This is a genomic window from Gordonia polyisoprenivorans NBRC 16320 = JCM 10675 (genome assembly GCF_000241325.1).
Lineage (GTDB): Bacteria > Actinomycetota > Actinomycetes > Mycobacteriales > Mycobacteriaceae > Gordonia > Gordonia polyisoprenivorans.
Genome location: NZ_BAEI01000031.1, coordinates 345,343 through 460,685 on the forward strand (window position 1 = coordinate 345,343; position 115,343 = coordinate 460,685).

Here is a 115,343-nt window from a genome sequence, read left to right on the forward strand (position 1 = left end):
CCACGGCAGACACGCCGCCATGGCCGTGCGGGTCAGATCCGCACCGATGAGCACCCGGGCCGGGGAGAACCGTGCGAGCAGGGCGCGCATGACCGGCGCCATCACCACATACGCCACCATCTTGACCGCCAGCGCCGCGCCGAGGACCTGTGCCGCGTCATCACCGGCCAGGCGGTAGGCGAGTAGTCCCAGCGCGACCGTCATCAGTCCGGTTCCGGCCAGCGACACGATCTGCGCCAGATAGAGCCGCCCGAACGTCGCGTTGGTGAGCAGGGTCCGCACCGAATGAACTGTACCCACATGTGCGCATCTGCGCACCTAAAAGATATGTCGTCCACACGCGATGGCGTAGAGTCCGCCGGGAGAGGTTTTCGACTGGGAATCGAAAACGTGCACCGCTGGTTGTTCGACACAGATTCCCGTCGCCGCAGCCGCTGTGACGGGAGCAAGGAAAGAGGTGGACCATGGCCGTGTCGCGATCCGCCGACCTCGTCGTGGTCGGCGCGGGAGTGGCGGGTATCGCCGCGGCACTCACCGCACGGGCTGCCGGACTACGCGTCGTGTTGGTGCACAAGGGCCCGCGATGGCAGACCGACCGGACCGAACAGCCCACCGCCACCTTCTACGCGCAAGGTGGTGTCGCGGTCGTCATGCCCGACAACCCCGCCGACTCCGTCGACTCGCATCTCGCCGACACCCTGGCTGCCGGCGCAGGCCTCAGCGACCCCGCCGCGAGCCGCCCCATCCTCGACGCAGGCTGGGCGGCGGTCTCCGAATTGATCTCGTGGGGAACGCAATTCGACCGCGATCCCACCGGTGCGCTGGCCCGCACCCGAGAGGGCGGCCACCGGGTACGGCGCATCCTGCACGCCGGTGGCGACGCGACCGGCGCGGCCGTGCAACGCGCATTGTGGGCGGCGCTGGGCGAGGCGCAGGCCGCCGGCGGCATCGAATGCCTCGACGAATCGGTGGTGACGTGGGTGCTCACCGACATCGTCGGCCGTGCCGTCGGCGTCTCCTACGTCCGCGGCGGTGCCAACGGTGGGGTCGGCGAACCCCGCGTCGTGTCGGCGCCGACGGTCCTGCTGGCCACCGGCGGTGCGGGGCATCTGTATGCGGCCACGACCAATCCGTCCGGGGCCACCGCCGACGGAATCGCCCTGGCGCTTCGTGCCGGGGCCCGCGTCGCCGACCTCGAGTTCATCCAGTTCCATCCGACGATGCTGTACACCCCGGGAGAGCGCGGGCGCCGAACCCTGGTGACCGAGGCGATCCGCGGTGAGGGCGGACGGCTCGTCGACGCCGACGGAGCGTCGGTGACCGCGGGCGTGCATCCGCTCGGCGATCTCGCTCCCCGCGACGTCGTCGCCAACGCCGCGATGGCGGCCCTCGCCCGCACCGGCCATCCGTGCGTCTACCTCGACATTTCGGGTATCGATCGCTTCGCGGACCGATTCCCGACGGTCACCGCCGGCGTGCGGGTGGCCGGGCTGTCCCTCGACTCCGGCCTGATCCCGGTGGTACCCGGGGCGCACTACCAGTGCGGCGGCGTGGTCACCGACACCTTCGCCCGCACCGGTGTGCCCGGTCTGCTCGCTGCCGGCGAGGTGGCCCGCACCGGTCTGCACGGCGCGAACCGACTCGCCTCCAACAGCCTGCTCGAGGGCGTGGTCATGGGTATCCGCGCGGCCGGCGTCGCGGTGACCGACCGCGACGCGATCCGGGGCGCCGCCGTCGACGGGGTGCACGGTGACGAGGTGCGCGGTCACGAGGACCTACCCGCACTCGACCGCACGACCCTCCAGGATGCGATGAGCCGCCACGTCGCGCTGTGCCGCGACGCCTCGGGGCTCGCCGAGGTCGCAACGCTGCTGGAGTCGGCGCCGATGCGCCGGATCGCCGGGGTCGCCGACGCCGAGGACGCGTCGCTGACCCTGGCTGCCGGTGTGGTCGTGGCCGCGGCGGCCGCGCGCCGTGAATCACGGGGCTGCCACGTGCGTTCGGACTTCCCGCGGTCCGACGTCGACGCGAGGTCGAGGTATTTCGGTCTGGCACGAGGTGTGATTGCCGAGGTCGCCGACGCCGCGCCGGTGAGCGTCCCGGGGTAGCCCCGACGGGTCTTCCTTCGTACACTGACCGGCGGGGGTCGCGTTTTCTTACCGCACATGGTGACGAGCAGGCTGTCGGTGCGGCCGGTCCGCCCTCGGTGGACGACGCGTGGACCCACCGGGCACAGCGCGGTCGGACCGCGCGAATGGGAGGTTCGATGGACAGCGAGGGTTGCTGGTCGACGGTGGTCAGTACGGCTGCCGAACGCCGCGCGCTGGGACTCCCGGAGTCGGCCGGGTGGATGCTCGAATGTCGCCTGCCGATCGGTCACCGCGGCAATCACGCCACCGACGGCAGCACGTCGCCGCGCAATGATCGGCGATTCTGGCTGGAGTGGAACGACTTCGACCCGCACGCGCAGTCGCTGATCGAACGCAATCCGTGCCCGGTGCGCTCGCTGGAGAACGCCCCGTGCCTGTACTTCCACGGCCACCCCGGGCCGCACCTCTACGTCCGATCCAATGGTCACGCACCGACCGCGATGTCGGGGATGGCCGCGGGCGGTCACGGCCATGCCGGGCTGCACTCCTCGGCGCCCGGGCCCGAGTATTCGACGCAGGGCACGGCACCGGGTCCGAGCGGATCCCACGGGCCGTCCACCGGTGACCTGCCGGTTGCAGGGGCCGGTGCCCGCGGGTCGCATCGGATGCCGGAGCCGCCCCGCCCCGAACCCTCCCGCCCCGAACCCTCCCGCCCCGAACCCTTCAGGCCGGAACCTTCCAGGTCCGAGCCGCCGATGGTCGGGGAGTCGGACTATCGGGGCGGCCGTCGGTCCACCGACTCGGCGCCCCCGCACGATCAGACCCCCTACCACGGCCGACGCCACAGCTTCGACGTCCCCGCCTCGCGTCCGGAGCCCACCTTCGCGCCGGACGAGCCGTACGTGGCTACCGCTCCGACGCCTGCACCCTCGGAGTTCGCGGCGCAGGAATCTGCCCCGGCGCACGATCTGCAGCCGACGTTGGGCCTGACCGAGGTCGGCGACGCTCTTGATGACGTCGCGACAGCTCTGTCGCGACTGGCCGCCGCGCTGCGGCGCGACTGACCGCCGACAGCGCCCTTCTCTCCGCCAACGGCGCTCTCTCCACTGCGTCGACGGCGCTCATCTCTTCGTGACCCTCCTCTCCCGCATACCCTAGGGGGGTAGCGTGTGCCGCCCCGGGGGCGTATACCTGTAGGGGGTATCAGGACACGGTGCCCGAGGAGGACATCATGGATCACGCCGAACACGGCTACATCAGCAACAAGGATGACTATCTGCGTCGCCTTCGGCGGATCGAGGGACAGGCCCGCGGTCTGCAGCGGATGGTCGAAGAAGAGAAGTACTGCATCGACATCCTGACCCAGGTCTCGGCGATGACCAAGGCCTTGCAGGCGGTCAGTCTCGGCCTGCTCGAGGAGCACATGAATCACTGTGTGGTCCGGGCGGCCCAGGAAGGCGACGCCGAGGGCAAGGCCAAGGTCGACGAGGCAGTGCAGGCGATTGCCCGTCTGGTCAAGTCCTGAAAACCACTGTTCGACAAGCATTTACACCTTGAAAAGGAGCGTGCTCATGGCGAGCGAGACCTACACCGTCACCGGCATGACCTGCGGCCACTGCGCCGCGTCGGTCCGCGAGGAGATCGAGGAGATCCCCGGTGTGCAGAACGTGGACGTGACCGTCGATTCGGGACGGGTGGAGGTGACGAGCGAGACACCCCTCGACCGCGAGGCGGTCGCCCGCGCCGTCACCGAAGCCGGCTACCAATTGGTGTGACCCGCAGATGATCCCGAACACCGTCGCGTCGAACACCGTCGTGCGGGTCGCCGCCTTCCTGGTGGCGCTCGCGGCGGTGTTCGCCATCGCGTTCGCCGTCGGGCATGCGGTCGCGCCCGACGCGGGAGTACCGGTGCCCGAACATCATTCGACCACCACCGATCTCCATGGGGGTCACCGATGACCGCACCCACCACCGAACGCATCGACCTCGACATCGAGGGGATGACCTGCGCGTCGTGCGCCAACCGCATCGAGCGCAAGCTCAACAAACTCGACGGCGTGCACGCCACCGTCAACTTCGCGACCGAACGCGCCCAGATCGACCATCCCTCCGAGGTGGATACCGCCGCACTCATCGCGGCCATCCGATCCGCGGGATATGACGCCGCGCCCGTCGATGACCGCCCGTCGGGGGCCGACGACGCCGACCCCGACGCCGACCCGGACCTCGACGCACTGCGTACCCGAGTGCTGATCAGCGCCGCGTTGACGATTCCGGTCGTCGTGCTCGCGATGGTCCCGGCGTGGCAGTTCACCTACTGGCAGTGGCTGTCGTTGACGCTCGCCGCACCCGTGGTGGTGTGGGGCGCGTGGCCGTTCCACCGCGCCGCCTGGGTGAACCTGCGGCACGGCGCCACCACCATGGACACCCTGGTGTCGATGGGGACGCTGGCCGCCTTCGGGTGGTCGCTCTACGCGCTGTTCCTCGGCACCGCAGGCGAACCCGGCATGACCCATGGCTTCGACCTGATCCCACAACGCGGCGACGGCGGCGCCAACATCTACCTCGAGGCCGCCGCGGGTGTCACGACCTTCCTGCTCCTCGGCAGATATCTGGAGAAGCGCGCGACGCGCACCGCCGGTGACGCACTGCGCGCCCTGATGCGCCTGGGCGCCAAGGATGTTGCCGTCGTGCGCGACGGCGTCGAACAGCGGATTCCGATCGCAGAGCTGGCGGTCGGCGACGAATTCGTCGCGCGACCCGGCGAGAAGATCGCCACCGACGGCGTCGTCGTCGGCGGCGCCTCGGCGGTCGACGCGTCGATGGTGACCGGGGAGTCGATGCCGACCGAGGTCGGCCCCGGCGACTCGGTGGTCGGCGCGACGATCAACACCAGCGGCCGGCTGCTGGTGCGGGCGACCCACGTCGGCGCCGACACCGCCCTGGCCCAGATGGCCCGGATGGTCGCCGACGCCCAGGCCGGCAAGGCCGGGGCGCAGCGCCTCGCCGACCGGATCTCCGCCTGGTTCGTGCCCGTGGTGATCGCGATTGCCGTTGCCGCACTGGGATTCTGGCTGGGTGCAGCGGTCGCGTCGGATTCGCCGGTGGGCTTCGCGTTCACCGCGGCGGTCTCCGTGCTGATCATCGCATGCCCGTGCGCGCTGGGATTGGCGACGCCGACCGCGCTGATGGTGGGCACCGGTCGTGGTGCGCAATTGGGAATTCTGTTGACCGGCCCCGAGGTTCTCGAACAGACCCGCCGGATCGACACCGTGCTGCTCGACAAGACCGGCACCGTCACCACCGGCGTCATGCAGGTCGAGAAGATCCAGCCCGCAGACGGAGTCGATGGCGATCGCATCCTGGCGGCTGCGGCAGCCGTCGAGTCGGCATCCGCACACCCCCTCGCCAAGGCCATTGTCGCTGCCGCCCAGCATCTTCCGGTTGGCGACGTCACCGACTTCATCAGCACCGAGGGGGTCGGTGTCGGCGGGATCGTGGGCGGCGAGAAGGTCCGTGTCGGCAGCCCCCGGGAACTCGGTGAGCGGTTACCCGAGCCGCTGCGGCAGTCACTCGACGCCGCCCACGAACGGGGAGCGACCGCGGTGATCGTCGGCATCGAGGGCGACAACTCGACCGAGTACGGGGTGATCGTCGTCGCCGACACGGTGAAAGAATCATCGCGAGAAGCGATCTCGGAACTCAAACGCATGGGTCTGACGCCGGTTCTGCTGACCGGCGACAACGCGGGAGCGGCGCGTTTCGTGGCCGGCGCGGTCGGCATCGACCAGGTGATCGCCGAGGTGCGGCCCGAGGAGAAGGTGAACGCGGTCAAGGACTTCCAGCGTCAGGGTAAGACGGTGGCGATGGTCGGTGACGGCATCAACGACGCCGCCGCGCTCGCCCAGGCCGATCTCGGTGTGTCGATGGGTACCGGAACCGACGTCGCGATCGCCGCCGCCGACCTCACCATCGTCGACGGTAACCTGCGCAAGGTGGTCGACGCCATCGCGCTCTCGCGGCGCACGCTGCGCACCATCCGGGGAAACCTGTTCTGGGCCTTCGGATACAACGTCGCCGCGTTGCCGATCGCGGCGGCCGGACTGCTGAACCCGATGATCGCCGGAGCAGCGATGGCCTTCTCGTCGGTCTTCGTGGTCGCCAACAGCCTGCGACTGCGGGGTTTTCGGCCGCACACGCGCTGACTGAACGGGCCGAAATCCGGTGGATACCCGGCGAATCCGACAATCGGGAGTTCGACATCGTCAACGGAGTCGCCGGAGTAGCGTGCGGGCGTGTCCACCCCTGCCGAAACCTATTCGATCGCCGCGCGGATGGATCGGTTGCCGATCACACCGCTGCACCGTCGCGCGACCGTCGTCATCGGTTTCGGACTGTTCTTCGACATCTACGAGGTCTTCCTCGCCGGCACGCTGAGTTCGGTGCTGAAGAAGCAGTTCAGCCTCGGCGGCAACGCGCTGACGCTCCTGCTCGCGTCGGCCTTCCTCGGTATGTTCGTCGGCGCGATCACGCTGGGCCGCTTGGCCGACCGCCTCGGCCGTCGCCGCGCCTTTCTCCTCAGCATGAGTACCTACTCCGTGTTCACCCTGCTCGCGGCGTTCAGCCCGAACGCGACGATGCTGGTGATCTGTCGGTTCCTCTCGGGGATCGGCATCGGTGCCGAACCCCCGGTCAGCGACACCTATCTCGGCGACATGCTGCCACCCACCGAACGTGGCAGGTACACGGCGTGGGCATACACCTTGTCCTTCGTCGGTGTTCCGCTGGTCGGCTTCCTCGGTCATTACCTCGTACCGTTGCAGCCGCTCGGACTGGAGGGCTGGCGCTGGCTGTTCATCATCGGTGCGCTGGGGGCGGTGATCATCTTCGTTCTGCGTCGCGGGCTCCCGGAGTCGCCACGGTGGTTGTCCTCGGTCGGGCGCGACACCGAGGCCGACGAGATCGTCACGGGATTCGAGACCGAGGCGCGGGAGCGGGGACTGCCGCTGCCGGATCCGTCGCCGTCGACGCCGTCGACCCAGCACGGCGGTGCACTGCGGGAATTGTTCGACGGTGCGGTCCGGCCCCGCACCCTGATGATGGCGGTGTTCCAGTTCTTCCAGACCTGGGGCTACTACGGATTCGGCACCCTGGCCCCGATCGTGTTGGCCGCCAAGGGGTACGACATCGTCGACAGTCTGGGATTCCTGGCGGTGACCTACATTGGATACCCGATCGGCTCGTTGGTGTCATTGCCGCTCATCGAGCGCTTCGAACGCAAGTACCTCATCGTGGGCTCGGCCATCACGATGGCGGTTTTCGGCGTCCTGTTCGGCATTTCGGGGACGACGGCGATGATCATCGTGTTCGGCTTCCTCTACACCGCCGCGAGCAACGTCTTCTCGAACTCGTATCACGTCTACCAGGCCGAGATCTTCCCCACACGACTTCGGGGTACCGCGACGAGTTGGACGTATTCACTGTCCCGACTGTCCAGCGGGCTGATGCCGTTCATCCTGGTGCCGCTGTTCCATCACAGCGGCGCGGGGTGGTTGTTCACCGTGGTCGCCGCGGCGATGGCGATCGTCGCAGCCACCATCTATGTGTTCGGGCCGCTGACCACCGGCCGGACACTCACCGACGTCAACATCGTTGGTGGTCAAGGACACTGAAACCACTCTGAGGGTGGCAGGCGCCCGGACACGGGCTCACCGCAATCCGCTCGCCAGGACCGGCCAGGCGCGCGCCAGCGCGTCGTTCCAGTAGGCGAACGAATGTGTGCCCGTCGGCGGAAAATACGTCGTGACACCGATTCCCAGGGCGGCCAGGCGGGCGACGAACCGGTGGCTGCACTCGTCGACGGCCGCTTCGATGGGTCCACCGACGAGGATCATCTGGATGTGCTGGGCGTCGGAGACGTTGTCGTGCTGGCCGGGTACACCGGGACCCGAGGACACGAAGACGGCCTTGCCGCGCAGACGTTCTGCGTTGATCTGCGCGTCGTGCGCAACCCAGTCGGGACTGCCGGGTGGCCCCCACATATTGGTGGTGTCGGCGGCGCCGCGCCCTTCGACGGTGGCGCGCACGTACGCCGACCCGAGCAGCCCGCTGGTGTTGGGACAACCGCTCATCGACGCCACCGCCGAGTACAGGTCGCCGGCGCGTTCGGCCAGCGACAGCGCCGCGCTCCCCGACATCGACAGTCCGGCAATGCCGTTGCGGCCGGTGCTCGACAGAATCCCGTCCAGCGCAGCGGGCAGCTCGCGGGTCAGGAAGGTCTCCCAGCGATTGCGGCCGAGAGTGGGATCGTCGCGCTGCCAGTCGGTGTAGTAGCTGAACGCACCGGCCATCGGGATGATCACATCGACCGGCTTGTCGGCGAAGAACGCGGGAGCGTTGCCCTGCTCCACCCAGTTCGCAGAGTCCTCACCACCGCCTGCCCCGTTGAGGAGATACAGGCGCGGAACCGGCCGCCGGTCCGCGGCACGCAGCACCCGCACGGGGATGGATCGGCCCATCGACGGTGAGAACACGCTCAGCAGAAGCTGGTGGGAGCCGATCGCCTCCGACGACACGATCCGGCCCGGCGCGGCAGACGCGGGGCCGACCGACCATGCGGCAGTGGTGACGACGGCGATCAGCGTCACCACCAGAATCGGAACCACTCTCTTCCAACGCATGCGACAACCTCGGGTAGGCCCGCCGGGTGACCTCGGGGTGGCGAGCGGACGTGGAGAAGTCCATCACCGCGCACCGTCGAGGACATGCGTAATGCACTACTCGATTCGGCGCCCCGCGGCATGCCGGCCGGCCCGCCGGCCGAAGTAGGAGCCCTCACCCAACTGGGTGCCGCTGGCGTAACCCTTGCTGTCCTGCGCGATGTTGGCCGCGCACGCCCCGGCCGCATAGAGGCCCGCGATGGGGGAGCCGTCGGCGCCGAGGACCTCACCGTCGACCGACGTGGCCATCCCGCCCATGGTGAAGCCCGCGTACATCGCCTTGCCCAGACTCATGTCGAACACCGCCCACGGCCCGTGATCCTGTGGCGCAAGGAATTCCGCGGACTTGTGGAAATCGGGGTCCTTGCCCTCGGCCGCGTGGGTGTTGTAGCGGTCCAGGGTCTTCTGCAGGTTCCCCGACGGAATGCCCAGGGCCTGTTCCATTTCCGCGACCGTCTCGTACCCGTCGATCAGGGGCACCAACGGCATCCGCGGACGCTTCATGTGCGCTTCGTCGACGACGAGGTACGCCGTCGAATCCGGTTGTTCGAGAACGAAAGCCGACGTCCGGGAGTGATAGGAATCCTCGGCGACGAATCGGTCGCCGTTCTTGTTCACCGCGATCCCGGTCAGCAGGATCGACGGCGGATACACCGGCGCGGTGCAGAACGCCTGATCCATGTGCTTGAGCACGGCCCCCGCCGACACCCCCATCCGCAAGCCGAGCCCGTCGTCGTAGGTGTTGCCCAACACGAACGGCTTCTCGGTCAGCCACGGCACGTGCTCGGCGACCATCGCCGGGTTCATCACGAAGCCACCCGCGGCGATGATCACCCCGCGGGCGCCGATGACTCCGTGCTCGCCGGAGATCGAGCGCCACGCCACGCCGGTAACCGAACCCTCGTCGTCGACGACGAGATTGCGTGCACCGGTCTCGTACCGGACCTCGACGCCGAGTTCGGCGAGCCGCTTCACCAGTAGTTCGACGACCATCGCCGCACCGCCGGTGTCACCGGGGACGGGCACCTTGTGGCCGCGCGGTGCGGGCTTGGCCATGTCCTTGAACGGCCAGACCTTCTCGTTGCCGGTGTACATCAGCCCCTGCGTCTCGGGCTGGACCACCGCCTTCTCCGGGTAGTAGCTGCGCTCGAAGGCGAAGCCGAGATTCTCCAGCCACTCGAAGTGATCGACGCTGTCGACGCAGTAGGCGTGGATCTTCTCCGGCTCGGGATCGCGTGAGACCGCGGTGATGTAGCGCTCCATCTCCTCCGCGGAGTCCTCGAAGCCGGTCGCCTGCTGGACGGCCGTGCCGCCACCGAGGTAGAAGTGGCCGCCGGCCAGCGCCGTCGTCCCGCCGGCCTGAGCTGCGCGTTCGAGAACCAGCACGCGTGCGCCTGCGGTGGCCGCCTCCACCGCGGCGCATCCGCCCGCGATGCCGAGGCCGACGACCACCACGTCGACCTCGTCGCTGAATTCGTCGACCGATCCGAGTGCGACGGTGTCGGGGATCGCTGTGTCCGCTGCCATGGTCATCAGCCTAACCCACGAAATAGAACACGTTCTAGTATTGCCGGGTCGTTCGGCCACGGCCGGGTCCGGCATCCGACCGACCCCGCGCCGCCTTTCGACGACACATCCGCCGCTCTCGGCGTATCAATGGGTGTGGCCTCCGGACTCGACCCCGACCCCGACACCGTCCGGCACGCACCCGGACGGCGCGTGCCGGTTCCGGTGAACGCGCTCACCGGCATCATCGCCGTCGCCGCCGCGCTCGGGGTCGGCGAACTGGTGGCCGCGTTCATCTCACCGGAATCCTCGCCGTACTTCGCCGTCGGATCGAGCGTCGTCGACCACTCGCCGCTGTGGATGCGGGAGTGGGCGATCAGTACCTTCGGCACCTCCGACAAACTGGCGCTGTTCGTGGTGATGGGCGTGGTCATCGCGATCCTTGCCGGAGTGTGCGGGGTGGCCGAACGCCGCCGACCACCGATCGGATCGATCGTCATCGTGGTCTTCGCGATCGTCGGGGTCGTCGCGTCCCTCGGACGCCCCGGGGCGTCGGCGACGTACATGCTGCCGTCGTTGTTCGCGGGTGCGGCCGGGGTGATCGCCCTGCGGATACTCGTCGGCATCCTCGACGCCGACGCGGAAACGGCCCGGGCCCAGACAGCCCCGTCCGAGGACTCCGACGACAGCCCCGGAGTGCTGCACGCGCCCGCCTCACGTCGTTTCGTCCTCACCGCCGCCGGGATCGCCGCGGCCGCCGTCGCCGTCGGCGCGCTCGGACGGACGCTGCTCGCCGGTGCCGCCAAGACCATCGCCGACCGCAACGCGCTGCGGCTGCCCGCCCCGGCCTCCCCCGCACCGCCGGTGCCGGCGTCGGCCGACATCGGGGTACCGGGCGCGACCCCGTTCGTCACGGGTAACGCCGACTTCTACCGGATCGACACCGCCCTGCAGGTCCCGCAGTTGACCACCGGCGACTGGCAATTGCGGGTGCACGGCATGGTCGACAACGAGTTCACCCTCTCCTGGGACGACCTGCTGGCGATGCCCATGACCGAACGGCTGGTCACCCTGACGTGTGTGTCCAATGAGGTCGGTGGCGACCTGATCGGCAACGCGCGCTGGCTCGGGGTCCGGATGAAAGACCTCCTCGACCGCGCAGGCGTGCGCCCCGGCGCGAACATGCTGTACTCCACCAGCTCCGACGGATGGACGTGCGGCACACCGGTATCGGCGATCACCGACAACCGGGACGCATTGCTGGCGATCGGGATGAACGGACAGCCGCTGCCGGTCGAGCACGGCTATCCGGTGCGGCAGGTGATCCCGGGTCTCTACGGATACGTCTCGGCCACCAAGTGGGTCGTCGACTGGGAGCTCACCAGCTTCGACAAGGCGCAGGCGTACTGGACCTCGCGCGGGTGGTCACAGCTGGGACCGATCAAGATCTCCTCGCGCATCGACCGGCCGTCGAGCTCGGATCTGCCTGCCGGACAAGTGGTCCTGGCCGGTACCTCCTGGCATCAACACACCGGTATCGCCGGCGTCGAGGTCCGCATCGACGACGGCCCGTGGGAGCAGGCGACGCTGGCCACCGACTACAGCGACGACACCTGGCGGCCGTGGAAGTACGTGTGGCAGGCCGGCGCCGGGCAGCACACCGTCACGTGTCGGGCGATCGGCAAGGACGGACAGGTGCAGACCTCGGCGACCGCCGACCCGGTGCCCGACGGCGCGACCGGCCTGGATTCGCGGACCTACTCCATTTCCTGAGAAGGCGCACCCCCGCGTCGCGAAAGCGCACAAACGCGGCCATCGCGGCGCCCTCCCATTACACTCACCTCTCGACGCGGGCGGGGGCGCGCTCGCGAGCCGATGAGCTGTCGGTTCGCCGGTTCGACGACGGATCTCTCAGGGAGACACATGCGTATGCGGCGCTCGATGCTGACGGTCGCGGTGGCGTTCGCCACCGCGATCATGTTCGTACAACCGGGCTTTCAGCCGGGGATGGCGCACGCGCTGCAGATCGGGCCGATCGTCTTCCCCGACATCAACCCGCCGGCGACGATCGATCAGGCGAAGCCGACCATCATCGAGACACCTCCGTGGGCGCCGCACCTCGACAACGGTGACGTGGTCGTCCTGATCCCCGGTACCACCGACTACGACGGCAGCGACCAGACCGCACGGACCCTCGGTATCGGACTGTTCGGCGGCGTCACCACCGACGCCGACGGCAAGACGATCGTCGACCCGCACGCCGCGCCGTCGATCGACATCGTCTCCTATCCGGCCGCGTTCGGCATCGACCCGTTCGGCTTCCCGATCTATCTCGCCGGCTCGGACACCTTCACCCACTCGGTGGAGGTCGGGTCGATCAACGGGGTGCGTGATGCCGAAACCGCACACGCCCAGAAACCGGCGGGCACGGTCGTCATCAACGGCTACTCGCAAAGCGCGCCGATCGCGATGAACGTCGCATACCTGTTGCACCAGAAGAACCTTCAGGGCACCGGTGACATCCCCGACGACCAGCTCGCCGTCATCGTCGGCGCCGACTCACGCTTCCCGCACACCGGGGTCGAGAACGTCGTGCCGAGCGTTCTGCCCGGCATGTACACCAACGGCGACCGCAACCCCGCCGACACCGGCGACATCGCGGTCTACTCCTACTGCGTGCGCGGCGATGCCACCTGCGGCGTCGGCAACCCGCTGATCAATCCCGTCTCGACGTTCTTTTATCTGCTCCCCGGGTTCTACGTGCACGCCTTCCTGACCTACCGGATCAACGAGTACTCCATTGCCAAGGAGTGGAAGAGCGACAGCGGTAACACCACCTACATCGTCTACGACGGCGGCAATCCCTGGGGAATGATGTTGCGCGACCTCGGGATTCCGGTCCCCAAAGAAGTCGACGACGTCCTGAGCGCCCTCGTGCCGGTGCCCATGCCCGGTCACCGGTCGACCCTCGCCGACCTGCGCATCCCGATGCCCGACGCACTCCGACAACAGTTGAGCGCCTACGAGGTACCGACGCCGCGAGAACTGCAGGAACTCCTCTACGCGCGGCTCGGCCTCGACGTCCCCGTGCACGACCCCGACACCTGCGCCGCCACCCCGTCGGCGTGCCGGGCCGACTACAGCTCGGTGCTGCCCGCGCCGACGGCATCGAACAAGTCGGCATCGAGGGCGTCGGCGAGCACAAGCGCGACCACCTCGGCGGCGTCGACCCAGGCTGCGTCGCCCCAAGCTGCGACCACCTCGGCCGAAACGACTGTCGCACAACCATCCACCACCTCGGCGGCCCCGACGGCCACCACTGCGCCGGCCACCACTGCGCAGTCCACCACTGCGCAGACCACCACTGCGCCGATCACCACTGCGCCGACAACGACAAGTGTCACGGCAACGACGCCCCAGACCGAGTCGCCCCAGAACGAGTCGCCGCAGAACGAGTTGCTGCAGACCGGGTCATCCCAGTCGAACTCCGACGACACGCCCACGACGACCTCGGCCCGATAGCGCCGACCCGCCGACACCGATAGGGTCGGCCGCGGGGGCCGGTTGAAAGGTGGGTCGCGTGCGTCGGGTCGTCGTGGGTGTCACCGCGGTGTGTGCCGCGGCCGTGTGTGCAGTCATGACGATGGCCGCGGGAATCGTCCCGGCGAGCGCTGCGACCGACGACGGCTTACCGACGATCCGCCGGCAGCCGAGTTGGCTGCCGCCCGATCTCGGTCGTGACTCGACGGTCGTCCTGGCGCCCGGTACCACCGATTTCGACCCGATCCGCGCCCACGACATCGTCGGAGGCTCCGCACCGGCCGGCGCCGATCAGTACGGGCGCACCGTCGGCCTCGGCTTCTTCGACCCGTATCGGCCGAACGTGGAGATCGTCGACTACCCCGAGGCATTCGGCTTCACCGTCGCCGGCCGACCGGTGGGCATCGTCGGGCATGACGCGTACAACACCTCCGTCGACGAGGGCACCGCCACCGGCCTCGCCGACGCCCAGCGGGCGTGGATTGCCCAGGGACGCAAGGGAACCATCGTCCTCAGCGGATACTCACAGGGCTCCGCGGTCGCGATGAACATCGCCTATCTGCTCCACCAGCGGTACGCCGCCGGGATTCCCGGCGCGATCCCCGACAGCAACGTCGTCGTCGTGACCGGTGCCGACACCCGATTCCCCGACACCGGGGCCGAGAACGTCTTCCCGAGCGTGCTGCCCGGCGCCTACACCAACGGCCCGCGGGACCCGGCCGCCACCGGTAGCACCCGCGTCATCTCCTACTGCATCAAGGGAGATCTGGTGTGCGACATGGCCAATCCGATCGCCGATCCACTCGGCTGGGCGTTCTACCTCGCACCCGGCGCCACCATCCACGGCAAGTTCGGCGATCAGGTCAACAAGTTCCCCGTCGAACGCACCTGGTCGTCGGGCAACACCACCTACGTCGTCCTCGACGGCGGCAACCCCTGGGGCATGTGGCTGCGCAAGGAAGGCGTGCCACTCCCGGCGAACTTCGACGAGACACTCGATCGCCTGATTCCGGTCCCCGAACCGGGACAGCCGTCCACCGACGCCGCGGGCAACCGCGTGCCGACCCCGCGCGAGGTGCAGCAATCGCTGTCCGCGCGCCTGCGCTGGGACGTCCCGGTCACCGACCCCGATGCCAGGGCAGCCCAGCGCCGCGCGCACCCGGCCCCGACCGTGCAGCCGCAGATCGGCTTGACGCGCCCGGCCGACCGCCGTCGGCAACCGCCGCGGCTGCCGACGCCCGCCGAACTCGCGGCGCTGTTCGCCTCGCTCGGTCGGCCCGCTCACTGACCGCTTCGAGAGGCAAACCCGACCGGCATGCGCCGAGTCAAGAAAAAGTGAGCAAGTCAACGCCGTTGATCAGCATCAGCTGAGGTCATGTTATGTTCGTCGCACGTTTTTCTCAGGTGGCGACGCAATCCGTTGCCCCACCCCGACCGCATCGCTGCGGCACGGCCGATCAGCGCACCGACCGGGCCGATCGTTCGTCGTCGTCGTCGATGCACACCTGACAAGTCGCAACGTGATGAGTCGCTGACAACCGACGACAACGAAAGACAACGAATAGCAATGAGTGTGGGTGTCGTGCGCGAAACGGCCTCCGGAGAGCGTCGTGTGGCGCTGGTCCCGAAGGTCGTCGCGTCGCTGGTGGGCAAGAAGGTCCCCGTGATCGTGGAAGAGGGGGCCGGTCTCGGGGCGCTGATCCCGGATTCCGAATACGTCGACGCGGGGGCGACGATCGGTGATCCGTATTCGGCCGATGTGGTGTTGCGGGTATCGCCACCCTCCGACGCCGAGATCGGCAAATTGCGCAGTGGTCAGAAACTGATCGGTTTCCTGGCTCCGCGCAACGCCGACAACAAGATCGGTGCGCTACGCGATGCGGGGGTGGAGGCCTACGCCGTCGAGGCGATCCCGCGTATCTCGCGTGCACAGGTGATGGACGCGCTGAGTTCGCAGGCCAACGTCTCTGGCTACAAGTCGGTCATCGTGGCCGCCGATCTGTCCACGCGGTTCTTCCCGATGCTGACCACCGCCGCGGGCACGGTGAAGCCGGCGACGGCGCTGATCCTCGGTGTGGGTGTGGCCGGTTTGCAGGCGTTGGCCACGGCCAAGCGTCTGGGTGCGCGGACCACCGGTTACGACGTGCGGCCGGAGGTTGCCGAGCAGGTGCGTTCGGTGGGTGCCCAGTGGCTCGATCTCGGTATCGACGCCGCCGGTGAGGGCGGGTACGCCCGAGAGCTGACCGAGGACGAACGGGCCCAGCAGCAGCAGGCGCTCGAGGACGCGATCAAGGGTTTCGACGTGGTGATCACCACCGCGTTGGTGCCGGGTCGGCCGGCTCCGCGCCTGGTCACCGCCGCTGCGGTGGAGGGCATGAAGCCGGGCAGCGTGATCGTCGACCTGGCCGGGGAGACCGGCGGCAACTGCGAGCTCACCGAGCCCGGGCAGACCGTCGTCAAACACGACGTCACCATCACCTCGCCGCTGAACCTGCCGGCCACCATGCCCGAGCACGCCAGCGAGCTCTACGCCAAGAACCTGTTCGCTCTGATCGATCTGATGCTCGACGAATCCGGGGCGCTGGCACCGGATTTCGCGGACGAGGTCATTGCCGCCGCGTGTGTGACCCGCGACAAGGAGGTGTCGGCCTGATGTACACCGAACTATTGGCCAATATCGCGATTCTCGTCCTGGCGGGATTCGTGGGTTTCGCCGTCATCTCGAAGGTCCCCAACACCCTGCACACCCCGCTGATGTCGGGGACCAACGCCATCCACGGCATCGTCGTGCTCGGTGCGCTGGTGGTGCTGGGATCGCTGCCCGCCGACGCCAACTGGGGTGTGCGCATCATCGCGTTCGTCGCGCTGGTGTTCGGAACGCTCAACGTGGTCGGCGGGTTCGCCGTCACCGACCGCATGCTGGGCATGTTCAAGGGTAAGAAGGAGACCACCAAGTGAGCGCCACCGTCGTTGCTTCTACCTACGTTCCCTACATTCCGGCGGTTGCCAACTTCAGCGGCGACTCCGGGCAGGTCTCCGAGGCCCTCGGGTACGGCGTCACCGCCCTCTACATCGTCGCGTTCTCCCTGTTCATCTACGGTCTGATGGGCTTGACCGGTCCGAAGACCGCGGTGCGTGGCAACTGGATCGCCGCGGTCGGTATGGGGATCGCCATCGTCGCGACCCTGCTCGGCGTCTACAACAACGCCGGCGATGCCGGGGTGCCGGGTATCAACTGGATTCTGATCGTCGTCGGCCTGGTGGTCGGTGTGGTGCTGGGCATTCCGCCGGCGCTCAAGACCAAGATGACCGCGATGCCGCAGCTGGTGGCGCTGTTCAACGGCGTCGGCGGTGGCACCGTCGCGTTGATCGCGTGGTCGGAGTACATCGAGTCCGATGGCTTCACCCACCTGCACGAGACACCCGACGTGCACGTCATCGTCGGGTCGCTGTTCGCGGCGATCATCGGTTCGATCTCGTTCTGGGGTTCGCTGGTGGCGTTCGCGAAGCTGCAGGAGCTGCTGAACAAGAACTTCGAGAAGAAGTTGGTCAAGGCCGCCAAGGCCTTCCAGTTCGCCAACATCGTGCTGGCCATCGCGGCCATCGCGATCGCCGTCTACATCGGTGTCTCGGCCGATTCGACGTCGGCCACGCCGTGGTATTGGATCGTGGCGTTGCTCGTCGTCGCCGGTGTGATGGGCCTGTTCGTGGTGTTCCCGATCGGCGGCGCCGACATGCCGGTGGTCATCTCGCTGCTCAACGCGATGACGGGTCTGTCGGCAGCGGCCGCGGGTCTCGCGCTCAACAATCAGGCGATGATCGTGGCCGGCATGATCGTCGGTGCCTCGGGGTCGATTCTCACCAACCTGATGGCCAAGGCGATGAACCGGTCGATCCCGGCCATCATCTTCGGCGCGTTCGGCGGCGGTGACGACGCCGGCGTCGGTGGCGGGGGAGCCGAGGGCGGCACGGTCAAGGCGACCTCGGCCGCCGACGCCGCGATCCAGATGGCCTACGCCAACCAGGTGATCGTGGTGCCGGGTTACGGTCTCGCGGTCGCGCAGGCCCAGCACACCGTCAAGGAGATGGCGACCCTGCTCGAGGCCAAGGGCGTCGAGGTCAAGTACGCCATCCACCCAGTCGCCGGCCGTATGCCCGGACACATGAATGTGCTTCTGGCAGAAGCGGATGTGCCCTACGACGCGATGAAGGAGATGGACGACATCAACGGCGAGTTCGCTCGCACCGATGTCGCGATCGTGATCGGCGCCAACGACGTCACCAACCCGGCGGCGCGCAACGATCCGGGCTCCCCGATCCACGGCATGCCGATCCTCAACGTCGACCAGGCGCGATCGGTGATCGTGCTCAAGCGCGGCATGAGTTCCGGGTACGCCGGCATCGAGAACCCGCTGTTCTATCTCGATCACACCTCCATGCTGTTCGGCGACGCCAAGAAGTCCGTCGACTCGGTCATCGAGGAGCTCAAGGCTCTGTAAGGAGCCCTGACCGCATTTTCCCGACGCCCCGCCTGCGGAGCGACCCCGCGAGTCATGACAGACGCGGTGTCACCCGGGCGGGGCGTCGTCGTGTGTCGGTGCTGTCGTGTGTCGGTGCTGTCGTGTGTCGGTGTTGTCGAACCGAGACCGACGGTTATCGAGATGAGACCGGCTCCGGCTGGCAGCAGCACCCACCTGGCCCTACTGTTACTCCAGTGACTGGTGTGACCAGAGTGAAAAGAAGGTTCCGTCGAACCACGGTCGTCGTCCTGGCGGCGTCGGCGATCACCGGTGTCGTCGTCGGTACCCTGCCGTCGTCGTCGGAGCATCACCTGACGACAGCAGCGGTCAGTGTCGACCCGGCCACCCTCTACAACGCCGCGCAGCAGAAGTTCTCCGCCGGCGACGTGCCGGCCGGTCTCACCGACCTGCAGCAGGCGCTGACACTGTCGCCGGCCGACGGGCAATCGCTGGCGCTGCAAGCCATCTGGGCCGATCAGGTGTCGGACATCGCGGTCGGGAAGGCGGCGGTGAATCGATTGTCGGTGATCAATCCGTTGCTGGCCAAGACCGCTCGTTCCATCATCGACGGGGTCACCGCGGCCGCGGCCATCGTGCCGAGCACCGAACCCACGACGGTGTCGGGAAACCCGGCCATCGTCATCCTCGGCTTCGGGCTGTCGCCACAGGGCAAGCCCGCACCGGAGCTGATCAAGCGCCTCGCTGCAGGCAAGGCCGAGGCGGCAGCGATTCCGACAGCCCCGATCGTCGTCACCGGCGGCAAGCCGCAGAACGGGGTCACCGAGGCTGCGGTGATGAAGAAGTGGCTGACCGACAACGGGATCGATGCCTCGCGCATCCTCACCGAGGACTCCTCGGTATCCACTGTCGCCAACGCGCAGAACACCGCCAAGCTCCTGGCCGCACGCGGCATCAGCGACGTGGTTCTGGCCACCTCGCCCAACCACATCCGTCGCGCGGCGGCCGATTTCGCTGCGACCGGGCTGCGTGTGGTGCAATCCATCACCACCGACACCGATCTCGCGAAGAACGCGACACCGCTACCCAAGGACAAGCAGACAGGTATCCGCGTCGAGGCCACGCGCACCGCGGGCATCCCGGCGAGCCGAACCCCGCTACTCCCCTCGGATCAGCTACCCGACGTCGGACCGGGTCTCATCGACGACATCGGCGGCAAGATCCTCAAGCAGCTACTGGAGTCGGGGTCGAGCGGCGGACAGTAGCGCGGTCGGTCGACCGATGAGTTCGGGAGTGCCGAGGTGTCTCTAGTGGTACCAACCCCCACCAGGGCGGGGTTGACCACCCAGGAGGACATCATGAACGCCATCGACTCGACCACCGCCGTCGGCACCACCGCCACCCCCGACGCCACCACCGAATCGCGACGACCCGCTCGTATCGTCGGGATCGTCATCACCGTCGTGGTGACAGCGTTCCTGGTTTTCGACGTCGCAGGCAAACTGACCCGGCCCCAGGCCGTCGTCGACTCGATGGCGTCGCTGGGCTTTCCGATCGGACAGGCGACCGTGATGGGAATCGTTCTCGCCGTGTGCCTGATCGTCTTCCTCGTCCCGCGTACCGCCGTTCTCGGGGCCCTCGGGCTGACCGCGTACCTCGGAGGAGCGGTCACGGCGAACATGCGCATCGAGTCGCCCTTGTTCAGCAGTACCTTGTTCGCGGTATATCTCGGGGTGCTGCTGTGGGTCGGCCTGGTATTGCGTCGGCCCGAATTGCTCACCGTCGTCGGACTCCGTCGACGGAATTGATACAAAGCATTCTTTTGTTTGTCGCCTTCGCGACGCCAATCTCATATCACGAGCCCGAATTACGGTGACGTCAAACACAATCGTCACCGTATTTCGGCTGTTCTCACCCTATTTCGCCCGTATCGGTCAACACGGACGTAACCCGCTATCGGTACTTTCGGATTCATGCCAAAAATCGGGGATCGATCGCACACACATTCCGGGCCGGACATACGAGAAGTGATCCGGTACGACCTACCGGCGTCGCTCGTGGTGTTCCTCGTGGCATTGCCACTGTCGATCGGAATCGCGATCGCCTCGGGTGCCCCGGTGATGGCCGGGCTCATCGCAGCAGTCGTCGGCGGTGTGGTCGCCGGCGCGATCGGCGGTAGCCCCCTTCAGGTTTCGGGTCCGGCGGCCGGGTTGACGGTGGTGGTTGCCGAGCTCGTCGCCAACTTCGGATGGAAGGTCACCTGCGCGATCACGGTCTGTGCCGGGGTGCTGCAGATCCTGTTCGGGCTCAGTCGAATAGCCGGTGCCGCGTTGGCGATCGCTCCCGTCGTGGTGCACGCAATGCTCGCCGGAATCGGAATCACCATCGCCCTGCAGCAGATCCATGTGTTGCTCGGCGGGAATTCGTCGAGTTCGGCGGTCGCCAACATCACCGGATTACCTGATCAATTGATCGACGTGAACGTCGCGGAGGCGTCGATCGGGCTTCTCGTCATCGCCGCGTTGCTGGCGTGGCCACGGCTGCCCGCGACCGTCCGCAAGATCCCCGGGCCGCTCGGCGCGATCGTCCTCGCCACCCTGGTGGCGCTGATCGCCGGCCTCGACGTCAAACGAATCACGCTGGACGGCAACTTCTTCGAGTCCATTGCGCTTCCCGAGCTCCCCACCGGGAACTGGTCGGCATTCATTCTGGGCGTGTTGACGGTGGCCCTGATCGCCAGTGTCGAGTCGCTGCTGTCGGCGGTCGCCGTGGACAAGATGCACGACGGTCCGCGCAGCAACTTCAACCGAGAACTGCTCGGGCAGGGTAGCGCGAACATGGTGTCGGGTGTGCTCGGTGGACTGCCGGTCACCGGTGTGATCGTGCGCAGCTCCACCAACGTCGCGACCGGAGCGCGGACGCGGTGGTCGGCGATCCTGCACGGGGTGTGGGTGTTCGTCTTCGCGGTCTTCCTCACCGCGCTCGTCGAGCAGATCCCGACCGCCGCGCTCGCCGGATTGCTCGTCGTCATCGGCATGCAGCTGGTCAAGCTCGCGCACATGAAAACCGCTCTGCGAACCGGGGATCTGTGGGTCTACGGCGTCACGGTGACGGCCGTGGTGTTCCTCAATCTGCTCGAGGGCGTCGCCATCGGTCTGGCGCTGGCCGTCATCCTGGTGCTGTGGCGCGTCATCCGCCCCGACACCCACACCGAGGAGCAGCCCGACGGCCGCCACATCGTCCGAGTGCGAGGCTCGCTGAGCTTCGTGTCGCTGCCCCGGATGAACAGCCTGCTGCGCCGCATTCCGGAGGGTGCACCCGTCACGATCGAACTCGATACCGACTTCCTCGACCACGCCGCATCGGAAATGCTCGAGGACTGGATTCGGGCCCGCCGCGCGGCCGGTGGTGAGGTGATCATCCTCGAACGTGGCCGTGCCCGAATCGAACACGCTTGGCAGGCTCCGCCGCGACGCCACACCGGCGGCATCGTCGGCCTGACCCCGTGGCGTAGTCGATCCTCCGTCGCCGACGACGAGCAGGTCGCCGAGGTTCCGGCGCCGTTGCGCTCGATCATGGCCGGTGTCACCGAGTACCACCGCGATCACGCCGAGGTCCTGCGCGGCCACCTGTCCGACGTCGTGGACTATCAGGAGCCGGACGCGTTCTTCCTGACCTGTGCCGATTCTCGGATCATGCCCAACATCATCACCTCGAGCGGCCCAGGTGACCTGTTCACCCTGCGCAACGTCGGCAACCTGGTGCCGACCGGTGATCACGCGGACTGCTCGATCGAGGCCGCCCTGGACTTCGCGATCACCGAGGTCGGCGTCAGTTCGGTGGTGGTGTGCGGACATTCGTCCTGCGGCGCGATGCGGGCGTTGCATCAGCAGGCCGATTCCGCTCCCGCCGATACGTCGATCGCCCGGTGGTTGCGCCACGGGGTGCCCAGTGTGAGCGCGATGCGTCTGGGGCATCCGGCCGGACGGGCCGCTGCCGCCATGGGTTTCACCGAGATCGACCAGCTCGCCGTTGTCAACGTCGCCAAACAGGTCGAGACCCTGAGCCGGCACCACCTCGCCGGCCGCGCCGCCGCCGAATCCTCCCTGCGGATCATCGGTCTGTACTTCGACATCCGGTCCGGCCGCGTCTACGAGGTGTCGCAGACCGGGCTGCACGCCGCCGGCGTGGGACACCACGTCAGCCGTATGCTGGAGCGTGAGCCGGTCGTCGACCACTAGTGATCCGAAACCAGCACCGTGGCAAGCGGTCTCGAGGCTCGCCGCACGCGGCTCGCACCTCGACCATCGGGGGCTTCTCCCGGTGGTCGAGGTGTGGAGGAGCGTTAGCGACGGAGCCTCGAGACCTCTTGTGCTGAAGGGTATTCGGTGTGCGTGATGTCGGAACCGGCACCGTGGCAGGCGGTCTCGAGGCTCGCCGCATGCGGCTCGCACCTCGACCATCGGGGGCTTCTCCCGGTGGTCGAGGTGTGGAGGAGCGTTAGCGACGGAGCCTCGAGACCTCTTGTGCTGAAGAGTATTCGGCGTGCCTGGTGTCGGAACCGGCTCTGTGGCAAGTGGTCTCGAGGCTCGCCGCACGCGGCTCGCACCTCGACCATCGGGGGATACGCATCGACCATCGGGGGACGTCACGCCTCACCCATCGATGGCAGGCTCAGAACATCACCGAGCGGAAATGGGTGATGAGGCGGTCGCCGTCGATCAGGTGGAATGCGATGCCCGGTGGCTGGCCTCGGTTGATGATCTCGGTGCCTTCGAACGGGAGGTTCAGCGTGGAGGCGACGCCCGGGGCGATGGCCAGGGGCCGGTCGGCGAAGCGGGTGACGCACGCCGAATGTGCATGACCGCAAACGAAGCCGACGATGTTCGGGTGGGTCGCGACAAGCTCGGCCAGACGTTCCTCACCGGTTTGGCGGATCGTGTCCATGAAGGTCATGCCGATGGTGACGGGGGGATGGTGAAAGGCCACCAGGACGCGGGTGTCGGCGCCGGCGGCGTCGATCTGCGCCGACATCCACGTGAGGGTCTCGTCGTCGAGGTAGCCATCGTTGCGACCGGGGATGGAACTGTCCACCGACAGCAGCAGCACGTCGTCGACCAGCAACGAGGAGTTGACCGGTGCCGTGCTGCGCTCGTTGCCGAGTACCTCGCTGTAGTTCTCGCGCAGGTCGTGGTTGCCGACGGTGACCAGCGTCGGCAGCGGTGAGTCCAGGACGCGGTAGGCCTCGACGTACTCGCGTGGCGTGCCCTCATCGGCGATGTCACCGGTGACCAGTAACGCGTCGATGCCGTCGGCACGCGCGTTGAGGTAGCTCAGGGTCGACTCGATCCGGGCACGGTTGAACCGTGTTCCGTTGAAATGGAGGTCGCTGATATGGGCAACGACGAACACTCACACTCCCTTGTCGACTGACCCTGAGGCTAGCCGCATCAGATCACGCGAGCGCGCCGAGGGGCGAACGCGCAGCGCCGGGTGTGTCGGAGAGCACCCACGTCATTGACACTGGATGCGCCCACTGTCAAGGTTGGCCGATGAGGCGACGTCGGCAGGCAGATCGAGACGATCACGCGTTCGCGGGCCGAACAGCCGTCGTCACCGGCGGCGGGTCGGGGATCGGCGCGGCCTTCACCCGGGCTCTCGCGAGTGCCGGCGCCCACGTGTGGTGCGCCGACATCGACGAGCAGGCAGCGACGAGAACAGCGCAATCGACCGGATCGGAACACGCCCGCGCCGTCGGTCTCGACGTCACCGACGCCGACGCCGTACGGTCCGTCGTGAACTCGGTGGTCGCCGACCACGGACGCATCGATCTGATGTTCAACAATGCCGGGATCGCACTGGGCGGCAACACCGAGGAACTCACCGCCGAGCAGTGGGATGCGGTCATTGACGTCAACATCCGCGGCGTCGTACACGGTGTCACCGCGGCATATCCGCACATGATCCGGCAGGGATCGGGCCACATCGTCAACACCGCGTCGATGGCCGGGCTCACCGCGGCCGGCTTGCTCACGAGCTACGTGATGAGTAAGCACGCGATCGTCGGATTGTCGCTGGCGTTGCGGACCGAGGCCGCCGCGCACGGGGTGGGTGTGCTCGTGGTCTGCCCGGCCGCGGTGGAAACGCCGATGCTCGACGCCGACGGCGTCGGTGGCTTCACCGGGCGGACGTATTACCTGTCGGGTCAAGGGATTCGGACGCCGTATCCGGCGGATCGCCTGGCGTCGGACACCCTTCGGGCGATCGGGCGCAATCAACCGCTGCTCGTGGTGCCCGCGCAGGCCCGGATGGCCTGGCGGTTCTCGCGGATCTCACCGGGGCTCATGCAGACGATGGCCACGCGTTTCGTCGCAGGCCAGCGGGAACGTCAGGGGTTGTGACGTTCGGCGCGGGCTCAGTGCAGCGTACGGTCGAACAGCTTCTGTAGCTCGGCGTAGTGGTACTCGGCGGCGTCGTGGTTGTACGGTGCGGTGTCGGCCATCGTGTAGCCGTGCGCCGCACCGGGATACACGCTCGCATGATGGATCACGCCGCTCGAGGTCAGCGCGTGCTCGAACTGGGCGATGGCCTCCGGGGGCATCGACTGATCATGATCGGCGTGGACCGCGAGGACCTCGGCGCGCACGTCGGGCAGTGACAGATGCGGGCTGTCTGCAGCGTCGGTCACCACACCGCCGGTGTGGAACATGCCCACGGCGGCAACATCATCGGGACGTGTGGCCGCGGCCAACAACGCCAGCCGTCCGCCCATGCAGTACCCGGTCGTACCGACGGACCCCGGGCGCACCCCGGGTAGCGCGTGCAGCGCATCGAGGTACGCGGCGAGATCACGCCGGGCGAGGTCGGTGGTGAGTGCCTGCATCCGGGGTCGCACTCCGGCGAAGAAGGCGGCGCGGCTGTCATCGTCGAGGAGCGGCCCATCCGGAGAGGTTTCGGCGGCACTTCCGCTGCGATAGAACAGGTTGGGCGCCAACACCACATAGCCCCACGAGGCGATCCGATCGACCATCGTCTCGATCTGCGGACGCAGACCGATCGCGTCGATGAGAAACAGCACTCCGGGCCAGGTGGCGTCGGCGTCGGCCGACACCGGCCGCGCCATGTACGCCTCGGCGGGCCCGTCGGCCGCAGTGATGGTGATCATCTCTCCGGTGGTCTCGGTCATCGTTGTCCTTTCGATCAGAGTGGATTGAGGGGTGTGTCAGAGGTCGCCGGGGAGTTTGTCGCGCCGGATTCCCCGCCAGCTCGGATGTCGTAGATGGCCGGTGCTCGTCCAGTCCATGAAGCGCACCTCGCCCACGATCTTCGGCAGCACCCACACCGCATTCGCCGCGACCGGCCGGTCCAGTTTGTCCAGAAACGGCGACCGCCGGATGGTCAGCGGCTCGAGTTCTTCTGCGAGAGCACTCAGCTGGGATTCGGTGAAGCCGGTGCCGACCCGCCCCACGTAGCGCAATCCGGTCTCCTCGGGCAGGCCGAGCAGCAGCGAGCCGATGGTGTGCGCACGGTTCCCACGGCCCGGCCGCCATCCGCCGATCACGACTTCGATGTCGCTCCAGTTCTTGTGCTTGAGCCACGAATTCGATCGCCGGCCCTGCTGATAGGTCGACGAACGACGTTTTGCGACAACGCCTTCCATCCCATGTTCACGGCTGTACTCGGCGGCCGCGGCGCCCGGCCCGGGTAGCAGTGGCGGTACCTCGACGTAACGGGATCGCCGGAAGGCCGGGGCGAGCTCCTCGAGTAGCTCGCGCCGCTGCGACCACGGTTTGCGCAGCAGCGACGTCCCGTTGAGGTAGAGCAGGTCGAACAGGTACAGCTTGAGGGTGACCTCGTCGTCGGCCGATCGGCGTCCGGCGAGCAGCGTGAAATTGGTGCGGCCGGTGGCGTCGAGGGCGACGACCTCCCCGTCCAGTACGACGTCGATGAGCCCGAGTTCGTCGGTGATGCAAGCGAGTTCGGGAAAGTCGGCGGTCATGTCCAGGCCGGAGCGCGAGGTGAGCCGGAATTCGCCGCCGATATAACGAACCAGGAGGCGATAACCGTCCCACTTGCCCTCGAAGGCCCAGTCCTTCGAGTCGAGCTTCTCGATGGATTCATCGGTTGCCAGCATCGGGCGCGGATCACGCAAACTCTCCGGCAGGATCGGTCGTGGTTCGTCGCTCATCAGGTGGGCGAGCCAATTCTTGTCGCCGGTCTTGATCAACGCGTACCGGCCCTGGACGCGTTCACCGTGCAGCCGGACGATGATCTCGTCGTCACGCCATTTCTCGGTCTCGTAGGTACCGCGATCCCAGATCTCGACGTGCCCGCCGCCGTACTCACCGGCCGGGATGTCGCCGGCGAAGTCGGCGTAATCCATCGGATGGTCCTCGGTCTGCACGGCGAGGCGGTTCTGGTCGGGATCGTCGGGCAGGTTCTTCGGTACTGCCCAACTCACCAGCACGCCATCGTGTTCGAGCCGGAAGTCGTAATGCAGGCGCCGGGCGTGATGTTCTTGGATCACGAAGATCGGCCCACCCGGCTCGTTCTCTCCCGACACCCGGGCCCCGTCCACCCCGGATCGTGACTTCGTGAATTCGTTGTCCCTGAACTTCGTGTCACCGAAGGGCTCCGGGGTGACCGCGGCGTTGCGCTTGCGCCGGTACTCGCGCAGGTTGATCACCTGGCCGCCCTCGGCGGAGACCGACTCCGGTTGTGCCGCATCGGCAGCCGAATCACCCGACTCCTCCGGGTCGGCTGGGACCCCGTCGTCGTCGAGTCCGTCGAGGAGATCGCCCCACTCTTCGATCCGCTCGAGGACCTCGGTGTAGAGCAGCTGCGTCAGATCGGGATCGGCCATCTCGTCCCACGTCCGCGGTGCGGCCACCCAGGGCTGTTCGCGGCCCCGCAGCGAATACGGAGCGAGGGTGGTCTTGGACGCGCTGTTCTGGCTCCAGTCGATGAACACCTTGTGGGGCCGTTCGGATTTCGCCATGATCGCGGTGACCCGATCGGGCTGTTGCTGGGCCAACGAGGTCGCGATCTGCTTGGCGACCGTTCGCGCCGAATCCGCCGACACCGGCGTCGGGAACCTCGCATACACGTGAATTCCCTTGCCGCCACTGGTGACCGGATACGAGTCCAGTCCGGCGGCGTCGAGCATGTCGTGGATGTCGCGGGCGACCTCACCGCACTCGGCGAGGGTGACCCCGGGCCCCGGATCGAGGTCGAGGACGAGTCGGTTGGCCTTGGGGCCCTCGGCGGCGAAGTCGGCGAGCGCGTCGTCTCGCGGCAGTCGCCATTGTGGCGTATGCAACTCGAGTGCTGCCATCTGTGCGAGCCACACCAGTGTTGCGGGTGAATCGGCCACGACGTATTCGATGATCCGACTGCTGTGTTCGACTCCGCGCCGGGTCACCCAGTCGGGGATGCCCTCGGGAACCGACTTCTCGAAGAACGGGGTGGACTCGACGCCATTGGGCCAGCGTTTGCGGGTGACGAGACGATCGGCCAGATGCGGGAGCATCACCTCGGCGATCCGCGCGTAATAGTCGATGACGTCGAACTTGCGGGTGCCGGTCGACGGGTAGAGCACCTTGGCCAGGTTGGTCACCGAGATGGTGTGCCCATCCACCTCGAGTGTCTGCCCGGACGCCATGGTTCAAGCCTGCCACGTCCTCGAGATGGGCGTGGGACCCGCAGAGACCGGGTGAGGATGGCACAATGGCGACCATGCGCTCGATCTGGAAGGGCGATCTGAGCTTTGGTCTGGTCAACGTGCCGGTCAAGGTCTATTCGGCCACGGAAAGCCACGACCGGAAGTCGTATCAGGTCGACTCGTCTGACGGCACCCGCATCCGTTATCGACGGGTCCGGGAGGGCACCGACACCGAGGTCGAGTTCTCCGACATCGCCAATGCCTACGAATCCTCCGCGGGCGACACGGTGATCCTCACCAAGGACGATCTCGCGTCCCTGCCCGTGCAGAAGAGCCCGGAGATCTCGATCCTGGAATTCGTGCCGGTCGAGCAGGTCGATCCGATCTACTTCGACAAGCCCTACTATCTCGAACCGTCGTCGAAGTCACCGAAGGCCTACGTCTTGCTCGCCCGCGCCCTGCAGGAGACCGACCGGCTCGCCATCGCATCGTTCACGCTGCGCAACCGGACGCGGATGGCGGCGCTGCGGGTCATCGAGCCCGGTGTGATGACGCTGCAGACGCTGTTGTGGCCCGATGAGGTCCGCAAGCCCGATTTCGGGTTCCTCGACGACGACGTCGAGATCCGGGACCAGGAACTGAAGATGGCGTCCTCGTTGATCGATTCGATGGCGCAGGACTACGACCCGAGCGAGTTCTCCGACACCTACCAGGAAGAGCTGGCGAAGCTGATCGACGCGAAATCCGATGGCTCCGAGGCATTCCCGGAAGCCGAGGAGGACTCCACCGAGGACGAGGACTCCGAGGTCGCCGACCTGCTCGCCGCGCTGCGGGCATCGGTCAAGGACCGCGGTACGGCCGAGGAGTCCGACGACTCCGGGGTATCGAAGGCGCCCGCGAAGAAGGCCGCCAAGAAGGCTCCGGCGAAGAAGGCGGCCGCAAAGAAGGCGCCGGCCAAGAAGGCCGCAGCGAAGAAGGCGCCGGCCAAGAAGGCGGCGTCGTCAGGGTCCGACGACGAGTCGAAGACCGCGGCGAAGAAGACCTCACGCCGCGCGAGCTGAGCCGCGCGCCACGAAAAATCGGTGGCCGCCGATGCCCGGCGTCGGGCAAGCTCGTGAGGTGAGTTCGTCGACGTCCGCCCTGCCGCGCGCGCTGCGCCCCTTCGGCGGTGGGCAGTATCGGTTGCTGGCGGCGGGCCTGATGTTTGCTTTGTTCTCCGATGGCGTGTGGACGATCACGCTGGTCTGGCAGGTCATCGGTCTCGGCGGGGGACCGGGCCAGGTGTCGCTGGCGACCGGCTTGGCCGCGGTCGGCATGGTGATCTCGACGCTGGCCGGCGGCGTGCTCGCAGACCGGGTGTCGCAGCGTTCCATCATCATCGGGCTCGAGATCGTCAAGATGGCGGTCTTCGCGATCGTGGCGTTCTGCGCGATCGGCGGCGTCCTGACGATGCCCATCGTGGCCGCGGCTGCCGTCTTCGGCGGCATCACCACCGGCATGTACTACCCGGCATATTCGGCGTTGTTGCCGGGCATCGTCGCCGCCGATGAGCTGCAGGCCGCCAACGGCATCGAGGGCATCGTCCGGCCGGTGCTGTTCCAGGCGGCCGGCCCGATGATCGCCGGAGCGGTGATCGCCGCGGCCGCCCCCGCCCAGGCGGCGCTGGTTGCTGCGGTGGCCAGCGTGGGTTCGGCCCTGTGTTATCTGCGGATGCGGCCGGTGCCGTTGCGTCGTGACCCGAACACCTTGCGCGGTCCCGCGATTGCCTCGATCGTCACCGATCTGGCCGAGGGATTCGCCTACATGTGGCGCACCCCGTGGTTGTGGTCGACGCTGTTCTTCGCGACCATTCTCGTGCTGGCGACGATGGGGCCGATCGAGGTACTCATCCCATTCGCCCTGCGGGAGCGGGTGCACGGCGGTGCCGGTGACCATTCGCTGGTGCTCGCGGCCTTCGGCGCCGGAGCCGCGATCAGCTCGCTGGTGTTCGCCTCGATCCCGATGCCGCGGCGATACCTCACGTTGATGTTCGGGTTGTGGGGTTGGTCGTCGATTCCGTTGGTGCTCATGGGCGTTGCCGGACACACCTGGGTGTTCATCATCGCCGGATTCATCATGGGGGTGTTGTTCGACGGGCCGATGGTGTTGTGGGGCACGCTGTTACAGCGTCGCGTCCCGCCTGGGCTGTTGGGCCGGGTGGCCAGTCTGGACTTCTTCGTCTCGGTGGTGCTGATGCCGGTGTCGATGGCGTTGGCGGCCCCGGTCAGTCACGCGATCGGACTCACCGCGACGTTCGTGGTGTGTGGGCTGGCGCCGGTACCGTTCGCTGCGGTCTTCTACGTCGCGGCCAAGCTGTGGCGTGACGAGATCGATCACCCGCTCGATCTCTCCACTCCCGGGCCGGCCGTCGCGGTGATGCACGACGAGATGTCGGCGTCGGCGTATGTCGATGCCGAGCACGCAAGGGTGTCCGATCAGGACTGATCCGCCGCGCCGAGGAACTCCGCGGCGGCCTCCACGATCGACTCCGTCAGGGCCGAGAGCAGGGGCGAGGCGAGCTTCCAGTACTGCCAGTAGAGCGGGACGTCGACGCGCCGTTCGGTGAAGGTGACCAGGCGTCCTGCGTCGAGAGCGTCGGCGATCTGCACCCGCGGGACCGCGCCCCAGCCCATCCCGTACTCGACCGCTCGGTGGTACTCGGTGGAGGCCGGGATGTAGACCGCCGGTGGATCGGCCGGTGCTGGACTGAGCATGCGCAGTACCTCGCGCTGCAGATTGTCGCTGCGGTCGTATTGCACCATCGGCGCCCGGGCCAGCGCGGCCTCGGTCGGGCCGTCCGGCATCCATCGGGCCAGGTAGTCCGGGGTGGCGACGGGGATGTAGCGCATGACGCCGAGCATCTGCATCCGGCAGCCGCGGATGCGGTCCGGGACCGAGCTGATCGCCCCCAGCACCTCACCGGTCCGCAAATGGTCGGCGTTGCGGCTCTCGTCGTCGCGGATCACCTCGACGGCGGCCGGGTGGCCGTGGTGGAACCGGGCCAGCGCGGGCAGCAGCCAGGTGGCCAGTGAGTCGGCGTTGGCCGCGATCGGCAGGTGCACGAGGGGCTGGTCGTCGTGCGCGCCGTCGGAGGTGACGCCGGTCAGCTCCAGGCGCGCCTCGGTGGCCAACAGTTCCCACTGTTCGGCCAGACGGAGCAGCACCTCCCCGTCGCGCGTCGCCCGCACCGGTTTGGTGCGCTGGACCAGCACCCGACCGACGGAGTGCTCCATGGCCTTGATGCGTTGGCTGATCGCCGACGGCGTGACGTGTAACTGCGCCGCTGCGGCCTCGAAAGTGCCCGCCCGCAACACGGTCGCCAGCGTCTGCAGGCCGTCCTGACTGACATCCATATGAAGTCACTCTAATGATTCATGAGAAACATTCGCTGGCCTTCGGATTGTCGCGCTCCTAGCGTTGTCGACATGAACGCATTCCTGCTGCCGGCACTGGCCGGCCTGCTGACCGGCGCCGGGCTGATCATCGCGATCGGACCGCAGAACATCTTCGTTCTGCAGCAGGGTGTGCGACGCGTCCATGTGGCCCCGGTGGTGGCGGTCTGCGCGATCTCCGACGTCGTGCTCATCACCGCGGGAGTGGCCGGTCTCGGTGCGCTCGTGAGCGCCCACCCGAGCGTGGTGACCGCGGCCAAGTACCTCGGCGGGACGTATGTGATCGTGCTCGGGCTGATGGCCGCCCGACGCTGCCTGCGCAGTCGGGAGGCGATCGTCGACAATGCCGGCGAGGTCACCACGGCGAGTCGCTGGGTGGCGATCGGCACGGCGCTGGCCCTCACCTGGCTCAATCCGCACGTCTACCTCGACACCGTGCTCACCATGGGCGCCATCGCCAATAGTCATGGAAATGGCAAGTGGGCCTTCGCAATCGGAGCCTGCTGTGCGAGCCTGATCTGGTTCTCACTCCTGGGCGGCGGCGGTCGCCGCATGGCGCCGATCTTCGCCAAGCCTGTCGCATGGCGCATCCTCGACGCCGTCGTCGCCGTGGTCATGATCGGGATGGGCGCTGTGTTGGTGGGGTCGGCGTAGGGCGTCGACACCGGTTCGTCGTGCGTGTGCGCAGGAGTGCGGCGGATGTGTGCCGGCATTGCTAGCATTGACTGCATTGCAGTCAAACCGATGTGGGGGATGGCAATGGGGACGGTGACGATCCGAGACCTCGACGACGACCTGAAAGCGCTGCTGCGGGTGCGTGCCGCCGAGCATGGGCGATCGATGGAAGCCGAGGTCAGGGCGATCCTTCGGGATGTACTGACGAGACCGGACGACGGGATCGGCATGGGCACGCGGATTCGGCGCCGTTTCTCCGGGGCCGACATCGACGGTGTCGAAATGCCGCCGCGCAACGAGTCGCCGCGTGCTCCCGATCTCACATGATCATCCTCGATACGAACGTCATCTCCGAACTGATGCGTTCGAATCCGAACGAGCTCGTACTGGACTGGGTGGATGCCGCACCATCGGCCGACGTCATGACCACCGCGGTGACGGCCGCCGAACTGTTGTACGGGATCGAGCGTCTCGCGCAAGGGGGGAAGCAGCAAGACCTCCGTGCCCGCGTCGAGGAACTCCTGATCGACGACTTTCGCGGACGGGTCCTGCCGTTCGATCTCTCCGCGGCGACGCACTACGCGACGCTCGTCGCAGAGCGTGAGCGGATCGGGCGGCCGATCAGCATGGCGGACGCGCAGATCGCGGCGATCTGCGCGACCCACGACGCGCAATTGGCCACACGCAACGTGGGCGACTTCGTTGACCTCGGCATCGTGGTGATCAACCCGTGGGACCCCCTCGGCGAGAGGTGATCTGGTGTGTTTGTGTGTCGACGTCGACGACATGTGTCATGCAGGACACACAAACCCGAAGTCGGCACGGATTCGCAGCGCCTCGCGGGCTCAGACGAGCCCGTGCCGATACGCGTAGGCAACCAGCGCCGCACGGTCGCGGCACGCGGTCTTGGCGAGCAGGTGATTGACGTGGGTTTTGACGGTGCTCACGCCGACGACGAGGTGGGCGGCGATCTGTTGATTCGACATCGCCTGCGCGATCAGGCCGAGCACCTCCACCTCACGCTCGGTGAGACCGTCGGGCGCCTCGGCCGGTGCCGCCGGCGCAGCCGACCGCTCGTGGGACAAGACCGCGCGCAACGCCTTCTCGTCGAGCATCGACCGACCGCCGGCCGCGGCGAGCACCGCCGCCTCGATGGCCTCGGGATCGGCGTCCTTGTTGAGGAATCCGACGGCCCCGGCGTCGAGGGCCTCGACGATCGTGGTGTCGTCGTCGTAGGTCGTCAACGCCACTGCGGCAGTGCGTGATCCGTCGGCGCGCAGCCGTCGTATTCCCTCGATGCCACCGATACCGGGCATGCGGAGGTCGGTGAGCAATACGTCGGGGTCGGTCCCGGCGACGAGGTCGAGGGCGGATTCGGCCGAGGCCGCCACCCCGAGGACCTCGATGGTGTCGAACAGCGAGAGCATCGACCGCAGGCCCTCGCGCACCACGGTCTGATCGTCGGCGATCACCACCGTCACCGTCACGTCATCACCCTCACGTCGTCACCGTCACGTCGTCACCGTCATGATGAGCTCGAATCCTTCCTCGCACGGGCCGTGGGTCAGCCTACCGCCGGCCGCCGCGACCCGTTCGGCGAGACCGGCCAAACCGTATCTGCCGCTGTCGTGTTCGCGATCGGTGAACCCGTCGGGATCGCCGACGGAGAGCATCCGGAGGCCCTCGGCCCCGAACTCGATGCGCACCGGTGCGCCCGCGGCGTGGCGTAACGAGTTGGTCAGCCCCTCCATCACCACCGATCGGGCGATCGCGGTCCATCCGGCGTCGAGATCGTCGGGCGAACCCGCGACCGTCACCTGCAATTCGGTTGCGGTACCGAGGCGTTTCAGGGTCGGTTCCAGCCAGGCGCTCAACGGTGCGGCGCTCGCCGCGGGTCCGTCGCGCAACGATCGGACCGCTTCTCGTGCCTCACCCAGGCCGTCCTTCGCCAAGGTCGTTGCGGTGTCCAGCTTTTCGGCGAGGTCGGCCGAAACACCCTCGCGTCGGGCGACGAGCGCGGCACCCTGCAGGGTGATGATCAACCCGGACAAGGTGTGGGCGAGCACGTCGTGGAGTTGGGCGGCGAGTATCCGACGGTTCTCCGCATCGACGGCACGCGCGCGCTCGGAATCGATGATCTCCTGTTGTGCTGCAGCGACTTCGGCGACCTCACGCCGGTAGCGCCGAAGATGCACCCATCCGAACACCACCACGGCGACCATCAGATTGATCACCAGCGTCCACCCGGATTGATGTAGTTGTGACCAGTGGACCGTCAGCGCGAGCATCGGGACGGCGGCCAGGGCGGCGGTGACGGGGAGGGCAACGGGTGCAAGCGCGGACGCGGCCACGCCGAGTTGGGGAATCCACACGGTCGCGCCGCCGGCGAAGGCGACGCCGACGACGACGGCGGCACCGATGACGATCGCCGAGTCGCCGAGTGAGGTGGAGGAGAGAAAGCGCGGCGCGGTCGTGGGTTGCATGCCCCCACGCACCAGGCAGACCACGAGAACCGCGGTGGCGATCCATCCAGGCGCCACGCGCCACGGTGGCACCGACGTCGTGTCGAGTACCGCCGAGGCGATCACCAGCGCGCAGACCGCGTACCGCACCGCGAGGATGTCGGGGCTCGCCCGCCCGGGGTTGAGAACACGCGCAATGCTGGGCACGACTCACCGTATCGAGGGTGTGCCCGCTCGCGGAGTCGCACGCGCAAGGATCAACCCGGCATCCACCCCGGGGTGGACGACCTCGTCGCGAGAGTTGGCGAGAGTGAAGGCATGTCCACAAACACAGCTCTGCCCATCGTTGTCGGCGTCATCGTCCTCGGCTACATCTTCTACCGCCAACTCACCGAACGGCCGATCAAGGACAACCCGCTCAAACTCCCGGTGATCCTGCTGGTGATCGGCGTCATCAGCTCCGTGAACTACCTCCAACACGCACCGCGGTTGACGGTCGGTGAGGTCGTCTCGACGCTGCTCGGGTTCGTGGTGGCCGCGCTCATCGCCGTTCCGCGCGGGCACACGATGCACATCTACCGCAACGCCGCGGGGGTGATGGTGCGACGGGGCAATGCGGTGACCATCGCGCTGTGGTTCGTCGCCATCGGCGCCCACCTCGCCATCGCGGTGTTCGGCCCCACGGTTTTCGGCGAGCCACGGGGCAGCCTCGGCGGGCTCGAGAGCGCGACGATCCTGGTGTTCCTCGGCATCAGCCTCGGGGTGCAGGGGCTCGTGGCGCGCAAGCGCGTGCTCGCCCACGGCCGGACCGCACACAGCCTCGCCGGGTGAGCGGTGCGTATCTTCGACTGCGATGCCCGACGATGGATGTCGCACGGGCTGCCGACACGAGGAGGTCGCGATGACCACGCCGGGGTGGGGACGCATCCGCCAGAACGACATCTACACCGCAGGCATTCACGATCGGCGCCCCACGGTGCCCACCGACTTCGCCGAACTCGAGCGTCGTGCCCGCAAGGCAATGTCGGAGCGGGCGTGGGCCTACATCGCCGGCGGTGCGGGGGAGGGGCGGACGATGGCGGCCAACCGGGCGGCCCTGGATCGGTGGGCGATCGTGCCGCGTGTGCTGCGCGATGTGTCGCAGCGCAGCCTCGAGACGGAATTGTTCGGTGCCCGGTTGCCCGCGCCGATCCTGTTCGCGCCGGTGGGAGCGGGTGGGCTGGCCATGCGTGACGCCGACGTCCACATCGGGCACGCGGCCGCCGAACTCGGTGTGCCCTACATCTTCTCCAATCAGGGCAGTGCGCCGATGGAACGGGTGGCCGCCGAGATGGATGGTGTGAAATCCGGTGCGCCACGCTGGTTTCAGCTGTATTGGTCCACCGACGACGATCTCGTCGACTCGCTGCTGCGCCGCGCCGAGAACGCCGGCGCCCAGGCCGTCGCCGTCACCCTCGACACCACGATGCTCGGATGGCGACCCCAGGATCTCAACCTCGGTTCGCTGCCCTTCGCCAAGGGTGAGGGCATCGCCCAGTACACCTCCGACCCGCGGTTCACCGAGATCGTCGCCGGTCGCGCCGCGGGTGCGCCCGGCGAAAAACCCGAGATCTCGCTCGGCGCCCTCAAGACCCTGTTCTCCATTGCCCGCAACACGCCGGGAACGTTGCTGCGCAACCTGATCCGGCCCGAGCCGCGCGTGGGTGTGCAGACCTTCCTCGACATCTACTCGCGTCCGTCGCTGAGCTGGACCGAGATCGCCTCGCTGCGCGAGCGGACGTCGCTGCCGATCGTCCTCAAGGGAGTACTGCATCCCGACGACGCCCGCGCTGCCGTCGACGCGGGGGTGGACGGCATCATCGTGTCCAATCACGGTGGCCGCCAGATCGACGGCGAGATCAGCTCACTGGACGCGCTCACCGACATCGCACCGGTCGTCGACGGGCGGTGCAAGGTCCTCATCGACTCCGGGATCTACACCGGCGCAGACGTGTTCAAGGCGCTGGCACTCGGCGCCGACGCGGTGTGCATCGGTCGCCCGCACATGTACGGGTTGGCGATCGACGGCGCCGACGGTGCCCGGGACGTGGTGGCCAACATCATCGCCGAGCTGGATCTCACGCTCGGGCTGGCCGGTGTCACCTCGGTCGACGAGGTGAACACCGACGCGCTGCGACGGATCTGACCCCGCCTGCGACCTCAGACCAGCGGGCGCTTGGTCCGCATCCGCCACTTCACGTCGGCGAGCAGCAGGTTGAACGGGAAGGCGCGCAACGGCTTCGGCAGGCGCATGATGATCGCGCGGGCAATTGCGTTGTGCGTGTCGAAGAATCGCTGCTGCCACGGCTTCATCTCGATGCCCATGGCGGCGCGGAAGCCCTCGGGCAAGAAGCCGAGGGTGAAGATCTCCGAATGCCACCCGAACAGCCGCGAGACGATCGGGTGGGCGAACTCCATGCGAGCGATCGACATGAGGTGATCGCGGATGACCGGGTCGATCTCGAGCCGATCGATCATGCCGTTCCAGTAGTCGTCGAAGTCGGCGCGGGTCGCCGGCCACATCTCTCGTGGCATCTGCAGGGTGGTGCCCATGACGGCGCCGGCCTGGTAGGCCTGTTCGGTGATCGCGTCGGGGTCACCGAAGATGCGCTGCACGTCCTCCCACCCCTTGTAGAGGCAGGCCGCCACCCATAGCTGCAGTTCGGGATCGAAGGCGTTGTACTCCACCGGACTCTCGGGTGTGGAGCGCACCTTGGCATGCGAGCGCCCGACCGCGCGGCGATAGGCCTTGCGCACCTTGGGGTCGCCGCTGGCCGCCACCGCGAGATAGGCGAGCGTGGTGCGGGTGCGCTTGACCGGGTGCTTGAACAGGTTGCCCGAATCCACCCGGCTCTCGTACACGCCGTAGCCGACGGCCGGTAGTGCCAGCTGCATGATCACGTTGGCCGGACCGGCCAGCGTGGCGATGCCCAGCATCTCCATGTTCGCCGCGGGCAGGGCGTCGAGCTCGGCCCGCGACATACGCGCCGCGCGCGGCAGGAATTCGGTGTCCGGGGCGGGTGCGGCGAGGTTGGCCTCGAGGGCACTGTCGTGCGGGAGTGGTGAATTGCCGAGTGCCGCGGCGTCTTGTGTGGTCATGTTCCGACCTCCGATCGGACCGGATGTGCGCGAGACCCCTCGAATCGCGCCAATCTGGTAACGGATGTTTCCCGATTGATTGAACCTGTTCTCGCCGAAAGATGTCAAGGGAGGATGACAAGATGGGAGCCGTGACCGACGGCTCCCCGCGCGATGCGACACCGCAGGCCGAATCGGATGCCGTGCGCGCCGACCCGCAGGCCGCCGGTGCACCGCTGCGTTCCTACGGGGGTGTCGACGGCGACGAGCGGATCTCCCGTCGCCGCGAGGCGCTGATGGACGCGACGCTGGAACTCCTCGACGCCGAGGGGGCGGTCACGGTGCGCGGTATCTGCCGGGCGTCCGGGCTCAACCCGCGCTACTTCTACGAGAGTTTCGAATCGGCAGACGCGCTGGTCGCGGCCACGTTCGACCGGGTGATCGAGGAGATCTCGGAGGCGGCGCTGACCGCCTTCGCCGCCGGGGTCGGCGTGGCCGGAAAGGTCTCCGGTGCCGTCGGTGCGATCGTCGACATCGTCGACGCCGACCGCCGCAAGGGGCAGTTGCTGTTCTCACCGTCCCTGCTGTCGCCGGTCGTGGCCGCCAAACGCAACGAATCCACCGGGCTGTTCGCGATGTTGACCCTGCACGCCGCCTCCGATGCGCTCGCGACGGAGGTCGGTCCGGCGGCCATCGCTGCCGCCCAATTCCAGGTCGGGGGGCTCGGTCGCCTCGTCTCCACGTGGCTCGACGACGAGATCCCGCTGGGTCGCGACGAGCTCGTCGCGCTGAGCGTGCGGCTGATGATGTCGCTGGTGGGTGCGGTCACCGACGGTGGTGACGATATGTTGGAGCCATGAGCGACGGAGTGGGTGACACAGGGGTCGAGGAGGCGACAGCGGATTCCCGGTCGGATGGTCCCGAGGGAGCGCACGCGTCGGAGGCCGTGCAGACCACGTCGTCGTGGCGCGATTACGGCGAGGCCGAGCTGCCGGTGCCGCTGGCCGCCGCGCTGGCCGCATTCGCCGAGCACGGCTATCACGGCACCTCGGTCCGGGAGATCGCCGCGCGCGCGGGCCTGTCGGTACCCGGGCTGTATCACCACTACCCGTCCAAGCAGTCGTTGCTGCAGGGGTTGCTCGAGCGCACCATGACCGATCTGCTGGCCCGCTCCGAGCAGGCGATCCGCGAGGCGGGGCCGGAGCCGGTGAGACGCTTCGACGCCGTCGTCGAGTCGCTGTTGCGTTTCCACATGTATCGCCGTGAACAGGCCTTCGTCGGGTCCACCGAGATCCGCAGCCTCGACGACTCGTACAAGCCCACCTACATCGGGCATCGGGACCGACAACAGCACATGGTCGACGAGATCGTCTTCGCCGGGGTGGAGGCGGGCGACTTCGAGACCGAGTACCCCAAGGATGCCGCGCGTGCGGTGGCGACCATGTGTGTCGGGGTGTCGACCTGGTTCAAGCTCGACGGAGAACTCGGTGCCGACGAATTGATCCGCCGGAACCTGGTTCTCGCCCGCCAGATCGTCGGCTACCGTCGGGGCTGAGCCGAGCGCTTGACCCACGACCGGTGGGATGGCAAGGTGTGGTCTCGACAGAGCGAACGCTCGGTCGGCATGGGCTGATCGGGCTTCAGTTGAGGAGACCGAATGCCCATTGACCTGAGTTACGGCGCCGACGTCGAGGATCTGGTCACCAAGACCTCCCGCTTCATCAAGGAGTATGTGCTGCCGATCGAGGAGCGCTTCGGCGGCGACATCGAGGCCGCGGGCGGCGACGAGATCCGCCGGGAGATGAACGCCAAGGCCAAGGCCGAGGGCATCTTCGCGCCTCACGCGCCGGTCGAATTCGGCGGGCTGGGGCTCGACATGTCCGACCGCGCTCCGGTGTTCGAGGCGGCCGGTTATTCGACCTTCGGTCCGGTGGCGCTGCACATCGGGGCGCCCGACGAGGGCAACGTGCACATGCTCGCCCACATCGCGAGCGAGGAACAGCGCCACACCTACCTCGCACCCCTGGCTGCCGGTGATGTGCGCTCGGCGTTCGCGATGAGCGAGCCGTCGCCCGGTGCCGGCTCGGACCCCAACGCCCTCGCCACCATTGCGACCAAGGTTGACGGCGGCTGGAAGATCAACGGCGAGAAGCGATTCATCACCGGGGCCGACGGCGCCGGGTTCTTCATCATCATGGCGCGCACCGCGGGCTCGCCCGGCGACCGGGGCGGTGCGACGATGTTCCTCGCCCCCGCCGACCGCGAGGGCATCGCCGTGGGCCGTCACATCCACACCACCGACCGGTCGATGGTCGGCGGTCACTGCGAGGTCCGGTTCACCGATGTCTTCGTCCCCGATGCCGACGTACTCGGTGAGGTCGACGAGGGATACCGCTACGCCCAGGTGCGGCTCGGCCCGGCCCGCATGACCCACGTGATGCGCTGGATGGGTTCGGCGGTGCGTTGTCAGGACGTCGCGGTCGACTACGTTTCGCGCCGTGAGGGTTTCGGCGGCAAACTCGCCGATCTCGGCATGATCCAGCAGATGGTCGCCGACAACGAGATCGACCTCGCGGCCGCCCGCGCGCTCCTGGTCAAGGCGTGCGCCGAACTCGATCGCGGAGGCCACGCGTCCAACGAGACCTCGATCGCGAAAACCTTTGCCGCCGAGGCATTCACCCGGATCGCCGACCGCTCCATCCAGATGTGCGGTGGCACCGGCGTCTCCGACGACCTGCCGCTGGCCCGCCTGCAGAACGAGTTGCGGCCCTTCCGGGTCTACGACGGACCATCCGAGGTGCACCGGTGGGCGATCGCCCGTCGCACCATCGGGCGTGCCCGCAAGGCCGCAGCGGCCGCGGAGGCCGCCCAGTGAGCGCCGCATTCGATCCCCGGAGCGTCCTCGATCCCGCGGTTCTGCGAAAGTTCCTGGAGGACAACGATGTCGACGTCGCCGGTGATCTGCAGATCGATCTGGTCAGCGGCGGCAAGTCCAACCTGACCTTCTCGGTCACCGACGGGGTGAAGAAGTGGATCGCCCGCCGACCACCCACCGGAGGCCTCACGCCGTCCGCGCACGACATGGCCCGGGAGTGGACGGTGACCAGCGCGCTCGGTGCCACCGATGTGCCGGTGGCGCCGACCGTCGCCTTCGACGCCGACGGTGCGATCCTCGGTGCGCCGTGCACCGTCGTCGAATTCATCGACGGAACCGTCATCCGGACCGCCGCAGAACTCGACGCGCTCTCCGATACGGAGGTCGACCGCAATCTCGACGGGCTCGTCGCCACCCTCGCGGCGCTGCACGCCGTCGACTACGAGACGGTCGGCCTCGGCGAATTCGGCCGCCCCGCAGGCTTTGCCGGTCGCCAGGTGAAACTGTGGGCGCGTCAGTGGGGCATCGTCAAGACCCGAGAGCTGCCCGACGTGGAGCGGCTGTGTGGCATCCTCGCCGACCGCGTCCCACAGGACGCCCGCGCGACCATCGTGCACGGCGACTACCGCGTCGACAACACCATCCTCGACGCCACCGACCCCGGAAAGGTTGCCGCGGTGGTGGATTGGGAGATGTCGACGCTCGGCGACCCGATCACCGACGTCGCCCTGATGTGCATCTACCGGGAACCGGTCTTCGACACCGTTCTCGGATTCGACGCCGCCTGGACCAGTCCGCGGTACCCGTCGGCCGCCGAGATCGCCCAGCGCTATGTGACCGCGACCGGAAACGACCTGGGGGACTGGGACTTCTACCTCGCGCTGGCGAGTCTCAAACTCGGTGTGATCGCCGAGGGCATCAGCCATCGCGCCCGGGCCGGGGCCTCCCCGGAGGCCGGCGCAGAGAAGGCCTCGGAGGCGACGGCGGAGTTCATCGCGGCGGGGCTGCGATACGTCGGGTGAGCACCCGGGCGTAGGCCCTACCGGAAGGTCGCGACACCACCGTCACGGTCGTCGAGGTGGGTGTGCTCGTTGAACGAGACGACCGAGACGCCGCGGCGTCCGACGATCAGCTTGGTCACCGACGCGTTGATCATGGCGCGCGCCACCGCGGGCCACCGCTGCGAGGGCACATCCCACAGGTCGGCGATCCACTGGGCGATCACGCCCGCCGAGGACACCACCAGCACCGTCTGGCCGCTGCCCGCGTGCGCGGCGGCGTCGTGTCCGGCGGCGTCCACGCGTTCGCGGAAGGCGCGGTAGGTCTCGCCGCTACCGTCGTGCGCGGCATCCGGGGTGTCGTCGCGATCGATCCAGGCCGACAGCGAATCGTCGAGCCGTTTCTGATAGTTGCGACCGTCGGCGAACTCGGCCGCGCTCGCCTCGCCGACCAGCGCCGGCAGCGCGTATTCGTTCCAGCGCGGGTCGATCACCGCCTCGGGGGCGTCGTCGAAGCGGCTCAGCACCCCGGCGAGGGTGTCGCGCTGACGCGGCAGATCGCCGCAGATGGCCGTGGTGATCCGCGCGGTCTGCGCGGCCAGGAGATCGCCGGTGAGACCGGCCTGCACGATCCCGGTGGGGGTGAGTCCGCCGACCTCACCGGAGGCGCTCGAGTCCTGCGACCCGACGATCCCGTACGCCTGCGGGTCGGCCTGACCGTGCCGCACCAGATAGATGACACCCATGAACCGAGCCTATTGGGGGCCTCGACGTCGGTGACCTCGAGGGTGGGCATGACCTCTGCCGATGACTTCGCGGGTGCCGACGGGTCAGTCCTTGGTGACGATGCACAGCTGCGATCCCCCGACACCCTTCTCCGGACGGCGCGGACGGCGCAGCTCCGGACCGGGCGGTGGGTGGTGGCGCCGATGATGTTCGTCAATCTGCCCGTCGCCGACGTGTCGCGATCGCGCGAGTTCTTCGGCCGGCTCGGATTCGTCTTCGACGAGATGTTCTGCGATCGGTCCACCCTGTGCATGTCGGTGAACCAGCAGACGATGGTGATCATGCACCGCCGCAACCGTTTCTGCGGCTACGCGTCGTCGCCGGTGGCTGATCTGCGAGCCGGGCGGGAGGCAGTTCTGGCGTTGTCGGCGTCGTCTCGGACCGAGGTGGACCGATGCGCCGACGCGGCGTTCGACGCCGGGGCCACGCCGCTGCGTGCCGCCGACGACCTCGGCTTCATGTATGCCCGCAGTTTCTGCGACCCCGACGGGCACGCCTGGGAGTTCGTGTGGATGGACGGCGCGCAGATCGCCGGCGAGCCGGGTTGGCGAAGTGAATGACCGATAGCTGACTCGGCAGTAACGTTGCGCCTGCCGAATGCGATTATTTGTTTCAGTGAATCGCGATGGTCCGTTCCGGGCACCGGATGCGGTGGGGAGGACTGTGAGGTGGAGAAGACGCGCACAGGCAAGTCGCATACAGGCGAGTCGCACGCAGGGCAACAACCGAGTGGAGTCGGTCGCCGGCCGGTTCGTGACCTCATTCGCGAATGGTCACGCTCCGGCGACGAGGGCCGGTGGCTACGCGAGTTCTGCGCGCGGCGCGGGTGGGGACGATTCCTGGCGCACTGCTGTGCCCTCGGCGGGCTGGTGATGGCTCTGGCGGTGCTGTTCAATGCGATCGTGGGCGCGCAATTGGCCTACTCGAGCAGCCGGTTGGTCATGTGGATCTGCGTGGCGGTGGGGGTGCTGTGGGCGCTGCGCTGGCTGGGGCCATGGCCCAACCAGCGCGAGATCGTCGGGCTGGTCATCGTCGGGGACATCACCATCGGCGCCGCCTGTCTGCAACACTCCGACCGCATCACCGGTATCGCCGGCATCTCGTTCTTCGCCGTCCTCGGCATCGTGGTGGCACTGTTCTCCACCCCGAGCGTGCAGGCCGTCCACCTCACCGTCACGGGCGTGGTGCTCGTGGTCCTGCTGATCTTGCTGGGCCGGGAGCAGGGTATCGCCGTGCTCGTCGGGGTCGGGATGCCGAAGGCGTTGGGGGAGATGATGGTGTGTGCGGGCCTGCCGGTCGTGCAGTTCGCATACTGGGTGATGCGTACCAACGCCGACGACTCACTGTGCGATCCGTTGACCGGCGTCGCCAACCGGCGTGGCCTCGTCGACCATCTGGCACGTCTCGACGCCGAGTCCGTGGTGCACCCGGTCTCCGGTGAGGCGTGCGGCGTGATGTTGGTCGACGTCGACGACTTCAAACACGTCAACGACACCTTCGGGCACGGTGCCGGCGACGCCGCGCTCACCCGGGTGGCTGACGTACTCACCGAGGTCTTCGGTCCCGAGGCACTCATCGCGCGCGTCGGTGGCGACGAATTCGTGGTCATCGGCCGGGTCGGTGACCACCGGTTCCGGGCATGCGCCCGGGCCGCCGCCCGCGCGATCAGTGCGTTCCCGGACCCGTCGATCACGGTGTCGACCGGAATCGCCACCGCAGCAGAGCCGTTGTCGGCCAACCTGTTCGACGAGCTGGTCGAACAGGCCGATCAGGCCATGTACCGGGCGAAGGGTCGCGGGCGCCCGCGGCGAGATGGAGTGGCGTCGGAGAACATCGCGTGACGGGTGGGTGACTCAGTCCGGCTGGTGATACGCGCTGGGGCCGGCCGCGGCAGGAGCTTCATACGGGGTGGCCGGGAGCCCGAAGCGGGCGAAGTCCTGCTCCATGGTCTCGCTGAAGAAGGCGACCACGTGGGCGACCGCACGGGCTTCGGGGTCCAACTCGAGAACCTGCAGTTGGAACGGACGATGGACGCCGTCGGGCTCGCGCATGTACAAACCGAAGGCCGGCTGCCCGTTGGCGATGGTGGGCAGCAGGATCTGATCGCCTGCCTTCTCGGCAGGGCAATTGCCGCGGATGAGCGTGCCGATGGCTTCGCCGCCGAGATACCAACCGGTGAACGGCGGCATCTCCCAGATCGACGAATCGGTGAACATGTCGACGATGGCGTCGACGTCGTAGCGTTCGAAGGCCGACACGTACTTGGCCAGTAACTCGCGCTTCGCGTCGTCATCGAGTGTGGATACCGAATCCTCTTCGGTGCGAACATTTTTCAGCTGCTCCCGAGCGCGCTGAAGCAGACTGTTGACGGTGGCGGTGGTGACGCCGATGGTGTCGGCGACCTCGGCTGCCTTCCACTGCAACACATCCCGCAGGATCAGAACGGCGCGCTGACGCTCGGGCAAGTGCTGCAGGGCGGCGATGAACGCGAGACGAATGGATTCGCGTGCGCCGACGACATAGGCGGGGTCGGCGTCGTCGCCCGGCGTGATCTCGTCGACGGTGCCGGCGTACGGCTCGAGCCAGGGGACCTCGTGGTCCTGGGTGAGGGTGTCGGTGGGGTCGTACGCGTCGCCGCCGAGTCCGGACGGCAGCGGGCGACGCTGGCTGCTGCCCAGCGCCGTCAAGCAGGTGTTGGTGGCGATCTTGTGCAGCCAGGTGCGGACCGACGCGCGCCGGTCGAACTTCGCATACCCGCGCCACGCGCGTAGATAGGTTTCCTGGGTGAGATCCTCGGCGTCGTGATGCGACCCCATCATGCGGTAACAGTGGGCGATGATCTCGCGGCGGAAGGGCTCGGTGGCCGCCAGGAACTCGGCGTCGGAGGGGCCGGAGGACAGAGTCGTCGCCGGAGGAGTGGCGGGGGTGACGGACATGCAGACAAGGCTACGACGGCCCCCCGACAGCTTCCAGGCGATTGACAGACTCACGACCCGGTGGCGGCCCCGGCGACTTTTGTGCGGCGTGCGTCAAACCCGGGTCGACGCACCACGGTCGGCCTATCATCGCCGGTGAGCGCCCATGTGTGCAGGTCAGGGCGCGTGTTGCCAGGTGTGACGTGTGCACGTGCGCGCTTGCGGATGCGGCGCGCCGATTGCTAGCTTGAGGTCCATGACGTGCAGCGAGAACAGACGCATCCCGGAGGTGACCTACATGATCACCGCCCTGGGTTGTCGTCTGCCGTTCGCTCGTGTCCTGTGTTGTTGTCGAATGTCCTGATCGCCGAGTCTCTCAGCGTCCTTTCCCGACGCCCGCGATCTCCTTCGCCTCTTTGACAACCCTTCCCACAACAACGCCATTCGCGGTGCTGAAAGCCTCGGCGCCGCAGCCCCCGTCGAGACACTCGACCGTTGGACGCCGATGGCAGCCTGTGGCACATTCACGAGGACACATTCACTCATGACCGCAACGATCGACCACCGCACCCGCACCACCGTTCCGTCGCCCGCCTCGCCGCGCGTCGTCCGGCCCCGTCCGATCCCCGGTGGTTCCGCCCGGGTCGATACGCGGGCGCTGCGCAAGGGGGGTCGAGGCATCCACGTAGCGACCCCGCAACTCGAACTCTCCACCAAGCCCTCGGCGCTGGTGCTGCGTACCGCCCGACTCTCGGGCCCGGTGTTCCGGGACGAAGCCGCCGAACTCACCGGACTGTCCATCTCGACGGTCAACCGCCAGGTCGGCGCACTGCTCAAGGCCGGACTGCTGCGTGAACGCGCCGATCTCGCACCGGCCGGCGCCATCGGGCGGCCGCGACTGCCCTTCGAACTCAACGTCTCGACGTTCCTGACCCTGGGCATCCACATCGGTTACAAGGTCACCTCCATCACCACGCATGATCTGCTCCACCGCGTGGTCGGCGCGATCCAGATCCCCACCCCGATCGCCGACACCCCGGAACAGACCCTCGCCGCAATCGGCGAGAGCGCCCAACGCTTTCTCGGCCGCTGGACCACTCGTCGCGTCCTCTGGGCCGGCGTCGCCGTCGGCGGTCGGGTGTCGCCGGGCGGATTCGTCGACCACCCACGCCTGGGTTGGGAGAACGCTCCGGTCGGGCAGGTCATCGCCGAGTCGGTGGGGCTGCCGGTGTCGGTGGCGTCGCATGTGGAGGCCATGGCCGCCGCCGAGCTCGTCGTGAACCCCAGCGGTTCCGACGCCGATCAGCGGTCGAGCTTCCTGTACTTCTACGCCCGCGAGATGGTCGGGATCGCCTTCAGCGTCGACGGCACCGTGCACACCCCTGCCGGAGGGCCGCCGGTGATCGGGCACTTCCCTGCGTCGGGTACCACGCTGCTCGACCCGAACCGGACCGGTCGGCTCGAGCCCACCGTGTCGGATACGGGTGTCGTCGAGGCGGCGCAGTCGCTGAATCTGCCGGTCAACGACATCGAGGGGGTGCTGGCTCTGGCCCGCAGCGGTGACGCGACCGCCCGCGCCCTGCTCGAGGAGCGAGCCCAGGTGCTCGGCCGTACGGTGGCACTGATCGCCGACATCTTCAACCCCGATCACGTGATCCTCGGTGGGCAGGCCTTCACCGACTACCCGACGACCCTGCCCGTCGTCGCCGGATCGCTGCGGGAGACCTCGGTGGTGCCCAATCGCGATGTCCGCGTCTCGCATTCGGGCACGACGGTCCAGCAGCAGGCAGCCGGTGCGGTCTCCCTCGACGCCGTCTACAGCGATCCGCTCGCCGCGCTCGCGGTCACGGAGTAGGTCGGAAACAGTCTTGGCGCAGGGGGGTCTCGAGGCTTCGTCGCTATCGCTCCTACGCACCTCGACCATCGGGGCAAGCGCATCGACCATCGGGATGGGTGCACGCTTCTCGATGGTCGAGGTGTGACGACCCCCTGTGGCGAGGGGCCTCGAGGCCGCCGTCGGCTGGTGCTGGTTCGGAATCGGCGTCGGCGCAGGGGGTCTCGAACCGGTGGTAAGCACGTCGACCATCGGCGGCGGGGTGCTCCCTGCCGGGTCAGTCGGCCGTGCGCTTGGCGTAGTTGCGCAATGCGAACGGGGAGAAGATCGCGGTCAAGATGATCGCCCAGATGAGCGTTGCCAGTTCGGGATGACGCAGCGGCCAGGCGGCGTCGGCCGCGGCGTCGGGGCCGTTGCCCCAGAGCACGCGCATCGCCTGAACCAGCGCCGACATCGGGTTCCATTCGGCGATCGCCCGCAGCCACGACTGCATGTTCTGCGTGGGCACGAAGGCGTTGGAGACGAAGGTGATCGGGAACAGGATCGAGAACATGAACCCGTTGACGGCCTCGACACTGCGCAGCCACGAACCGATCAGCACACCGAACCAGATCATCCCGAAACCGAAGAGCAGCACCAGCGCGAAACCCAACGCGCCCTCGGCGACCGAGGTGGTGATCCGCCAGCCGATGATCAGCCCGGTCAGGGCCATCACGACGATGCCGATCGAGGAGTGGATGAGGCTGGCGATGCTGCGTCCGACCAGCACCGAGGACCGACGGATGGGCAACGACCGGAAGCGGTCGACGATGCCCTTCTCCAGGTCGGCGGTGATCCCGGTGGCGACGATGAACGCGGTGAACACGATCGTCTGTCCCATGATGCCGGGCAACAGATATTCCTTGTAGCTCACCCCGGGTACGCCGAGGCTGATCGCCGGACCGAAGACGAAGGCGAACAGCACCACGAACATGATCGGCTGAATCGTCACATCCGATAGCATCTCGGCATGCGTCGGGTATGGATGAGATTGCGGCGCACCATGATCCAGGACTGCTGCGCCAGGTTCGTCTGGTGTACCGCAGGCCGGTCGGTACGGGCGGTCGCGGTGGTGGAGGCACTCGTGGTGGTCATGCTGCTCCTTCGTTGGCCGACTCGTCGTCGGCAGGGGCGTCTTCGGCGCGATGGCCGGTGAGGGAGAGGAAGACGTCGTCGAGGCTCGGACGGACCAGGCCGAGGTCGTCGACGGCGATCTGTGAGTCGTCGAACCAGCCGGCGATGCGCGTCAGATCCGACAATCCCGCGGCAGCGGTGGTGACGGTCCGCGCGTTCTCGTCGACGAAGACCTCGTTGCCGCTGCGCGACAGCAGGTCCCGTGCTTGCGGGAGGTCGGCGTCGTCGGAGACGGTGATCACCACGCTGGCCGCGCCTGCCTGTTGTTTCAGCTGCAGCGGGGTGCCGTGGGCGATGATCGCGCCGCGGTCGATGACGACGATGTCGTCGGCGAGCTGATCGGCTTCCTCCAGGTACTGGGTGGTCAGCAACAAGGTGGTTCCGGACTTCACCAACTCGCGCAACACGTCCCACAGTTCGTTGCGGCTGCGCGGATCGAGGCCGGTGGTCGGTTCGTCGAGGAACAGCACCGGTGGTGCGGCCAGGAGGCTCACGGCCAGGTCGAGTCGTCGGCGCATACCACCCGAGTACGAGCGGACCTGTTTGTCGGCGGCATCGGTCAACGAGAACTGTTCGAGGAGTTCGTCGCCGCGCCGGGCGAGGTCGCGACGGCCGATGCCGTAGAGCCCGCCGATCATCTTGAGATTCTCGCGACCGGTGAGGATCTCATCCACGGTGGCGGCCTGCCCGGTCAACCCCATGTTCCGGCGCACCGCGTCGGGTTCGGCGATGACGTCGTGACCGGCGATGCGCGCGGTGCCACTGGTCGGGGTGGACAGCGTCGTCATCATGCGCACGATCGTCGTCTTGCCGGCGCCGTTGGGGCCGAGCAGCCCGAGAACCGATCCCGGGGCCACGGAGAACGACACGCCGTCGACGGCGGTGAAGTCGCCGAAGGTCTTGACCAGATCGACGGCTTCGATCGCGGGATGGTCGCCGAATGCGGCTCCTGAGGAGGGTGCTGCGGTCATGGTTCTCCACGCTAGTAGACGGAACGGGTGGGTTGGCCAGCGATTTTCTCGGCGCCGGCAGTGCTCGCAGGTATGGACCGCGAGCGCATGCGCAATTCATCGGTGAACGAGCAAACACACGTCGAATACCGCGAATACGGCTGGTGAGCGACGATCTCTCCGATTCTGCGGATAAGCTACGTGCCATGCCCTCGATCCGGATCCGTGATGCGGCGCTTCTGCTGGGAGTCAGCGACGACACCGTGCGGCGATGGATTGCGGCCGGAACGTTACCCGCGAGCACCGACAACGCTGCCGGGTCGGCCGGCGGGGTCACGACGGTCGACGGTGCGCGCCTGGCCGAGATCGCCGTCGAACGCGCCCACGCCGATGCCGCGACATCGCCGATGCTGACCTCGGCGCGCAACCGGTTCACCGGATTGGTCACCGATGTCGAGATGGACGGGGTGATGGCCAAGGTGGGTCTGCAATGCGGGCCGTTCGCCGTGACCTCGCTGATGAGCGCCGAGGCGGCCCGCGAACTCGAACTCGAGCCAGGTGTCGTGGCGACCGCGGTGGTCAAGGCAACCACCGTCATCGTCGAACGTGCCGCCGCGGATTTGTGACCCGTCGTTCAGTGAGCGATCCCGATATCTCCCGTAACCCCGACAAGGAGTACAGATGACCACGGTTCGACGTGTGACCCGCTTGGCGTGCCTGGCGAGCGCCGCAGCGCTCATCACCGGCCTCGCGGCGGGTTGTTCTTCCGACGACAACGACAAGACCCCGCTGACGGTCTACGCGGCGGCGTCGCTGAAGAAGACGTTCACCGAGATCGAGACCGCCTATGAGAAGCAGCATTCCGACGTCGATGTCACGCTGAACTTCGCCGGGTCGTCGGCGCTGGTGAATCAGATCAAGCAGGGTGCCTCCGCCGATGTCATCGCGACCGCCGACGAACCGACCATGGGCAAGCTCGGCGGTCTCGTGAACGCGCCGCAGGTCTTCGCCCGCAACACCCTGGTGATCGTGACCGCGAACGGAAATCCCAAGCAGGTGCGGGATTTCGCGAGCCTGTCCGATCCGTCGATCCGCACCGTGGTGTGCGCCGTCGAGGTGCCCTGTGGTGCGGCCACCGCCGAGGTCGAACGCAATACCGGCGTCGACGTCAAGCCGGTGAGCGAGGAGTCGTCGGTGACCGCGGTACTCACCAAGGTCACCTCCGGTGAGGCCGACGCCGGACTGGTCTACGTCACCGACGCGAAGACGGTGCCCGGCAAGGTGACGGTGGTCGACGACGCAGCCTTCGGCAAGGTCGTCAACAACTATCCGATCGCGACGCTCAAGGCGAGCAAACATCAGCAGCAGGCAACCGATTTCATGAGCTTCGTGCTCGGCGAGACCGGTCAGAAGATCCTCACCGACGCCGGTTTCGCCGCGCCGAACTGACCCTCGCCGATCTCCGGATGCGCCGCGTTCCCCGATGGATTCATCTGCCCGCCCTGCTGGGGGTGGCGCTGATCCTCATCGGGCCCCTGGCGATCATCGTGCGGATGCCGTGGGGGATCTTCGTCTCCTCGGTGACCTCACCGGATTCCGTTGCGGCACTGCGGTTGGGGGTGGTCACCGCGGTGGTGTCCACCGTGGTCTGCGTGGTACTCGGGGTGCCGATGGCCATCGTGTTCGCCCGCTACGACGGCGTCGTCGTCCGGGTCGTCCGCGCACTGGTTCTGCTCCCGCTGGTGTTGCCGCCGGTGGTCGGGGGAGTGGCCTTGCTCTATGCGCTCGGTCGATACGGTCTCGTCGGACAGTACCTCGACCGCGTCGGCATCACGCTGGCCTTCACCACTCCGGCGGTGGTGATCGCGCAAACCTTTGTGGCACTGCCCTTTCTGGTGCTCAGCGTGGAGGGCGCGTTGCGCAGTGGTGATCAGGGGTTCGAGCGGATCGCGGCGACTCTCGGTGCGTCACCGACGCGCACCCTGTGGCGGGTGACGCTGCCCATGGCGCGTCCGGCGCTGCTGGCCGGTGGGGTCCTGGCATTCGCCCGTGCACTCGGCGAGTTCGGTGCCACCATCACCTTCGCCGGGAACCTTCCCGGAACCACGCAGACCGCACCGCTCAAGATCTACCTCGACGCGATCAACGACCCGAGTCAGGCGTTGCCGCTCGCCCTGGTGTTGATGGTCGTGGCCCTGGTGATCGTCGTCGGTGTCCACCTGCGACGCTCGACCGTGGTGGCGGCGTGACCGGTATGGCGATGAATTCGCTGGAGCAGCAGGGTTTTCGAGCATCGGTGCGGTGCACTGTCCCCGATCTGGTCGCCGATATCGAGGTCGCGCCCGGCGACACCCTCGGCATCATCGGCCCGAACGGAGCCGGGAAGTCGACCTTGCTGTCGATCGTGGCGGGCCTGCGTCGCACCCCCGACTCCAGGGTCGCGGTCGGATCGCGAATTCTGCAGGGCGACCGGACCTTTGTCGAACCACACCGTCGATCGGTGGTGTTGCTCGAGCAGAAGGCCAGACTGTTCGGTCATCTGTCGGTGCGGCGCAACGTCGAATTCGGCCCGGCGGCGGCCGGGTTGTCGCGCAAGGACATCCGGAATCGGGCACAGCGCTGGCTCGACGCGGTCGGGGTGGCCGACCTCGCCGACCGCATGCCGTCGGGGCTGTCCGGTGGGCAGGCGCAGCGGGTTGCGATCGCGCGTGCGCTGGCCACCGAACCCGAGGTGCTGTTGCTCGACGAGCCGTTCGCCGCGCTCGATGTCGATGTGGCCCAACAGATGCGTTCGCTGATGCGTCATCTCCTCGCCGACCGTGCCGGGATGACGGTGCTGGTCACCCACGATCTGATCGACGTGGTCAGCCTCGCCGATCGGATCGCGGTGATCGACGACGCCCGCATCGTGCAGACCGGCCCCACCACCTCGGTGCTCACCCGGCCCGAATCGGCGTTCACGGCGTCGCTGGCCGGGACGAACCTGATCGTCGGGCAGTTGCGTGACGCCGGCACCGTTGTCGCCGACGACGGCATCCGGGTGGTCGGTACCGTGGTCGAATCCGCAGCCGCCGGTCGGGCGGCGGCGGCCTTCTCGCCGCGCGCGGTGGCGGTGTATCTCCGAGACCCGCAGGGCAGTCCGCGCAACAGTTGGCACGGAGTCGTGGAAGACGTGATACCGCAGGGTGATCGGGCGTTGGTCCGCACTCGATGCGGCGAGCACCGGATCGGGGCCGAGGTGACCTGGGCGTCGGTCGTCGACCTCGATCTGAGTCCGGGCACCGACGTCGTGCTGAGCGTGAAGGCCACCGAGGTCTCGGTCTACGGCGCTGCCGGATCACCCTCGTAGTACTTGTTGGCCTCGAGGACCTTGGCCCGCAGTTTGCGATACCCCCGCACCGACAGTGGTGAGATCGACCGCAGGTGAAAGGGTTCGGCGTCGGTGAGGTCGGCGGCAAGGGCCTCGTCGACCAGGACGGTACCCGGCCGGGCCGAACCACACAGGCGGGCAGCGATGTTGACCGGTTCACCGAAGAGGTCGCCGAGCCGGCTCAGGACGGCACCGCGGGCGAGCCCGACCCGTAGGGGTGGAATCGGTCCGTCGTCACTGAGTCGCTGGATCGCGAGCGCCGCGGCGGCGGCCTCGGCACTGTCGTCGAAGCTGAACATCACCGCGTCGCCGAGGGTTTTGATGACGTGACCGCCGCGGTCGGTGACGATGTCGAAGGTGCGCTCCTCGAAGTTCTCGAGTAGATCTTCGAGCTCGCCCATCCCGATGCGCCGCGACAGGCTTGTGTAGCCGACGATGTCGGCGAAACCGACCACGAGGTCGTGCTTCTCGTCGGAGTCGCGGGCGACGTCGCGTTCGAGCGCGATCTTGAGGTGACGTCGCCAGATCAACCGCTGGATGACGTCGATGGCGCCGATCATCTGCTCGCGGGTCCACGGGACGTCCGGATTGCGATCGAGATCCAGGATCTGGTCGGCCTGCCATTCGGTCAGCCGCGACATCGTTTGTCCGATCGCCCGAGCGGTGGCGATCTGGGCCTGCTCCGGCAGGGTCTCCTCGGAACTGGCGAACAGCCGCAAGGCGTCGACCTCGTCGGCGGTGAAGATCTTGTCGGTCGTGGTCCGATGCGCGAAACCGAAGGCGTTCCACAGCCTCTCGGCGTACTCCGGCGAGACTCCCAGCTCGGCGATGAGCTCGTCGCGGGAATAGCGTGGCTCACCGGGATCAGCGGCGGAACTCATCGGGGCGGCTCCCGTCGTCGTGGTCCCGGTGAGTCTAGCAACGGTGGTGGCGTACGCCGCTGACACGAGCGTCGTGTCAGACCCCCAGGACACCCTTCATCAGATATGCCATCCGGGCCGGGAAGTCGGGACGCGAGGTGCCACGTCGGACGCGGACCGCGTCGTTGACGATCGACAACGCGGCGTGTACGGCCACGCCTGCCTCCGGCCGGTCGAGGTCGGGATGGGTGCGCGTCATCAGGTCGACCCAGCGGGCGACGTAGTTTCGTTGGACGTCGAGGAGGTCGGCGGCGTCGGACTGGCCGATGAAGACCGCCGAGTTGTTGAAACCGACCGACAGGTCCGGGCTGGAGGTGAGCGTCGAGACGTACGAATCGACCAGCAGGGACAGGAGTTTCGCGCTGTCCGACGTGGTCGAGTGGGCGGCCATCGCGCCGGCCTCCAACCGGGTGGCGCTGCGCCGGCCGATGCCGACGAGGATGGCGAGCTTCGAACTGAAGTGCCGGTAGACGCTGGGACCGGTGATCCCCACCGCGGCACCGATATCGTCAACGCCCACACCGGCATAGCCGCGTCGGGCGAACAATTCGGCTGCGGCGTCGAGGATCTCGTCGCGGCGGGTACGGGATCCGCCGGTCATCACCGGCGCCGGCACCATCGGCGGGGCCGAGTCGGGTCGCAGGGTGATCAGCCGATGCACGAGGATCTTGAGCTCGGCCAATGACCGGGTGGCCGACAGGCGCGCGTTGTGCACGCCCAGACTTCCGGCGACGCTCAGCGTCGCCCAACACAATTCGACGGCCTCGCGTTCGGGCATGCCGGTGCCCGCGGCGAGGACCCCGGCCCACCGGTGCATGACGCCGCGGATGCGCAGGACGATCACCCGGTTCTCCTCCTCGCTGAGGTGCTGGCTGGCCGAGCGCCACAGTGACGTGGCCGCGGGTCTGCGCACCCCGATCGAACACACCGCGTCGACGAGTTCCTCCGGGCTCGAGTCGGTGTCGTCGAGCAACCGGTCGGTGCACGCCTCCAACTCGTCCACGCCGCCCATCACCGCGGCCAACAGCAAGGCGTGCTTGTCGGCGAAGTGCCGGTAGACCGAGGGCGCGGTGACACCGGCCGCCCGCGCGATGTCGGCGAGGGCGACCTGGGTGTAGCCGCGCTCGGCGAACAGCGTCGCCGCATGGTCGGCGAGCTGCCGCTTGCGGTCGGCCGGTCGGGCGCGGGTGGGCTTCGGGCTAGGCATGGTGAATCGACCATAGCGCAGAATTGCCGGTCAGGATCAAGTGTTGACCACCGGGTATGGCCAAATAAGTTATTCCGCGTTAGCCTGTCGTGGTAACCGTCTCCGGTTCATGTGAAAGGAACACAGCATCGTGGCCGATCAAGCATTCATCTACGAGGCGTTGCGTACGCCGCGTGGCAAGCAGCGCGGCGGAGCGCTGCACAGCATCAAGCCGGTTGATCTCGCATCGGGGATCATCAACGAGGTTCTCGCCCGGCACGGGGGACTCGACCCGGCAGAGATCAACGACGTGATCTTGGGTGTCGTGTCGCCTGTCGGTGAGCAGGGTGGCGTCATCGCCCGCACCGCGGCTCTCAACAGCGGTCTGCCCGAGACCGTCCCCGGCACCCAGATCGACCGCTTCTGCGCGTCGGGCCTGGAGGCCACCAACATGGCGGCATCGAAGGTCGCCTCCGGCTTCGACGATCTGGTCCTGGCCGGCGGCGTGGAGTCGATGAGCCGTGTCCCGATGGGCTCCGACGGTGGCGCCCTGTTCATGGACCCGGCGACCGCCTATGACCACTACATCACCCCTCAGGGCATCGGTGCCGACACCATCGCCACCATCGAGGGCTTCAGCCGCGAGGACGTCGACGCCTACGCCGTCGAGTCGCAGAATCGCGCCGAGAAGGCGTGGACGAGTGGTTACTTCGCCAAGTCGGTGGTTCCGGTTCGTGACATCAACGGTGTGATCGTGCTCGATCACGACGAGCATCGTCGTCCGGGCACCACGGTGGAGTCGCTGGGCAAGCTCAAGCCCGCCTTCGCCGCGCTCGCCGAGATGGCCGGCTTCGACGACGTGATCATGCAGAAGTACCCCTTCCTCGAGAAGATCAACCACGTCCACACCGGCGGCAACAGCTCCGGCATCGTCGACGGTGCCGCGGTCGTGCTGCTGGGCAGTGAGGCGGCCGGCAAGCGCAACGGCCTGACCCCGCGCGGTCGCGTCGTGGCCTTCGCCGAGGTCGGCTCGGAGCCCTCGATCATGCTGACGGGTCCGACCCCGGCGACCGAGCTGGCGCTGAAGAAGGCCGGTCTGACCGTCGACGACATCGACGTGTTCGAGCTGAACGAGGCGTTCGCGTCGGTCGTCATGAAGTGGATGAAGGATCTGAAGATCCCGCACGAGAAGGTCAACGTCAACGGCGGCGCGATCGCGATGGGTCACCCGCTCGGTGCGACCGGCGCGATGATCTTCGGTACCTGCCTCGACGAGCTCGAGCGCACCGGCGGTCGCTACGGCCTGGTCACCCTGTGCATCGGCGGCGGCATGGGCGTCGCGACCATCATCGAGCGTCTCTGACGGCCACCTCACCAAAGGAATCTGCGAAAAACCATGAGTGACAACATGATCAATTGGGAGAAGGATGCCGACGGCGTCGTCATCCTGACCATGGACGACAAGAGCCAGGGCGCCAACACCATGAACCAGACGTTCATGGACTCGATTGCCGCCACGGTCGATCGTCTCGAGGCGGAGAAGGACGACATCACCGGTGTCGTCATCACCTCGGCGAAGAAGACCTTCTTCGCCGGCGGCGACCTCAAGGACATGACCGCCGAGCAGACCCAGACCAAAGAGGAGATCGCCACCGCGATCACCGAGCGCACCAACGGCATGAAGAAGGTGCTGCGTCGGCTCGAGACCCTCGGCAAGCCGGTCGTCGCCGCCATCAACGGTGCCGCACTCGGTGGCGGCCTCGAGCTCGCGCTGCACACCCACCACCGCATTGCCGCGGACATCAAGGGTGTCCAGATCGGTCTGCCCGAGGTCACCCTCGGTCTGCTGCCCGGTGGCGGTGGCGTCGTGCGTACCGTGCGTCTGCTCGGCTTCCAGGCCGCGCTGATGAACGTGCTCCTGCAGGGCCCGCGGTTCAACGCCGCCAAGGCCAAGGAGACCGGTCTCGTCGATGAGCTCGTCGGCTCGGTCGAAGAACTCGTGCCGGCCGCCAAGGAATGGATCAAGGCCAACCCCGAAGCGGTCCAGCCGTGGGATGTCAAGGGCTACAAGATGCCCGGTGGTGCGGTCACCAATCCGTCGGTCGCGGCCAACCTGCCCGCCTTCCCGGCGATCCTGCGCAAGCAGATCAAGGGCGCCAACATGCCGGCTCCGCGCGCCATCCTGGCCGCGGCCATCGAGGGCGCCTACGTCGACGTCGACACCGCCGACATCATCGAGACCCGCTACTTCGTGTCGCTGGTGACCGGTCAGGTCGCGCAGAACATGATCAAGGCGTTCTTCTTCGACCTGCAGCACATCAACAACGGTGGCTCGCGGCCGGAAGGCTATGACAAGTACACCGCCAAGAAGGTCGGCGTCATCGGCGCGGGCATGATGGGTGCGGCGATCGCCTACGTCTCGGCCAAGGCCGGCATCGAGGTGGTCCTCAAGGACATCGACATCGAGGCCGCCAAGCGGGGCAAGGGCTACTCGGAGAAGCTCGAGGAGAAGGCGCTCTCGCGGGGCAAGACCACCCAGGAGAAGAGTGACGCGCTGCTCGCGCGGATCACGCCGACCGTCGACGCCGCCGATTTCAAGGGTGTCGACCTCGTCATCGAGGCCGCCTTCGAGTCGGTCGAGGTGAAGAACAAGGTGTTCCAGGAGATCGAGGACATCGTCGAGCCCGACGCCGTGCTCGGCTCGAACACCTCGACGCTGCCGATCACGATCCTCGCCCAGGGCGTCAAGCGCCAGGAGGACTTCATCGGCATCCACTTCTTCTCGCCGGTCGACAAGATGCCGCTGGTGGAGATCATCCGTGGTGAGAAGACCTCGGATGCGGTGCTGGCCAAGGTGATCGACTACACCCTGCAGATCCGCAAGACCCCGATCGTGGTCAACGACAGCCGCGGGTTCTTCACCAGCCGGGTCATCGGCACCTTCATCAACGAGGCCATCGCGGCCGTCGGCGAAGGTGTGGAACCGGCACTGGTCGAGCACGCCGGCACCCAGGCCGGATACCCGGCCGCACCGCTGCAGCTGTCCGATGAGCTGAATCTCATCCTGATGCAGAAGATCCGTAAGGAATCCCAGGCTGCCGCCGAGGCGGAGGGCAAGGAATTCCCGCAGCACGGATCGTTCGCCGTCATCGATTACCTCGTCGAGCAGGGCCGTCCCGGCAAGAAGGAAGGCGCCGGCTTCTACGAGTACGACGAGAACGGCAAGCGCGTGCGGCTGTGGCCGGGTCTGCGGGAGAAGTTCAACTCCGGAAGCAGCCAGCAGTCGCTCGAGGACCTCAAGGAGCGCATGCTCTTCGCCGAGGCCGTCGAGACCGCGCGCTGCATCGAGGAAGGTGTCATCACCTCGGTGCCCGACGCCAACATCGGCTCGATCTTCGGCATCGGCTTCCCCGCGTGGACCGGCGGTGTGGTGCAGTACATGAACCAGTACGAAGGCGGCCTGGCCGGCTTCGTCGAACGCTCCCGCGAACTGGCCAAGAAGTACGGCGCACAGTTCGAGCCGCCGGCCTCGCTGGTGGAGAAGGCGAACAAGGGCGAGAAGTACTGAGCCGCTTGATGAGCTGAGCGATACGCGAAAGTGGGGGAAGAATCTTCTTCCCCCACTTTCGCTTTCGTCCGCAGGAAATCTCTGGGGGACGAGTGGGACACCCGGGGAAGAATCTTTCCTCCCCGGGTGTCGTCGTCGGTGGCGACGGTTGCGTCAGTCGTCGTCGGCCACCTGCGCGGCAGCCGAATCGTCCACTTGCGCAGCATCACCCACCGACAACACCAGCCTGGTGCCATGCGGCGCTTCCTGGACCAGGCGCAACTGTGCCAGTGCCGGGTGTGCGTCGAGCACACGGCCGGCGTTGGCGAGTGAGCGCAATGCAGCCGTCTCCGCCCGTGCGGTCTCCAGCTTGGCCAGGCCGCGCGCCTTGGCGGAGATCAGCTCGGTTGCCGCCGAACGGATCTCACTCGGCACGATGACGTCCTTGAGCAGCGCCTCGGCGACGGTCACACCCACGGTCGCACCGACCGTTCGCGCAGCGGCGAGCACGAGGCCCATGTCGACTGCATCACCACGTGCCATCAGATCCTCGAGCGACACCGACGCACAGGAGTCGCGCAGCGCAACCTGAGCCGAGAGGTAGATGGCCGACCAGGGGTCGTTGGACTGTTCGACGAAGGCGACGGGGTCGGTGATCGTCGCGCGCAGGGCCACCGTCACGCGAACCGACACTCCCTCGGCCGTGAGGATCTCCTGCGGTGCAACCGAGATGACGCGCGCACGCATGTCGAGCCAGGTGTGGGTTGCCGTCCGACGCCGACGGTACTGGCCGGGTGTCAGCGTCCGGGACAGTCGTCCACGGCGGTATTCGAGAACGCAATGGCCGGCCGGGACGGAGACCGTGGCGAATGCGGATGTGATGATGGACAAGGCGAACCTCCCTTCGGCGGCGGTGTATGGCGGCGGACACCGCCCGCGGGCGGGTGCGTCGGTGGGGACACGCGCGAGACCTCCACGCGTGGCCGCAGGACCGAGGCCCACCGGGGTTCCCGGGGGCGGTGCCGAGTGGGGAGTCGAACCCCGGTGCCGTAGCACGGACCGTAGCCATACCTTAAATGGATGCGCGAGAGTACAACGCGCAGAACATGATCGACGGTACCCCGCGATCGGCTGCTCTCTCGTGCGGGAGTGAACTCTGCCAGGGCGGGTGGCGAGGGCGCAAGCGAATAAACGCTCAGCGGATCAAGCCGCGCTCGAAGGCCACCCGCACCGCTGCGGCGCGGTCCTTCACGCCGAGCTTGGGGTAGAGCCGCAGCAGGTGCGTCTTCACCGTGGCCTCACTGATCATCAGCTCGGCGGCCACCTGACGATTGGTGCCGCCACCGGCCACCGCCCGCAGCACCTCGCATTCGCGTTCGGTCAGCGCCTCGAACCGGTTGCGGCTCATCAGACTTGCCGCAGCACTCGGGTCGAGGACGCTCTGACCGGCTGCGGCGCGGCGTACCGCGGCGATGAGATCGGCACGCGGCGTCGCCTTGAGAAGGTATCCGTCGGCGCCTGCGTCGACCGCGGCCCGGATGTCGGTGTCGGTGTCGTAGGTGGTGAGCACGAGTATCCGTGGCGCGTCCGGGTTCTCGGCTCGCAGCACTCGGATCGCGCCCACCCCGTCGAGTTCGGGCATCCGTAGATCCATCAGCACGACGTCGGGGTGCAGTCGCGCGATCGTGGTGAGTGCCTCGGCTCCATCGGCGGCCTCGCCGATCACCGACATCCCCGGCTCCCGCTCGAGCATGCCGCGAATACCGTCGCGTACCACCGGATGATCGTCGACCACGACGATGCTGATCGTCGCATCCGTGGCGTCGCGCATCATCGCCTCGTCTCCGCTCGATCCGCCGACCGCGGCGTGCCCACGCAATCGGTCGACGCCGGGAACGGTAGCGCCACCGAGATGACACAGCCGGCTCCCGGTTCGGCTTCGATCTCGAGTGTCCCGTTGATCAGCGCGGCGCGTTCGGCCATGGCGGTCAACCCGAAACCGCCGTCCGGACAACGCCGCGTCTCGTCGGGGGTGAAACCGCGCCCGTTGTCCCGGATGTCGAGCAGCAGGGTGTCGTCGAGGTAGGTCAGGGTCGTCACCACCTGGGTGGCTCCGGAATGACGGGCCACGTTGGCCAGTGATTCCTGGGTGATCCGCAGCAGCGCATCGTCGCCCACCAGCGGGCGTGGGGAGCCGTCGACCCGTAGCGTCGCCGCGATGTCGTGACGTCGGGAGAACAGTGCGAGTTGCTCCTGCAGGGCGGTGGCCAGGGACCGGGCGGCCAGCGGTAGCGGCTGCAGGGCGTTGACCGCTCGACGTGCCTCGCCGAGCCCTTCGCGCGCAAGGGCTTTCGCGTTCTCGACGCGATCGCGCACCGAGGAGGCGAGATCGTCCTCATCGATCGATTCGAGCTGGGTGACGACGGCGACGAAGCCCTGGGCGACGGTGTCGTGCAGCTCGCGCGCCAACCGGGCCCGCTCGTCGTGGACACCACTGCGGCGGGCCTGCTCGAGGAGCTCCTGCTGGAGTTCGGCGTTGCGAGAGCGTTCGGCGATCAGCTCCTCGGTGAGTTCGCGGCGCCGCAGCAGGGTGGACTCACGGGCATCGATGACGGCCACCACCGCCAGACCGATCACCACGTTGAGCGCCCAGCACAGGATCGAGGCCCACCACGGGTCGAGGAGATTGTGCCAGCCGTTGCGCTGGGTGGCGGTCATCAGCACACACGAGCCGGCGACGCACAGCAGCATGGGCGGCCCGGTGAACAGGGACGCGTAAAGCATGTAGCCGGCCCACGACGCGATCCCGGCCATCGGTGTCACGGCGATCGCGGCGGCCAGCAGTGCGGTGGTGATCCCGAACACCGTGAACCGCCGCCACATCGGCGTGATGTCGATCCGGATCCAGAATTCGGTGAACGCCATCAACGTCAGCATCAGGACGGCGCCGATCACATGGTGCAGATGGGTGGCCGGCACGAGCTGGGCGACCACCAGGCCCGCGAGAGTGAGCACGCGCAGCCCCCACACCTCCGATTGCGGCGGCAGCAACGTATCCGGCCAGGTCAGCGTCGTCCGGCAGTCGATCCACCGGCCGTGGGGCTCGCGTTCTCGAATGCGATGCAGGAGGATGCTGCGAGGCCGGGTGCTCGTTGGCCGCGGGTTGCGGCGTCGGGTGATGCCACGCGGGCGAGGGTGCAGCGCCGCGTGGCTCTCCGACGCGGCTATTCCCACTGGAAGGTCCGCATCGCGATGATCGTGGCGAGAGCTCCCCACACGACCAGTGTGCCGAAGAAGCCGATCGGGGGCCAGCCCGTGGTCGCCGTGTCCACCAATGCCTGGGTGCCCGCGCCCGACGGCGTCAGATTCGAGATCGTGTGCATCCATCCGGGCATCGTCGACCGCGGTATCCACAGGCCCGCGAAGAACTGCAACACGAAGAACGCGAGGGTACCGAATCCCGCTGCCACCTTGGCATTACGGAACAACGACGCGATCACCATGCCCAGGCCGAGAAATGCCCAGCACGACAGCAGATAGCTGACGACGAAGCCGAACAGATGGTGCGGCCACTGGCCGGAGATGATGCCGGGGATCACCACGATCAGCGCGAGGCACACCAGCGACACTCCCATGATGAGCACGAACTGGGCGGTCAACAGCAGGAAAGGGGAGACCGGCGTGGTGCGTAATCGCTTGAGCACACCCATTTCCCGGTACCGGGTGAGGACGTCGGGCAGCGCCTGGACGGCGAGCATCGACAGCACGAACAACACCAGGATGGGCTGGTACACCTGAAAGGTGCTCAGGCCTCCGAAGGAGCCGACGGGCTTGCGGGCGGCCGGGATGGAGGCGATCACGATCGCCGCGGCGACCGGCAGGATCACCGTCCAGAGGACGACACCCGGGTTGCGTACGAGAAGCCGGGCTTCCGAGGCGATCATGGCAGTGGCGGCGCTCATCGTCGGGCTCCTTGCGTCGTGTCGGTATCGGCGTCGGTTGGGGGGTCGGGCTCGGTTGCGGTGGTGAGCGCCAGGAAGGCGTCGTCGAGGCTCGGCTGGTCGACGCGCAGCTTGCGGCAGGCGATCCCGCGCTCGTGCAGCGCGATGATGACCGCCGACGCCACGTTGTCGGTTCCGGTGACGATCACCCTCTCGCCGCTGTGGTCGATGCGGTGGACGTCGGGTAACGCGCTCAGTGCGTCGACGTCGACAATGGCGTTGGGTACGAACGACATTCGTTGGTCGGCGTGGACCGACGCGGCCAACTCCGCCGGGGTGTCGAGCGCGACGACCCGTCCGTCGTCGATCACCGCGACGCGGTCGCACAGGCGCTCGGCCTCCTCCATGAAGTGGCTGACGAGCAGCAGGGTGACGCCGGTGTCCTTGAGGTCCTCGAGCAGGCCCCATACCTCGCGGCGGGCGCTGGGGTCGAGGCCGGTGGTGAGCTCGTCGAGGATCGCGACCTTCGGATTGCCGATGAGCGCCAGTGCCACCGACAGCCGCTGTTTCTGCCCGCCCGAGAGCTTGGCGAAATAGGTGCGCTCGTATGCGCGCATGTCGAGCCGCTCGAGCAGTTCCCGCCAGTCGCGCGGCGCTTCGTAGAAACTCGAATACAGGCGCATCACCTCACCGACGGTCTGCTTGTCGGGAAGTCGGCTCTCCTGCAACTGGATTCCGAGTGCCTCCCGCAGGCCGCGGTCCTCGTCGGCCGGGTCGAATCCGGCGACGCGGACGTGCCCGCCGTCGCGTTTGCGAAGACCGCCGATGCACTCGACGGTCGTGGTCTTGCCCGCGCCGTTGGGGCCGAGGATGCCGAAGATCTCGCCCTGCGCCACCTCGAAATCGACACCACGAACGACCTGCTTGTCGCCGTAGCGTTTCGTCAGTCCTGCGACCTCGATCATTGCCATGACATCCAGCATGGCCGGATCGAGCGGGCAGCGGATCCACCGGATGACCACACCTCGGTCAACCGATCGGTGGACGCGGGGTGGGCTCGCGGCCTGAGGTGGTTCGGACGTTCCTCCCCAAGGTTCTCGTTCTTCCCCTGGCAATTTCTGAGGGAAGAACGAGAGTCTTGGGGAAGAATCGGGAAAGGGGCCGGTCAGCTCGCCAGGAACGCCGCCACCGTCGCCTCGAAGGCCTCCTTGGCCTCGATCATCACCCAGTGGCCACAACGGGGAAAGACGTGCAGTTGTGCGTCGGGGATCAGCCGCATCGGGGCCAGCGCCATGTCGGGCGGACTGACCCGGTCGTCGCGGCCCCAGGTGAGCAGCGTCGGGCAGGAGATCTTGTGCATCATCGCCCAGTACGGCGGGATGTCGGCGGTCGCCATGAACTGCTGTTGCATCTCGAAAGATGCTGAGCCGTACATCGTTCTGGCCGTGGCCAAGGCGTCGGGATTCATCGCCACCTCCCAGCGCTCACTGATGAGTTCCTCGGTGACCAGGGTGCGGTCGTAGACCATCGCGGTCAGCCAACGGACGAGCTTGTCGCGATCGGGGTCGTCGGCGAACTCCTGCAGGAGACGGAGGCCTTCGCTCGGGCTGGGGCTGAACAGGTTGGGGCCGACGCCGCCGATGGTCACCAGCTTCTCGACGCGATCGGGTTTGCGGATGGCCAGGTTCACCCCGACGACGCCGCCCATCGAGTTGCCGATCATCGGCGCCGAGGCGATCCCGAGTGCGTCCATGAAGGTGATCACCGATTTACCTGCGGTCAGCACCGGCATGCCCTCCCACGCATCGCTGACCCCGAAGCCGGGGAACTCGATGACGTAGCAGTGATGGGTCTGGGCGAAAAAGCCGAGGTTACCGCGGTAATTGCGCCATCCGGTCACGCCCGGGCCGGAGCCGTGGAGCAGGATCAGCGGCGGTGCATCGGCAGCGCCGGCCTCGTGGTAGCGCAGCACGCCCTTGTCGGTGGTCAGCTCGCGTCGGGTCGCGTCAAAGGAGACATCCACCCCCACAGACTAGAACGTGTTCTAGTTGTTTGTCATCGGGGTCGGCGGTCAGGTGCCGAGCGCTTCGGCTTCCTCCTCGCCGAACCGCTCCTCGAGTTCGGCAGGGGAGTAGTCGAGGTCGATCTCGGCGACGTCTCGACCGCGGGCCGACTCGATCGCATGCAGCCGTCGCTGCGCGCGATCGGCGGCGTAGGCGAGGAACTCGTTGTTGTCCAGGCCGAACGGTTGCTCGTCGAACTGCTCGTTGACCCACGTGATCATGCCCAGCGCCAACGGCATCAGCTCGCCCATCCGGGTGTTGATCGCCTCCCACAGCGAGTCGTCGGCGGCCACGTGACGACGGCAGGTGAACGTCCCCCACGCCATGTGGCGCCGCTCGTCGTCGCCGATGAACCGGATCAACCGCTGCATGCCGGGGAAGATGCCGTGCCGGGTGCACACGGTCTGCCACGCGTGATAACCCGTCAACGCCAGCGACCCCTCGATGACGTGGTTGTAGGTGACGCTGGCGCGGATCTGATTGAGCGGGGACGGATCGTGGTCGAGGACGTGCAGGCTCTGCGGCAACTCCTCGTAGAACAGCTGGCGGTAGTACGGGTTGTCGGCGACAAAGGACTGCAGATCGTCGTCGAGCCCCACCGCATCCATCCAGCGACGGAACACCTGCGTGTGCTTGGCCTCCTCGAAGCAGAACTGCGACAGATACATCTCGTCGCCGAAGCGCCCCTCGGCGGCCATCGCCTTCATGAACGGCTGGATGTCCTGGGTGACGGCTTCTTCACCAGCGATGAACTGACTGACCAGAAACGTCGTGCTGCGTCGTTGCTCGTCGGTGATCTCGTGCCAATCCTCGGCGTCGCGGCTGAAGTCGATCGCGGCCGGATCCCAGAACCGCCCATTGCCTTTCACGAACAGCCGCAAGGGAAACGAGTCCCAGTTCAGTCCACCGCGACGCAGCGAGGCGAAGTCCGATCGCGTCGGGGTGGAGTGTTCGGCGAGAGGCTTCTGGGCGATGGTCATCGGGGGTCACCTGCTTTCCCTGTGCGGTGAGTCCGACGCTATCGGGTTACCCGCCGGTTGGGGTTCGGAATCGCTCAACCCTCAGGAAACATTGCCCTCCGACGCCCGAGTACCTGTGGTGACCGGATCGCCGGAGTCCTCGTCGGGCTCGGATCTCTTGTGGGACAGGCTGCTTGGCCACCAGATACGGCTCCCGATGTCCAGTGACAGGGCGGGTACGAGCAGGGTCCGCACGATCAGTGTGTCGACGAGGACGCCGAAGGCCACGAGGAACGCGACCTGCGCGAGGAACAGCAGCGGGATCACCGCCAGCGCCGCGAAGGTGGCGGCGAGAACCACACCGGCAGAAGTGATGACGCCACCGGTCGAGGTCAACCCACGGATGATGCCCGCGCGGGTGCCGTGCCGGATCGATTCCTCACGCACCCGGGTCATCAGGAAGATGTTGTAGTCGATGCCCAGGGCGACGAGGAACACGAACGCGAACAACGGGACCACCGGGTCGGCGCCGGGGAAACCGAAGGGGCCGTTGAAGAGCAGCGCCGCCACACCGAGGGTGGTCGCGAACGACAACACCGTCGTCGCCAGCAACAACACCGGCGCGAGGATGCTGCGCAGCAACAGGATCAGCACCGCGAGGACCACGATGAGCACGATCGGGATGATCAGATTGCGATCGTGGATCGCGGTGGTGCGCGTATCGAGGTCGACCGCCGTCGTACCACCGACCTTCGCGTCGGCCCCCTCGATCGCGTGCACCGTGGTGCGGATGCGTTCGACGGTGTCCTGCGCGGCGAGGGACTCGGCGTTGTCCGACAGGGTGGCCTGCACCGCGACCTCGCCGTCGCGGACTACGGGCGCGCCGTTGCTGCTGAGCACACTGACCTGCGCGACGCCGTCGACACCGCGGGTCGCGGCGACGACCTCGTCGGCGCGATCGGCACGGGTGAGAATCCACGTCGGGGTGCCGGCACCGGCGTCGAAATGCTGTGCCTGCAGTTGCGCGCCGGCGACCGAGTCGACGTCACCGAGGAAGAAGTCGGTCTGGGCGATGCCGTCGGCCTTGAACATCGGGGCGAACGAGGCGCCGATGACCAGCAGGATCAACGTTGCGATCCACACGGTGCGGGGCCGCGCCGCGACCCACTGGGCGATCGCGTACCAGAAGCGATGGGTGTTCGAGGTGGCGTCGTCGAAGTCGGCGCTGGTGGCGCCGTTGCTCTTGGCGTCGGTCTTCGTTTCGGGGTCGGGCGTCTCGACCAGGTGCGGGCGCAACGGCCAGAACGCGGCTCGGCCGAGCAGGGCCAGTGCGGCCGGCAAGAAGGTCATCGACGCCAGGAACGAGGCGACGATCCCGAGCGCGGCGACCGGTCCGAGGCTGCGGTTGGAGTTGAGGTCGGAGAACAGCAGACACAGCACGCCGAGGATGACCGTGCCCGCCGACGCCGACACCGGCTCGATGGTGGCCCGCCACGCCCGGCGCAGCGCCGTGTACTTGTCGGCGGTGTGCATCAGTTCCTCCCGGAACCGCGACACCAGCAGCAGCGCGTAGTCGGTGGCGGCGCCGAAGACCAGGATGAACAGGATGCCCTGGCTCTGTCCGTTGAGTTCGAGCCAGCCCTGATCGGCGGCGAAGTACACCGCCCCGGAGGCCAGACCGAGCGCGAAGACCGCTGAGATGAGTACGACGAAAGGCAGGATCGGGCTGCGGTAGACGACGACGAGGATGAGCACGACGACGGCACCGGCCACCAGCAGCAACAGACCGTCGATGCCGGCGAACGCCTCGCCGAGGTCGGCGACCTGCCCGGCCGGGCCGGTGACCTTGACCTCGAGGCCGTTGGGTGGATTGGCCAGCGAGTCCCGCAACGTCTTGACGGTGTCGGCGGGCTCGCCCTTGGTGGAGATCGGGATGAAGACCTCGGCGGCCTTGCCGTCCTTGGAGCCGATGACCGGCGAGAACGCCGATGCGAAGCCCTCTTTGCCCTGCAGGCGCTGGGTCTGCTCGGTGAGGTAGGCGCGGTCGGCGGCGGTGATCCCCGAGTCGCGGACCGCGATCACGATGGCCGGGATCTCGGTGGTGTCCTGGAACCGGGACAGTTGATCGTTGACCTGGGTCGACTCGGCCGAGGCCGGCAGGAACGCGGTGTTGTCGTTGGTCGAGACCGAGGCGAGCTTCCCGGCGAACGGCCCGAGCCCCCCGCCGATGATCAGCCACACCAGGATCAGCAGGGCCGGGATCAGCCAGCGCAGAAACGAGCGCCGGGGAGGTCGAGAGTCGGGCATTTCCGAACTGGCCATGCGGTCATCCTTTCACGAGTCCGGAAGCCATTCGGTGCCGCGGCGGGATCGGAGGGGTCCTGGTGCCCGGCGAACCGTCCGCGTCGGTACTTGCGTACCGATCGCGGTGACGACGACGCCGGTTGCTGTGTAGATGTTTTGCGGCGGAACCTATCTCACGAAATCCATGCCGAGGCGTGCATGGATGGACGACGATGGCGACCGGGGCATTCGACTGTGCCGAGAAAGGGGCAGAACCATGAAGACCAAGGGCGCGATCCTGCGCGAACCCGGACAACCGTGGCAGATCGAGGAGATCGAGGTCGGCGACCCGGTCGCCGGCGAGGTCCAGGTGCGCTTGGCCGCGTCCGGGCTGTGCCATTCCGACCACCACCTGCGCACCGGCGACAGCCCGGCACCGATGCCGGTGCTCGGCGGACACGAGGGCGCCGGGGTGGTCACCAAGGTCGGTCCGGGTGTGACGCGGCTGGCCGAAGGTGATCACGTCGTCACCGCATTCATTCCGGCCTGCGGCACCTGCGAACCGTGTTCGCGGGGATTGCAGAACATCTGCGACGAGGGCGCACGGCTGCTGACGGGACTGTCGATCTCCGATGACACCCACCGCCTGCACACCGCCGACGGGACGCCACTGACGCCGATGTGTCTGCTGGGCACCTTCGCGCCCTACATCACCGTCAACGAGGCCTCGCTGGTCAAGATCGAGGACGACATCCCGCTGCGCGAGGCGGCGCTGCTCGGCTGCGGTGTGGCCACCGGATGGGGATCGGCCGTCGAGATCGGCGACACCCACACCGGCGACACGGTGGTCGTCATCGGCATCGGCGGCGTCGGGATCAACTCGATCCAGGGTGCGGCCGCGGCCGGCGCGCGCTACGTGGTCGCCATCGACCCGGTGCCGTTCAAACTGCAGATGGCCGAGAAGCTCGGAGCGACACACACCTTCGCCTCGATCGAGGAGGCCGCTCCGGTTCTGGGCGAGATCACCTGGGGCAAGATGGCCAACACCACGGTGATCACGGTCGGCGAGATCTTCGGTGACATCATCGCGCCGGCGTTGAGCCTGACCGGCAAGGGCGGCCAGGTGGTCGTCACCGGCATGGGCAACTTCGCCTCGATGGACGTCAAGCTCAACCTGTTCGAGCTGACCCTGCTGCAGAAGCGGGTCCAGGGTGCGATCTTCGGCGGGACCGGACCGCGTACCCAGATCCCGAACCTGTTGCGCGAGTACCGGGCCGGGCGGCTGAACCTCTCGGATCTGATCACCACCACCTACCGACAGGATCAGATCAACGAGGCCTACGACGACATGCTGTCGGGCAAGAACATTCGCGGCATGATCGTCTACGGCGACGACGACTACTGACCTGCACCGAAGTTCGACACCGCGCTAACCGACCGGCCCGTCATGGCCGGTCGGTTTGCGTCGTGCACTGACCAGCAGGCTCAGGAACCGGATTCCGAGGCCGAGCAGGGCAAAGGTGCTGACCATCTGGATCGACACCGCGACACGGGTTTCCTGAGCGACGGCAGCGATGTCGCCGAATCCGGTGGTCGTGAACACCGTCAGACTGAAGTACAGCGCGTCGATCCGGGTGAGTTTCTCGGTGAAACTACCGTGATCATAGTCGGAGAAGATGAAATACATTGTCGCGAAAGCGATCACGTAGAACGTGGCCAGCGCCACCAACATCTCGAGGGCGGTGACCACCGGGTACGGTGACCGCAGGAAGTGGTGGATCTCGTAGCCGCAGAACGCAATCAGCAATGCAACACCGACCAGGAACCCCAGGGCCTTGGAGTTGCTCGCGGCGTTGATCGGCAACAGGAAATAACCGAACAGCAAGATCACACCCGCCGCGATCGGCCGTACCACGCCGGCGGCCATCTCGAGGCGGGTGACCTCGTGGCCGCCGATCAGCCGACGGCGATGCGGTTCACCAGATCCGGACACGGTCGGCGTCCGGGAGGAACAGAGCATCGCCCTCGGTGACGCCGAACGCCTCGTAGAACGCGTCGATATTCCGGACGACCCCGTTGCAGCGGAACTCCGGCGGCGAGTGCGGATCGATCGACAGTCGGCGGATGGCCTCGGCCTCACGGGTTTTGGTGCGCCAGATCTGCGCCCAGCTGTAGAACACCCGCTGGGTTCCGGTGAGGCCGTCGATCTCCGGCACGTCGGTCCCCGAGGTTGCGAGATCGTAGGCGACGAGCGCGATCGACAACCCGCCGAGGTCGCCGATGTTCTCGCCGATGGTGAACTCGCCGTTCACCTTGTACTTCTCGTCGAGACCCTCGGGTGTGAACTCGTTGTACTGATCGATGAGTGTGCGGGTGCGAGTGGAGAATTCGGCGCGGTCGGCGTCGCTCCACCAGTTCACGAGGTTGCCGTCACCGTCGTACTTGGCGCCCTGATCGTCGAACCCGTGGCCGATCTCGTGGCCGATCACCGCGCCGATGCCGCCGTAGTTGGCGGCGTCGTCGGCATCGGGATCGAAGAACGGTGGCTGCAAGATGGCCGCGGGGAAGACGATCTCGTTCATCCCCGGGTTGTAGTAGGCGTTGACCGTCTGAGGCGTCATGAACCACTCGTCGCGGTCGACCGGCGCGCCGATCTTCGCGAACTCCCGATCCTGCTCGAAAGACGCGGCGCGCGCGACGTTTCCGATGAGATCGCCACGATCGACGGTCAGCGCACTGTAATCCCGCCAATGCGCCGGGTAGCCGATCTTCGGGGTGAACTTCCCGAGCTTGGTCAGCGCCTTCTCCCGGGTGGCCGGGGTCATCCACTCCAGTTCGGAGATGTTGCGACGGTAGGCCTCGACGAGATTGCCGATCAGTTCGTCCATTCGCGCCTTGGCCTCGGGCGGGAAATGCTTGGCCACATACAGTCGTCCGACGGCGAAGCCCATCGCGTTCTCGACGAAGCCCACGCCCCGCTTCCAGCGGTCCCGATTGGTCTCCGCGCCGGTCAGGGTGCGACCGTAGAAATCGAAGTTCTCGTCGACGAATGCCGAGGACAGATACGGCGCCGCTGTGCGCAGCAACCGCCACGACAACCAGGTCGTCCAGTCCGACAAGGGGGCCTGGGCGACGAGCGCGGAGACGTCGGTGACGAAGGACGGCTGCCCCACGACCACCTCGGCGAACGTGGTGTCGCCGACCGTGCCCAGACCGCCGAACCACGAGTGAAGATCGAAACCCGATGCCGCGGAACCGAACTCGTCGAGACTCATCAGGTTGTACGTGAGCTCCGCGTCGCGACGGCGGACCACGTCCCAATGGTGGCCGGCGATCGCGGTCTCCAGACGCAGTACCGTGGCCGCCCGGTCGCCGGCGTCGTCGAAGCCGGCGAGGGTGAACATCTGCGCCACATGCGCCCGGTAGGCGTCCAGCGTCGCGGCGTGCTTGTCCTCGCGGTAGTAGGACTCGTCGGGCAGGCCGAGTCCCGACTGCACTACGTGCACGAGGTAGCGGTCGGACTGGCGGGCGTCGGTGTCGACGTAGAACCCGAAGAGCCCGCCGACGCCGTGCCGCTGCAGCCGACCCATGCGTGCGGAGAGCTCACTGACGTCGGAGATCGAGGCGATGGCCTCGAGCTCGCCGGAGATCGGGCCGATGCCGAGCGCTTCGATGTGCTCGGTGTCCATGAAGGAGCCGTAGAGATCGCCGATCTTGGCGGCGTCGGTGCCGCTCTCGGGATTCGATTCGGCGGCTTCGACGATGATGTCGCGGACGTTCTCCTCGGCGCGATCGCGCAGCACGTGGAAGGCACCGTCGACCGATCGGTCCTCGGGGATGGTGTGGGACTCCAGCCACTTGCCGTTGACGTGGGTGAACAGGTCGTCCTGGACGCGCACGGCGTCGTCGACCCAGTCGAGGTCCAGTCCGGAAGCGGGGAGAGAAGTATTCGACACAGTCACGCGTTCCATCCTGTCACCGCCGTCGCGATCCGTCAGCCGGCATGGTCGGGTAGGGATCACGGGTGTTCGCGAGAAACATCGGATGAGTGCGGTCAGTCCGACGTGGCCGCCCTGCCTCTCTCCTGTTTTCAGTCATCCGGCGAGTAGCTCGACCGCAAAAGCCCAGGTCAGCAAGCGCGGCTAAAAGAGAAATGACTGAAAACCGGCGATCGGCTCAGAACTCTTCGAAAGCTGGGTTCAGAACTCCCCGAGTGCCGAGTTCATCGCCCAGTACAGGATCTCGGCGTTCTCGCCGGCCGTCAGCTCCGCGTCGTCGACGTCGGTTCCGCGTGCGGCGTCCCCGGCGCCGAGCTCGATGGGTGCCTGCCGGTCGTCGGCGTCCACCGAGACATCCACCGACCCGGTGACGACGAACAGATGGGTGAACCGTGCCCCGGGGAGCCGGATCGTCGAGCCCGCCGAGGGGCGGGCTGCATACAGTGTCGCGCCGGCGTTCGCGATCGAGATGGCCGCCTCGTGGGTGGGATCGCCGGAGGCCACCGTCACCAGGGCGCCGGTGGACAGCTCCGCGGAGATGTCGCGCTGGGCGTAGGAGGGGGACAGACCGTGACTGTCGGGCATGACCCACATCTGCACGTAGTGCGTGGTCGAGGTACCCGACGCCGGAAGGTCGGGCCAGGGGTCGTTGCGCTCGGAGTGGTCGATACCGCGTCCGGCGCTCATGCGTTGGGCCAGGCCGGGGACCACCACGCCCGCATGCCCCGCGGAGTCGCGGTGGACCAGAGAGCCCGAGCTCACCCATGTGACGATCTCGGATTCTTGATGGTGATGTGATCCGAAACCACAATCGGGCGGTAAAAATTCTTCATTAGATGCAATTAAGGCACCATGATGGGTGTTGGCTGGATCATAGTGATCCCCGAAGGAGAAGCAATGGTAGGAGGTGAGCCAGGCGGTCGCCGTCAGGCTCCTGTCTCCGGCCCGAATGACCGTGTAGCCCATACCCCATTATGGGCATCCGAGAACAGCACGGATTCGGGCCCGTCCCGCGCTGCCCGCACTCCGCAGCCCTCGCCACGTTCGATGTCGGGTCGTCATCGCGCCGCGGACGACGAAGCCGAGGTGCGGCCCGCACCTCGCGGGCCCCGCGATCGCCGCTTCGACGACAGAACGCCGGTCCGCGCCCCCGGCCGCTCACCCGCTGTCAACAGGCGTGCGGTACCCGGAGCTCCGTCCGCGCAGCGGGCGGTCGGGCCATCCCGGCGGCAAGCGCCGCCACCGACCCCGCGGCAAGCGCCACCGCCGACCCCGCGTCCCCGCGCGGGCGACATGCCCCCGCGATCCAGTACTCGGTCCGGTGCGGCGTCGCGCCCAGACCCCGTGCGCCCAGACCCCGTGCGCCCAGACCCCGTGCGTACTGCCAAGCACTCGCGCGCCGACGCCCCGCCCAGGTCGTCCACGTCGACAATCCCGGCACCCACGGCACGCGACAGCGGGACGGGCGGCACGTCCGATGAGGGCGTCGTGTCACTGACGAAGACGGCCACTCGCGACAAAACCGCGGCACGAGACACGATCGTGACCGGTCCGAATCCCGACTGCAAGCCCGCGGGATCGAAATCGCGTGTGACTAGAGTGAAAATTGTGACTATGGGTACTCGTGTGAAGTGGGCGGTGCTGGCCGCGTGCGTCGTGCTGATCTGTGCGGCCGCATTCGGCATCAAGGAGTTGGTCGCACCGACCCCCGACACCGGTGCCAAGGCAGCGATCAATGCCTTCGCCGCGGCATGGGGACGCCAGGACGCGGCGGCGACGGCGTCGCTGACCACCGCACCCGGCCAGGCCGGTGAGTCCTTCACCCAGACCTTCCAGGCGATGAACGCCCGTGAGGTCGACGTCGAGGTCCGCAAGCCGGTCGAATACAGCGACGGCACGGCGTCGTTCTCGCTGCAGACGACGTGGAAGTTCGACGCCGACCACAGCTTCACCTCGACCACCTCCGGCGGTGCGCGGCACCTGTCGACCGGGTGGAAGGTCACCTGGGACCCGGGCGTGATCTATCCGGGGCTGCCCACGGGCGGCAACCTGCGGGAGATCCGCACGGATGCCACACCGGCGCCGACGGTCACCAGCCGCTCCGGCAAGACCTTCATGTATCTGCAGCCGGTCAACGAGATCGTCCTCGACCCCACCCAGACCCGCAACGTCAACGCCTCGGCGGCGGCATTGGCCAACGCGCTCGCCCCGATCGCCCCGTTGATCACCACCTCGGTGATCAATCAGAAGCTGGCCCAGACGCCGGGTCAGGCGATCACCGCGGTCACCCTGCGCAACTCCGACATGGAAGTCCTCAGTCGTGACCCGGCGTCGGTGCCCGGGGTCACGGTGCGCAAGGCCGGCATGCTCGTCATGGCCGATCGGCGCCTGTCCTCACCGTTGGAGGCGGGTCTGACCAATTACTGGCAGGCCATCCGCGACGCCACCGCCGGCTGGCAGGTGCAGATGGTCGGGCCGGGCATGGCCCCGCAGCGGCTCGACGGACAGCAAGGTCCTCCGGGGCCGAGCGTGTCCACCTCGGTCGATCAGGGCGTCCAGCTCAGTCTCGGTGACGCTGCCGTCGAGGTCGGCCAGCCGGCGACGATCATGGCCCTCGACGCGAAGACCGGGGCGATTCTCGGTGTGGCACAGAATGATTACGCGGCCGACCGGGGCAACAACCTCGACGCCGCCTACCCCGTCGGCACCACCCTCGACCCGGTGCTCGCCGCCGTCGACAAGGCTGCCCGCGCCAACCAGGAGACCACCGATCAGGTGCTCGATCGGCTCGGCCTGGGCGTGCAGTTCACGATCCCCGGCGCCAGCGCGCCGGCCCAGGGGTCGGGCGTCGCGACGATCGACCTGCAGTCGGCGGCGTCGCGGATGTCGATGACCAACATGGCCGCGCTCGGGGTGGCGATGGCGCGCAGTGCGTCGGGCACGATGAGCTCGGTGGCGCCCTACGTCATCAACGGTGTACCGACCAAGGTTGCGGGCGGATCGCTGGGGAATCTCGATGCCGGACTGACCACTCCGATCTGGGCCGCGATGACGAGCACCGTCAAGACCGGCGACGCCAGTGACCTCACCGGCGCTCCCGGGTTGCGTGCGCTGGTCGGCACCAACGGACCCGAGGGCCCCGGATGGTTCGTCGGCGTCCAGGGCGGCAAGGTCATCGTCATCTACACCGAGGGACCGAAGTCGGGGACCGCGGCACTACAGGTCGCGCAGAAGTACTTCCGGATCAACTGAGTCATCAACCGCGTCCCGGTGTGGACCGAGGACCCGATCGTGGCCGGCTACTGCGCGGCGTCGGCCGGTCGGGGTGGTTCGGCAGTCCCCGTGCGCCGCAGGATGAGAGCTGCCAGCGCCCGCCAGCCCAGGAGCACCAGGCCGAGGAACAGTGTCGCGACGATGATGAAGCTCACCTCGGTGCCCTCGTGGAGCAGGTACCGCAGGATCATGCCGACGGTGACGGTGCAGAACCAGATGGCCAACCCGGCCGGTGCCAGGCGCTCCGGGCGGAAGTCGCGACCGAACCAATCGCTGGAACGGACGTGGGAGTAGACGTAGACGATCGACCAGCCGACCGCTGTCCCGGCGAGGAACGGCCACAGCGTCTGAGCCACACCGAGCGGGTTGAAACCGTTGTGGTGTGAGGCCCGTCCGATCAGCACGAACACGGATACGGCGACGATGTCGACGAGTGCGGTGACCGGCAACTGCACGTGTGCAGACGCCTGTGACTGGGACCGGGCCCCCCTGGTGGCCATGTCAGAACTCGACATGGTCATCCACGGTAGCCCGAAATCCTCGTCAGGCCGAACTCGCTCCGTCATTCGGAGGATCCGGGCGGCCCTCGGCGCGCGGTGTTTGGTCGGATGTGCCGGGCTCGTCGTGCTCCTCGAGCTCGTCGATCACCATCTCGCGTTCGCGGTCGTAGGTGGCCTCGAGTTCGCCCTTGTCGCGGATGCCCGTCCGGAACTTCGCCAGGATGACGACCCACCCGATGGCTGCGATCAGCACGTAGCTGACGATCCGATAGACCAGCACGGCGGTCAGCGCGTCCGCGGCCGGCATGCCCGCGGTGGTCAACGCCGGCACCAGGACCGCATCGACGACACCGATCCCACCGGGCAGTAGCGGCACCGCGGTGCCCACCGCCTTGCCGGCAGCGTAGGCGACCATCACCCCCGAGATCGACGGGTGCACGCCGACCGCCCAGCACGCGAACATCAGACATGCGATGTCGGTGACCCAGTTGAACAGGCTCCAGCCGAACGCGATGGTGGTGTCGCGGCGGGTCAACTGCACTGCGCGGAGCTGTTCGAGGACCTCGTTGAATCGCTCCAGACCCGAGTCCTCGGGCTTGTTGCGCAGATGGTTGTACCAGCCCAGAACCCGTTCGCCGGTGGACTGCAGCGACTCGGGGTGGGTGGCCAGGTACTGCAGGACGAGTGCGACGGCGACGAAACCGACGATGGAGAACATCAGCGAGAACGGGTTGGTCTTGGCGCCGGCGAGCACCGCGCCGCCGAAACCGAGGACGGCCAGACCCACGCCCGCCAGCAACCCCGACATCACCACCTGCCAGGACGCGACGACCGGTGTGGCACCCCACTTGCGGGTTTCGCGATAGGTGAATGCCGGCGCCAGCACCTGACCGCCGGGCATCGTCTGCGACAACGAGTTGGCCGCCAGCACCACCGCCAGCGATTGCAATTGCCGGACCCGCACCCCGGCCGAGCTCAGCAGCGCTCGCTGGACCTGGGCGAAGCTGTCCATCGAGAGCACGGCCGCGACGATGCACGCCACCAGCCACACCCAGTCCAGATCGCCGGTTCGGTGCCAGACCTGCTCGAGTTTCGGCCAGATCAGCACCACCTCGACCGCAAGAATCGCGATCACCAACGCGAGCAATACCCATCGGAGCCACCAGAATCGGCGACGCAGTGCCGGATGCGCGCCGACCGACGAATGCTCCGATGACATAGCCATCACCCTAACGACCGCTACGCTGACAATTGTGAACGATGGTTCCCCGGCGGGCTCCGCGTCCGGCGACGGTGACGACGGGTCCCAGCCAGGTGTGTCCCAGCCAGGTGTGTCCCAGCCGGGTCGGGGTCTGGCCGACCTCGACCGGTCGTCGGTACATCCGATGGTCCGCAAGGCGGCCGAGTGGAGTTGGCGGCTTCTGCTGATCCTGGCGGCGATCTACGTCGTGGGTCGGTTGTTCAAGAAGTTCGACGAGGTCACGGTGCCACTGGCATTGGCGATCCTGCTGTCGGCGTTCTTGGTGCCCGCCGTCGATTTCCTCAATCGCCGTCGGGTTCCGCGGTCGTTGGCGGTCGTCATCGTGATGCTCACCGCGCTCGGCGTGGTCGCGGGTGTGCTGACCTTTGTCGGGCGCGCCTTCGTCAGTGGGTTCCCGCAGTTGACCAATGAGGTGGTGTCGACGGTCGACCAGACGCGAAAGTGGTTGACCGACGGTCCATTGGGTATCGATCCCTCTCAGGTCAACCATCTCGGCAACAACATCATCGACCTGATGCAGCACAATCAGGCAAAGCTTGCCAGTGGCGCACTCGCCACCGCGACCACCGCCACCGAGCTGGTCACCGGCCTGCTGTTGATGATCTTCCTGATGATCTTCTTCCTCTACGGGGGCGGTCAGATCTGGGAGTTCTGCGCGCATCTGATCCCGCGCGGCTCCCGGGAGAAGGTCGTCGCGGCGGGGGTCGCCGGTTTCGGCACGCTGGTGGCGTATGTGCGTGCGACCGTTGTGGTCGCGCTCGTCGACGCCGTCTGCATCGGGATCGGCCTGGCGATTCTCCGTGTGCCGCTGGCGCTTCCGCTGGCCACGGTGATCTTTCTGTTCTCCTTCATCCCGATCGTCGGTGCGCTGATCAGCGGAACCCTCGCGGTGATCATCGCGCTGGTCACCCAGGGCTGGTTGACCGCGGTGATCGTGCTGGCGATCCTCGTCGGCGTCATGCAACTCGAAGGGCATGTGCTGCAACCGTTCCTGATGGGCCGTTCGGTGCGACTGCATCCGGTTGCCGTGGTCCTCGGGATCGGCGCGGGTATCGTCGCCTCCGGAATCGTCGGCGGTCTGCTCGCCGTGCCCGTGATCGCCTTCGCCAACACCGCGATCCGCTATCTGCGCGGCACCCCGCTCACCGAGGTGATCAAGGGCGACAAGGGGTTCGAGGCGGCACCCGATCCGCCGATCTGGGATCGATTACATCTCGATCAGGCGATCGTCGACGCCGAACAACTCGCCGAGGAGATCGGCGACGACGATGCGGAAGCCGACCGCAACGAGCCGGAGCCGGACCGCGGGAACCCCGATCGCAAGGACGCAAGCCCCAAGGATTCCGGCGGCAAGGATTCCGATTCCGGCCGCAAGCCCTGAGGTCTCAGTCGCCCGTCTGGCCGCTGCGGCTGCGACGCAGCAGATCGTGCACGCTGATCCGATCATCGTCCTCGGTGTCGCGGGCATGACGATCCGATGCCGTCCGGTCACGGCCCGGCGAGCTGGCTCGCGGGTCGTCGGCGGACGGCGCACCCGAGCGATCGGGTCCGGCACGACCGGGTGCGGCCGGATCGGGGACGTCGGCCGTGGTGGTCGGGTCCGCGGTGGTCGGATCACTGACGGCGCGTGGCGGCACCAGCCGCGACGATCCCTGCGACAGACCACGATCCATGGGGGAGGGGCGGTCGGGACGTGCCTCGGTGGGGGCCGGGCGACCGCGTCGAGAGCGTTCCTCCGGGCTCAACGATGCGGCCAGCGGACGCTGGCCGGTCTGGTCGAGCTCGGGCCGACGCGACAGCGGTGATCCCGGTCCCGGTTGTGGCCCACTCGCGCTGCCGGGTGGAGGTCCCGAGGGCGGTGTCGGCGGACGGCGGGTCAGGTCGGGACGTGCACGGTGACCCGGCTGCGATTGAGTGCCCGGCTGGGGCCGGCCTGTCGCCGGCGGTGCGGTTCGGGGGCGCGGCGCGCTCGGTGGTTGCGGAGTACTCGGTGGTTGCGAACGTGCTGCGCCCGACGTGCCCGGGGCGCCCGAAGTGTTTGGCGCGCTGGGCGATTCCGTTGCGCCTGCGACCGGTCCGGGTGCACTGAGGCGGATGCCGCCCTCGCCGAGGCTCCACCCACCGGTATCGGGGCGGTCCTGTGTGTTCGGCGAGTAGCGCCGCGGCGGGGCCGGCGGTGCGTCGGCGGGCGCCGAGGCCACCGGCCGAGGTGCCCCCGGACGGGGGCCGGTCGTCATGCGCGGCGCAGGCATGTCACCCGACGGAGGTGCGGATGGACCGCGTCGTGCGGTGGCCGGCGGTGTGGGAACCTTCTGCGCCGGAACCTTCTGCGCCGGAACCTTCTGGGTGGGAACCCGTTGTGCCCGTGCGCGGTTCGGCGCTGATGGGGGTGCGGCTGATGCGGGTGCGGCAGGCCTGCGGGGTCCGCCCGGTTCCACGGTTTGCGGGGTGGCCCGCCCGGCGCGGCGTCGCGTACCCGCCGCCGACGGCGCTGCGGCCATCACCGATGTCGGGACCTCCGAGACCAGGGTGCCCGCACTGATCGCGCGTGGGGCGATGGCGTCGGGACGCTTGTCGTCGGGTTCCTCGTCGAGAATGATCTCGCCCAGACCGATCTTGCGCTGCAGCGTGCGCATCCAGCGCGGTGCCCACCAGCAGTCGTCGCCGAGCAGTTTCATCACCGACGGCACCAACAGCATGCGAATGATGGTGGCGTCCAAGATGAGTGCGGCGATCATGCCGTACGCGATGTACTTCATCATCACGATCTCGGACAGGCCGAACGCGCCGGTCACCACCACGAGAATGGCGGCGGCCGCGGTGATGATGCGACCGGTCAGCGCCGTGCCGACGCGGATCGCCTCGGTGGTCGACGCGCCGCGCTGTCTCGCTTCCACCATGCGGGACAACAGGAATATCTCGTAGTCCGTGGACAGGCCGAACACGATGGCGATGATCAGTACCAGTACCGCGGCGAACAGCGGGCCGGGGGTGAAGTTGGCGATGCCGGCACCATGGCCGTCGACGAAGATCCATGTCAGGATGCCCAGCGTGGCGCCGAGACCCAGCACCGACATCAACGCCGCCTTGATCGGCAACACCACCGACCCGAACGCCAAGAACATCAGCAGCCCGGTGATCAGCACGAGCATCAGTGCCATCAACGGAAGTCGTTGCAGCAGAGCATCAATGGAGTCCTGCGTGAGCGCCGGCGTGCCGGCCACCCACATGCGCATACCGCTGGGCACATCGATCTTGCGCAGATCCTTGATCGCCTCACCCGCGGTGTCCCGATTCACCAGGCCCGCCGACATCTGCAGCACCTGTAGTCCCGACGATCCGTAGCTGCCGGTGAGGGCGCCGTCGTCGGCGGAGGAGCTGAATTTCTTGGTGAAGCCGGGGACCTTGTTGGCCTCGTCGGCGATCTGCGAGATCGCATTACCCGCCGACGAGTTGTTCTCGTCGTACATGATGACGAGCTTGATGTCCTCGGTGCGTTCGGTCGGGAAGTACTTGTCGAAAGCCTCCTGCGCGACCCGGCTCGGATTGTCCGGCGGCAGGTACTGCTCGCTGATACCGCCGAACTTGATGCCACCGAACGGGATCGTCAATACCAGCAGCAAGAGGACGGTGGGTACCGCGGTGGCCACCGGGTGCTTCATCACCCAGCCCGAGAGCCGGCCCCAGAATCCGTTCTCGATCTCCTCCCGCGACTTGGTGCGGCCGGTGAGGTCGGCGACGCGGTGGTCGAGCCGATCGGCGCCCGACGGGGAGAACTTCCGCACGATCGGGAACAGGGTGTAGGAGAGCATCCAGCGCAGCGAGAATGCGTCGACGCGCGGCCCGAGGATGCCCAGGAGTGCGGGCAGCACGGTGATCGAGAGGATCGCCGCCAGCGACACCGACGCGATCGCGCCGTAGGCCACCGACTTGAGGAAGCCCTGCGGCATGATCAGCAGACACGCGATCGCGGCGACGATGATCGTCGCCGAGAACACCACCGTCTGACCGGCGGTCATCACGGTTCTTCGTACCGCGGCTTTCGTCGAATACCCTTCGGCGAGTTCTTCTCGGAATCGGCTGACGATGAACAGCCCGTAGTCGATGGCGATGCCCAGACCGATCAGGGTGACGACCGACTGGGCGAAGATGTTCAGTTCGGTGACCTGGGCGATCGCGTTCATGATGCCCAGCGAGCCGGCGATCGTCAGACCGCCGATGAAGACCGGCAGGCAGGCGGCGATGACACCACCGAAGATGAAGAACAACATCAGCGCGACCAGTGGCAGGGCGATGATCTCGGCGCGGTGGATGTCGGCGTCCATGCCGCGGGCCATGGCTCCGGCGACCGGCTGCAGGCCGGCGAGTTGGAACGTGGTGCCGGCCGGTAGGTCGTAGCGCTGCGCGATGTTGTCGAAGAATGGCTCGATCGTCTTGAAGTTGTTGAGCACCGTGGTGTCGTCGTTGCCGGCGACACCGATACTGATGAACGCCCGCTGCTGATCAGGGGTGATCGTGCGGGATCTGACGATGTCCTGCGCGGCCTTGCCCGCGGCATCGGTCGGGGTGAAGAACGGGTCGATGACCTGCTGGTTGTTCCGCAGCGCCGACTGTTCGCCCTCCGGAGTGGAGGTGTCGCCGTTGTAGGCGCGCTGCACGACCGTCGGATATTTGGTCAGCAGGTCGTCGACGAATTTCTCGACCTTCGTGCTGATCTGCGGGTCGGTCACCTTGGTGCCGGGCGGGGCGGTGATCAGCAGGATGACGTCGGAGCGGTGATCGCGGCCGAGGGCGGTGTCGGCGACGACCGAACCCTTCGACGACTGCGACGTCGGATCGAACCACCCGCTCTGGCTGAGATGCTTGCTGAGTCCGAGGCCGTAGAGCCCCAGTCCGCCCATCAACACCACCAGGACGGCGATGACGGCGAAGCGCATCCGATAGACGAATGTGCCGATGGCTCCGAACACGCCGAGTCCTTTCTGAAAGTCCGGGGAAGAATTGTCGCAGCGCCTCCTGAGCTCTCCCTGAGGTACTGCTCGTGAGGCCCCCGACGCCTCGTTACTGCGGTTGTGCCACCCGGCTCACCGGAGAAGCGCCGACAGCGGCCGGAACGGCGCCAGCCACGCGCCCTCGTCGGGCAGCGAGTCCAGGCCGATACGCGGTAACGGTTCGCGGAACACACCGGGGATGTCTTCGAGATCGACGAACTCGAGTCCGTCGGTCGTCAACGCCCAGCTGGCGTGCTCGCGGAACCCGATCACGGTGACCGGGACACCGTCGGCAACGATCTCCAACAGTGGTTCCCGGAACGCCTGCCCGTCGGCAGACGCCACGATCAGTCCGGCTAACCCCACAGTGTGCCTGCGCAACTCGATGTGGTCGAGCATGTCGGAGTCGACGTCGCTGTCCTCGGACACCTTGGGCTTGGCGAACACGGCGTAGCCGACGTTGCGCAAGGCCTCCACCCACGGCCGCACGACATCGGCGCTACCAGGCACGATGTTGGTGAACACGGTCGCCTCGGGTTCCACGGGATGCCCGGCCGCCGAGCCGTCGGCGGCTGTGTCGAGTTCCACGTCGCCGGCCGCGCGTCGACCGGACAGATCGGCTGTGCGGGTCAGCATCCACCGCCCGAGAGCGTCGAAACGTGGGCGGTGCGCCGCGGTCGGCCGACCGCCGAGGATCGCGCCGAGACCCATGTCCATGTTCGGTGCGTCCCACACCAGGAGCATGCGCGGGGCGCCGCTCTGGCCGGCGATCGTGTCGGCGAATCGACCGCCGGGCGGGGTCGGTGCGGCGTCGTTCATCGATTCTCCTCGGCCCTGGTGGGTGGGTCCTGCGGCGGCTTGACGTAGACGAACTCGTTGACGTCGCGGCCCTCGCGTTCGGCGCGTCCCTCGAACTTCGTCGTCGGACGGCTCAGCGAGATGGGTGTCGGGCGGGTCGCCGGCACCACGTGCGGCGCGGCCGGGTCCTGGGTGGCCAGGATCTCGGCGATCCACTCGGCGTAGTCGGCGTGGTCGGTGGCGATGTGCAGGATCCCACCGTCGACCAGGCGGTCGGCCATCAACTCGACGGTGCCGCGCTGGATGAAACGGCGTTTGTGGTGGCGGGATTTGGGCCACGGGTCGGGAAAGAAAACCCGGATACCGGTGAGACTGCGCGGTGCGATCAGTTCCCGCAGCACCACCAGTGCGTCACCGCGGATCATCCGGATGTTGGTGAGACCGCCCCGATCGATCAGGCCGAGAAGCTGCGCGAGCCCCGGTTTGTAGACCTCGACGGCGACGACGTCGACGTCGGGTTCGGCCTGCGCCATCGCCGCGGTCGAGATCCCGGTGCCGCTGCCGACCTCGAGGACCCGCGGCGCGTCCCGGCCGAACGCGGCGGCCATGTCCATCGGCGGCTCCGGCGTCTGATCGGCACCGGTGGCCAGATCGCGGCCCAGCCGGGGCCACAGGGTCTCCCAATTGCGCTGCTGGTTGGGCGTCAGGGTGCCGCGCCGGAACCGGAAGCTCGTCACCCGCGGGTACAGCCGGGACCGATCGACGTACTCACCGGCGGGCTGGTCCCGAATGGATTCACCCTGCTCACGCCCGGTGGCGTCGGCGGCAGGGGGCACCGGTCGGTCAGTGTTCACCGGTCCATCGTGTCCTATCGCCGTGGAGAGGTCATCCTCGACACCCTGGGCCTGTGTATTTCTGTGCCGCACGTCGGGCTTGTCCGGGTTAGGCTGCCAGACCAGGGGAGATGTGGGGGAGAGGTGAATGACCGATCGACGTGGTGAGCTGGCGCAGGTGCTCGATGGCGCTTCGTCGGCGGTGTGTGACGCCCTGCCCGGCGCGGTGCGCGCCGAGGTGTCGGCGGCGGCGCGCGATCACCGGCGCGCCCTGACGATCGCGGTCACCGGCCGCCCGGGCACCGGTCGCGACACCATGACGCGGGCGGTGCGGGAGCGGTTGCGAGTCGGCGCGCTCGGCCCCGGCGAGGACCCCGACGCGATCGACGGCGCCGACCTCTGGGTGCACGTGATCGTGGCCGCCGTACGCCCCGCCGACCACGAGATCCTGGCGTCGTTGCCCGCCGAGCGCACGATCGTTGTCCTCGGCAAGGCCGACACCCACCCCGATCCGCGCGACGCCGCGCACGCAGCGGCCGATGCCGCCCGGATACTGGGCCGACCGGTCACTGCCGTCTCGGCGCTTCTCGCCTGCGCCGATGTCACCGAGGCGGAATGGACCTTTCTCGCCGACCTCGTCGCCCGCGACGAGCAGATGCCGTCGATGGCCGGACACTTCCTCGTCGGCGATCCCGGCGGACGCGAACGCACCCTGCGACGTGGTCTGCTGCGGCGCCTCGACCGGTTCGGTATCGAGACCGCTCTCGACCTGATGGGTGCGGGTGTGGTGGCCGACGTCGACGGTCTCAATGCGACATTGCACCGGCTCAGTGGCATCGAGGCGCTCGTCCCGACGGTCGCCGCGTGCGTCGACGAGGTCCGTGGGCGTCGGGAGGGCGTGGTTCGCGATCGTCTGGAGGGTCTGGCGGTTGCAGGCGTCGCTCGCGAGGGGATCGAGCAGCTGTTGCGCGTGCCGGAGGTGGTTCGGTGAACGCCACCGCTGCGCAGCAGATCACCCCAGACGGGATCACCCCAGACGGAATCACCCCAGACGGAATCACCCCAGACGGGATCTACCACCAGGTGTGGCAGGCGACGGGATTCGACGCGACGAGCATGCCGGAGCCCGGGGCTTCGATCGTGGTGGCCGGGGCGGTGGGTTCGGCCATCGACGATCTGCTGGCCGCCTGCGCGGCGGTCGCCCCCGACCTACCGATCTCGGCGACCGGTTCCGGCCTGGGAACCGGTGGGATCGGCTCGGGCCTGATGGTGCTGGATCCGTCGTCGGACCTCGATGCCGACGAGGTCGAGCTGTTCGTGCGGTTGCGGACCGAGGTGGGCACGGTCGCCCTGGTGTGCACCGGAATCGACGCATTCTGGGAATGGCCGCGACGGTTGCGCGCACAGCGCGCCGTTCTCGATCCCGCCGAGGAACTCCCGGTGTTCGCGGTATCGGCGGCGGCTGCGCTGGCCGGCGCGGTCGACGAGTCCGGCCTGACCGACCTGGTGGCCTGGATGCACGAGGGTCAGATGCGCCCGATCGAGCAACGCATCGAGCAGGCCCGGCTCGCGGCGTGTGTGACGGCGCTGGACCGGCGTATCCGCGACGACCATCTCTCGTCGGCCGCCACCGTGCACACCGACCCGGACGACCTGATGCGTCGCCGACGGACTCTGGTGGCCACCCGCGACCGCGGACGCACCGACCGGCTCGCGGCGGTCCGCGCGGGCGTCGCCGGGGTCCGCACGGCCACGATCGCCGACGCACAGACCGGGTTCCGGGCGCTGCTCGCCGCGGCGAACCGTCGCTGTGCGCACGCCACACCCGGCGAGCTGGCGACCCATCTGACCTGGCTCGACGCCGAGATCGCACAGGTCAATGCCCGGGTGGACGCCGTTCTCGACGACCGGCTCGAGGCCGTCGGGGCCACCGCGTTGCTCGGCGTCGACGGCGACGAGCCGGGTCGCGGAGCCGGTCCGGCGGGGCAGGCGGTGTCGGCGGTGCGTCGTGCCCCGCCGACCGGTCGTCGCGGCGCCGAGGACGCGCTGATGGTGCTCATCGGGGCGTCCACCGGCGTCGGCGTCGGCCGCCTGATCGTCTCGCCGATGGCGGCGGTGGACACGCTGCAGTGGATCTCGATGCCGTTGACCCTGGTGATCGGTGTGGCCGTGGCGTTCTGGGTGATCCGGATTCGCCGGGCGGCTGCGCGACGCACCGATCTGCGGTCCTTCTCGGCCGAGGTCCTCACGGAGGCTCGTGGTCGGCTCGAACAACGCATCGCCTCACGGAGCACCGAGGCCGAATCACGTCTGGCCGGGCAGATCACCCGGCATCATGAACGACGGGTCCGCCAAGTCGCCGCCGACGTCGCCGAGATCGACGCGTCCCTACGCCGGCTGCGCGCCGGGCAACCGTCCGGGGCCACCGCGGAGTCGGCCCGGCTGGCCGGGTTGCGGCACACCGTTGCGACACGGCTGGCCGAGGCGACGCGGACGAAGGCACGGGCCGAGACGACCACCGCACCCGCGGTCACGAGGAGTGAGCAGTGATGGAACCGTTCGTACTGGGCGAGGGTGGCGACCCGGACGACGACGCGGCGGCCGGGCTCTGGCACGGCGATGCGGAGATCGAGGACGCGGCCCATCTCGCCGGACTTCCCGACACCCCGCTGCCCGGTGAGGAACCCGACACCGGCGCCGATGACCACCTGTGGATGTACGACGACGGTCGGGTGTGGGATCTCGGTCCAGCCGACGTCGACACCGACGCCGACGGCGTCGCCGACTCGTTGACCCGGACCGGCCCCGACGGCATGACCGTCTACACCGACCGCGATCACGACGGGCGCGTCGACACCGTCACCCATATCGGGTCCGACGGCGACTACGAAGCGCACCGGCTGGCCGCCGACGGCCGCACCTGGGTACCGACCGATTCGGGCAGGCTCGACTGACTCCGGAGCCGTCCAACGGGCCCGCAGATGGGCTCCGCAAGGGCCGCCGGGGGCGTCCACGGGGGCGGTGAATCGGACTTTCGTGAGCATCTCAAGCCGCCTTTCGGGGGCGATTTCCCAGGTCACGGCGGTGTAGGGTTTGCCGGCTGTCGTAAGTGGACCTATGGAAATGTGGCATATACCGCATCTGTTAACCCCGCCACCTAGCGGACGTTCGGTGACCGTATCCTGGGGATAAGCCGCCGTACCCCGGTCACCATCGATGGTGGCCAACTCCGAGGAGGAGATATGACCTCAGCAACCATTCCCGGATTGGATCCAGACAGCGCTCCCACCACACACGCGGGTTTGCTGGCATGGGTCGCCGAAGTCGCCGAGTTGACCCAGCCCGACCGGGTGGTGTGGTCCGACGGTAGCGACGAGGAGTGGGAGCGGCTGACCGCGGATCTGGTCGAGGCCGGGACGCTGGTCAAACTCAACGAGGAGCGCAAGCCCAACTCGTATCTCGCCAAGTCGGACCCCGCCGACGTCGCGCGCGTCGAGTCCCGGACATTCATCTGCGCCAAGACCGCCGAAGATGCGGGCCCCACCAACAACTGGGTCGATCCCGACGAGATGCGCGCAACGATGACCGAGCTGTACCGGGGCAGCATGCGCGGCCGCACCATGTTCGTGATCCCCTTCTGCATGGGCCCTCTCGGCTCCGACGACCCGAAGCTCGGTGTCGAGCTGACCGACTCCGAGTACGTCGTGCTGTCGATGCGCATCATGACCCGCGTCGGCCCGAAGGTTCTCGAGGCGCTGGGCGACGACGGCTTCTTCGTCAAGGGTCTGCACTCGGTGGGTGCCCCGCTCGAGCCCGGTCAGGCCGACGTGCCCTGGCCGTGCAACCCCGAGAAGTACATCACCCACTTCCCCGAGGATCGTGAGATCTGGTCCTACGGTTCGGGATACGGCGGTAACGCGTTGCTGGGCAAGAAGTGCTACGCGCTGCGTATCGCGTCGGTCATCGCCCGCGACGAGGGCTGGATGGCCGAGCACATGCTGATCCTGAAGCTGACCAGCCCGGAGAACAAGGTGTATTTCGTCGCCGCGGCCTTCCCGAGCGCGTGCGGCAAGACCAACCTCGCGATGATCCAGCCCACCATCCCCGGATGGAAGGCCGAGACCGTCGGCGACGACATCGCATGGATGCGCTTCGGTGACGACGGCCGTCTCTACGCGATCAACCCCGAATTCGGGTTCTTCGGGGTCGCCCCCGGCACCAGCGAGGACTCCAACCCGAACGCGATGAAGACCATCGAGGCCGGTAACACGCTCTACACCAACGTCGCACTGACCGACGACGGTGACATCTGGTGGGAGGGCATCGGCGGCGAGACCCCCGCGCACCTGACCGACTGGCTCGGCAACGACTGGACGCCCGCGTCCGATCACAAGGCCGCACACCCGAATTCGCGATACTGCACCCCGATTTCACAGTGCCCGTCGTTGGCGCAGGAGTGGGACGATCCGCAGGGTGTGCCGATCTCGGCGATCCTGTTCGGTGGTCGTCGCAAGACCACGGTGCCGCTGGTGACCGAGGCCCGCGACTGGCAGAACGGCGTGTTCATGGGCGCCACCGTCGGTTCCGAGCAGACCGCCGCCGCCGAGGGTAAGGTCGGCACCGTCCGTCGCGACCCGATGGCGATGCTCCCGTTCATGGGCTACCACGTGGGCGACTACTTCGCGCACTGGATCAACCTCGGCAAGAACGCCGATGCGTCGAAGCTCCCGAAGGTCTTCTACGTCAACTGGTTCCGTCGTGGTGACGACGGTCGCTTCCTGTGGCCGGGCTTCGGCGAGAACAGCCGCGTGCTCAAGTGGATCATCGGGCGCATCGAAGGTGAGAACGAGGGCGTCAACACCCCGATCGGCATCGTCGCCAAGCCCGACGAGATCGACGTCGAGGGTCTCGATCTGCCTGCCGAAGACCTCGCTGCCGCACTCGATTTCGACCCCGAGGAATGGCGCCGCGAGTTGCCGCTGATCGAGGAGCTGTTCGACTTCGTCGGCGAGAAGCTGCCGACGAGCCTGTCCGATGAGCTCGACCAGCTCAAACAGCGCCTCGCGTGAAAGCCTCGATCATCCGTTGAGATGACACGGAACTCCTGAGGTATCGTTGCCCCCTATGAGACTTCGCTCGTGGGGGGCAGCGTTCGTTTCGGCGCTCGCCGTCACGCTGACCATCGGATCCGGCGTGGCGACGGCGGTGCCCGGTTCGCCGGTTCCCGACCAATCCATGGTCACCTCGCGATATGTCGACACCGAGATAGTGCCCGGCATACCGTCTTTCGGCGCTATTTCGGGAATCGACCAGACCGCCAACGGCGACTACGCGATGATCTCGACCGATGTCGGGCGTGCCGGTCCCGCCCGGTTCTACACCACCCACATCGACTACTACCCATCGGTCGGCCAGCTCGGCGTCCCGCGCTTCACCGGCGGCGGCACTGTGCTCAGCCCGCTCAATCTGCCGCTGCTGCCCGGTGATGCACAGTTCGAGGGCATCCGGTCGGTCGGTGGCGGCTACGTCGTCGTGAGCGGCGGGGCGCATCAGTTCGTTCGCCAGATCGGCCCGTTCGGTACGTTCGTCCGAGATCTCCCGTTGCCTGCTGCGTGGCGCCCGACCCGGACCGCAGGCGTCAACGGGCAGAACGGTCTCACCGGGGTGGCCGTCGGGCCGCGCGGACAGATCAGCGTGATCACCGCCGGCGGGCTGCGCCAGGACCCCGGTAACGCGGCCCGGCTGCTGACCTTCGGATCGGGTCGCGGGCAGAGCGAGTACGTCTACCGCACCGACCCGGGCAAGGTCGCCGCCGACGTCATCGCCGTCAACAACACCGATTTCCTGGTCCTCGAACGCGGTCGCGGACGCGTGACGAGCATCTACTGGGCCACCACCCGCGGCGCCGACGCGGTGACCGGCAAGGCCAAGCTCTCCGGCTCCGAGAAGGCGATGCCCAAAACCGAGGTCTTCTCGGCCAACCCGCTGCCGCAGCTGGTGACCGGCAACATGTCCGGAATGGCATGGGGCAATTGGCTTCCCGACGTCCGCGGACAGAACTATCGGGCGCGGATGCTCTACGTCGTCACCAACAACATGTTCGCCGGCCCGACCCGGGTGCACGCGATCGAGGTGCGCTTCCCGCGTCGCTGAGCCACTCGGGGGATGCGGGCCGCGCCCGCGACCGGGGTGAGTTCAGGGACAACCCCGATGGCCATTCGGGCGCCGACCTGGCACCGTGGTGGCCATGACATCAGCGCACGCAGAGATGACGCAGCCGAGCGGCACGGCCGCCGCGGCCGGATCCGAGGGTCTGACCAAGGTCTACGGGTCAGGTGACACCGCCGTCCACGCGCTGCGAGGCGTGACGATCGAATTCGCGGCCGGACAGTTCACCGCGATCATGGGTCCGTCGGGGTCGGGGAAGTCGACCCTGATGCACTGCCTCGCCGGCCTCGATGACGCCACCGGCGGCCGCGCCTACATCGGTGACGTCGCCCTCACCGGGCTCTCCGACAAGGAGATGACCAAGCTCCGACGCGACCGCATCGGATTCGTGTTCCAGTCGTTCAATCTGGTGCCCACCCTCACCGCGGCCGAGAACATCACCCTGCCCCTCGACATCGCCGGCCGGCCGGTGGACAAGGAATGGTTCGACACCGTCATCGGTCGCCTCGGCATCGGGGATCGGCTCGATCACCTGCCGACCGAGCTGTCCGGTGGCCAACAGCAGCGCGTTGCGTGTGCCCGCGCACTGGTGGGCAAACCCGAGATCATCTTCGGTGACGAGCCGACCGGCAACCTCGATTCCCGCTCCTCCGGAGAGGTTCTCGCGATCCTGCGCGCGGCCACCGACGAATTCGGGCAGACCGTCGTCATCGTCACCCACGATCCGCGCGCCGCGTCCTACGCCGACCGTGTGGTCTTTCTCGCCGACGGCAACATCGTGCGGGAGCTGACCCGACCGACCGCCGACGACGTCTTCGAGGTCATGCGCCACCTCGATGACAAGCCGGGGGATGACGAGCCAGGGGATGTGACACCGGTCGACGGGCTCACCGGCACTACGGATTCCGGTGCAGCTGCTGCCGGGCAGGCCACGGCCCCGGTCGACCCGACCGACGGAACGCCCCGTGGGCGCCACGAGGCACGCTGACTCATGGCCGCATCATCGGTGATGCGCAAGGTCTCGCTGCGAAACCTGCGTGCGCACAAGCTCCGATTGTTCCTGACCGTCTTCTCGATCGTCCTCGGCACCTCGTTCGTCGCCGGTTCGATCGTGTTCACCTCCACCATCTCCCACGCGTTCAACTCGATCTTCGAAGGTGCGGCGCAAGGCGTGGCCGTCGAGATCACGCCGCAACGATCGACCTCCGACGGGGTGCCCGACAGCGTTGTCGACCAACTCCGGGAGCGTAAGCAAGAGTTGGGGATCGACAAGATCGTCACCAACCAGCAGGGGCCGGTGACGATCGCCGGCGCCGACGGCAAGGCGCTGCAGACCGGTGGCGCCCCGAGTATCGCCACCGCCTACATCCCACCGGATCAGGCGATTTCCTCGGAGAGACTGCTGCCCGGTGGCCGGGCGCCCAATGGGCAGAACGAGATCGTCCTCAACTCCTCGGCCGCCGACAAGGGCGGCCTGAAGGTCGGATCGAAGACGAAACTCGTGATCGGACAAGGCAGTACGCAGCCGTTGGAGGTGACTGTCGTCGGCCTCGTCGACCTGCCCACCTCGACCGGCGGGTACGTCAACGTCCAGTTCGACCAGCAAACCGCGTCCGACATCTTCTCCGACGGTTCGCATGTCGCGGTGGTCGACATGTCTGCGGTGTCCGGGGTGTCCGCCGACGAACTCGCCAAGCGGGTGTCGGCCCTCGTCGACACCGATCAGTTCAAGGTCCGCACCGGCGACCAGGTGCGCGCGGACGAGAAGGCCCAGGTCAACCAGTTCCTGACCATCTTCACCGGAATCCTGTTGGCATTCGCGGCAATCGGGCTCATCGTCGGTACCTTCATCATCTACAACACCTTCTCGATGATCGTCGCGCAACGCAATCGTGAGCTCGCCCTGCTGCGCGCCATCGGTGCCAGCCGGCGTCAGGTGTCGCGTTCGGTGCTCTTCGAGGCGTTCGTGGTCGGCGTCATCGGCGGGCTGGTCGGGCTCGGTGTCGGTGTCGGGTTGGCCGCGGTGTTGAAGGCGGTGGTCGGCTCCGCCTCGGGTCTGCCGAGTGGCTCCCTGCAGGTCGGTGTGTGGGCGGTGCTCGCCGCGCTGTTCGTCGGCATCGTCGTCACGATGGTCAGCGCCTGGGTACCCGCGGTCCGGGCCGCACGGGTGTCCCCGGTGGAGGCGATGCGCGCCGGGGTCACCGAAGGTGCTGCGCCGCTGCGGAATCGGACGCTGGTCGGCGTCGTCTTCTTGCTGATCGCCATCGGTACGATCGCCTGGGGCGCGATGGGCGCAGGACTGTTGCGCGCGGTGGTGGTCGGTATCGGCGCGGGTGCGGCGATCGTCGCGTCGGTGTTGGCCGGACCGGCACTGTCCAAACCCATCGTCGGCGGTCTCGGCCGGGTGATCGGCGCCCCGTTCGGCACGGTCGGACGGTTGGCCCGCACCAACGCGGTGCGCAATCCGCGGCGCAGCGCGGCAACCGCTTTCGCGCTGACCCTCGGTCTGATGCTGGTCGCCGTGATCGGCACGCTCGGCGCCTCGTTCAAGGGAACGGTGGATCAGGCTGTCGATGCAGGCATCCGAGCCGATTACATCGTTGCAGGCACCAACAATTCGCCGGTGCCCGAGTCGGTGGCCGGGGCGGTCACCAAGGTGCCGGGCATCTCCGACGCCGTGTCGTTCGGCATCGTGTCGGCGCGTATCGACGGTCAGGCGCGGACCGGCTTCGCCGCTCTCGGTGGCGATCTCAACGGTGTATCGGTACTGAACATGCTCGACGGCGCATCCAGCAAGCTGCCGGCCGACGGGATGTTCATCAGTGAACGCACCGCCAACGAGCGTGGTTGGAAACGCGGCCAGACCCTGACCTTCACCTCGGCGGACGGAACGCAAGTGCCGGTCACGATCGCCGGCGTGTACCAGGACAACGAGGCGCTGCAGCCGTGGATGGTCGGGTCGCAGGTATATGAGAAGGTGATGCCGGAAACGAGCCGGATCACGTTCGGGCTGTTCGTCAAGGCCGCGCCCGGTACCAACCTCGACACCCTGCGCACCGATCTCGAGAACGCGACGTCGGGGTATCTGACGGTGCAGGTGGAGACCCGCGAGCAATACAAGAGCAGCATCTCCGAGCAGATCGATCAGATGCTCGCGACGTTGTACGCCATGCTCGGTCTCGCCCTGCTCATCGCGGTCCTCGGCATCATCAACACCCTCGCGCTGTCGGTGGTGGAGCGCAAACGCGAGATCGGCATGCTGCGCGCGATCGGAACCCTGCGCAGCCAGATCAGACGGACGATCTATCTGGAGTCGGTGCTGATCGCGATCTACGGGGCCGTCCTCGGCGTTGTCCTGGGTTCGGTGATCGGATGGGCTCTGGTGCGCACGCTCGCCCGGTGGGGGCTCGGTGATCCGGTGCTGCCGTGGAGCTTGATGGGCTGGACGCTGCTCGCCTCGGCCGTGGTCGGCGTGTTGGCCGCGTTGTGGCCCGCGGTGCGGGCTGCGCGGACGAAACCGCTCGAGGCGATCGCCGAAGGATGAGTTCTCCGGGTTGTCGGGGTCGGCGGCCCCGGTTTGGCACAATCGGCGCATGACTCAGCCACCGGAAGATCCGTGGGACCCGAATCGTCCGCCGCCGCACACGCGTGCGTTCGACCCTGATCAGAATCCGGCGGAGTACCCCGACTCGGGTTATCCCCAGACCGGGTATGGCCAGACGGGATATGACCAGTCGGGTTACCCGCAGGGGGCTTATACGCAGGGCTATGGTCAGGAGCCGGGCGGCCCGCCGCCCACCGGACCGTACGGTGAGCCGCCGTCCGGGGGTGGCGGTGGTGGGGGTCGCCGGACCCTGATTTTGGCGCTTGCGGTGATCGCGGCTCTGGTGTTGATCGTGGTCGTCGCAGTGCTCGTCGTCCGGAGCACTGGTGGTGGTGATTCGACGGCGTCGCCGACGACGACGAGTACGGTGTCGGCGACGTCCTCGACCACCACACCCACAACCACGGCCACCACCGAGACGACAACGGAGGAGACGACCACCTCGCGGGTCCCCGCGGGAGCTGTGGTCTACCAATTGACCGGCAGCGGTGACGTTGCCGGAGTGCGCTACCGCAAGGGTTCGGAGTTCGTCATCGATCCGGTCACCGCCGCGCCGTGGTCGATGACGACGACAGTGACCGGCGGTTCGGCCGAACTCACCGCAATCGTCGTTCGCGGTCCGGTGACCTGCACCATCATGCACGGTCGCGAACAGCTGACCTCGACTACGAGCAACGGTGGCCTCCTCCGCTGCGTGGCGGATCTGCCGAACTGACCATCGCTTCAACTTGTTGTACCGATAGGTATCCGGTCCGTGGTGGTGCGAATCCAGCACCGGCGCAGGTGGTGATGCCATCGATGGAGGCTTGCGCCTGCCCCATCCGATGGTCGAGGTGCCGAGGAGCGCCAGCGACGAGCCTCGAGACCCGTTGCACCGATAGGTATCCGGTCCACGGTGGCCCGGTTCCAGCGCTGGCACAGCCGGTCTCGAGGCTCGCCGCACGCGGCTCGCACCTCGACCATCGGAGGGGAGCCGTCCATCCGGTGGTCGAAGCCTCCCCGTGCGGGAATGCCCCAGCCCTACCCATCCGGTGGTCGAGGTGTGAGGAGCGCCAGCGACGAGCCTCGAGACCCCTTGTGCCGAAAGGAGTCCGGGCCACAGGCGGCACCACACCTCGACCATCGGGAGGGGATTTCACTATGGAGTTCTCAAACAACAGATGCGGTCCCGGCGATGCCGGGTGCAAGGAATCAGGTAGTGGGGCAGGATAGGTCAGGCTGCGGCGTCGGCGAGTCGCATGGTTCTACGGTGATACGACGGCACGGGTCGGCGTTTCGGATCCACGCTGGCGGGTGGGATCAACCAGGGGTGCCGGTCGAAGCCCATGATGATGTCCCACCCGTGGTGATGCACATCATCGTGGCAGCTGGTGCACAGCAGGCATCCGTTGTCGAGGTCGGTGGGACCACCATCGGCCCAGTGGTGCAAATGGTGTCCTTGGCAGCGCCCGGCGTGCGCGCCGCATTTGATGCATCCGCGATCACGGACGAGTAGTGCTTTGCGTTGGCCGGGGGTGAAGAAGCGTTTCGCCTCGCCAACACTGAGCGGTACACCGTTGGGGTCGAGCATGATCTTGGTGATCGTGGTGTCACACGACAACATCCGCGCGGTGGCTTCGGTGATGGCACCCATGTTCTGCAAATCCCCACCGAGTGCCGGGTTGTCCGCCGACCAGGTCCACAACAGGCCGTTGGTCGGTTTCGCCGAGAAGGTGGTGTCCGCTAGTCCTTGTGCCGCCAACTCCACGATCGTTTCGAACGCGGCCGCACAGATCTGTTCGGGTGTCCGCGGATCCGGCGACTCGTCAGGCTGAGGCTTGGGCGCCGACAGTGTTTCCATCAACGTCCGTGTCTTTTCGCCGGCGATGATGTCGAGGTTCGCCGAGATTTCCAACCGTCCGTCGTCGGTGATGCGGTCGCTGTAGGAGTTGATCGACTTGTCCTCCGCAGCCGGTAACCCGCCAGGCGTTTCGGCCGCCAACTCGTTCCCCAACTGCCTTGCGTAGAGTTTGATCTCGGCGGGAGTGAAACCGGCGAAATAGTGCGACAAGAGTTTCCGCAGAAATTCACAGCGTTGGACAGTGTCCATAGGTTCGGGGCATCGGGTGTCGATGTGCGCCAATCCGTGGACGATGGCATCGACGTGTTCGGACGAGATAGACCCATCCGCCGCGTGCGCCAACAACAGATCGACATCGGTGGTGGCCGAGATCCGCACGTACCGACCTGCGACGGCCGGTGCGAAACCCATGCTGATCAACAACTCCCGAAGTCGGGTGGTCTTGTGGTCGGCCACTCCCAGCCGGTCCAGTTCGCCGGTGAGGGTGGTGGCGTGGTGATCAACCAGGTTCCGCAACAACAGGACTTGTTTCATCGCGCCGAAAGCCTGTGGGCCGGTCATCTCCGGATTCCATTGCAGGTCGCTGAGCTGGGTGACGATGGCGGCGAAAACTGCTTCGGCGTCGACAGTTCCAGCGTCGGGAGCTTCGGTGGTGTCGATCATGGGCCCCTCCCCGGTGGCTGATCGGTGTGATGGGTCCAGTCTACATCGCCAGGGTGTTCGACGCAAGAGTTGTTTTGATCAATTCTGCTTGTGGACAACGTGTTTCGGCGACGATTTTCTGTCGGTGGGGTGTGGTAGGTGATGCGGTTTTCGTCGGGCTTGCTTTCGATGTGGTTGCGATACTTGTTGTCTCGCCGGGTCTCGAGGCTCGCCGCACGCGGCTCGCACCTCGACCATCGGGGGAGGGGCTCGCGACGATCTGGTAGGCCGCTGCTCGACCGTTGGGGCGTCGACCAGCGGGGGAAAGCCGCCACGATCGGGGAGTCGAGTAGTGCTAGTTCTTGCGCAGTACCACAACGAGATTGGTGGCGAGGATCTCGCGGAGTACCGGTACGCGCAGCACCCACCAGGACAGTGCCGGGAGGTAGCGGGGGAAGGCGGCGATGACCGTCGTGGCGTCCGATCGGCTGCGGGCCCAACGCAGTCCGGCCGCGGCGGTGACCGCGAAAAGGGAAGTGCCGTAGAGGTTCTTGGGCGGATGTCCGTGTCGGCGGGTGTACCAGTGAGCGGCGCGGTGGCCGCCCGCGTAGTGGGTCAGGCCCATCTCGTGACCGCCGAAGGGGCCCCACCACAATGTGTAGCTGACGATGACGAGCCCGCCGGGGCGGGTCACGCGGATCATCTCGTCGCACATCTGCCACGGCCGTGAGGTGTGCTCGACGACGTTGGACGACAGTGTCACGTCCATCGAGTCGTCGGCGAAGGGGAGTGCCTGGCCGGAGGCGCGCACGGTGCCGCGATGTTCGAGTCCGCCCGCGTGCATCTCCGTCGGATCGGGTTCGACCGCCAGGTAGTGGGCGCCACACGCGCCGAACGCGTCGGCGAAGTAGCCCGGGCCGCCGCCGACGTCGAGGATGACCGAATCGTCGAGGTCCGCGAACGCACCGACCATGGCCGCGGTGTCGCGGGCAAGGGCGCCGTAGAAGCGTGCGGGATCGGTCTGTTCGTACCGAAAGTCCGACAAGAGGCCGACCGCGCGACGGAGCGTTGCGAGTCGGCGCATCTTCGCGGTCGGTGCGGGCACAGGCGGGATGCTACCGCTACGCCGACCTCGCGGTCGGTACCCTGGTGAGACGATGACACCTCCCACCCATGTGCTGCTCCTGTGCTGGCGAGATACCGGCCACCCGCAAGGCGGTGGCAGCGAGACCTATCTCGAGCGGGTGGGCGCGGAATTGGCGCGACGAGGTGTCGAGGTGACCTATCTGACCGCGGCGTACCCCGGTGCTCCCGACGACGAGCGCCGCGACGGCATCCGATTCGTACGCGCCGGTGGCCGGATCTCGGTGTATCCCCGAGCGCTCGGTCTCCTGCTGGCCGCCCGGATGGGTCGCGGGCGGCTGGCCGGCTGCGTTCCCGATGTGGTCGTCGACACCCAGAACGGCGTGCCCTTCTTCGCCGCGCTGACCCGCATCGCACCGACGGTCGTGCTGGTCCATCACTGCCACCGCGAACAGTGGCCGGTCGCCGGCCGGGCGCTCGGGCGGCTCGGTTGGTTCATCGAGTCCCGACTGTCGCCGTGGGTACACCGGCGCAGCCGCTATGTGACGGTGTCCGCGCCCTCGCGGCGTGAACTGGTCGGCCTCGGTGTGGACGAAGCCCGCATCGACGTGATCCGCAATGGCCTCGATCCCGTTCCGGCCGACGTGAAAGCGCCGGGCGCAAGCACACCGACGCCACGCCTGTGCGTGTTGTCCCGGCTGGTTCCGCACAAGCAGGTCGAGCATGCGCTGACCGTGATCGCCGATCTCCGCCGGGCCGGAGTCGACGCGGCGCTCGACGTCATCGGCGACGGCTGGTGGTCCGACGAATTACGCAGCACTGCAGAGACTCTCGGCGTGAGTGAAGCGGTCACATTCCACGGTCACGTGGGCGAGGTGCGAAAACACGAGATCCTCGCGCAGGCGCGTGTCCACCTCATGCCGTCGCGCAAGGAGGGGTGGGGGCTTGCCGTGATGGAAGCCGCACAACACGGTGTGCCCACCATCGGGTATCGGAGTTCGGCCGGGCTGGCCGAATCCATCGACGACGGGCGGACCGGTCTGTTGGTCGATGGGATCGACGAATTCCTCAGCGCCACTCGAAAACTCGTCGACAACCCGGACGAGGCGCGCCGGCTCGGCCGAGCGGCGCAGCGCAAGTCGCAACGCTACTCGTGGTCGACGACGTGCGACGAGATGCTCCGCGTCCTGCGCGATGCCTGCCGCTGAACGACTTTCGCCAACCTCTCGGTGACCGCGGCGAGCGCGCCGAAGGCCATCAGCAACGCCCAGATCACGTGGACCGCCCACGCCCAACCTCGCGATATCGACGATGCCTGCGGAGTCACCGCTCCGTCGAGATCGAACAGCATCAGATCGGGTCCCGCGACCACCGGCGTCAGATCGGCGAGCTCCGCCGGGACGGAGGTTTCGGGGCCGCGCTCGACGAGTACCCAGCCGACGCCGAGATCGGACAGCGCGCGCGGATTGCCTCCGCTACGAAGGACGCGATTCACCTGTGCCGCCGTGTGATCGGCGTGATCGACCACGACGCCGTCGACCCGCAGTTCACCCGATTCGATGACCGGCGCACGCACCATCCGGGCCGTCGGGTCCAGTGACGGTCCGTCGGCGAAGGAATACCGACGCACCGTGCCCGGCGGCCACAACGCCACCGCCCCGCGGTCGGCGGGCACCATTGCGGCCGCCTTCCTCCAGTCGTCGGGGTAGTGCACCGGCGTGATCCGGCCACCGACCCCCCACGCCAGATCCGGCAACGGGGCGATCACCAGCAGAGCAATGGCCGCGAGGGCGAAACCCACAGGGACATAACGCCTCAGCGCCACCACAGCGGCTGCCGAAGCCAGTGCCACGAACGGCATCGCGAGGGCCAAGAACTTGTGGGTGTCGCGCACCAACCCCGCACCGGGAACAGCATCGATGACCGCCCCCAGCGCGGTCTGCCCCGGACCCGCGGCGGTCACCGCAACCACCACAACGACAGCGGCGGCCACGCCTGCCAGACCGCGCAACAATCCCGGCGCCGGCGACGCGGAACGACTGCGCCACAACCACACCGACCCGATGATGATCACCACCAGCAAGCACGCGGTGGCGATCGCGGCCCACCAGATCGTGCGGCTCGTCGGCACGGCATCGGAGTTCCAGATCCCACCCAATCCCAGAGCGGTGCCGAGCGGGCCCAACAACGGCTCCGACCGCAGCGAGAAGGCGCGCACCCCGGCCGGCCCGTCGGAGGCGATCGATCCACCACCGATCGCCGCGGACATCAGCCACGGCAACGCCGAACACACCCACAGCGCACCGAGTCCGGCGAGCACGCGCCACCGTCGGATACCGGCGCAGGACACCGCAGTGACCCCGGCGCTCACCAACGCCATCACCGACCCCGTCGGCGTCAACCCGGCCACCGCGAGCAGCCCACCCACCTGCGCCCACCCGACCCACCGCCCACGTGCGCGACCCACGGCGACATCGGCAACGGCCACGACGATCCACCCGAGCGCGGCGTATCCGACGAGCAGGCTCCAGTTCCCCTGCAGGAGGCGTTCGGCGACAAAAGGATTCCACACCGTGACCACGGCCGCGGCGACCGCCCCGGAGTGTCCGGCGCCGGGGATCAGCCGAAAGGCCAAGCGCCCGAACCCTACCGCCGCGAACAGGATTGCGGCGGCCAGGGCCACCAGAACCACCACGCCGCCGCCGACGACCGAGCCGGCCACCGCCACGAACCAATCCTGGGGAACCGCACGGGGTGCGAGCGGACCGATCCCGAGCGCGGCATCGGTGACGAAGGACCGCGGCGTCGACACCGCGTCCCGGTAGAGCAGGTACCCGCCGCCGAACAGGGGCCCGACGATCACCGCCGACAGCACCGCACCGACCCCGTAGAGGATCGGTAGCAGCCGCGGGTTGGTCACGAGCGCAACGTCTTCCCTCGGTCCGCGGCTCAGTAGTGGTAGGTGTCGGAGGGAGCCGACGCGTGTCCGGGGTCGACCTCGTAGTCCGATTCGGTGACGGCGTAGGCGCGCGCGAGATCGAGGATCTTGGTGGCGCGAGCGATGCGCGGCAGATCCGAACCGTTGCGGATCTCGCCGCCGTCGCGCTCGAAATCGGCGAAGAACTCACGCGCCCAACTGATGTCGTCGGGTGACGGCGACAACCCCTCGTTGACCGGGGCGCACTGGTCGGGGGTCAGGCAGATCTTGCCGGTCATGCCGAACTCCACGCTCACCGCGGTTGCCTCCGACAACTTCAGTGCCCCGGACCCCACCGTCGGGCCGTCGATGGCGCTGGGCAGGTGGGCGGCCTTGGCGGCGATGGTGAACCGCGAACGCGCGTAGGCCAGGGTGGCCGGATTGTCGCCGAAACCGGTATCCCGCCGAAAATCGCCGATACCGAATGCCAAGCGGAAAGTGCCCTTGGCCGTGGCGATCTCGCTGATCCTCTCCAGTCCGCGGGCGGTCTCCACCAGCGCGACGATCGGCACGTCGGGCAGACGCTTCGCGGTCTCGGTGACGTGGTCGACCGACTCCACCATCGCCAGCATCACCCCGCCGACCGACGTCGTTGCCAGCGCGTCGAGGTCGTCGGCCCACCAGGGAGTGCCGAAACCGTTGACGCGCACCCAGTCTCCCGGTCCGCCCGGATGGTCGTCGGACTCGGTGGCCAGCCACCGCAGCACGTTCTCGCGGGCGGCGACCTTGTCCTTGGGCGCGACGGCGTCCTCGATGTCGAGAACGACGATGTCGGCGCGCGAACGGGCGGCCGGGGCAAACCGCTCATACTGAGCACCGTTGACGAGCAGCCAGCTGCGCGCGAGTACCGGGTCGATCCGCGAGCCGATGTCGCTCGAGTCGGGGTCGACGGTGGTGTTCTGCTGGTCGTACATCCTGGCCTTCTCGAGTGGTGATCGACGATGAATCCGTTCCATCGTTTCACACCCCGCCGCGGTGCCCGCCGGCCCCGACGTCCCCAACAGCGCGAACACTCGGCACGCCCCGGTGCGGCACACTTGGTCGCATGGCGACAGCGATCCGGATGCGCGGCATGATGGGCGCGCTGGGATCGGTGGCCGCCGGGTCGATGGCGGCGAATCTCGCGGCCTATGTCGTCTATGTCGGGGCCGGACGGTGGCTTGCGCCGGGCGATTACGGGCAGTTCGCGCGACTGCTGTCGGCGATGCTCGTCCTCGGTGTCCCGGCGTTGGCGTTGCAGTCGGTGATCGCCCGCGAGGTCGTCCGCGGACGCGGTATCGGGCTCGTCCGGGTCACCGTCACGACGGTCGCGGCCGTCGTCGTGCTCGCGCTGGTCGCCGTCCCGGTGGTCGTCGTGGTGGCCCGGACCGGGGTGGCCGCCACCGCTGCTGCCCTCGCAGCTGCGCCGCTGCTCGTGGTGATCGCCGCAGGTCAGGGTGTCCTTCAGGGGAGCGGCGAGTTTCGCGCGCTGGCGTGGGTTCTCGGGGCGGTCGGCATCGCGCGCTCGGTGCCGATGCTGGTGGCGTTCGCACTCGGCGTCGGCCCGACGTGGGGGCTCGCCGTCGGCACCCTCGGCACGGCCGTCGCCGCGGCCGTCGTGTGGTCTGCGGTCGGGGTGGTCCGCCGTGCCGATACCGGCCGGGGACGTTCTGGCCGTCGACTCCCCGGTGGCAGTGGAGCCGACCCGGACACCAGCACCGGGGTGAGTGCCGCGGGAGTGCTGCGCGCCTCGCAGGTGCAACTGGTGATGATCGTGGCTGTCTCGATCGACCTGCTGCTGTCGGGAACCGTGCTACACCCCGACGATGCCGGGGTCTACGCCCTCGGCGCGGTCGCGACCAAGGCCGCCTTCTGGCTGCCGCAGGCCATCGGCGTCGTCTTCTATCCACGGCTCGCCGATCCGGCGCGCTCGCGGACCGCCCTGCGTCAGGCGGTGACGGTGGTCGCGTCGATCGGGGCGATCCTCACGGTGGCAGCGGCCGCGCTCGGGCCGCTGGTGCCGCTCGTCGTCGGCGACGCCTACCGCCCGCTGGTAGGACTGCTGTGGTTGTTCGCCTACACCGGCTCGGCGATGGCCGTGCTGCAGGTCCTGCTGTTGTCGGCGATCGCGGCCGATCGCACCCGCGCCTCCGCGGTGACCTGGCTGGTCGTCGGGATCGAGGTGGTGGTGATCGTCTGCGTCGTCGATTCCGTCGTTGCGCTCGCGGTCACGGCCGCCGTGGCCGTGACCGCGGCCGCCGTGGCGACCGGCATCGACTGCGTGCGGGCGATGAGCCGCACGCCCACGGAGGCGGACCAGGTGCGCCGGCCGGCGTGACGATCGTTGGGCTGCTTCGGGTTACCGGGCTACTCGCCCGCCCGACGCGACCCGATCGTCAGCACCAGCCCGCCGACCACGGCGACGACGCCGAGGACCGCGGCGACGATCGGTACGACCCGACCCCAGATCACCAGCGGCGTCGACAGACTCCCGGCCAGATCGGACAACCGGTTCCGGGTGGCGTCGTCGTAGGCGAAGGTCGCCTGCAGATTCGTCAGGCGGAAGTAGGCGAACGCCGGGTCGGGGAGACGGTAGGCCTGATCGATGGTGACCCGTTCGTCGAGGATCGTGCCGGTCGAGGTGTCGACCGACAGTTCCCACCGGGAGCTCTGATGCAGGGTCGCGGTGAGTTGCCGCGCCGGATCGCCGCCGACACCGAACCACGACGCCGGACGCGTGATCCGGGTCGGCGGCACGCCGTCGGACACCCCGGAACGGGTGGCGTCGAGGTCGGTGTCGGGGACCTCGGCGACGAAGCGTTGCGCGCTGCGGCCGTCGACCTGCGCGTCGCCCTGCGGTGTCAGCGGCACCGACCGCCGGGTCGTCGGATCGAAGAAGGTGTGCTCGGCGACGCTCACCCCGAACGGCAGGACGTAGGTGTAGCCGGTGCGGTCCGGCGCGGGAACCGGCACCGCATTGCTGTCGTACTGGATCTCCGAATTGCCCCGCGCCCCGGTGCTGTTGGCGCCCAGATCGGGTGTTGCAGAGCGGCGCGAGAGGGTCACGCGATCCTTGAACGCCGACAACGTCGGATCGGTGCACGCCGACTCACCCGACGCAGGCGGCACCTCGGATCCGGGGCGGGCGGCGTCGGCGTCGGCGATGTGGCCGTCGAGCCAGATGCGGTCGCCCTGCACCGACGTGCCCGCCTGCAGGGTGATCACCCGTTTGTCGGCCGGGCGGACCGCGACCACGCGTTGCTGCCGGACCAGCGTGGCGGGCAGCGTACGTGCGGCCGGGGTGTTCAGCGAACAGCGATCCAGGATGGTGGCAGTCGGAGCGGGCGACCCCGATTCGCCCTCGTCACCGGTCGGGACGCTGGTGGCGACGGTGGTCACGTCGGTCGAGAGTGGAATGAGCTCGAGCTGGCCCACCAGCAGTGTCGGCAGCGCCAGCGCGGCCGCCAGGAGGAATCCGCCGAGGAAGATGATGGTCGGCCCGAGCAGGTCGCGCGTCGACCAGCGGCTCGGGCGGGGGCGGTCGTCGGCGCCGGGCTCGGGCATAACGGCGAGCGTACGCGGTCACCACACCCGCCTCAGGACGGCTACGGTGTTCTCCAGAATGTCCACCCAGCCCACGCCAGATGCCACAAGCACCAGCCGCGCCCCGTCGACCGGGCCCGCTCGCTGCGCTCCCGGCGCCCCGTCGACCGGGCCCGCTCGCTGCGCTCCCGGCGCCCCCGAGTACCGGCGATTCTTCCCGCAACTCGAGGGCATGCGTGCGGTGGCGGCGTTGGGCGTGCTGACCACCCACGTCGCCTTCCAGACCGGTGTGGTGAGCACTCCGGTGATCGGCCCGATCCTGGGCCGGCTCGATCTCGCCGTTGCCCTGTTCTTCGCGTTGTCGGGGTTCCTGCTGTGGCGCAATTGGGTGGCCGCGGCGCATCGGCAGGCTCGCCCGCCGTCGGTGCGGCGATATCTGCGGCACCGTGTCGTACGCATCTGGCCGGCATACGTGGTGGTCGTCGTCGTGGTGCTGACGCTGCTACCCGAGGCGCGCGGCGCCGACCTCACCGTCTGGCTCGCCAATCTGACGCTCACCCAGGTGTTCGTGCCGCTGTCGCTGACCGCAGGACTGACCCAGATGTGGAGTCTGTCGGTCGAGGTGGCCTTCTACCTGCTGCTGCCGATCCTCGGGGTCGCCCTGATGTGGCTGAGTGGAGCGCGGGTGAGCGCCCGGGTGCCCGCGCTGCTGGGTCTCGGCGTGATCAGCCTCGGCTGGGCCTGGGTGGCCCGTGCACTGCCGGTGCCCGACGGGACCGAACCGACGAACTGGGTGTTCGGCCACCTGCCATGGTTCGTCGCGGGCCTGGTTATCGCGGAGGTGGCCGGCGCCGCCGACCTCGGTGGACAGTCGACGATCACCCGCGCGATCGAGCGAATCGGTGCCCGCCGGTGGCCGATGCTGGCGCTGTTCATCGTCTCCTACGGTCTGGCATGCACGCCGATCGCCGGACCCACCGGGCTCGGCGTCCTCGCGCCGTGGCAGTTCGCCGTGAAGATGGCACTCGGAGCGCTGTGCGCATTCGCCCTGCTCGCACCTCTGGTGTGCGAGAAGCCGTTCGGGAACTCGCCGCGGGTGCGCGCGCGGTTCCGATTCCTCACCTCACCGGTCATGGCCGCGTTGGGCCGCTGGTGTTACGGCATCTTCATCTGGCACGTCGCGGTGCTCGCCGTGGTGTTCCCGCTCTTCGGGATCGTGCCGTTCTCCGGTAACACGACCCTGGTGTGGTGCCTCACCGCGGTGCTCTCGATCGGGATCTCGGCGGCGAGCTACGCCTTCATCGAGGAACCGGCCCGGGACTGGTTGCGCCGCCGCGAAAGTGCGCGGCGTGAACGCAGTCGCGAGAACCAGCGGCGTATCGAGGCCGGCATCGCCGAGGAGATCAGCAGCGACACCGCGACGAACGCCGGCAACTGAACCCACCACGAGAAGCCGTGGTAGCCGGTCGTCGCATGCCAGGGTCCCGACGCCAATCCCACCGTGGCGAGCATCATCGCGACGAAGCAGCCGACCACGACCACCCGCGACCGAGCGAACACGACCGTCGCCCCGGCCAGCACGCTGATCAGCACCGCCCACCATCCGGCAAGCAGCCACGACGCGGCCAGCCAACCGAGCGCGCCGACGCAGGCTGCGACCGTACCGCCCACCGCCGTACCGCCCACCGGCGCAACGGGAACCGGAGCCGGGGCCGGATGCGCCCGCCGTCGCCACGGAAGGAACGCTGCCGCGAAAAGCAGTGCGAGCAAGACGAATCCGACGATCAGCGACCATCGGTAGACACTGTCCCACCGGAACTTCAACGTCACCGCGCCGGATGCGCCGGCCGGCACCTGCCACCCCTGCTGCCAGCCGTCCACGACGACGGGGTCGAGTGTGCGACCGCCCAATTCGGCCACCCATCCGGGGTTGGTGCTCTCCGGCACCGACAGAATCCGGGCGATCGGCGCAGCATCGACGCGCACGCTGCGCGCAGTCGACTGCCACTGCTCGACCTTCGGACGGGTCACGGCACCGGCGGCCGTTGCACCGGGTATTGCGGTGTTGCTCAACCAGGTGGTGTCGACGGTGAACGCCTGCCCCGGATTCACCGACAACTCCTGCTCACCCGCGGGCAGACGGATCGGGGCCGACGAGCACGGGCGGGCCACCACCGGCTCACCGTCCCGCAACGCGGCGGCGGTGGTGTGTACCGACAGGCCGATCACCTGGCCCGACACCGTGATCCCGATGCCTGCATCGCAGCCGATGTCGATGGGCCTGCTCAGTGGTGGCGCGGCGGGCGGGGCGGGGGAGATCGTGATGTCGGCGATGCCGACCGGTGCGCGACTGGCGAATCCGAGACTGTTGACGTCGAGGAGGTCGGTGCGGTCGAGCATGGTGAGGGTGATGCGATCGGTGACGGCGGGCCGCAGACGGATGACGCCGTCGGCGCCGACGTGGACCCGTTGCGGACCGGTGCCGAGATCCACCGCCACCTCGGTCGGCGCGGCCGGGTAGCCGCCGGCGGGCGCGACGATCCGCAGACTCTGCACCTCCTGCAGTGCCGGCAGGGTCAGGGTCAGCGTGGGTTTGTCACCCTTCTTGGTGGGTTCGGCTGCGGTCCATACGGTTCCGGGGTCGCCATCGACGGCGGCCTGGCTCGACCCGCGCGGATCGTTGACCGCCGACGCCCCGGTCGCCCGCACCGTCGCCGGCGTGCGCAGCAACGCGTCGAGTCCGTCCCCGGGTTTGGGTCGCAGCACCACCGCGGGCGTGACGTCGACGCCGTCGGGGACCGAGAGTGCGCGCGTCATCACCCCCGGTGTTTCGGGACTCAACCCCAGACCCGACGCGCACAGTACCCGCGCCGCGGGTGAGCCGTCGTCGGCGCCACCGGGTTGGTTCACACATGTGGAGCGCCCGGAGAGTTCTTGGGTGAGAAGCCATCCCGCCACCGGCGTGCCCGGCGCGACCCGGGGTAGGACGACGCGGTGGCGGATGGTCAGCGGCAGCCCGGACGCCAGATCGATCACCCCGACCTCGCCGAGCGCGAACTGGTTTCCGGCGCTGCCGTCGTCGGTGGCCGAGGCGCGGATCTGCACCCACCGGGTCGGTCCGCTGGGTGCGGTGACCGTCACGGGCTTGCCGGGTTCGAGTCCGGAGGCCACCGTCGACCCGGCCTCGGTGGTCACCACGATCGACGAGATGTCCGGGCCGAGTGCCTTCGCTGTTGTCAGCCGCAGGGCGAGATCGCTTCGCGGACGATCGAACTCCAGACGTATCCACTGCCCGACCGCCGAGGTGAGACCCGCCGACACCCATGCCGTGGCCGGGTCGCCGTCGAAGGCGGCGGCCGCGGAGTTCGCCGGTGAGGTCTGTCCGGGCTGGGTGGCATCGGACGCCGACCCCGATGTCGAGACACGCACCCCGTTCGGCTGGTTGTCGAGAAGCCACTGCCCTTCGGTGAGTGGTTGTCCGGCAACGGGATAATCCGGAGCCGCGTTCTGCGTCCGGCGCGGATCCCCGGGCGCACGGATCGCGGAGCTGTGGTCGTCGACGCGGCCGAAATCGGTCTCGCGGTCGGCCGGGGTGTCGGTGAGGATCACCGGCGCCGACGGCAGGTCTGCGCGTTGCGCGTCGGCCTGCATCAGTGTGGGGCCGGCGGGGGGTTCTCCCAACCGTGCACGCAGATCCGCCAGTGCGGCAATCGCTTCGGGTCCTCCGGCGACACGCGGCATCGACGCGGTATCGGTCAGTGACGGACCCGTGCCGCCCGCCGCGTCGACCCGGTAGATCTGAATCGCGCGCATCGGTGGGCGTAAACCGTTGTCGCGCACCACACCCTTGGCGCTGGGCTGGCTCACCAGCGGACCGAACGACGCGGCGCGGGTCAGGCCGGGTGACCCGTCGAGGGCCTGCTGGGCCAGCAACGGACGCGCCGACCGCGAGGTGTCGGGGTCGAGATCGGCGCGTAACACGACGAAGCCGATCCCCTGATCGGCCAGTGTCGCAGCGAGCCCCGGTGACGCCCGCCCGTCGGCCAGATCGCGCTGGACCGAGTCGAGAGCCCGGATCGCTCCCGGCGGCGTCAGCGGGATCGCGTCACGGATGGCCCACGGGGAGTCGGCAAGGGGTTGCAGCGGCTCGTCACGCGTCAGTCCCCACAACTGATCGGCCGATGGTGCGCCCGGAACGACAAGCGCCCGTTGTTCGACGCCGTTCTGGGGGACACCGCTCTGGGATACACCCTCGTGGGCGTGCGCACCGAGCCACGACGCCGTCTGTGTCCAATAGTCCGGGATGGCGCGATACGCGCCGTCGGGGGCGAGTTGACCGGTCCACATCAGCGAGCCGGCGCCGGCCGAGGCGACGAGGACGACCAGCGCCGCGGCCACCGGCCGTGATCGTTGCGGATGCGCGAACGCCCGCAACCACTTTCGGGTCGGCGCCGACCCCGGCAGCGGCACGCGCGCCAACAGGTGTGCGACACCGAGCACCAACGGCAGCCGGACGAACGGCTCGAACTTGTGGACGTTGCGCAGGAATGCGCCCGGGCCATCGAGGAAGACCCGGACCGGCTCGGCGATCGGTGAGCCGAGCCCGCCCGCGTAACCGGTGCACATGAGCAGCAGCCCAATCGTCAGGATCGCGATCCATCGTCGCCGATACGGCATGTGCCGCATGCACAATCCGGCCAATCCGGCGGCGGCCAGGGTGCCGGTAGCCAGAACCGCGGCGGGTTGGGTCACCAGCACGGCGCCCGCCACGCGTTCGGTGGAGACGAACGGTGTCCACGAGCTCGTGCCGCGCAGTACCTCGGTCAGCGAGGTCCACTCGGTGGTCACCCGGGAGGATTCGATGAAATCCAGGAACGGCGGCGACACCCGCGACAGGATGAGCAGTGGCACGATCCACCACGCGCACCCCAGTGCCAGCCCGGCCGCCCAGGCAACCCCGAAGCGCCACCACCGGCGCACGTCGGTGCGTACGCACAGCAGAAACCACACGACCGCGACGCCCAATGCCGCGAGCGTGGCGACCGCGTTGACCGCTCCCATCAGCGCGACGGCCACCGCCGAGCGCATCGCGTGCCGGCACACGGGCGTGTCGTCGCGGCGATCCAGCGCACGCACCACCGGCAGCAGCACCCAGGGGGCCAGCATCATCGGCAGTGTTTCCGACGAGATGGAGCCGATCGTCGTCAACACCCGCGGCGACAACACGAAGATCGCCCCGGCCAGCAGCCGTGAGCCCATCGATCCCACGGCCAGCGCCTCGGCGAGACGGACGAGACCGACGAAGCCGACGAACAGGAGCACCGCCCACCAGAGCCGCTGGGTCACCCACGGCGCAAGACCGATCAGCTCACCGACGGCGTAGAACGCACCGTGCGGGAAGAAATAGCCGTAGGCCTGGTTCTGCACCTGCCCCAGCGGGGCCTGTGGCGTCCACAGGTGCGCGGCCCGCGCGAGGAAGCCGAGCGGGTTGGCGGTGAGGTCGAGCTTGGTGTCGGCGGCGGTCAGGCCGGGCGACTGCAGGAACGAGACGACCAACGCGGCCAGCGCGGCGACCGCCACACCGCGGCGGTCGAGCGTGCGCTGCGCGGCCGGGTCGCTCGAGCTCACTGCGGCCGGGTCGCTCGAGGTCACTGGCTGTCGCCGGAGCCACCCCGTGATCCGTAGTCCACCGAGCCCTGCACGAAGCCGCTGTTCGGATTGATGTTGTTCAGGTCCGTCGACGGGCTTGTCTGCGCCGACAGGACCCCGCCGAGGAGCACCGCGCCGAGTCCGACCAGGATGCCGGCAACTCCGGCGACGGCTCCGGCGATCAGGCGGTTGTTGCGCATGGTGGCCAAACTACCATCGGCGCCGCAGCGCTCGCGTGAGCGCGCGGGACGCCTCGCCGTGCCCGCGTTCAGTCGGCAACCAGCCGCGACCCGTCCAAGCGACTGAATCGGCCGAACCGCCAGGCCAGCCCGTAGAGCTCGTCGGCCGCCTCGCGTTGGCGGCGGATGACGTACCGGCCGGGAGCGATCCCGCTCGCGCCGTGCTCGGGATGCAGCAGATAGGCGACCGAGGACGCGTCGACGACGCCGAGGCTCAAGCCGTCGCCGTCGACGAACCATCGCCGGGTCCAGGTGCACTCCCCGTCGGCGAGCAGGGTGTGCGGGTTGCCGCCGCCGGCGCCACGGAGGATCTCGATGCCTGTCGGCGGCACTGGTGTGGGCGTCGTCGGCGCCCCCGACCGCGTCTCGGCGGCGGCGACCATGCGCCACGGGACCACGAGGAGGTCACCCTGCGCCTGTAGCCCGGCGGTGACCGGGATGGTGAGTGCGGTGTCGAGGTGATCGAGGACGCCGAGACCGCTCTGCTCGGTGAGTTCGGCGAGGGTGGTGGTGGCCGATGCTGTCGAAGTCATGTGTGTCTCCATGTGTTCTGGTGCGGTGGTGTGTTCCGGTGCGGTGGTATGCGGTATGCGGTATGCGGTATGCGGGATGCGCCTCACGTTCGGCGCACGAGTTGGGCGTAGTCGTCGGCGTCGAGGCCGTAGGTCCAGGCCGCGGCGGTCAGAGCGGTGGGCACCCAGCCGGGCACGTGGATGCCGTAGCGTCGGCGCCGGCCATCGCGTTCCCGGGAGCCATTGGTCACCACCAGGATTCGTTGATTGGTCCGCCATTGGCGGGGGCTGGCGTACAGCGCGAGGGTGGCCGCCTCGTTACCGGGATCGTCGGATTCGTCGATCAGTCGCATCCCGGCATCGTCGATCCATCGATCCCAGCCGATGCGTTCGATCGCGGTGCGGCGGATCTCGATGTTGCGTTCGGCGGCGATGCGTTCGGGTGTCGGATCGTCGATCACCCAGTGCGGCACGATCGTTCCGTGAACGGCATGCACAGCACAGCCGTCGGCGTAGGCGACGGCGGGACCGTCGTCGCGATGGAGGCGCCGTGTGCCGTGCGGGCTGTGCGGGATGGGTTCGGTGTCGACGGAGATCGGCCGTTCGGCCAGGACGCAGACGTCGTCGAATGCCCACCACCATCCGGCGGAAACCGCCAGCGCCGTGGTGATCTCGAGGAGTTCGACCTCGTCCGGCGGCAGCCGCGCCAAGCCCAATCGATAGGCGACGAGCCCGAACGCGCTGCGATGCGCCTCATGCTGACCGAACCACGTGCCGACGCCGGGCATCACCGGCAGCGTCGACTTGATGGGACGGCCGATGTTGTCGAAGAGGCTGGTGCGCAACGAGTCCCGGATGGCTGCCCGGACGACGTCGGGCACCTCGGCCCCGCCCTCGAGTGCCTCCGCCGGGCTCAGGGTCTGTGTGCGTCCGGCCTGTGCGCGTCCGGGGGTCACGCGCCGATTCGGAAAGACGGGTGACAGCCGGTCGAGACGCTTCTCGACGGCGTCACGCGAGCGTGCCAGCATCGCGGCGATCCGATTGGGGGCGTCGTCACGTCCGGGTGCGGTCGTGGTGTCGAACTTCTCGGTCTGGATACACCGCACCGCCGCGTGTGGCGATGCAATCCAGATGAATTGTGGGGGAGGGTGTTTGGTGATCCGATACAGTTCCGAGATCGCGGCTTCGGCAGTGGTGCGATCTGCTCGTCGGCAGTCGAGTCCGTGCTCGAGCCAGGCCACGCGGGTATCGGTCAGGTAGCCGGCGATCGCCGACGAATCCGAGCCGTCAGGTGGTGGCGGTGGAAAACGATTGCTGGACAGTATCGTTCGGTGGTCGACGCCGACGGGGTCGACCTGCACGGGGCTCACGCGAAGGAGGCGGTGGCCGCCTTTCCGGTAGTCATGACCATCAAGGATGGCACCATCGGCGCGCGAGCGCAAGGCTTACGTCGGGTCACGGCGACACCGGAGGTTGCTTGTCGCACTTGGCCGGAACGATGAACACCGGTCGGTGGCAGTGCTTCAGCACGCGGCCGGCCACGCTGGATCGCAGTAGTGCCTTGAGTCCGGAGTCGCCGCGGGTACCCGTCACCAACAGGTCGACGTCGAGGGCATCGGCGGCGGCGACCAGCGCACCCCACACCGTCGACTCCACCTCCACCAGGGTCCCGGTCGCATCGAGGCCCGCGTCCCGCGCCATCTCGACGCCCCGCGTGTTGATCTCGGCGGCTTCCGCGCGCAGGGCGTCGTCGACGTCGAGTTCGAGGGGCGAGGTGTCGACGAAGGGCTGGATGCCGGCCGAGAGACTCGACAGCCGGGCCGGATTGAGCGTGCCCGGCTGCCAGGCCGTGACCACGTGCGCGGTCGTCGCCCGCAGGAAGTGGGCGGCGTAGGTGATGGCCCGCTCGGAGTTGGCGCCGCCGTCGAACGCGATCATCACCGACTGGGGGACCGGACCAGAAGCGGACTGGGACACCGAAGAGGACGGGGACACGGATTCAGCGGGGGCGGAGTCGATCCGCGCACCCTGCTCCCGGTGTCGAGAGTCCATTGCCCAAGAGTACATGCAACACTCGTGCCATGGGCCCAACTCGACGACGCCGTTTTCGCCAGGTTCGTGACCTGATCGCGCTGGTGGCGGTGACCAGTATCGCCGTGGTCGGCTGCGGCACCGATTCCTCCTCGTCGGCCGCGCAGACATCGTCGAGCGCGGCCTCGTCGGCGTCGACCCGCTCGTCCCCGCCGGCGTCGACGAGTGCCGCGGCGCCCATCGGCTGCGGTGTGGCGACGCTGGCGAAGATGTCGCTGCGACAGAAGTTGGGCCAGTCGATCGTCGTCGGCGTGACCGGAACCGACGACGCGCTGTCGTTGGTCAAACGGGAGCCGGTGGGCGGCATCTTCATCGGCAGTTGGACCGACAAATCGCTCCTCACCGACCAGGGCGCCCTCGAGAAGGTCACCGCAGCCTCGTCGATCCCGCTGATGGTCAGCGTCGACCAGGAAGGCGGTCGCGTCTCCCGGTTGTCCTCGCTCGGTATCGACAGCCCGTCGGCGCGTGAGCTCGCGCGCACCAAGACACCCGAGCAGGTCCGTGCCCTCGCGGCGAGTGAGGGCAAGAAGATGCGGGCGTTGGGTATCACCGTGGACTTCGCCCCCGACGCCGACGTCAGCGACGAACCCGACGACGCGGTCATCGGTGACCGCTCGTTCTCCGACGACCCGGCCACGGTGGCCCGATACGCCCAGGCGTTCGCCGAGGGACTTCAATCCGCCGGAGTCATGCCGGTGTTCAAACACTTCCCGGGGCACGGGCACGGTTCGGGTGACTCCCACCTCGGTGTCGTGCGCACGCCGCCGCTCACGCAACTCGAGCGCAGCGACCTCGTCCCGTACAAGACGCTGCTGGCGAATCCGGGGAATGCGGCGGTGATGGTCGGGCATCTGATCGTGCCCGGACTGACCGTCGGTGACACGCCGTCGAGCCTGAGCGTCAACGCCATGCGCATGCTGCGGACCGGGCAACCGTACGGCGGTCCGGCCTTCGACGGCGTGGTCTTCTCCGACGACCTGTCCGGAATGGGCGCCATCACCCAGCGCTACCCGCTGCCGCAGGCGGTGCAACGCTTCCTCGTCGCCGGCGGCGACATCGCCCTGTGGATCACCACCGACAAGGTGACCGCCGTCCTCAACAGCCTCGAGTCCGCCGTCCGGTCCGGACAACTGAGCCAGTCGCGCGTCGACGAGTCGGTCGTCCGCATCCTCAAAGCCAAGGGGCAGCTACGGTGCTGATGACCGCCGGAGGAGAGCGGGGTGAATCCGCATGACTGATCCCCACCCGCCGCATCGGCCACCGCCACCACGTCCGCGCGTTGCCGTGACCCCGTTGGCGCAGCCTCCGGTCGCACGCACGCGTCGCACGCATCTGGTCGTCGGGCTCGCCGTGCTCGAGGTGGTCTTCCTGGTCGCCGCGGCGGTGGTGGTGATGATGTCGCGTGACGCGCTGACCGCTGCCCTGCGCGCCGATCTCGCGGCCGACAATCAGGGGGCCAGTGCCGCCGACATCTCCACCACGGTGTCCGTTGCGCTGCTGGTCGCCGCGGGTGTGGCGGCGCTGGCCGTCGTCGCGGCGGTCCTCGGTGTACTGCTGCTGCGCCAGGGCGGCAAAGCAGCTCGGCCCCTGCTACTCGGTTCGGCGGTCCTCGTGACGGTGCTGGCGGTCGCGTGGATCGTGACGACGAATTCGCTGCCCGCCGATACCGATACGGTTCTGCCGATGGTGTGGGTGTCGCGCTATCTGCCGTCGGCGGCGGCGCTCGCCGGAGTTCTGGCCGGTGTGCTGGCCCTCATTCCGGACGGCGGTGCGACCCTGCGTTGAGCGTCGCGCCGGTGGCCCGGCTGATGGGCGGGCCGATCGACGGGTCCGGCCGTCCGAGGTCGGCCAGGATGCCCTCGGCGCTGCGCACTGCCACCGTGGCCGCGTCGACGACCTGCGGGTCGGCCAGCGGATGTGCCGCCCGTGTCCGCCACCGGGCGGCCGCGGCAATTGCCGCCTCGCGCACCTCATTCGGGGTGGCGTCGTGCGCAAGTCCCAGGCGCACAGTCGGATACACGCCGCGGTCGCCGACGAGTCGGCTCAACTCGTCGAGTGTCTCGGGGGGCAGACCGATCCGTCCGGCCCGCACGGCCCCGATCAACCGCAATTCGCGGAAGCCGTGGGTGTCGGCCAGCGCGCGGCGCACCGACGAACGCAGTTGGGCCGCTGCGGGTCCCGGGGTGCCGGCGAGTATGCCGTCGAGGGTGCGCAGCGCCGAATGCGACTTGAGCTGCCAGGCCCGTTGGCCGAATTGCACGGTGATCAGGGAACTGAGCTCCGAGAGACCGCTGCGCGCGAGCAACTCCGTCGACAGCGCCGACGACGTCGTCGTCCCGAACCGGATCAACGTCACCGCCAGTCGGATACCGAAGACGCCCAGCCGGTCGGCCAGGGCTTGCCGCGCCTGCGGGTCGACGGTGGGCAGGATGTCCGGGCGGGTGAATCGGTCCATACTCAGCAGCGCTGATTCCAGATCGTCGGCAGGCACCGACGCCAGCGCGAGCAGCGCCCGGAACTCCCTCTCCCGCAACGTCTGTGCCCCCAACGCCAGCAGCCCCGACACCGGGAGGACCGAGTGGCACAGGCCGGTGCGGGTCAGTTCGCCGGTCAGTCGTGCAGCGATCTCCTGCGCCGACAGCATCGCATCCACCCGCCCGGCGCCGAGTTCGTCGGCACGGGACACCACCCCGACGACCCCGAGCGGGCCGGCCGAGGAGCCCATGGCCGCGGTGATCCGCCGCAGCATGGCGGAGTCGGCGGCGGTGAGTGTGCGCAGCAGATAGATGACCGCATCCACCCGAGGTCGCCCGTCCTCGGGCGCGAGAAGATGTTCGGTGGACGCCGACAGGTCCGACGACAACGACGCCAGCCCCGGGGTGTCGACCAGGGCGCGATGCTCCAGCGCCCGGGTCGGCCAGGTGACCTCGATGCGATCGATGCGATCGGCGGTCAACGTCCCGAGGTCGAAGCCGAGTCGGCCGTCGATTCGGGTCACCGGAACCGCAACGGCGGCACCGTCATCGACGCATGCGGTCACCGACGCCGTCCGGCCCCGGCGATACCAGGTGACCACCCGCGTGCACTCGGTGGCGTCGGTCGGTGCGATGTCCTGCCCGACCAGCGCATTGAGCAGCGTGGACTTGCCGGCCTTCAGCGATCCGGTGAGTGCGATCCGCAAGGGCGCTTGGAGTTGTCGCTCACACTCCTCGATCCGATCGAGGGCGCGTCGATCACCGGCCACGGCCGTGCGCGCTGCAGCGAGGAGGTCGGGGGCCGCCGGAGCGGGGCCGGGTGCGGGACTCATCAGGCGGCCTGCCCGGTGATCTGGGTCCCGGTGATCGCCTCGGCCGCACGACGCAGCGCCGCCACCGCCGACAACTCGCTCTCCAGCGCCGCGACCCGGGCGGCGCGCTCGGAATCCTCCAGTGCCGCCGCCGATTGCGCGGCGCTCAGCGACTCGTTGATCGAGCGGGCCGCCTGTTCGGCGATCTCGGCGAAGTGATCGCGCAGGATGCGCTGCATCGTGCGCAGCCGATCACGGGACTCCTTGCCGACCTGGAAGCTGACGTCGTCGGTGAACGAGCGCACCACCACCTTGGCCTTGTTGCGGCGATCGGCGAGTCGCGCCTGCTTGTCGTCACGATAGGCCTTGCTGCCCAACAACAGTCCCGCACCCACCGACACGGGATTGATCAGCGCCATCCCCATCATGGTGGAGATCAGTCCGAACATCAGCACACCGCCGTAGGAGCCACGCATCCCGACGATCAGCTTCTGGGTGATCGACATCGACGACGTGTTGGGTGCGCTGAGCTCGGTGACGGAATCGAGGATGCCGTCGACGCCGGCGATGTCGATGGCCGGCAGATCGGCGTACCCG

At 67.8% G+C, this 115,343-nt stretch carries 95 protein-coding genes and 2 pseudogenes (2 of these 97 only partly in view); 53 read left to right on the forward strand and 44 right to left on the reverse strand.

Annotated features, from left to right (window positions below):
• Positions 1-282, reverse strand: the start of a protein-coding gene (locus GOPIP_RS08990; protein ID WP_006369321.1) for an MFS transporter. It extends 984 nt beyond the left edge of the window; only the first 282 of its 1,266 coding nucleotides appear in the window; its start codon is at positions 280-282; its stop codon lies off the left edge, out of view.
• A 182-nt stretch (positions 283-464) separates the two neighbouring features.
• Here GOPIP_RS08990 and nadB point away from each other — a divergent pair, with 182 nt between their 5' ends.
• From nadB to GOPIP_RS09020, 7 genes are all read left to right on the forward strand, one after another.
• Positions 465-2,108, forward strand: coding sequence for an L-aspartate oxidase (gene nadB / locus GOPIP_RS08995; protein WP_006369322.1), 1,644 nt, complete (start codon positions 465-467; stop codon positions 2,106-2,108).
• A gap of 158 nt (positions 2,109-2,266) precedes the next feature.
• Positions 2,267-3,154, forward strand: coding sequence for a hypothetical protein (locus GOPIP_RS09000; protein WP_006369323.1), 888 nt, complete (start codon positions 2,267-2,269; stop codon positions 3,152-3,154).
• 167 nt (positions 3,155-3,321) lie between these two features.
• Complete coding sequence (locus GOPIP_RS09005; RefSeq protein WP_026920394.1) at positions 3,322-3,615, forward strand: metal-sensitive transcriptional regulator; 294 nt, start codon at positions 3,322-3,324, stop codon at positions 3,613-3,615.
• A 46-nt stretch (positions 3,616-3,661) separates the two neighbouring features.
• Positions 3,662-3,865 (forward strand): heavy-metal-associated domain-containing protein, encoded by a 204-nt coding sequence (locus tag GOPIP_RS09010; RefSeq protein ID WP_006369325.1) that lies wholly within the window; start codon positions 3,662-3,664, stop codon positions 3,863-3,865.
• A gap of 7 nt (positions 3,866-3,872) precedes the next feature.
• Positions 3,873-4,049, forward strand: coding sequence for a hypothetical protein (locus tag GOPIP_RS29025; protein ID WP_006369326.1), 177 nt, complete (start codon positions 3,873-3,875; stop codon positions 4,047-4,049).
• A complete protein-coding gene (locus GOPIP_RS09015; RefSeq protein ID WP_006369327.1) occupies positions 4,046-6,295 on the forward strand; it encodes a heavy metal translocating P-type ATPase in 2,250 nt (749 codons plus the stop codon). Before GOPIP_RS29025 ends, GOPIP_RS09015 begins: the two co-directional genes overlap by 4 nt.
• 90 nt (positions 6,296-6,385) lie before the next feature.
• Positions 6,386-7,762: an MFS transporter gene (locus GOPIP_RS09020; RefSeq protein ID WP_006369328.1), complete on the forward strand. Its 1,377-nt coding sequence runs from the start codon at positions 6,386-6,388 to the stop codon at positions 7,760-7,762.
• 36 nt (positions 7,763-7,798) lie between these two features.
• Here the strand turns inward: GOPIP_RS09020 and GOPIP_RS09025 are convergent, their stop codons facing one another.
• Together GOPIP_RS09025 and GOPIP_RS09030 are read right to left on the reverse strand one after the other, a co-directional pair.
• Positions 7,799-8,770 carry an alpha/beta hydrolase gene (locus GOPIP_RS09025; RefSeq protein WP_006369329.1) on the reverse strand — a complete coding sequence of 324 codons (972 nt, stop codon included), beginning with the start codon at positions 8,768-8,770 and terminating at the stop codon, positions 7,799-7,801.
• A 96-nt stretch (positions 8,771-8,866) separates the two neighbouring features.
• A complete protein-coding gene (locus GOPIP_RS09030) occupies positions 8,867-10,336 on the reverse strand; it encodes an FAD-binding protein (RefSeq protein WP_006369330.1) in 1,470 nt (489 codons plus the stop codon).
• A gap of 129 nt (positions 10,337-10,465) precedes the next feature.
• Between GOPIP_RS09030 and GOPIP_RS09035 the strand changes: the two genes are divergently transcribed.
• The 9 genes from GOPIP_RS09035 (at position 10,466) to GOPIP_RS09075 (ending at position 22,574) form a co-directional block, all read left to right on the forward strand.
• Positions 10,466-12,088 carry a molybdopterin-dependent oxidoreductase gene (locus GOPIP_RS09035; protein WP_006369331.1) on the forward strand — a complete coding sequence of 541 codons (1,623 nt, stop codon included), beginning with the start codon at positions 10,466-10,468 and terminating at the stop codon, positions 12,086-12,088.
• 150 nt (positions 12,089-12,238) lie between these two features.
• Positions 12,239-13,837: an alpha/beta hydrolase family protein gene (locus GOPIP_RS09040; protein WP_006369332.1), complete on the forward strand. Its 1,599-nt coding sequence runs from the start codon at positions 12,239-12,241 to the stop codon at positions 13,835-13,837.
• 58 nt (positions 13,838-13,895) lie between these two features.
• Complete coding sequence (locus tag GOPIP_RS09045) at positions 13,896-15,143, forward strand: cutinase family protein (RefSeq protein WP_006369333.1); 1,248 nt, start codon at positions 13,896-13,898, stop codon at positions 15,141-15,143.
• 279 nt (positions 15,144-15,422) lie between these two features.
• The gene (locus tag GOPIP_RS09050; RefSeq protein ID WP_035727547.1) at positions 15,423-16,508 is read left to right on the forward strand and encodes an NAD(P) transhydrogenase subunit alpha; all 1,086 of its coding nucleotides are present in this window, start codon (positions 15,423-15,425) and stop codon (positions 16,506-16,508) included.
• Positions 16,508-16,813, forward strand: coding sequence for an NAD(P) transhydrogenase subunit alpha part 2 (locus GOPIP_RS09055; protein WP_006369335.1), 306 nt, complete (start codon positions 16,508-16,510; stop codon positions 16,811-16,813). The genes GOPIP_RS09050 and GOPIP_RS09055 overlap by 1 nt, the downstream gene beginning before the upstream one ends.
• A 35-nt stretch (positions 16,814-16,848) precedes the next feature.
• The gene (locus GOPIP_RS09060) at positions 16,849-18,354 is read left to right on the forward strand and encodes an NAD(P)(+) transhydrogenase (Re/Si-specific) subunit beta (RefSeq protein WP_050955249.1); all 1,506 of its coding nucleotides are present in this window, start codon (positions 16,849-16,851) and stop codon (positions 18,352-18,354) included.
• 224 nt (positions 18,355-18,578) lie between these two features.
• Positions 18,579-19,598: a YdcF family protein gene (locus tag GOPIP_RS09065; RefSeq protein WP_035727552.1), complete on the forward strand. Its 1,020-nt coding sequence runs from the start codon at positions 18,579-18,581 to the stop codon at positions 19,596-19,598.
• A 93-nt stretch (positions 19,599-19,691) separates the two neighbouring features.
• Positions 19,692-20,141 carry a DoxX family protein gene (locus GOPIP_RS09070; protein WP_006369339.1) on the forward strand — a complete coding sequence of 150 codons (450 nt, stop codon included), beginning with the start codon at positions 19,692-19,694 and terminating at the stop codon, positions 20,139-20,141.
• 165 nt (positions 20,142-20,306) lie between these two features.
• Entirely contained in the window at positions 20,307-22,574 is a 2,268-nt protein-coding gene (locus GOPIP_RS09075; RefSeq protein ID WP_210738959.1) for a solute carrier family 23 protein, read from the forward strand.
• Between the two features lie 433 nt (positions 22,575-23,007).
• Here the strand turns inward: GOPIP_RS09075 and GOPIP_RS09080 are convergent, their stop codons facing one another.
• Positions 23,008-23,745, reverse strand: coding sequence for a metallophosphoesterase (locus GOPIP_RS09080; RefSeq protein WP_006369343.1), 738 nt, complete (start codon positions 23,743-23,745; stop codon positions 23,008-23,010).
• 140 nt (positions 23,746-23,885) lie between these two features.
• On the opposite strand from GOPIP_RS09080, the gene GOPIP_RS09085 reads away from it, so the two are divergent.
• On the forward strand, positions 23,886-24,734 hold the full coding sequence (locus GOPIP_RS09085) for an SDR family NAD(P)-dependent oxidoreductase (protein ID WP_006369345.1): 849 nt from the start codon (positions 23,886-23,888) through the stop codon (positions 24,732-24,734).
• A gap of 14 nt (positions 24,735-24,748) precedes the next feature.
• Here the strand turns inward: GOPIP_RS09085 and GOPIP_RS09090 are convergent, their stop codons facing one another.
• Both GOPIP_RS09090 and GOPIP_RS09095 read right to left on the reverse strand, forming a co-directional pair.
• On the reverse strand, positions 24,749-25,519 hold the full coding sequence (locus GOPIP_RS09090) for a dienelactone hydrolase family protein (RefSeq protein ID WP_006369346.1): 771 nt from the start codon (positions 25,517-25,519) through the stop codon (positions 24,749-24,751).
• Between the two features lie 36 nt (positions 25,520-25,555).
• On the reverse strand, positions 25,556-27,994 hold the full coding sequence (locus GOPIP_RS09095) for an ATP-dependent DNA ligase (protein ID WP_006369347.1): 2,439 nt from the start codon (positions 27,992-27,994) through the stop codon (positions 25,556-25,558).
• Between the two features lie 74 nt (positions 27,995-28,068).
• Here GOPIP_RS09095 and ku point away from each other — a divergent pair, with 74 nt between their 5' ends.
• A complete protein-coding gene (gene ku, locus GOPIP_RS09100; protein ID WP_444542625.1) occupies positions 28,069-29,055 on the forward strand; it encodes a non-homologous end joining protein Ku in 987 nt (328 codons plus the stop codon).
• A 31-nt stretch (positions 29,056-29,086) separates the two neighbouring features.
• Positions 29,087-30,478: an MFS transporter gene (locus GOPIP_RS09105; protein WP_014358579.1), complete on the forward strand. Its 1,392-nt coding sequence runs from the start codon at positions 29,087-29,089 to the stop codon at positions 30,476-30,478.
• Here the strand turns inward: GOPIP_RS09105 and GOPIP_RS09110 are convergent.
• Positions 30,469-31,386: a LysR family transcriptional regulator ArgP gene (locus GOPIP_RS09110; protein ID WP_006369350.1), complete on the reverse strand. Its 918-nt coding sequence runs from the start codon at positions 31,384-31,386 to the stop codon at positions 30,469-30,471. The genes GOPIP_RS09105 and GOPIP_RS09110 overlap by 10 nt on opposite strands.
• Positions 31,387-31,458: 72 nt before the next feature.
• Between GOPIP_RS09110 and GOPIP_RS09115 the strand changes: the two genes are divergently transcribed.
• The 3 genes from GOPIP_RS09115 to GOPIP_RS09125 all read left to right on the forward strand — a co-directional run bounded on the left by GOPIP_RS09115 (position 31,459) and on the right by GOPIP_RS09125 (position 32,855).
• Positions 31,459-32,079: a LysE/ArgO family amino acid transporter gene (locus tag GOPIP_RS09115; RefSeq protein ID WP_006369351.1), complete on the forward strand. Its 621-nt coding sequence runs from the start codon at positions 31,459-31,461 to the stop codon at positions 32,077-32,079.
• Between the two features lie 99 nt (positions 32,080-32,178).
• Positions 32,179-32,427, forward strand: a complete 249-nt coding sequence (locus GOPIP_RS09120; protein WP_238534835.1) for a FitA-like ribbon-helix-helix domain-containing protein — start codon at positions 32,179-32,181, stop codon at positions 32,425-32,427.
• On the forward strand, positions 32,424-32,855 hold the full coding sequence (locus tag GOPIP_RS09125) for a type II toxin-antitoxin system VapC family toxin (protein ID WP_006369353.1): 432 nt from the start codon (positions 32,424-32,426) through the stop codon (positions 32,853-32,855). The genes GOPIP_RS09120 and GOPIP_RS09125 overlap by 4 nt, the downstream gene beginning before the upstream one ends.
• 90 nt (positions 32,856-32,945) lie before the next feature.
• Here the strand turns inward: GOPIP_RS09125 and GOPIP_RS09130 are convergent, their stop codons facing one another.
• Both GOPIP_RS09130 and GOPIP_RS09135 read right to left on the reverse strand, forming a co-directional pair.
• Complete coding sequence (locus GOPIP_RS09130) at positions 32,946-33,587, reverse strand: response regulator (protein ID WP_006369354.1); 642 nt, start codon at positions 33,585-33,587, stop codon at positions 32,946-32,948.
• A 24-nt stretch (positions 33,588-33,611) separates the two neighbouring features.
• Complete coding sequence (locus tag GOPIP_RS09135) at positions 33,612-34,769, reverse strand: sensor histidine kinase (protein WP_006369355.1); 1,158 nt, start codon at positions 34,767-34,769, stop codon at positions 33,612-33,614.
• 111 nt (positions 34,770-34,880) lie between these two features.
• On the opposite strand from GOPIP_RS09135, the gene GOPIP_RS09140 reads away from it, so the two are divergent.
• Both GOPIP_RS09140 and GOPIP_RS09145 read left to right on the forward strand, forming a co-directional pair.
• On the forward strand, positions 34,881-35,393 hold the full coding sequence (locus GOPIP_RS09140; RefSeq protein ID WP_006369356.1) for a hypothetical protein: 513 nt from the start codon (positions 34,881-34,883) through the stop codon (positions 35,391-35,393).
• Between the two features lie 70 nt (positions 35,394-35,463).
• Complete coding sequence (locus tag GOPIP_RS09145) at positions 35,464-36,747, forward strand: alpha-hydroxy-acid oxidizing protein (protein WP_006369357.1); 1,284 nt, start codon at positions 35,464-35,466, stop codon at positions 36,745-36,747.
• A gap of 14 nt (positions 36,748-36,761) precedes the next feature.
• Here the strand turns inward: GOPIP_RS09145 and GOPIP_RS09150 are convergent, their stop codons facing one another.
• On the reverse strand, positions 36,762-37,700 hold the full coding sequence (locus GOPIP_RS09150) for an oxygenase MpaB family protein (protein WP_006369358.1): 939 nt from the start codon (positions 37,698-37,700) through the stop codon (positions 36,762-36,764).
• Positions 37,701-37,822: 122 nt separating this feature from the next.
• On the opposite strand from GOPIP_RS09150, the gene GOPIP_RS09155 reads away from it, so the two are divergent.
• The 4 genes from GOPIP_RS09155 to GOPIP_RS09170 all read left to right on the forward strand — a co-directional run bounded on the left by GOPIP_RS09155 (position 37,823) and on the right by GOPIP_RS09170 (position 41,576).
• Positions 37,823-38,539, forward strand: a complete 717-nt coding sequence (locus GOPIP_RS09155) for a TetR/AcrR family transcriptional regulator (RefSeq protein WP_006369359.1) — start codon at positions 37,823-37,825, stop codon at positions 38,537-38,539.
• Positions 38,536-39,234: a TetR/AcrR family transcriptional regulator gene (locus GOPIP_RS09160; RefSeq protein ID WP_006369360.1), complete on the forward strand. Its 699-nt coding sequence runs from the start codon at positions 38,536-38,538 to the stop codon at positions 39,232-39,234. The genes GOPIP_RS09155 and GOPIP_RS09160 overlap by 4 nt, the downstream gene beginning before the upstream one ends.
• A 102-nt stretch (positions 39,235-39,336) precedes the next feature.
• Complete coding sequence (locus GOPIP_RS09165) at positions 39,337-40,554, forward strand: acyl-CoA dehydrogenase family protein (protein ID WP_006369361.1); 1,218 nt, start codon at positions 39,337-39,339, stop codon at positions 40,552-40,554.
• The gene (locus GOPIP_RS09170; RefSeq protein WP_006369362.1) at positions 40,551-41,576 is read left to right on the forward strand and encodes a phosphotransferase family protein; all 1,026 of its coding nucleotides are present in this window, start codon (positions 40,551-40,553) and stop codon (positions 41,574-41,576) included. Before GOPIP_RS09165 ends, GOPIP_RS09170 begins: the two co-directional genes overlap by 4 nt.
• Positions 41,577-41,593: 17 nt before the next feature.
• Here the strand turns inward: GOPIP_RS09170 and GOPIP_RS09175 are convergent, their stop codons facing one another.
• A complete protein-coding gene (locus GOPIP_RS09175) occupies positions 41,594-42,298 on the reverse strand; it encodes a histidine phosphatase family protein (protein WP_006369363.1) in 705 nt (234 codons plus the stop codon).
• Between the two features lie 183 nt (positions 42,299-42,481).
• Between GOPIP_RS09175 and GOPIP_RS09180 the strand changes: the two genes are divergently transcribed.
• Together GOPIP_RS09180 and GOPIP_RS09185 are read left to right on the forward strand one after the other, a co-directional pair.
• The gene (locus GOPIP_RS09180) at positions 42,482-42,898 is read left to right on the forward strand and encodes a VOC family protein (protein WP_006369364.1); all 417 of its coding nucleotides are present in this window, start codon (positions 42,482-42,484) and stop codon (positions 42,896-42,898) included.
• 108 nt (positions 42,899-43,006) lie between these two features.
• Positions 43,007-44,179 (forward strand): GGDEF domain-containing protein, encoded by a 1,173-nt coding sequence (locus GOPIP_RS09185; protein WP_006369365.1) that lies wholly within the window; start codon positions 43,007-43,009, stop codon positions 44,177-44,179.
• 12 nt (positions 44,180-44,191) lie between these two features.
• Here the strand turns inward: GOPIP_RS09185 and GOPIP_RS09190 are convergent, their stop codons facing one another.
• Complete coding sequence (locus GOPIP_RS09190; RefSeq protein ID WP_006369366.1) at positions 44,192-45,274, reverse strand: sigma-70 family RNA polymerase sigma factor; 1,083 nt, start codon at positions 45,272-45,274, stop codon at positions 44,192-44,194.
• Positions 45,275-45,797: 523 nt separating this feature from the next.
• Here GOPIP_RS09190 and GOPIP_RS09195 point away from each other — a divergent pair.
• Positions 45,798-47,108, forward strand: a complete 1,311-nt coding sequence (locus GOPIP_RS09195; RefSeq protein WP_006369367.1) for an ROK family protein — start codon at positions 45,798-45,800, stop codon at positions 47,106-47,108.
• Between the two features lie 256 nt (positions 47,109-47,364).
• Here the strand turns inward: GOPIP_RS09195 and GOPIP_RS09200 are convergent.
• Together GOPIP_RS09200 and GOPIP_RS09205 are read right to left on the reverse strand one after the other, a co-directional pair.
• Positions 47,365-48,221: pseudogene (locus GOPIP_RS09200) on the reverse strand (ABC transporter permease).
• Positions 48,218-49,231, reverse strand: a complete 1,014-nt coding sequence (locus GOPIP_RS09205) for an ATP-binding cassette domain-containing protein (protein ID WP_006369369.1) — start codon at positions 49,229-49,231, stop codon at positions 48,218-48,220. The pseudogene GOPIP_RS09200 and the gene GOPIP_RS09205 overlap by 4 nt, the downstream one beginning before the upstream one ends.
• Before the next feature lie 185 nt (positions 49,232-49,416).
• Between GOPIP_RS09205 and GOPIP_RS09210 the strand changes: the two genes are divergently transcribed.
• The 4 genes from GOPIP_RS09210 to GOPIP_RS09225 are packed head-to-tail and all read left to right on the forward strand — an operon-like array spanning position 49,417 to position 52,559.
• Positions 49,417-49,836, forward strand: a complete 420-nt coding sequence (locus GOPIP_RS09210) for a TOBE domain-containing protein (RefSeq protein ID WP_006369370.1) — start codon at positions 49,417-49,419, stop codon at positions 49,834-49,836.
• 55 nt (positions 49,837-49,891) lie between these two features.
• Positions 49,892-50,659 carry a molybdate ABC transporter substrate-binding protein gene (modA, locus tag GOPIP_RS09215; protein ID WP_006369371.1) on the forward strand — a complete coding sequence of 256 codons (768 nt, stop codon included), beginning with the start codon at positions 49,892-49,894 and terminating at the stop codon, positions 50,657-50,659.
• Positions 50,660-50,676: 17 nt separating this feature from the next.
• Complete coding sequence (locus GOPIP_RS09220; protein WP_006369372.1) at positions 50,677-51,459, forward strand: ABC transporter permease; 783 nt, start codon at positions 50,677-50,679, stop codon at positions 51,457-51,459.
• Positions 51,456-52,559: a sulfate/molybdate ABC transporter ATP-binding protein gene (locus GOPIP_RS09225; protein WP_020172601.1), complete on the forward strand. Its 1,104-nt coding sequence runs from the start codon at positions 51,456-51,458 to the stop codon at positions 52,557-52,559. Before GOPIP_RS09220 ends, GOPIP_RS09225 begins: the two co-directional genes overlap by 4 nt.
• Here the strand turns inward: GOPIP_RS09225 and GOPIP_RS09230 are convergent.
• Positions 52,532-53,461, reverse strand: a complete 930-nt coding sequence (locus tag GOPIP_RS09230; protein ID WP_006369374.1) for an adenylate/guanylate cyclase domain-containing protein — start codon at positions 53,459-53,461, stop codon at positions 52,532-52,534. The genes GOPIP_RS09225 and GOPIP_RS09230 overlap by 28 nt on opposite strands.
• Positions 53,462-53,537: 76 nt before the next feature.
• Complete coding sequence (locus tag GOPIP_RS09235) at positions 53,538-54,707, reverse strand: TetR/AcrR family transcriptional regulator (protein WP_006369375.1); 1,170 nt, start codon at positions 54,705-54,707, stop codon at positions 53,538-53,540.
• Between the two features lie 130 nt (positions 54,708-54,837).
• Here GOPIP_RS09235 and GOPIP_RS09240 point away from each other — a divergent pair, with 130 nt between their 5' ends.
• The gene (locus GOPIP_RS09240; protein ID WP_006369376.1) at positions 54,838-56,049 is read left to right on the forward strand and encodes an acetyl-CoA C-acetyltransferase; all 1,212 of its coding nucleotides are present in this window, start codon (positions 54,838-54,840) and stop codon (positions 56,047-56,049) included.
• 33 nt (positions 56,050-56,082) lie between these two features.
• The gene (locus GOPIP_RS09245; protein ID WP_006369377.1) at positions 56,083-58,254 is read left to right on the forward strand and encodes a 3-hydroxyacyl-CoA dehydrogenase NAD-binding domain-containing protein; all 2,172 of its coding nucleotides are present in this window, start codon (positions 56,083-56,085) and stop codon (positions 58,252-58,254) included.
• A 153-nt stretch (positions 58,255-58,407) separates the two neighbouring features.
• Here the strand turns inward: GOPIP_RS09245 and GOPIP_RS09250 are convergent, their stop codons facing one another.
• The 8 genes from GOPIP_RS09250 to GOPIP_RS09285 form a co-directional block, all read right to left on the reverse strand.
• Positions 58,408-59,124, reverse strand: a complete 717-nt coding sequence (locus GOPIP_RS09250; RefSeq protein WP_006369378.1) for a slipin family protein — start codon at positions 59,122-59,124, stop codon at positions 58,408-58,410.
• A 304-nt stretch (positions 59,125-59,428) separates the two neighbouring features.
• Positions 59,429-60,064, reverse strand: a complete 636-nt coding sequence (locus GOPIP_RS09255; RefSeq protein WP_006369379.1) for a response regulator — start codon at positions 60,062-60,064, stop codon at positions 59,429-59,431.
• A complete protein-coding gene (locus GOPIP_RS09260; RefSeq protein ID WP_006369380.1) occupies positions 60,064-61,284 on the reverse strand; it encodes a sensor histidine kinase in 1,221 nt (406 codons plus the stop codon). The genes GOPIP_RS09255 and GOPIP_RS09260 overlap by 1 nt, the downstream gene beginning before the upstream one ends.
• Positions 61,285-61,457: 173 nt before the next feature.
• A complete protein-coding gene (locus GOPIP_RS09265; protein WP_006369381.1) occupies positions 61,458-62,195 on the reverse strand; it encodes an ABC transporter permease in 738 nt (245 codons plus the stop codon).
• Entirely contained in the window at positions 62,192-63,145 is a 954-nt protein-coding gene (locus GOPIP_RS09270; protein WP_035727610.1) for an ABC transporter ATP-binding protein, read from the reverse strand. The genes GOPIP_RS09265 and GOPIP_RS09270 overlap by 4 nt, the downstream gene beginning before the upstream one ends.
• Positions 63,146-63,339: 194 nt before the next feature.
• Positions 63,340-64,197 carry an alpha/beta fold hydrolase gene (locus GOPIP_RS09275; protein ID WP_035727559.1) on the reverse strand — a complete coding sequence of 286 codons (858 nt, stop codon included), beginning with the start codon at positions 64,195-64,197 and terminating at the stop codon, positions 63,340-63,342.
• A 48-nt stretch (positions 64,198-64,245) separates the two neighbouring features.
• Entirely contained in the window at positions 64,246-65,217 is a 972-nt protein-coding gene (locus GOPIP_RS09280; protein WP_006369384.1) for a R2-like ligand-binding oxidase, read from the reverse strand.
• A gap of 81 nt (positions 65,218-65,298) precedes the next feature.
• Positions 65,299-67,518: an MMPL family transporter gene (locus tag GOPIP_RS09285; protein ID WP_006369385.1), complete on the reverse strand. Its 2,220-nt coding sequence runs from the start codon at positions 67,516-67,518 to the stop codon at positions 65,299-65,301.
• Positions 67,519-67,756: 238 nt separating this feature from the next.
• Between GOPIP_RS09285 and GOPIP_RS09290 the strand changes: the two genes are divergently transcribed.
• Positions 67,757-68,884, forward strand: a complete 1,128-nt coding sequence (locus GOPIP_RS09290; protein WP_006369386.1) for an NDMA-dependent alcohol dehydrogenase — start codon at positions 67,757-67,759, stop codon at positions 68,882-68,884.
• Between the two features lie 24 nt (positions 68,885-68,908).
• Here the strand turns inward: GOPIP_RS09290 and GOPIP_RS09295 are convergent, their stop codons facing one another.
• The 3 genes from GOPIP_RS09295 to GOPIP_RS09305 form a co-directional block, all read right to left on the reverse strand.
• Positions 68,909-69,472 carry a potassium channel family protein gene (locus tag GOPIP_RS09295; protein ID WP_240524086.1) on the reverse strand — a complete coding sequence of 188 codons (564 nt, stop codon included), beginning with the start codon at positions 69,470-69,472 and terminating at the stop codon, positions 68,909-68,911.
• Positions 69,456-71,450, reverse strand: coding sequence for a M13 family metallopeptidase (locus GOPIP_RS09300; protein ID WP_006369388.1), 1,995 nt, complete (start codon positions 71,448-71,450; stop codon positions 69,456-69,458). The genes GOPIP_RS09295 and GOPIP_RS09300 overlap by 17 nt, the downstream gene beginning before the upstream one ends.
• 228 nt (positions 71,451-71,678) lie before the next feature.
• A complete protein-coding gene (locus GOPIP_RS09305; RefSeq protein WP_006369389.1) occupies positions 71,679-72,443 on the reverse strand; it encodes a pirin family protein in 765 nt (254 codons plus the stop codon).
• A gap of 648 nt (positions 72,444-73,091) precedes the next feature.
• On the opposite strand from GOPIP_RS09305, the gene GOPIP_RS09310 reads away from it, so the two are divergent.
• Positions 73,092-74,729, forward strand: a complete 1,638-nt coding sequence (locus tag GOPIP_RS09310; protein WP_006369390.1) for an NTF2-like N-terminal transpeptidase domain-containing protein — start codon at positions 73,092-73,094, stop codon at positions 74,727-74,729.
• A 47-nt stretch (positions 74,730-74,776) separates the two neighbouring features.
• On the opposite strand, the gene GOPIP_RS09315 is transcribed toward GOPIP_RS09310, so the two are convergent.
• Both GOPIP_RS09315 and GOPIP_RS09320 read right to left on the reverse strand, forming a co-directional pair.
• A complete protein-coding gene (locus GOPIP_RS09315; protein WP_050955250.1) occupies positions 74,777-75,265 on the reverse strand; it encodes a DUF3054 domain-containing protein in 489 nt (162 codons plus the stop codon).
• 28 nt (positions 75,266-75,293) lie between these two features.
• Positions 75,294-76,469, reverse strand: coding sequence for a lysylphosphatidylglycerol synthase transmembrane domain-containing protein (locus GOPIP_RS09320; RefSeq protein WP_006369392.1), 1,176 nt, complete (start codon positions 76,467-76,469; stop codon positions 75,294-75,296).
• A 112-nt stretch (positions 76,470-76,581) separates the two neighbouring features.
• Between GOPIP_RS09320 and GOPIP_RS09325 the strand changes: the two genes are divergently transcribed.
• Positions 76,582-77,892: an AI-2E family transporter gene (locus GOPIP_RS09325; protein ID WP_006369393.1), complete on the forward strand. Its 1,311-nt coding sequence runs from the start codon at positions 76,582-76,584 to the stop codon at positions 77,890-77,892.
• 4 nt (positions 77,893-77,896) lie between these two features.
• On the opposite strand, the gene GOPIP_RS09330 is transcribed toward GOPIP_RS09325, so the two are convergent.
• The 3 genes from GOPIP_RS09330 to trmB all read right to left on the reverse strand — a co-directional run bounded on the left by GOPIP_RS09330 (position 77,897) and on the right by trmB (position 83,172).
• Positions 77,897-81,481 carry an MMPL family transporter gene (locus GOPIP_RS09330; RefSeq protein WP_006369394.1) on the reverse strand — a complete coding sequence of 1,195 codons (3,585 nt, stop codon included), beginning with the start codon at positions 81,479-81,481 and terminating at the stop codon, positions 77,897-77,899.
• A gap of 114 nt (positions 81,482-81,595) precedes the next feature.
• Complete coding sequence (locus GOPIP_RS09335; protein WP_006369395.1) at positions 81,596-82,321, reverse strand: NYN domain-containing protein; 726 nt, start codon at positions 82,319-82,321, stop codon at positions 81,596-81,598.
• Positions 82,318-83,172, reverse strand: a complete 855-nt coding sequence (gene trmB / locus GOPIP_RS09340; protein WP_373278832.1) for a tRNA (guanosine(46)-N7)-methyltransferase TrmB — start codon at positions 83,170-83,172, stop codon at positions 82,318-82,320. Before trmB ends, GOPIP_RS09335 begins: the two co-directional genes overlap by 4 nt.
• A 109-nt stretch (positions 83,173-83,281) precedes the next feature.
• Between trmB and GOPIP_RS09345 the strand changes: the two genes are divergently transcribed.
• From GOPIP_RS09345 to GOPIP_RS29425, 8 genes are all read left to right on the forward strand, one after another.
• Positions 83,282-84,124 (forward strand): hypothetical protein, encoded by an 843-nt coding sequence (locus GOPIP_RS09345; RefSeq protein ID WP_006369399.1) that lies wholly within the window; start codon positions 83,282-83,284, stop codon positions 84,122-84,124.
• Entirely contained in the window at positions 84,121-85,683 is a 1,563-nt protein-coding gene (locus GOPIP_RS09350; protein ID WP_006369400.1) for a hypothetical protein, read from the forward strand. The genes GOPIP_RS09345 and GOPIP_RS09350 overlap by 4 nt, the downstream gene beginning before the upstream one ends.
• The gene (locus GOPIP_RS09355) at positions 85,683-86,087 is read left to right on the forward strand and encodes a DUF6802 family protein (RefSeq protein WP_006369401.1); all 405 of its coding nucleotides are present in this window, start codon (positions 85,683-85,685) and stop codon (positions 86,085-86,087) included. Before GOPIP_RS09350 ends, GOPIP_RS09355 begins: the two co-directional genes overlap by 1 nt.
• A 288-nt stretch (positions 86,088-86,375) precedes the next feature.
• A complete protein-coding gene (locus GOPIP_RS09360; RefSeq protein WP_006369402.1) occupies positions 86,376-88,202 on the forward strand; it encodes a phosphoenolpyruvate carboxykinase (GTP) in 1,827 nt (608 codons plus the stop codon).
• Between the two features lie 55 nt (positions 88,203-88,257).
• The gene (locus GOPIP_RS09365) at positions 88,258-89,286 is read left to right on the forward strand and encodes an esterase-like activity of phytase family protein (RefSeq protein WP_006369403.1); all 1,029 of its coding nucleotides are present in this window, start codon (positions 88,258-88,260) and stop codon (positions 89,284-89,286) included.
• 94 nt (positions 89,287-89,380) lie between these two features.
• On the forward strand, positions 89,381-90,289 hold the full coding sequence (locus tag GOPIP_RS09370) for an ABC transporter ATP-binding protein (protein WP_108772654.1): 909 nt from the start codon (positions 89,381-89,383) through the stop codon (positions 90,287-90,289).
• Positions 90,290-90,292: 3 nt separating this feature from the next.
• Positions 90,293-92,845, forward strand: a complete 2,553-nt coding sequence (locus GOPIP_RS09375; RefSeq protein WP_006369405.1) for an ABC transporter permease — start codon at positions 90,293-90,295, stop codon at positions 92,843-92,845.
• Positions 92,846-92,894: 49 nt separating this feature from the next.
• On the forward strand, positions 92,895-93,620 hold the full coding sequence (locus GOPIP_RS29425; protein ID WP_133092136.1) for a hypothetical protein: 726 nt from the start codon (positions 92,895-92,897) through the stop codon (positions 93,618-93,620).
• 498 nt (positions 93,621-94,118) lie between these two features.
• On the opposite strand, the gene GOPIP_RS09385 is transcribed toward GOPIP_RS29425, so the two are convergent.
• A complete protein-coding gene (locus tag GOPIP_RS09385) occupies positions 94,119-95,408 on the reverse strand; it encodes an HNH endonuclease signature motif containing protein (protein WP_006369407.1) in 1,290 nt (429 codons plus the stop codon).
• 334 nt (positions 95,409-95,742) lie between these two features.
• Positions 95,743-96,471: a class I SAM-dependent methyltransferase gene (locus tag GOPIP_RS09390; RefSeq protein ID WP_006369408.1), complete on the reverse strand. Its 729-nt coding sequence runs from the start codon at positions 96,469-96,471 to the stop codon at positions 95,743-95,745.
• Between the two features lie 73 nt (positions 96,472-96,544).
• Here GOPIP_RS09390 and GOPIP_RS09395 point away from each other — a divergent pair, with 73 nt between their 5' ends.
• Positions 96,545-97,678, forward strand: coding sequence for a glycosyltransferase family 4 protein (locus tag GOPIP_RS09395; protein ID WP_006369409.1), 1,134 nt, complete (start codon positions 96,545-96,547; stop codon positions 97,676-97,678).
• Here the strand turns inward: GOPIP_RS09395 and GOPIP_RS09400 are convergent.
• A complete protein-coding gene (locus GOPIP_RS09400) occupies positions 97,618-99,390 on the reverse strand; it encodes an MmpA family trehalose lipid delivery protein (RefSeq protein ID WP_006369410.1) in 1,773 nt (590 codons plus the stop codon). The genes GOPIP_RS09395 and GOPIP_RS09400 overlap by 61 nt on opposite strands.
• A 29-nt stretch (positions 99,391-99,419) precedes the next feature.
• Positions 99,420-100,361, reverse strand: a complete 942-nt coding sequence (locus tag GOPIP_RS09405) for an HpcH/HpaI aldolase/citrate lyase family protein (RefSeq protein ID WP_006369411.1) — start codon at positions 100,359-100,361, stop codon at positions 99,420-99,422.
• Between the two features lie 131 nt (positions 100,362-100,492).
• Between GOPIP_RS09405 and GOPIP_RS09410 the strand changes: the two genes are divergently transcribed.
• Positions 100,493-101,764, forward strand: coding sequence for a polysaccharide biosynthesis protein (locus tag GOPIP_RS09410; RefSeq protein ID WP_035727568.1), 1,272 nt, complete (start codon positions 100,493-100,495; stop codon positions 101,762-101,764).
• Positions 101,765-101,793: 29 nt separating this feature from the next.
• Here the strand turns inward: GOPIP_RS09410 and pgfA are convergent, their stop codons facing one another.
• Complete coding sequence (gene pgfA, locus GOPIP_RS09415; protein ID WP_006369413.1) at positions 101,794-102,990, reverse strand: cell envelope lipid trafficking protein PgfA; 1,197 nt, start codon at positions 102,988-102,990, stop codon at positions 101,794-101,796.
• 211 nt (positions 102,991-103,201) lie between these two features.
• On the opposite strand from pgfA, the pseudogene GOPIP_RS28250 reads away from it, so the two are divergent.
• Positions 103,202-104,248 (forward strand): annotated as a pseudogene (locus GOPIP_RS28250) (acyltransferase family protein); the annotation flags it as partial.
• Between the two features lie 11 nt (positions 104,249-104,259).
• Here the strand turns inward: GOPIP_RS28250 and GOPIP_RS09420 are convergent.
• The 5 genes from GOPIP_RS09420 to GOPIP_RS09440 all read right to left on the reverse strand — a co-directional run bounded on the left by GOPIP_RS09420 (position 104,260) and on the right by GOPIP_RS09440 (position 111,421).
• Complete coding sequence (locus tag GOPIP_RS09420; RefSeq protein WP_050955251.1) at positions 104,260-108,597, reverse strand: alpha-(1->3)-arabinofuranosyltransferase domain-containing protein; 4,338 nt, start codon at positions 108,595-108,597, stop codon at positions 104,260-104,262.
• 20 nt (positions 108,598-108,617) lie between these two features.
• A complete protein-coding gene (locus GOPIP_RS09425; RefSeq protein ID WP_006369416.1) occupies positions 108,618-108,818 on the reverse strand; it encodes a DUF2613 domain-containing protein in 201 nt (66 codons plus the stop codon).
• Between the two features lie 68 nt (positions 108,819-108,886).
• Positions 108,887-109,390, reverse strand: coding sequence for a DUF8820 family protein (locus GOPIP_RS09430; protein WP_006369417.1), 504 nt, complete (start codon positions 109,388-109,390; stop codon positions 108,887-108,889).
• Positions 109,391-109,473: 83 nt separating this feature from the next.
• Complete coding sequence (locus GOPIP_RS09435; protein ID WP_020172570.1) at positions 109,474-110,739, reverse strand: DUF6745 domain-containing protein; 1,266 nt, start codon at positions 110,737-110,739, stop codon at positions 109,474-109,476.
• An 85-nt stretch (positions 110,740-110,824) separates the two neighbouring features.
• On the reverse strand, positions 110,825-111,421 hold the full coding sequence (locus GOPIP_RS09440; protein ID WP_050955246.1) for a universal stress protein: 597 nt from the start codon (positions 111,419-111,421) through the stop codon (positions 110,825-110,827).
• A gap of 29 nt (positions 111,422-111,450) precedes the next feature.
• Between GOPIP_RS09440 and GOPIP_RS09445 the strand changes: the two genes are divergently transcribed.
• On the forward strand, positions 111,451-112,659 hold the full coding sequence (locus GOPIP_RS09445; protein WP_196813434.1) for a glycoside hydrolase family 3 N-terminal domain-containing protein: 1,209 nt from the start codon (positions 111,451-111,453) through the stop codon (positions 112,657-112,659).
• Positions 112,660-112,690: 31 nt separating this feature from the next.
• On the forward strand, positions 112,691-113,245 hold the full coding sequence (locus tag GOPIP_RS09450) for a hypothetical protein (RefSeq protein ID WP_210738958.1): 555 nt from the start codon (positions 112,691-112,693) through the stop codon (positions 113,243-113,245).
• On the opposite strand, the gene GOPIP_RS09455 is transcribed toward GOPIP_RS09450, so the two are convergent.
• Both GOPIP_RS09455 and GOPIP_RS09460 read right to left on the reverse strand, forming a co-directional pair.
• Positions 113,214-114,767 carry a dynamin family protein gene (locus GOPIP_RS09455; RefSeq protein WP_006369423.1) on the reverse strand — a complete coding sequence of 518 codons (1,554 nt, stop codon included), beginning with the start codon at positions 114,765-114,767 and terminating at the stop codon, positions 113,214-113,216. The two genes, GOPIP_RS09450 and GOPIP_RS09455, sit on opposite strands and share 32 nt — an antisense overlap.
• Positions 114,767-115,343: the 3' end of a dynamin family protein gene (locus GOPIP_RS09460; RefSeq protein ID WP_006369424.1), read on the reverse strand. 1,340 nt of this gene lie beyond the right edge of the window; 577 of the gene's 1,917 nt are visible here — the last part of the coding sequence; its start codon lies beyond the right edge, outside the window; it ends in the stop codon at positions 114,767-114,769. The genes GOPIP_RS09455 and GOPIP_RS09460 overlap by 1 nt, the downstream gene beginning before the upstream one ends.

Excerpts from the sequence above, each read along its gene's own strand:
- nadB (WP_006369322.1), top strand. The coding sequence starts at position 465 with ATGGCCGTGTCGCGATCCGCCGACCTCGTCGTGGTCGGCGCGGGAGTG.
- GOPIP_RS09000 (WP_006369323.1), top strand. The coding sequence starts at position 2,267 with ATGGACAGCGAGGGTTGCTGGTCGACGGTGGTCAGTACGGCTGCCGAA.
- GOPIP_RS09005 (WP_026920394.1), top strand. The coding sequence starts at position 3,322 with ATGGATCACGCCGAACACGGCTACATCAGCAACAAGGATGACTATCTG.
- GOPIP_RS09010 (WP_006369325.1), top strand. The coding sequence starts at position 3,662 with ATGGCGAGCGAGACCTACACCGTCACCGGCATGACCTGCGGCCACTGC.
- GOPIP_RS29025 (WP_006369326.1), top strand. The coding sequence starts at position 3,873 with ATGATCCCGAACACCGTCGCGTCGAACACCGTCGTGCGGGTCGCCGCC.
- GOPIP_RS09015 (WP_006369327.1), top strand. The coding sequence starts at position 4,046 with ATGACCGCACCCACCACCGAACGCATCGACCTCGACATCGAGGGGATG.
- GOPIP_RS09025 (WP_006369329.1), bottom strand. The coding sequence starts at position 8,770 with ATGCGTTGGAAGAGAGTGGTTCCGATTCTGGTGGTGACGCTGATCGCC.
- GOPIP_RS09030 (WP_006369330.1), bottom strand. The coding sequence starts at position 10,336 with ATGGCAGCGGACACAGCGATCCCCGACACCGTCGCACTCGGATCGGTC.
- GOPIP_RS09035 (WP_006369331.1), top strand. The coding sequence starts at position 10,466 with ATGGGTGTGGCCTCCGGACTCGACCCCGACCCCGACACCGTCCGGCAC.
- GOPIP_RS09040 (WP_006369332.1), top strand. The coding sequence starts at position 12,239 with ATGCGTATGCGGCGCTCGATGCTGACGGTCGCGGTGGCGTTCGCCACC.
- GOPIP_RS09050 (WP_035727547.1), top strand. The coding sequence starts at position 15,423 with ATGAGTGTGGGTGTCGTGCGCGAAACGGCCTCCGGAGAGCGTCGTGTG.
- GOPIP_RS09055 (WP_006369335.1), top strand. The coding sequence starts at position 16,508 with ATGTACACCGAACTATTGGCCAATATCGCGATTCTCGTCCTGGCGGGA.
- GOPIP_RS09070 (WP_006369339.1), top strand. The coding sequence starts at position 19,692 with ATGAACGCCATCGACTCGACCACCGCCGTCGGCACCACCGCCACCCCC.
- GOPIP_RS09075 (WP_210738959.1), top strand. The coding sequence starts at position 20,307 with ATGCCAAAAATCGGGGATCGATCGCACACACATTCCGGGCCGGACATA.
- GOPIP_RS09085 (WP_006369345.1), top strand. The coding sequence starts at position 23,886 with ATGAGGCGACGTCGGCAGGCAGATCGAGACGATCACGCGTTCGCGGGC.
- GOPIP_RS09090 (WP_006369346.1), bottom strand. The coding sequence starts at position 25,519 with ATGACCGAGACCACCGGAGAGATGATCACCATCACTGCGGCCGACGGG.
- GOPIP_RS09095 (WP_006369347.1), bottom strand. The coding sequence starts at position 27,994 with ATGGCGTCCGGGCAGACACTCGAGGTGGATGGGCACACCATCTCGGTG.
- ku (WP_444542625.1), top strand. The coding sequence starts at position 28,069 with ATGCGCTCGATCTGGAAGGGCGATCTGAGCTTTGGTCTGGTCAACGTG.
- GOPIP_RS09105 (WP_014358579.1), top strand. The coding sequence starts at position 29,087 with ATGCCCGGCGTCGGGCAAGCTCGTGAGGTGAGTTCGTCGACGTCCGCC.
- GOPIP_RS09110 (WP_006369350.1), bottom strand. The coding sequence starts at position 31,386 with ATGGATGTCAGTCAGGACGGCCTGCAGACGCTGGCGACCGTGTTGCGG.
- GOPIP_RS09115 (WP_006369351.1), top strand. The coding sequence starts at position 31,459 with ATGAACGCATTCCTGCTGCCGGCACTGGCCGGCCTGCTGACCGGCGCC.
- GOPIP_RS09120 (WP_238534835.1), top strand. The coding sequence starts at position 32,179 with ATGGCAATGGGGACGGTGACGATCCGAGACCTCGACGACGACCTGAAA.
- GOPIP_RS09125 (WP_006369353.1), top strand. The coding sequence starts at position 32,424 with ATGATCATCCTCGATACGAACGTCATCTCCGAACTGATGCGTTCGAAT.
- GOPIP_RS09140 (WP_006369356.1), top strand. The coding sequence starts at position 34,881 with ATGTCCACAAACACAGCTCTGCCCATCGTTGTCGGCGTCATCGTCCTC.
- GOPIP_RS09145 (WP_006369357.1), top strand. The coding sequence starts at position 35,464 with ATGACCACGCCGGGGTGGGGACGCATCCGCCAGAACGACATCTACACC.
- GOPIP_RS09150 (WP_006369358.1), bottom strand. The coding sequence starts at position 37,700 with ATGACCACACAAGACGCCGCGGCACTCGGCAATTCACCACTCCCGCAC.
- GOPIP_RS09155 (WP_006369359.1), top strand. The coding sequence starts at position 37,823 with ATGGGAGCCGTGACCGACGGCTCCCCGCGCGATGCGACACCGCAGGCC.
- GOPIP_RS09160 (WP_006369360.1), top strand. The coding sequence starts at position 38,536 with ATGAGCGACGGAGTGGGTGACACAGGGGTCGAGGAGGCGACAGCGGAT.
- GOPIP_RS09165 (WP_006369361.1), top strand. The coding sequence starts at position 39,337 with ATGCCCATTGACCTGAGTTACGGCGCCGACGTCGAGGATCTGGTCACC.
- GOPIP_RS09175 (WP_006369363.1), bottom strand. The coding sequence starts at position 42,298 with ATGGGTGTCATCTATCTGGTGCGGCACGGTCAGGCCGACCCGCAGGCG.
- GOPIP_RS09180 (WP_006369364.1), top strand. The coding sequence starts at position 42,482 with ATGATGTTCGTCAATCTGCCCGTCGCCGACGTGTCGCGATCGCGCGAG.
- GOPIP_RS09190 (WP_006369366.1), bottom strand. The coding sequence starts at position 45,274 with ATGTCCGTCACCCCCGCCACTCCTCCGGCGACGACTCTGTCCTCCGGC.
- GOPIP_RS09195 (WP_006369367.1), top strand. The coding sequence starts at position 45,798 with ATGACCGCAACGATCGACCACCGCACCCGCACCACCGTTCCGTCGCCC.
- GOPIP_RS09205 (WP_006369369.1), bottom strand. The coding sequence starts at position 49,231 with ATGACCGCAGCACCCTCCTCAGGAGCCGCATTCGGCGACCATCCCGCG.
- GOPIP_RS09210 (WP_006369370.1), top strand. The coding sequence starts at position 49,417 with ATGCCCTCGATCCGGATCCGTGATGCGGCGCTTCTGCTGGGAGTCAGC.
- modA (WP_006369371.1), top strand. The coding sequence starts at position 49,892 with ATGACCACGGTTCGACGTGTGACCCGCTTGGCGTGCCTGGCGAGCGCC.
- GOPIP_RS09220 (WP_006369372.1), top strand. The coding sequence starts at position 50,677 with ATGCGCCGCGTTCCCCGATGGATTCATCTGCCCGCCCTGCTGGGGGTG.
- GOPIP_RS09230 (WP_006369374.1), bottom strand. The coding sequence starts at position 53,461 with ATGAGTTCCGCCGCTGATCCCGGTGAGCCACGCTATTCCCGCGACGAG.
- GOPIP_RS09235 (WP_006369375.1), bottom strand. The coding sequence starts at position 54,707 with ATGCCTAGCCCGAAGCCCACCCGCGCCCGACCGGCCGACCGCAAGCGG.
- GOPIP_RS09245 (WP_006369377.1), top strand. The coding sequence starts at position 56,083 with ATGAGTGACAACATGATCAATTGGGAGAAGGATGCCGACGGCGTCGTC.
- GOPIP_RS09255 (WP_006369379.1), bottom strand. The coding sequence starts at position 60,064 with ATGCGCGACGCCACGGATGCGACGATCAGCATCGTCGTGGTCGACGAT.
- GOPIP_RS09265 (WP_006369381.1), bottom strand. The coding sequence starts at position 62,195 with ATGAGCGCCGCCACTGCCATGATCGCCTCGGAAGCCCGGCTTCTCGTA.
- GOPIP_RS09270 (WP_035727610.1), bottom strand. The coding sequence starts at position 63,145 with ATGGCAATGATCGAGGTCGCAGGACTGACGAAACGCTACGGCGACAAG.
- GOPIP_RS09280 (WP_006369384.1), bottom strand. The coding sequence starts at position 65,217 with ATGACCATCGCCCAGAAGCCTCTCGCCGAACACTCCACCCCGACGCGA.
- GOPIP_RS09285 (WP_006369385.1), bottom strand. The coding sequence starts at position 67,518 with ATGGCCAGTTCGGAAATGCCCGACTCTCGACCTCCCCGGCGCTCGTTT.
- GOPIP_RS09290 (WP_006369386.1), top strand. The coding sequence starts at position 67,757 with ATGAAGACCAAGGGCGCGATCCTGCGCGAACCCGGACAACCGTGGCAG.
- GOPIP_RS09300 (WP_006369388.1), bottom strand. The coding sequence starts at position 71,450 with ATGGAACGCGTGACTGTGTCGAATACTTCTCTCCCCGCTTCCGGACTG.
- GOPIP_RS09305 (WP_006369389.1), bottom strand. The coding sequence starts at position 72,443 with ATGGGCTACACGGTCATTCGGGCCGGAGACAGGAGCCTGACGGCGACC.
- GOPIP_RS09310 (WP_006369390.1), top strand. The coding sequence starts at position 73,092 with ATGGGTACTCGTGTGAAGTGGGCGGTGCTGGCCGCGTGCGTCGTGCTG.
- GOPIP_RS09315 (WP_050955250.1), bottom strand. The coding sequence starts at position 75,265 with ATGTCGAGTTCTGACATGGCCACCAGGGGGGCCCGGTCCCAGTCACAG.
- GOPIP_RS09320 (WP_006369392.1), bottom strand. The coding sequence starts at position 76,469 with ATGTCATCGGAGCATTCGTCGGTCGGCGCGCATCCGGCACTGCGTCGC.
- GOPIP_RS09335 (WP_006369395.1), bottom strand. The coding sequence starts at position 82,321 with ATGAACGACGCCGCACCGACCCCGCCCGGCGGTCGATTCGCCGACACG.
- GOPIP_RS09345 (WP_006369399.1), top strand. The coding sequence starts at position 83,282 with ATGACCGATCGACGTGGTGAGCTGGCGCAGGTGCTCGATGGCGCTTCG.
- GOPIP_RS09355 (WP_006369401.1), top strand. The coding sequence starts at position 85,683 with ATGGAACCGTTCGTACTGGGCGAGGGTGGCGACCCGGACGACGACGCG.
- GOPIP_RS09360 (WP_006369402.1), top strand. The coding sequence starts at position 86,376 with ATGACCTCAGCAACCATTCCCGGATTGGATCCAGACAGCGCTCCCACC.
- GOPIP_RS09365 (WP_006369403.1), top strand. The coding sequence starts at position 88,258 with ATGAGACTTCGCTCGTGGGGGGCAGCGTTCGTTTCGGCGCTCGCCGTC.
- GOPIP_RS09370 (WP_108772654.1), top strand. The coding sequence starts at position 89,381 with ATGACATCAGCGCACGCAGAGATGACGCAGCCGAGCGGCACGGCCGCC.
- GOPIP_RS09375 (WP_006369405.1), top strand. The coding sequence starts at position 90,293 with ATGGCCGCATCATCGGTGATGCGCAAGGTCTCGCTGCGAAACCTGCGT.
- GOPIP_RS29425 (WP_133092136.1), top strand. The coding sequence starts at position 92,895 with ATGACTCAGCCACCGGAAGATCCGTGGGACCCGAATCGTCCGCCGCCG.
- GOPIP_RS09385 (WP_006369407.1), bottom strand. The coding sequence starts at position 95,408 with ATGATCGACACCACCGAAGCTCCCGACGCTGGAACTGTCGACGCCGAA.
- GOPIP_RS09390 (WP_006369408.1), bottom strand. The coding sequence starts at position 96,471 with ATGCGCCGACTCGCAACGCTCCGTCGCGCGGTCGGCCTCTTGTCGGAC.
- GOPIP_RS09395 (WP_006369409.1), top strand. The coding sequence starts at position 96,545 with ATGACACCTCCCACCCATGTGCTGCTCCTGTGCTGGCGAGATACCGGC.
- GOPIP_RS09405 (WP_006369411.1), bottom strand. The coding sequence starts at position 100,361 with ATGTACGACCAGCAGAACACCACCGTCGACCCCGACTCGAGCGACATC.
- GOPIP_RS09410 (WP_035727568.1), top strand. The coding sequence starts at position 100,493 with ATGGCGACAGCGATCCGGATGCGCGGCATGATGGGCGCGCTGGGATCG.
- pgfA (WP_006369413.1), bottom strand. The coding sequence starts at position 102,990 with ATGCCCGAGCCCGGCGCCGACGACCGCCCCCGCCCGAGCCGCTGGTCG.
- GOPIP_RS09425 (WP_006369416.1), bottom strand. The coding sequence starts at position 108,818 with ATGCGCAACAACCGCCTGATCGCCGGAGCCGTCGCCGGAGTTGCCGGC.
- GOPIP_RS09430 (WP_006369417.1), bottom strand. The coding sequence starts at position 109,390 with ATGACTTCGACAGCATCGGCCACCACCACCCTCGCCGAACTCACCGAG.
- GOPIP_RS09440 (WP_050955246.1), bottom strand. The coding sequence starts at position 111,421 with ATGGACTCTCGACACCGGGAGCAGGGTGCGCGGATCGACTCCGCCCCC.
- GOPIP_RS09445 (WP_196813434.1), top strand. The coding sequence starts at position 111,451 with ATGGGCCCAACTCGACGACGCCGTTTTCGCCAGGTTCGTGACCTGATC.
- GOPIP_RS09450 (WP_210738958.1), top strand. The coding sequence starts at position 112,691 with ATGACTGATCCCCACCCGCCGCATCGGCCACCGCCACCACGTCCGCGC.
- GOPIP_RS09455 (WP_006369423.1), bottom strand. The coding sequence starts at position 114,767 with ATGAGTCCCGCACCCGGCCCCGCTCCGGCGGCCCCCGACCTCCTCGCT.